This window comes from Rhodococcus sp. NPDC006774 (genome assembly GCF_040636045.1).
Lineage (GTDB): Bacteria > Actinomycetota > Actinomycetes > Mycobacteriales > Mycobacteriaceae > Rhodococcoides.
Genome location: NZ_JBEYIW010000004.1, coordinates 55577 through 170919 on the forward strand (window position 1 = coordinate 55577; position 115343 = coordinate 170919).

91 protein-coding genes and 3 pseudogenes (1 of these 94 cut by a window edge) are annotated in these 115343 nt (G+C 62.6%); 47 read left to right on the forward strand and 47 right to left on the reverse strand.

Going from position 1 to position 115343, the window contains the following annotated elements:
• Window positions 1-158, reverse strand: the beginning of a protein-coding gene (locus tag ABZ677_RS07620) for a nucleoside deaminase (protein WP_358367976.1). The gene continues 328 nt to the left of window position 1, outside the view; only the first 158 of its 486 coding nucleotides appear in the window; it begins with the start codon at window positions 156-158; its stop codon lies off the left edge, out of view.
• 108 nt (window positions 159-266) lie between these two features.
• Here ABZ677_RS07620 and ABZ677_RS07625 point away from each other — a divergent pair, with 108 nt between their 5' ends.
• The 3 genes from ABZ677_RS07625 to ABZ677_RS07635 all read left to right on the forward strand — a co-directional run bounded on the left by ABZ677_RS07625 (window position 267) and on the right by ABZ677_RS07635 (window position 2319).
• Window positions 267-842 (forward strand): GNAT family N-acetyltransferase, encoded by a 576-nt coding sequence (locus ABZ677_RS07625; protein ID WP_358367978.1) that lies wholly within the window; start codon window positions 267-269, stop codon window positions 840-842.
• Window positions 843-1047: 205 nt separating this feature from the next.
• On the forward strand, window positions 1048-1323 hold the full coding sequence (locus ABZ677_RS07630; protein WP_358367980.1) for a hypothetical protein: 276 nt from the start codon (window positions 1048-1050) through the stop codon (window positions 1321-1323).
• Between the two features lie 159 nt (window positions 1324-1482).
• Entirely contained in the window at window positions 1483-2319 is an 837-nt protein-coding gene (locus ABZ677_RS07635) for an alpha/beta hydrolase (RefSeq protein WP_358367983.1), read from the forward strand.
• A 60-nt stretch (window positions 2320-2379) separates the two neighbouring features.
• Here the strand turns inward: ABZ677_RS07635 and ABZ677_RS07640 are convergent, their stop codons facing one another.
• From ABZ677_RS07640 to ABZ677_RS07660, 5 genes are read right to left on the reverse strand one after another with little or no spacing between them, the layout of a single operon-like run.
• Window positions 2380-3096, reverse strand: coding sequence for a TetR/AcrR family transcriptional regulator (locus ABZ677_RS07640; RefSeq protein WP_358367986.1), 717 nt, complete (start codon window positions 3094-3096; stop codon window positions 2380-2382).
• Window positions 3097-3121: 25 nt separating this feature from the next.
• On the reverse strand, window positions 3122-4651 hold the full coding sequence (locus tag ABZ677_RS07645; protein ID WP_358367988.1) for an FAD-dependent monooxygenase: 1530 nt from the start codon (window positions 4649-4651) through the stop codon (window positions 3122-3124).
• Window positions 4648-6327 carry an AMP-binding protein gene (locus ABZ677_RS07650; RefSeq protein ID WP_358367991.1) on the reverse strand — a complete coding sequence of 560 codons (1680 nt, stop codon included), beginning with the start codon at window positions 6325-6327 and terminating at the stop codon, window positions 4648-4650. Before ABZ677_RS07650 ends, ABZ677_RS07645 begins: the two co-directional genes overlap by 4 nt.
• Entirely contained in the window at window positions 6324-8645 is a 2322-nt protein-coding gene (locus tag ABZ677_RS07655; protein WP_358367993.1) for a hydantoinase B/oxoprolinase family protein, read from the reverse strand. Before ABZ677_RS07655 ends, ABZ677_RS07650 begins: the two co-directional genes overlap by 4 nt.
• Before the next feature lie 20 nt (window positions 8646-8665).
• Window positions 8666-10768 (reverse strand): hydantoinase/oxoprolinase family protein, encoded by a 2103-nt coding sequence (locus ABZ677_RS07660; RefSeq protein ID WP_094739651.1) that lies wholly within the window; start codon window positions 10766-10768, stop codon window positions 8666-8668.
• A 252-nt stretch (window positions 10769-11020) separates the two neighbouring features.
• On the opposite strand from ABZ677_RS07660, the gene ABZ677_RS07665 reads away from it, so the two are divergent.
• Genes ABZ677_RS07665 through ABZ677_RS07685 form a run of 5 tightly spaced genes read left to right on the forward strand, consistent with a single transcriptional unit; the run spans window position 11021 to window position 15241 of the window.
• Window positions 11021-11773, forward strand: coding sequence for a maleate cis-trans isomerase (locus ABZ677_RS07665; protein WP_037176300.1), 753 nt, complete (start codon window positions 11021-11023; stop codon window positions 11771-11773).
• A 29-nt stretch (window positions 11774-11802) separates the two neighbouring features.
• Window positions 11803-12438 carry a VOC family protein gene (locus ABZ677_RS07670; RefSeq protein WP_037192410.1) on the forward strand — a complete coding sequence of 212 codons (636 nt, stop codon included), beginning with the start codon at window positions 11803-11805 and terminating at the stop codon, window positions 12436-12438.
• Window positions 12435-12680, forward strand: a complete 246-nt coding sequence (locus ABZ677_RS07675) for a hypothetical protein (protein WP_358367998.1) — start codon at window positions 12435-12437, stop codon at window positions 12678-12680. Before ABZ677_RS07670 ends, ABZ677_RS07675 begins: the two co-directional genes overlap by 4 nt.
• Window positions 12677-13906, forward strand: coding sequence for an alpha/beta hydrolase (locus tag ABZ677_RS07680; RefSeq protein ID WP_358368001.1), 1230 nt, complete (start codon window positions 12677-12679; stop codon window positions 13904-13906). Before ABZ677_RS07675 ends, ABZ677_RS07680 begins: the two co-directional genes overlap by 4 nt.
• Window positions 13907-13927: 21 nt before the next feature.
• Entirely contained in the window at window positions 13928-15241 is a 1314-nt protein-coding gene (locus ABZ677_RS07685; protein ID WP_358368004.1) for an MFS transporter, read from the forward strand.
• Here the strand turns inward: ABZ677_RS07685 and ABZ677_RS07690 are convergent.
• The 6 genes from ABZ677_RS07690 to ABZ677_RS07715 form a co-directional block, all read right to left on the reverse strand.
• Complete coding sequence (locus tag ABZ677_RS07690; RefSeq protein WP_358368007.1) at window positions 15224-16387, reverse strand: epoxide hydrolase family protein; 1164 nt, start codon at window positions 16385-16387, stop codon at window positions 15224-15226. The two genes, ABZ677_RS07685 and ABZ677_RS07690, sit on opposite strands and share 18 nt — an antisense overlap.
• 88 nt (window positions 16388-16475) lie before the next feature.
• Entirely contained in the window at window positions 16476-17399 is a 924-nt protein-coding gene (locus ABZ677_RS07695; protein ID WP_358368009.1) for a vWA domain-containing protein, read from the reverse strand.
• Between the two features lie 69 nt (window positions 17400-17468).
• Window positions 17469-18404: a MoxR family ATPase gene (locus ABZ677_RS07700; RefSeq protein ID WP_358368012.1), complete on the reverse strand. Its 936-nt coding sequence runs from the start codon at window positions 18402-18404 to the stop codon at window positions 17469-17471.
• Window positions 18401-19234, reverse strand: a complete 834-nt coding sequence (locus ABZ677_RS07705; protein WP_037192422.1) for a mycofactocin-coupled SDR family oxidoreductase — start codon at window positions 19232-19234, stop codon at window positions 18401-18403. Before ABZ677_RS07705 ends, ABZ677_RS07700 begins: the two co-directional genes overlap by 4 nt.
• Before the next feature lie 9 nt (window positions 19235-19243).
• A complete protein-coding gene (locus ABZ677_RS07710) occupies window positions 19244-20065 on the reverse strand; it encodes a mycofactocin-coupled SDR family oxidoreductase (protein ID WP_358368015.1) in 822 nt (273 codons plus the stop codon).
• Between the two features lie 246 nt (window positions 20066-20311).
• Entirely contained in the window at window positions 20312-20803 is a 492-nt protein-coding gene (locus ABZ677_RS07715; protein WP_094739659.1) for a MarR family transcriptional regulator, read from the reverse strand.
• A gap of 65 nt (window positions 20804-20868) precedes the next feature.
• Between ABZ677_RS07715 and ABZ677_RS07720 the strand changes: the two genes are divergently transcribed.
• The 3 genes from ABZ677_RS07720 to ABZ677_RS07730 all read left to right on the forward strand — a co-directional run bounded on the left by ABZ677_RS07720 (window position 20869) and on the right by ABZ677_RS07730 (window position 22976).
• Window positions 20869-21396 (forward strand): phenolic acid decarboxylase, encoded by a 528-nt coding sequence (locus ABZ677_RS07720; RefSeq protein ID WP_358368018.1) that lies wholly within the window; start codon window positions 20869-20871, stop codon window positions 21394-21396.
• 82 nt (window positions 21397-21478) lie between these two features.
• On the forward strand, window positions 21479-22216 hold the full coding sequence (locus tag ABZ677_RS07725; RefSeq protein WP_358368021.1) for an alpha/beta fold hydrolase: 738 nt from the start codon (window positions 21479-21481) through the stop codon (window positions 22214-22216).
• 439 nt (window positions 22217-22655) lie between these two features.
• Entirely contained in the window at window positions 22656-22976 is a 321-nt protein-coding gene (locus ABZ677_RS07730; protein ID WP_037192423.1) for a hypothetical protein, read from the forward strand.
• A 306-nt stretch (window positions 22977-23282) separates the two neighbouring features.
• Here the strand turns inward: ABZ677_RS07730 and ABZ677_RS07735 are convergent, their stop codons facing one another.
• The 5 genes from ABZ677_RS07735 to ABZ677_RS07755 form a co-directional block, all read right to left on the reverse strand.
• Window positions 23283-25715: an excinuclease ABC subunit UvrA gene (locus ABZ677_RS07735; protein ID WP_358368023.1), complete on the reverse strand. Its 2433-nt coding sequence runs from the start codon at window positions 25713-25715 to the stop codon at window positions 23283-23285.
• A 262-nt stretch (window positions 25716-25977) separates the two neighbouring features.
• Window positions 25978-26355, reverse strand: a complete 378-nt coding sequence (locus ABZ677_RS07740) for a PaaI family thioesterase (RefSeq protein ID WP_358368026.1) — start codon at window positions 26353-26355, stop codon at window positions 25978-25980.
• Between the two features lie 49 nt (window positions 26356-26404).
• A complete protein-coding gene (locus ABZ677_RS07745; protein WP_358368029.1) occupies window positions 26405-27187 on the reverse strand; it encodes a citryl-CoA lyase in 783 nt (260 codons plus the stop codon).
• Between the two features lie 16 nt (window positions 27188-27203).
• Entirely contained in the window at window positions 27204-28838 is a 1635-nt protein-coding gene (locus ABZ677_RS07750; protein WP_358368032.1) for an AMP-binding protein, read from the reverse strand.
• A 42-nt stretch (window positions 28839-28880) separates the two neighbouring features.
• Complete coding sequence (locus ABZ677_RS07755; protein WP_052077748.1) at window positions 28881-29492, reverse strand: TetR family transcriptional regulator; 612 nt, start codon at window positions 29490-29492, stop codon at window positions 28881-28883.
• 238 nt (window positions 29493-29730) lie between these two features.
• Here ABZ677_RS07755 and ABZ677_RS07760 point away from each other — a divergent pair, with 238 nt between their 5' ends.
• Genes ABZ677_RS07760 through tcuA form a run of 6 tightly spaced genes read left to right on the forward strand, consistent with a single transcriptional unit; the run spans window position 29731 to window position 37064 of the window.
• Window positions 29731-30612, forward strand: a complete 882-nt coding sequence (locus ABZ677_RS07760) for a MaoC/PaaZ C-terminal domain-containing protein (RefSeq protein WP_358368036.1) — start codon at window positions 29731-29733, stop codon at window positions 30610-30612.
• Entirely contained in the window at window positions 30609-31484 is an 876-nt protein-coding gene (locus tag ABZ677_RS07765) for an alpha/beta hydrolase (protein ID WP_358368039.1), read from the forward strand. The genes ABZ677_RS07760 and ABZ677_RS07765 overlap by 4 nt, the downstream gene beginning before the upstream one ends.
• Before the next feature lie 2 nt (window positions 31485-31486).
• Complete coding sequence (locus ABZ677_RS07770) at window positions 31487-32866, forward strand: MFS transporter (protein ID WP_358368041.1); 1380 nt, start codon at window positions 31487-31489, stop codon at window positions 32864-32866.
• Window positions 32863-34353, forward strand: coding sequence for an aldehyde dehydrogenase (locus ABZ677_RS07775; RefSeq protein ID WP_358368044.1), 1491 nt, complete (start codon window positions 32863-32865; stop codon window positions 34351-34353). The genes ABZ677_RS07770 and ABZ677_RS07775 overlap by 4 nt, the downstream gene beginning before the upstream one ends.
• Window positions 34354-34375: 22 nt before the next feature.
• On the forward strand, window positions 34376-35545 hold the full coding sequence (locus ABZ677_RS07780) for a zinc-binding dehydrogenase (RefSeq protein WP_358368047.1): 1170 nt from the start codon (window positions 34376-34378) through the stop codon (window positions 35543-35545).
• A gap of 28 nt (window positions 35546-35573) precedes the next feature.
• The gene (gene tcuA / locus ABZ677_RS07785; RefSeq protein WP_358368050.1) at window positions 35574-37064 is read left to right on the forward strand and encodes an FAD-dependent tricarballylate dehydrogenase TcuA; all 1491 of its coding nucleotides are present in this window, start codon (window positions 35574-35576) and stop codon (window positions 37062-37064) included.
• 141 nt (window positions 37065-37205) lie between these two features.
• Here the strand turns inward: tcuA and ABZ677_RS07790 are convergent.
• Window positions 37206-38003: pseudogene (locus ABZ677_RS07790) on the reverse strand (biotin/lipoyl-containing protein); the annotation flags it as partial.
• Here ABZ677_RS07790 and ABZ677_RS07795 point away from each other — a divergent pair.
• Window positions 37906-39078, forward strand: a complete 1173-nt coding sequence (locus ABZ677_RS07795; RefSeq protein WP_358368053.1) for an aldehyde dehydrogenase family protein — start codon at window positions 37906-37908, stop codon at window positions 39076-39078. The pseudogene ABZ677_RS07790 and the gene ABZ677_RS07795 sit on opposite strands and share 98 nt — an antisense overlap.
• 365 nt (window positions 39079-39443) lie before the next feature.
• On the opposite strand, the gene ABZ677_RS07800 is transcribed toward ABZ677_RS07795, so the two are convergent.
• From ABZ677_RS07800 to ABZ677_RS07820, 5 genes are read right to left on the reverse strand one after another with little or no spacing between them, the layout of a single operon-like run.
• Window positions 39444-40664 (reverse strand): MFS transporter, encoded by a 1221-nt coding sequence (locus ABZ677_RS07800; RefSeq protein ID WP_037192443.1) that lies wholly within the window; start codon window positions 40662-40664, stop codon window positions 39444-39446.
• Window positions 40661-41407, reverse strand: coding sequence for a respiratory nitrate reductase subunit gamma (gene narI, locus ABZ677_RS07805; protein WP_037192446.1), 747 nt, complete (start codon window positions 41405-41407; stop codon window positions 40661-40663). The genes ABZ677_RS07800 and narI overlap by 4 nt, the downstream gene beginning before the upstream one ends.
• 4 nt (window positions 41408-41411) lie before the next feature.
• Window positions 41412-42059, reverse strand: a complete 648-nt coding sequence (gene narJ / locus ABZ677_RS07810) for a nitrate reductase molybdenum cofactor assembly chaperone (RefSeq protein ID WP_094633307.1) — start codon at window positions 42057-42059, stop codon at window positions 41412-41414.
• On the reverse strand, window positions 42056-43720 hold the full coding sequence (narH, locus tag ABZ677_RS07815; protein WP_094633306.1) for a nitrate reductase subunit beta: 1665 nt from the start codon (window positions 43718-43720) through the stop codon (window positions 42056-42058). The genes narJ and narH overlap by 4 nt, the downstream gene beginning before the upstream one ends.
• Entirely contained in the window at window positions 43720-47448 is a 3729-nt protein-coding gene (locus ABZ677_RS07820) for a nitrate reductase subunit alpha (RefSeq protein WP_358368058.1), read from the reverse strand. Before ABZ677_RS07820 ends, narH begins: the two co-directional genes overlap by 1 nt.
• 633 nt (window positions 47449-48081) lie before the next feature.
• On the opposite strand from ABZ677_RS07820, the gene ABZ677_RS07825 reads away from it, so the two are divergent.
• Window positions 48082-48708, forward strand: coding sequence for a hypothetical protein (locus ABZ677_RS07825; RefSeq protein ID WP_358368061.1), 627 nt, complete (start codon window positions 48082-48084; stop codon window positions 48706-48708).
• Window positions 48705-49898 (forward strand): PrsW family intramembrane metalloprotease, encoded by a 1194-nt coding sequence (locus ABZ677_RS07830; RefSeq protein ID WP_052047822.1) that lies wholly within the window; start codon window positions 48705-48707, stop codon window positions 49896-49898. Before ABZ677_RS07825 ends, ABZ677_RS07830 begins: the two co-directional genes overlap by 4 nt.
• An 84-nt stretch (window positions 49899-49982) precedes the next feature.
• On the opposite strand, the gene ABZ677_RS07835 is transcribed toward ABZ677_RS07830, so the two are convergent.
• Genes ABZ677_RS07835 through lysX form a run of 3 tightly spaced genes read right to left on the reverse strand, consistent with a single transcriptional unit; the run spans window position 49983 to window position 57247 of the window.
• Window positions 49983-52415: a phosphoketolase family protein gene (locus ABZ677_RS07835; RefSeq protein WP_052047823.1), complete on the reverse strand. Its 2433-nt coding sequence runs from the start codon at window positions 52413-52415 to the stop codon at window positions 49983-49985.
• A 50-nt stretch (window positions 52416-52465) separates the two neighbouring features.
• Window positions 52466-53902: a basic amino acid/polyamine antiporter gene (locus tag ABZ677_RS07840; protein ID WP_358368066.1), complete on the reverse strand. Its 1437-nt coding sequence runs from the start codon at window positions 53900-53902 to the stop codon at window positions 52466-52468.
• A gap of 3 nt (window positions 53903-53905) precedes the next feature.
• Window positions 53906-57247 (reverse strand): bifunctional lysylphosphatidylglycerol synthetase/lysine--tRNA ligase LysX, encoded by a 3342-nt coding sequence (lysX, locus tag ABZ677_RS07845; protein WP_358368069.1) that lies wholly within the window; start codon window positions 57245-57247, stop codon window positions 53906-53908.
• A gap of 312 nt (window positions 57248-57559) precedes the next feature.
• Here lysX and ABZ677_RS07850 point away from each other — a divergent pair, with 312 nt between their 5' ends.
• Complete coding sequence (locus tag ABZ677_RS07850; protein WP_358368071.1) at window positions 57560-58396, forward strand: hypothetical protein; 837 nt, start codon at window positions 57560-57562, stop codon at window positions 58394-58396.
• On the opposite strand, the gene ABZ677_RS07855 is transcribed toward ABZ677_RS07850, so the two are convergent.
• Window positions 58347-59039: a DUF998 domain-containing protein gene (locus ABZ677_RS07855; RefSeq protein WP_358368074.1), complete on the reverse strand. Its 693-nt coding sequence runs from the start codon at window positions 59037-59039 to the stop codon at window positions 58347-58349. The genes ABZ677_RS07850 and ABZ677_RS07855 overlap by 50 nt on opposite strands.
• Window positions 59036-60322, reverse strand: a complete 1287-nt coding sequence (locus ABZ677_RS07860; RefSeq protein ID WP_358368077.1) for an LssY C-terminal domain-containing protein — start codon at window positions 60320-60322, stop codon at window positions 59036-59038. The genes ABZ677_RS07855 and ABZ677_RS07860 overlap by 4 nt, the downstream gene beginning before the upstream one ends.
• Window positions 60323-60635: 313 nt before the next feature.
• On the opposite strand from ABZ677_RS07860, the pseudogene ABZ677_RS07865 reads away from it, so the two are divergent.
• The 6 genes and pseudogenes from ABZ677_RS07865 to ABZ677_RS07890 form a co-directional block, all read left to right on the forward strand.
• Window positions 60636-60958, forward strand: a pseudogene (locus ABZ677_RS07865) (DDE-type integrase/transposase/recombinase); the annotation flags it as partial.
• A 654-nt stretch (window positions 60959-61612) separates the two neighbouring features.
• Window positions 61613-62794, forward strand: a complete 1182-nt coding sequence (locus ABZ677_RS07870; RefSeq protein ID WP_358368080.1) for a lipase family protein — start codon at window positions 61613-61615, stop codon at window positions 62792-62794.
• Window positions 62795-63116: 322 nt separating this feature from the next.
• Window positions 63117-63803, forward strand: coding sequence for a DUF3159 domain-containing protein (locus tag ABZ677_RS07875; RefSeq protein ID WP_358368083.1), 687 nt, complete (start codon window positions 63117-63119; stop codon window positions 63801-63803).
• Between the two features lie 87 nt (window positions 63804-63890).
• Window positions 63891-64613, forward strand: coding sequence for a MerR family transcriptional regulator (locus ABZ677_RS07880; RefSeq protein WP_358368086.1), 723 nt, complete (start codon window positions 63891-63893; stop codon window positions 64611-64613).
• 39 nt (window positions 64614-64652) lie between these two features.
• Entirely contained in the window at window positions 64653-66221 is a 1569-nt protein-coding gene (locus ABZ677_RS07885; protein ID WP_358368089.1) for an alpha/beta hydrolase, read from the forward strand.
• A gap of 22 nt (window positions 66222-66243) precedes the next feature.
• Complete coding sequence (locus ABZ677_RS07890; RefSeq protein ID WP_358368092.1) at window positions 66244-68130, forward strand: S9 family peptidase; 1887 nt, start codon at window positions 66244-66246, stop codon at window positions 68128-68130.
• Between the two features lie 76 nt (window positions 68131-68206).
• Here the strand turns inward: ABZ677_RS07890 and ABZ677_RS07895 are convergent, their stop codons facing one another.
• Window positions 68207-68848 carry a TetR/AcrR family transcriptional regulator gene (locus ABZ677_RS07895; protein ID WP_230592565.1) on the reverse strand — a complete coding sequence of 214 codons (642 nt, stop codon included), beginning with the start codon at window positions 68846-68848 and terminating at the stop codon, window positions 68207-68209.
• Between the two features lie 75 nt (window positions 68849-68923).
• Between ABZ677_RS07895 and ABZ677_RS07900 the strand changes: the two genes are divergently transcribed.
• Window positions 68924-69565, forward strand: a complete 642-nt coding sequence (locus ABZ677_RS07900; RefSeq protein ID WP_358368095.1) for a hypothetical protein — start codon at window positions 68924-68926, stop codon at window positions 69563-69565.
• Window positions 69566-69587: 22 nt separating this feature from the next.
• On the forward strand, window positions 69588-71183 hold the full coding sequence (locus tag ABZ677_RS07905) for an alpha/beta hydrolase (RefSeq protein ID WP_358368098.1): 1596 nt from the start codon (window positions 69588-69590) through the stop codon (window positions 71181-71183).
• 812 nt (window positions 71184-71995) lie between these two features.
• Here the strand turns inward: ABZ677_RS07905 and ABZ677_RS07910 are convergent.
• A complete protein-coding gene (locus ABZ677_RS07910) occupies window positions 71996-73249 on the reverse strand; it encodes an EAL domain-containing protein (RefSeq protein WP_358368101.1) in 1254 nt (417 codons plus the stop codon).
• Between the two features lie 224 nt (window positions 73250-73473).
• Between ABZ677_RS07910 and ABZ677_RS07915 the strand changes: the two are divergent.
• Window positions 73474-73773 (forward strand): annotated as a pseudogene (locus tag ABZ677_RS07915) (hypothetical protein); the annotation flags it as partial.
• A 177-nt stretch (window positions 73774-73950) separates the two neighbouring features.
• Here the strand turns inward: ABZ677_RS07915 and ABZ677_RS07920 are convergent.
• A complete protein-coding gene (locus tag ABZ677_RS07920) occupies window positions 73951-75192 on the reverse strand; it encodes an EAL domain-containing protein (protein WP_358368104.1) in 1242 nt (413 codons plus the stop codon).
• 260 nt (window positions 75193-75452) lie between these two features.
• On the opposite strand from ABZ677_RS07920, the gene ABZ677_RS07925 reads away from it, so the two are divergent.
• Both ABZ677_RS07925 and ABZ677_RS07930 read left to right on the forward strand, forming a co-directional pair.
• Window positions 75453-76481: an Rv1355c family protein gene (locus tag ABZ677_RS07925; protein WP_358368106.1), complete on the forward strand. Its 1029-nt coding sequence runs from the start codon at window positions 75453-75455 to the stop codon at window positions 76479-76481.
• Between the two features lie 78 nt (window positions 76482-76559).
• The gene (locus ABZ677_RS07930; protein ID WP_358368109.1) at window positions 76560-77684 is read left to right on the forward strand and encodes a GGDEF domain-containing protein; all 1125 of its coding nucleotides are present in this window, start codon (window positions 76560-76562) and stop codon (window positions 77682-77684) included.
• A gap of 57 nt (window positions 77685-77741) precedes the next feature.
• Here the strand turns inward: ABZ677_RS07930 and ABZ677_RS07935 are convergent, their stop codons facing one another.
• The 3 genes from ABZ677_RS07935 to ABZ677_RS07945 form a co-directional block, all read right to left on the reverse strand.
• Complete coding sequence (locus ABZ677_RS07935) at window positions 77742-78545, reverse strand: hypothetical protein (RefSeq protein WP_358368111.1); 804 nt, start codon at window positions 78543-78545, stop codon at window positions 77742-77744.
• Between the two features lie 450 nt (window positions 78546-78995).
• On the reverse strand, window positions 78996-80495 hold the full coding sequence (locus ABZ677_RS07940; protein ID WP_358368114.1) for an aldehyde dehydrogenase family protein: 1500 nt from the start codon (window positions 80493-80495) through the stop codon (window positions 78996-78998).
• 91 nt (window positions 80496-80586) lie between these two features.
• Window positions 80587-81855 (reverse strand): acyl-CoA dehydrogenase family protein, encoded by a 1269-nt coding sequence (locus ABZ677_RS07945; RefSeq protein WP_358368117.1) that lies wholly within the window; start codon window positions 81853-81855, stop codon window positions 80587-80589.
• Window positions 81856-82063: 208 nt separating this feature from the next.
• Here ABZ677_RS07945 and ABZ677_RS07950 point away from each other — a divergent pair, with 208 nt between their 5' ends.
• On the forward strand, window positions 82064-83095 hold the full coding sequence (locus tag ABZ677_RS07950; protein WP_358368120.1) for a helix-turn-helix domain-containing protein: 1032 nt from the start codon (window positions 82064-82066) through the stop codon (window positions 83093-83095).
• A gap of 643 nt (window positions 83096-83738) precedes the next feature.
• Here ABZ677_RS07950 and ABZ677_RS07955 read toward each other — a convergent pair.
• Window positions 83739-84209, reverse strand: coding sequence for a GntR family transcriptional regulator (locus tag ABZ677_RS07955; protein ID WP_358368123.1), 471 nt, complete (start codon window positions 84207-84209; stop codon window positions 83739-83741).
• 384 nt (window positions 84210-84593) lie between these two features.
• On the opposite strand from ABZ677_RS07955, the gene ABZ677_RS07960 reads away from it, so the two are divergent.
• Window positions 84594-85364, forward strand: a complete 771-nt coding sequence (locus tag ABZ677_RS07960; RefSeq protein ID WP_358368126.1) for a hypothetical protein — start codon at window positions 84594-84596, stop codon at window positions 85362-85364.
• 897 nt (window positions 85365-86261) lie between these two features.
• Entirely contained in the window at window positions 86262-86825 is a 564-nt protein-coding gene (locus ABZ677_RS07965) for a uracil-DNA glycosylase (RefSeq protein ID WP_358368129.1), read from the forward strand.
• Window positions 86826-87128: 303 nt separating this feature from the next.
• Here the strand turns inward: ABZ677_RS07965 and ABZ677_RS07970 are convergent, their stop codons facing one another.
• The 6 genes from ABZ677_RS07970 to ABZ677_RS07995 all read right to left on the reverse strand — a co-directional run bounded on the left by ABZ677_RS07970 (window position 87129) and on the right by ABZ677_RS07995 (window position 91158).
• The gene (locus ABZ677_RS07970) at window positions 87129-87743 is read right to left on the reverse strand and encodes a GIY-YIG nuclease family protein (protein ID WP_358368131.1); all 615 of its coding nucleotides are present in this window, start codon (window positions 87741-87743) and stop codon (window positions 87129-87131) included.
• A gap of 76 nt (window positions 87744-87819) precedes the next feature.
• Window positions 87820-88326: a hypothetical protein gene (locus ABZ677_RS07975; RefSeq protein WP_358368134.1), complete on the reverse strand. Its 507-nt coding sequence runs from the start codon at window positions 88324-88326 to the stop codon at window positions 87820-87822.
• 2 nt (window positions 88327-88328) lie between these two features.
• On the reverse strand, window positions 88329-89780 hold the full coding sequence (locus ABZ677_RS07980; RefSeq protein WP_358368137.1) for a hypothetical protein: 1452 nt from the start codon (window positions 89778-89780) through the stop codon (window positions 88329-88331).
• 36 nt (window positions 89781-89816) lie between these two features.
• Window positions 89817-90083 carry a hypothetical protein gene (locus ABZ677_RS07985; protein WP_358368140.1) on the reverse strand — a complete coding sequence of 89 codons (267 nt, stop codon included), beginning with the start codon at window positions 90081-90083 and terminating at the stop codon, window positions 89817-89819.
• Between the two features lie 20 nt (window positions 90084-90103).
• A complete protein-coding gene (locus ABZ677_RS07990; RefSeq protein WP_358368143.1) occupies window positions 90104-90406 on the reverse strand; it encodes a WXG100 family type VII secretion target in 303 nt (100 codons plus the stop codon).
• A 440-nt stretch (window positions 90407-90846) separates the two neighbouring features.
• The gene (locus ABZ677_RS07995) at window positions 90847-91158 is read right to left on the reverse strand and encodes a hypothetical protein (RefSeq protein ID WP_358368146.1); all 312 of its coding nucleotides are present in this window, start codon (window positions 91156-91158) and stop codon (window positions 90847-90849) included.
• Between the two features lie 652 nt (window positions 91159-91810).
• Here ABZ677_RS07995 and ABZ677_RS08000 point away from each other — a divergent pair.
• The 4 genes from ABZ677_RS08000 (at window position 91811) to ABZ677_RS08015 (ending at window position 97717) form a co-directional block, all read left to right on the forward strand.
• Window positions 91811-93952 carry a hypothetical protein gene (locus ABZ677_RS08000; protein ID WP_358368149.1) on the forward strand — a complete coding sequence of 714 codons (2142 nt, stop codon included), beginning with the start codon at window positions 91811-91813 and terminating at the stop codon, window positions 93950-93952.
• A gap of 569 nt (window positions 93953-94521) precedes the next feature.
• On the forward strand, window positions 94522-95283 hold the full coding sequence (locus ABZ677_RS08005) for a ParA family protein (RefSeq protein WP_358368582.1): 762 nt from the start codon (window positions 94522-94524) through the stop codon (window positions 95281-95283).
• A gap of 495 nt (window positions 95284-95778) precedes the next feature.
• Window positions 95779-96291, forward strand: coding sequence for a hypothetical protein (locus ABZ677_RS08010; protein WP_358368152.1), 513 nt, complete (start codon window positions 95779-95781; stop codon window positions 96289-96291).
• A gap of 133 nt (window positions 96292-96424) precedes the next feature.
• On the forward strand, window positions 96425-97717 hold the full coding sequence (locus tag ABZ677_RS08015; RefSeq protein ID WP_358368155.1) for a hypothetical protein: 1293 nt from the start codon (window positions 96425-96427) through the stop codon (window positions 97715-97717).
• Between the two features lie 4 nt (window positions 97718-97721).
• Here the strand turns inward: ABZ677_RS08015 and ABZ677_RS08020 are convergent, their stop codons facing one another.
• Both ABZ677_RS08020 and ABZ677_RS08025 read right to left on the reverse strand, forming a co-directional pair.
• The gene (locus ABZ677_RS08020; protein WP_358368158.1) at window positions 97722-98603 is read right to left on the reverse strand and encodes a hypothetical protein; all 882 of its coding nucleotides are present in this window, start codon (window positions 98601-98603) and stop codon (window positions 97722-97724) included.
• Between the two features lie 118 nt (window positions 98604-98721).
• Window positions 98722-99159 carry a hypothetical protein gene (locus ABZ677_RS08025; protein ID WP_358368161.1) on the reverse strand — a complete coding sequence of 146 codons (438 nt, stop codon included), beginning with the start codon at window positions 99157-99159 and terminating at the stop codon, window positions 98722-98724.
• A gap of 290 nt (window positions 99160-99449) precedes the next feature.
• On the opposite strand from ABZ677_RS08025, the gene ABZ677_RS08030 reads away from it, so the two are divergent.
• Window positions 99450-100835, forward strand: coding sequence for a hypothetical protein (locus tag ABZ677_RS08030; protein WP_358368164.1), 1386 nt, complete (start codon window positions 99450-99452; stop codon window positions 100833-100835).
• Window positions 100836-101192: 357 nt separating this feature from the next.
• On the opposite strand, the gene ABZ677_RS08035 is transcribed toward ABZ677_RS08030, so the two are convergent.
• Window positions 101193-101327, reverse strand: coding sequence for a hypothetical protein (locus tag ABZ677_RS08035; protein WP_358368167.1), 135 nt, complete (start codon window positions 101325-101327; stop codon window positions 101193-101195).
• A 384-nt stretch (window positions 101328-101711) separates the two neighbouring features.
• Here ABZ677_RS08035 and ABZ677_RS08040 point away from each other — a divergent pair, with 384 nt between their 5' ends.
• The 4 genes from ABZ677_RS08040 (at window position 101712) to ABZ677_RS08055 (ending at window position 104992) form a co-directional block, all read left to right on the forward strand.
• On the forward strand, window positions 101712-102017 hold the full coding sequence (locus ABZ677_RS08040; RefSeq protein WP_358368169.1) for a cyclic-phosphate processing receiver domain-containing protein: 306 nt from the start codon (window positions 101712-101714) through the stop codon (window positions 102015-102017).
• 223 nt (window positions 102018-102240) lie between these two features.
• Window positions 102241-102432, forward strand: a complete 192-nt coding sequence (locus tag ABZ677_RS08045) for a hypothetical protein (RefSeq protein ID WP_358368172.1) — start codon at window positions 102241-102243, stop codon at window positions 102430-102432.
• A 578-nt stretch (window positions 102433-103010) separates the two neighbouring features.
• A complete protein-coding gene (locus tag ABZ677_RS08050) occupies window positions 103011-103928 on the forward strand; it encodes a hypothetical protein (RefSeq protein ID WP_358368175.1) in 918 nt (305 codons plus the stop codon).
• A 284-nt stretch (window positions 103929-104212) separates the two neighbouring features.
• Window positions 104213-104992 (forward strand): site-specific integrase, encoded by a 780-nt coding sequence (locus ABZ677_RS08055; protein ID WP_358368178.1) that lies wholly within the window; start codon window positions 104213-104215, stop codon window positions 104990-104992.
• An 18-nt stretch (window positions 104993-105010) separates the two neighbouring features.
• Here ABZ677_RS08055 and ABZ677_RS08060 read toward each other — a convergent pair whose 3' ends face one another.
• Complete coding sequence (locus ABZ677_RS08060; RefSeq protein ID WP_358368180.1) at window positions 105011-105436, reverse strand: hypothetical protein; 426 nt, start codon at window positions 105434-105436, stop codon at window positions 105011-105013.
• Between the two features lie 775 nt (window positions 105437-106211).
• Window positions 106212-108998 carry a hypothetical protein gene (locus tag ABZ677_RS08065; RefSeq protein ID WP_358368183.1) on the reverse strand — a complete coding sequence of 929 codons (2787 nt, stop codon included), beginning with the start codon at window positions 108996-108998 and terminating at the stop codon, window positions 106212-106214.
• 7 nt (window positions 108999-109005) lie between these two features.
• Here ABZ677_RS08065 and ABZ677_RS08070 point away from each other — a divergent pair, with 7 nt between their 5' ends.
• The 3 genes from ABZ677_RS08070 (at window position 109006) to ABZ677_RS08080 (ending at window position 113575) form a co-directional block, all read left to right on the forward strand.
• The gene (locus tag ABZ677_RS08070) at window positions 109006-109131 is read left to right on the forward strand and encodes a hypothetical protein (protein WP_358368185.1); all 126 of its coding nucleotides are present in this window, start codon (window positions 109006-109008) and stop codon (window positions 109129-109131) included.
• Between the two features lie 910 nt (window positions 109132-110041).
• The gene (locus tag ABZ677_RS08075; RefSeq protein ID WP_358368188.1) at window positions 110042-110647 is read left to right on the forward strand and encodes a hypothetical protein; all 606 of its coding nucleotides are present in this window, start codon (window positions 110042-110044) and stop codon (window positions 110645-110647) included.
• Window positions 110648-111676: 1029 nt separating this feature from the next.
• Window positions 111677-113575: a hypothetical protein gene (locus ABZ677_RS08080; RefSeq protein WP_358368191.1), complete on the forward strand. Its 1899-nt coding sequence runs from the start codon at window positions 111677-111679 to the stop codon at window positions 113573-113575.
• Window positions 113576-113725: 150 nt separating this feature from the next.
• Here the strand turns inward: ABZ677_RS08080 and ABZ677_RS08085 are convergent, their stop codons facing one another.
• Complete coding sequence (locus ABZ677_RS08085) at window positions 113726-114577, reverse strand: hypothetical protein (protein WP_358368194.1); 852 nt, start codon at window positions 114575-114577, stop codon at window positions 113726-113728.
• Between the last annotated feature and the right edge of the window lie 766 nt (window positions 114578-115343).

Below are 115343 nucleotides of genomic sequence, written 5' to 3' on the forward strand. Positions count from 1 at the left end.
TCGTTCAGGTCACCGACCCTGTTCCTGTCCTCGGCCAACAGCTCGCCGCTGTCCGACACCAGAACCGAGCCGAATGGATCGTTGCCCGTGCGCGCCGCCTCTGCCGCCAAATCCACAGCCCGGGCCAGGAATGCACGGTCGCTGGAAGAGATGCTCACAAGGTACCGGTGCCGAGGATCGAAGTTTTCACGCCTCGACCGTACCGTCTCGAAACACACCGCCTGCCGACCCAGTAGTACGGCATCGCTGCTGGGTATGGTCGGCGGGTGAGCTTCTCGGTGCGGACTGCAACGTCGTTCGCGGATCTGCGCGCGATTCTCGGCCCGAAGAACCCGACGTCGTCGGTCTGTTGGTGTCTGAGCCACCGGATCGATTCCGCAACCAACCGGTCACTGGTAGGCCCGGACCGCGCCGCGTACGTCGCGACGCTGACCCGTCGAAAGGTCGCGCCGGGCGTGCTGGCCTACGACGGGGACGAGGTGGTCGGCTGGGCTGCGGTGGCACCACGCTCAGAGTTGCCGTTCGCGCGATCCAACAAGATTCCGCACGTCGACGAGCTGCCGGTCTGGACGGCCTGGTGCTTCCGCGTCAAGGCGGGCCACCGCAAACGCGGTATCGCGCATGCGTTGTTGGCCGGTGCCGTTCGGTTCGCCGCCGATCACGGTGCTCCCGCGATCGAGGGCTATCCGGTGGACAACAAGGGTGCGAAGGTCGACCTGACGATGGCCTACGTCGGCACCCGCGGACTGTTCGAGTCGGCGGGCTTCGAATTCGCGGCAGAGACGACGTCGGTATCGGGCGGAATCCCACGGGTGATCATGCGAAAAGATCTACGCCGCTGAGGTAGTGCAGGAGAGTCCGAAGCCTCACGTTCTCGTGCTGACGCTGCCGCACGGCTGCAGGGTTGCGCCCACCTCTGCACGCAGGCAGTCCCTGCTCATCGACCGCGCACGGCACCGAGTGTCTATGATGAAATCGTCGTTGCCGGGTGCGTGCGCTCGGGAAGTCTGAACCGCTGCCGTGATGCATCCGACGGGAAGTGCAGTAGTGAGAAAGTCTGCTCCACAGTCGATGTTTCGAGACGGAGCCGGAAGCCTGGCGTTGATCGCGGGCATCGTTGCTGTCACCAGCGCGTTCGTTCCGTTCATCGGAGACTTCGTTGCTGTCCCGACCGGAGTGATCGCCGTCATCAGTGGCTGGATCGGTCTCGGCCGCGCCGTCGACGGCACAGCGTCGAACGGGCGCGAGGCCGTGATCGGTGCCGCTCTGGGCGGTGCGGGGCTGTTCGTCGTGTTCCTGACGTTCGCAGCCACCGCTGTGTGATCGCCCGCCTGACGCTCGTAGGTACTCGTTCGCTCGAGGCCGAAGAGCCACAGTGCCGAATGATCCTCTCCCATACGGATCATCCATCCGTATTTTCGCTCGCACAGTGTAGAGAAAATCCATCCCGCCCTCGGAAGGCTTCACCTACTGTCTGCAGGCATGACCATCGATCGAGTACCGGTATCCGGCGGAGACATCGTCGTCGAAACACACACCGGGACCAGCGAGCCCGTTCTCGTGGTGCACGGGGTCTCGAGCCAGCGCATGCTGTGGGGCTGGCTACGCGCAGAGTCGCCGCACCTGACTCTCGTCGCACCGGATCTCCGCGGCAGGGGCGACAGCGTGGACGTCACGGGACCGTCGTCGTTGACCCAGCACGCAGACGATCTGGACGCCGTCTTGGATGCTCTGCAACTGGGCGCCGTGCACGTGTGCGGAATGTCGATGGGCGGCTTCGTGGCGGTCGAATTCGCGGCCAGGTATCCATCCAGAGTGAAAAGCCTCGTTCTCGTCGACGGGGGCGTTCCGGTGGCACCGCCCGCCGGTCTCACACAGGACAACGTCGCGGCCGCTTTCGCGGACAAGATTGCTCGAACTCAGCAGCGGTGGGACGACATCGAGGATTACATCGAGTTCTTGGTGTCGACCTCGTTGCCGCTGCTCGACCGCAGCGACCCGCTGCTACGGACGTATGCCGAACACGATCTGGCCGACGGATCGATTCGACTGTCGTCCGCTGCGGTCGTCGCCGACGCCACAGACGTGTTCTTCGGCGCTTCGCGGTTCCGGGAACTGACGATGCCGATTCGATTCCTGCACGCGCAGTGGAGCGTTGGTGCAGAATCCGCCCCGATGTACTCGCCTCAGGGCATCGACGCACTCGACCTGACGTCCATCACCCCGATGCCGGGGCTCGATCACGCCGGGACGATCATGACGTCCGTCGGTGCTGCCGCTGTCGGAGCGATCGTCGATCGGGCTCTGCGAGGTGAATGACCAGCTGATTCGTTACGAGCGGCGAACAGTCGCACTACGGAGCCGCTCTTTCGCGTTTGCCTAGGTTCGATCCCGAGCCAGGATGCGTTCGAGGTAGTCGAGGTCTTCCCGGAGCATGGAGATGGCCCGTTCGGGTCCCTCGGGTACGACGGGCTTGCCGCTCTCCTGAGCAACGGTGCGCAGTGCCATGTCGGCGAGTTGGACGGCCACGCTCCGATCGGCGTCGGGATCACCGCTCTGATGCCACCAGGCGACCCAATTGAGCATTCCGATGATGCCGAGTGCCGCAGTACGCGGGTCGACAGGCCTGAACTCTCCTGCCTTGACACCGCTTTCGACGACCGTCACGAACTCCTTGAGCACGTGCCGACGGCTCTGCTGGTAGGTCCGCGAAATCTCCTCGGGGAGATCGGCTTCCGACCTGATGATGAGCTTGAAACGGTCGGCGGTTTCAGCTTGGTTCAGGGCGATCGCGGTGGCCATCTTGCGAAGCTTCTCGGTGGGACCGAGATCGGATCGCTGGTTGATCTGGTGCAGAACTGCGGCAGGCGTCTCGGTGCTCTCACTGATCAGACGCGACAGCAACTCGTCCTTGTTCGCGACGTAATGGTAGAGCGCCGGCCGGGTGAGGCCCGTTGCGTCGGCGATGTCCTGGAGGGTCGTACTGGCAAACCCCTTCTCCGCGAACAACCGCGTGGCCTGGTCGAGAATCTGCTTCTCGACCAGCTCCCGACGCGGATTCCTCGCCGCGCCCCGCTGTGAGTCCTCGCGTGTCATGACCGAAGAATAACCGTCGCTCCCGTCAACGACCGACAGACACGAGGTGGGTACGCGCACCGACCAGACCTGCCACCGCGTCGGGCATCCACTCCTCCGGCACGTCGACGACGACGAGTGCACCGGTGCTGCGCATCATTCGCTCCGCGACATCGAGTCGGGTCAGGACGTGATCACGCTCGCCGGACCCGGTCAGCCACACCGTGGAGCTTGCCCTGGACTCGTCGACGATGGCCGTCGCCTTCTCGTTCCACGCAGATTCGACGTCCACGGAGACCACCGTCGTCGTCGGGTCTTCGCGAAGATCGGACGGGGCGAATCGGTCGGGAAACGACCGGCCACCGTGCTCGATGGGGCGCGAGAGGATCCACCGAGACACATCGACGGGAACCTCCGAGTCCGCAGGGACCTTCGCGTAGCTCGCGATTCCCTTCCACGCCACCTCGGGGGCAGATTCGAGAAACCGCTCTAGACCGACCTTTCCGGCGCGCGTCATGTACGCCACCATCAGTTGCTCCACGGGCAGATTCATCCGTTGTGGGAAGGACTCCCACCACTGTTCACTTCGCACGGCAATCTGCTGAAGGTGTTCGACCGCGGGGCGACGCACCCGTTCGTACTCGGTGAGGGCTTCGCCGACGGTCGCAGCCGACGCCAGTGCAGCGTCGAGCGCGATGGCGTCCTCCATGGCCAACTTCGTTCCCGATCCGATCGAGTAGTGGGCTGTGTGTGCGGCGTCCCCGAGAAGAACGACGTTGTCCACGGACCATTTGCGGCACTTGACGGTTCGGAACTGCATCCACCGGGTCCTGTTGCCGATGAGCCTGTGTTCCTGGAGGGTGTCGGCAAAGGCAGACTCGAGGTAGCGCAACGATGCCTCATCACTGTCGGTCGGGTCGGTGGCTGCTGTCGTGACGTCGAAGCCCGCGCGATGCCACGTGTCGAGATCCGTCTCGATCAGGAACGTACTGCGATCCGGCGCATAGGGATACGCGTGCGCGACGAAAGTGCCGTGCTCGGTGGTGACGGGTACGAAGATGGCGCTTGCCAGTGCGAAATCCGTTCCGCACCAGAGGTAGAGGCCGGTCCCGGTGGTGATGTCGGTGCCGAAACCCGGGTCTGCCGTTCGCGTTGCGCTGTTGATTCCGTCCGAGGCGATGACGAGGTCGACATCGAGATCGCCCGGTTCACGGCGTTCGCCGAATTCGAGCCGGACACCGGCGTCACGCGCTTGCTCCTGCAGGACGGACAGCAGCGAGGTACGGGCCACAGCGAGCAGATCACCGTGGGCCAAGCGGGCGATCGACTCCCCCACCTGCATCGACATCTCGTGTGAATACGACTGGGCCACAATTGCATCGAGTGATGCAGCGTCGGCCTGACGTAGATTTCGCTGCGTCCGTGAGGCGAGGCCGACTCCGAACCCGAACGTAGTGTCCGGTGAACTCTGTTCGTAGACGGTGATCTCCGCGTTGGGATTGGACAGTTTCAGCAGCCGCGCGGCGTAGAGGCCACCGGGGCCCCCGCCGATGACTGCGACGCGGTCGAGTTTCATTGTTGCCTCTCGAGCTTCGCGGCGATGTCCAGCCGCAAACGCTTCTTGTCGATCTTGTTGACGTTGGTTCGGGGAAGCGCGTCGAGCCATTCGAGGCGCTCCGGCCATTTGAACTTGGCCACACCGAGTCCCGTGAGATGGTCCTGCACGTCGGCCATCGTCAACGGGGCCCCGTCGGTGACGAGATACGCGCACGTCTTCTCGCCGAGTCGAGGGTCGGGCATTGCGACGACGGCCGCGCCCACGATGGCCGGATGGTCGAGCAGAAGAAGCTCCACTTCCTCGGCGTTGATCTTCTCGCCGCCGCGGTTGATGAGGTCTTTGATGCGACCCTCGATCGTGACGTACCGCTCGCCGTCGACGACGGAGATCGACGCCAGATCGCCGGTTCGGTAGAAGCCGTCGGAGGTGAAGGCAGTCCGATTGTGCTCGGGGGCACCGAAATACCCGGTGATCGTGTACGGGCCACGGCAACACAATTCGCCGACTTCCCCGTCGGGTAGCTCGATCTCCGTGCCGGGATCGAGAATGCGCACCTCGTCCTCGGCGCAGACAGGAGTACCGACTGTGGTGATTCGAGCGTCGCGAGGGGCGGCGACAGGGGTGACGGTGAGCAGCCCCTCGGACATCCCGAACAGTTGACCCGCCCAATGATCTCCGCCGTCGTCGACGCGGTCCATCAGTGCCGGTGAGACTTTGGCACCGGACAGGATCACGTGCCGCAGACGCTCACGCACGCGATCGAACTCGGGGCTCGACACGGCCTGGTAGTGACCGTGGCCGATCAACACCTCGGTGGCCTCCGCGCGCTCCATCAGGTCGAACGCCGATCCGACGTCGGCGGTCGCGAGTACCAGGCACGCGCCCACCGAATGCGAGGCGTGCAGACCGCAGGCAATCCCTGCGTTGTGCACGATGGGGATCAGATGGGCGACGCGGCTGTCCGCGGTCCACTCGAGCCGTTGGGCGTACATGAGTGCGTTGTTCCAGTACTCGGCATGGATCCGTGGGATGACCTTGGGCACTCCCGTTGTTCCTCCGGACAATTGGAATGCAACCACATCCTCGGGATCCGTCTCCGCCTCGATGGCCTCGACGAGAGCTCGGGCCTCGGTGGGATCGATGCCGCGCCCGAGGTCTTCCAGCCGCAGTTCGTCGGTCTCCACCGCCCCGACCGTCACCACGTGGCGAACGGTCTCGCTGCCCGCGGCGTGTTCGTGGGCGAACGAGACCAGATCGAACGACGGCAGGCCGGCCTCGACCACATGCGCGACCGCGCCCACCGCCGCACCGATGTGCGCGATCTCGTGCATTCGGTGCGCGGCCAGCGTGGCGACCGGAACCAGTCCGGCCTTGATGCAGCCGTACCAGGCCAGAACCGTCCCGAGCCGGTTCGTCATCTGGAACAACACAGGGTCCAGGCGCGCCAGTCCCAGTCGAATCAATCCGGCAGCGACGGCGTCGGTACGACGGTCGAGTTCGGCGAACGTCATCGAACCCTCGGCGCTGATGATCGCGAGCCGGTCGGGATACCGAAGAGCGATGTCGTGGAACCGGCGACCTGTGGGCAGTGGACTCCACGAACCACTCCGGCGGTAGTGCTGCGCGCGATCCTCCGGGTATCCCACCAGCCGGCCGTCCCAGTCCGAGTGGGTCGCCTCGGTGGTCACCGTCATCGTTCGGCCACCGCTGGAAGCAATCGAGAGATCTCCAACGAATGATCGGGGTGATCGGCCGGGACGATTCCCGAGTACACGGCCGTCCAGCATCCCGGGCAGCACAGCTGACGGAACACGATGGGCGTGTCGACGTAGATGGACGGATCCGACGTCACCTGGGGCCCCGCCGCCGAGGACGGTCCCTCGTAGCGAGCCAGATCCAATACGCCGCTGGTCTTCTCGTCACCGAGCAAACGACCGCACTGTGCACAGGCGATGACCCGAACGTCTCCGACGGTCACCTCGGACAGGTTGTCGTCGAGACGTCTGGCCAGCGAGAGATCCATGATGGGAGCATCGGAGTGCTCAGTGGAACGCGTGCGCCGTTCGTCGATCATGTCTCGACGTCGTCGTGCAGTTGCTGCCTCGTCGACCGTTCCCGCGTCGATCACCACGCCGTAGACGACGTTCGCCCCCTCCGCGGTGACCTTGCCCTCGCGTAGGTCAACGACCACAGCCGCCGGATCGCGGTGCAGCGGATCTCCGTAGCCGCCGCCTCCCTGCCAATGCATGTACAGCACCTCACCGGGAGCGACATAGCTTTCGGCGTAGCACGCGCCGAATTCCTTTCCGCCGCCGAGCTCGTCGAGGGCTCCGGGAATCTTGCCGGCTGCGAACTGCTCGATGACGTCGGTACTGCGCGCCAGGATTTCGAGTCCGGTGTTGCCGGGGTATCCGCCGGCGAGGCCGTTGTTCTGCGCCACGGCTTTACCCGCCGAGGCGAGGACGAGGCCCATCGGGAGTGAGGTGCCGTACGGCGTGACAGCGAGCGATGCACTGACGCCTCCGCGTTGACGACCGGGTCCACCGGAGTCGGGCTCTTCACGACGCCACAGAGTCAGCAGCGGGTAGAGGAACTCGGTCATTTCCGTATCGGGGATGCGCCCCATCGGAATACAGAAGAGTCCGCCGGTGTCCATGCCGTCTGCCGTCGGGCGTGCGCCGTAACCGCCTGCCATCGGTTCCATCATGATGTTGAGGAACGGAACGGGTTGTTCCCCGCGTTCGTCGAGGCCTGCGATCACGGCGGTGTCCCAGGTACCGCAGCACGCAGCCTGCACGCTCTTGCCGAGGTCGACCGATCTGTCGAGCATCTGCGACAGGCATTCGGCGATGAGTGTTCCGGTCAGCCAAGCAGGTCCGATGGGACCACGGCTGACCGCAGCCGGGAAGCTCGCGTTGTTGATGGTGCCTTCTTCGGAGACCAGATCGAAGCATCGCATCAATCCGCCTGCAGACCAGGGAATGTCACCGGCGAGGATCGGAAGCAACGCGAGCATGACGCCGCCGCGCATACCTGCGTACGTGCAGTTGATGACACCCGTCTGCTTGTCGGTGCCGGTGAAGTCGAACGTGAGATGGTCGTCGGTCTTGCTCATCGCGACGGTGATCTTGTGAACCTCGCGGTCACCGGTGTGCGACTGGTCCTGGTAGCCGGTGGCCTTCCAGGTCCCGTCGGGGAGCGAGGAGAGCTTGCTGCGCAGTCGTCCTTCGGCGTCGGTCATCATGCGCTTCATGACGGCTTTGACGGTGTCGGCACCGTACTGCTCGATGACCGCAAGCATGCGGTTGCGGCCGACGGTGTTCGCGCCGATCTTGGCGCGCAGGTCGAGCCCGACCAGCATGGGAACGCGGGAGCGTCGAACCCAGAGATCCGCGATGTCGCGTTGTAGCTCGTAATCGCGGACCACCTTGACCGGTGGAGTCGGAAGCGATTCGGAGAACACGTCTTTCGCCGACGGATCGAACGATCCCAGGCCGGAACCACCGAGGTCGGGTTCGTGGCAGATCGCACTGGTCCAGGCGAACAGCTTGCCCTCGTGGAAGATGGGTTGGTAGACGATGACGTCACTCTGATGCAGTCCCCCGCCGACCCATGGGTCGTTGCACAGGAACATGTCACCCGGCGCGATTCCGGGGTTGGTGGCACGGTGTTGCAAGGTCCAGTAGATCGCCAGGTCGACGGCTCCGACGAGCATGGTGTTGTAGAGGCCCACCTGAACCTCCTGTCCCAGTTCGTCACTGATCGCGAAGTCGAAATCGTTCGCGTCGGTGACGATGGGTGAGCCCGACATTCGTTTGAGTGCCTCGCCCATCTCGTCGGTGACCGACCAGAGTCGGTGTCGGATGACCTCGTAGGTCAGCGGGTCGAGCTCGTCGATCTGCTGCTGGGTGACGGTGTGCACCGGCAGCGTCGGTGGCAGGGTGCGGGCGAGGGCGTCGGGGTCGACGGGGCGGGACGAGAAGATCTCGGACCCGGGAATTGCGGATGTCATGGTTCGGTTCTCCTGTGGTCTCAGCCGGCGACGATGTTGAGGTTGCCGAGGCGGTCGACAGTTCCGGTGGTGCCGTGCGGGACGACGACTGTGGTCGTCGGGACTTCGACGATGGCGGGGCCGGCGAGCACGTGCCCGGCGGCGAGCTTACTGTAGTCGTAGATGTCGGTGTCGACGTAGCCGATTCGGCCGTCCAAGTTGACTTTTCGGGTGCCGATGCGAGCGACCGAGGCGTCCGCGGAGTCGGCCGACTTCAGCTCGGGGAGCGTCGGTGAGAACGGCAGGACGCCGGTTGCACGCACGCGGTAGGTGATCGCCTGAATACCTGCTTCACGGAAACCGCTGTCCTTCCCGTACAAGTCTGCGTAGCGCTGCTCGAAGAGGTCGGACGCGTGTGCGACGCTCGACGAGTCGAGCGAGCCTTCGGGAATGGTGGTGGCAACCTCTGCCAACTGCATCGTGTACCGCATGTCGATTTCACGTTCGACCTGGACAGACGTGAAATTGAGTCCTTGTCGACCGAGGGCTTCACGGACTCGCTTCTCGAGGCCGTCGAAATTAGCTTCTGCGCGAGCAGGATCGAGCGGCATCGCCGCCGGGTCGGACAGCTCGGCCGCGAGGACGATGTTCGACGACGCAAGACCGTAGGCCGAGAACGCCGATGCCACCTGCCCGAGCGGAACGATGACTTCCTTGACGCCGACTTCGGCGGCATAGGCAGCGCAATGCGATGGGCCGGCTCCACCGAATGCGTAGAGAACGAAGTTGCGCGGATCGTGCCCGGCTTCGACGACGGTCTTGCGCAGAAGGTCGCCGGTCTGTGCGTTCTGGACGGCATAGATCGCGGCGGCTGCGTCCTCGATCGACAGACCGAGCGGTTCCGCGATGCGGCGTCGAATGGCCTCGCGCGCCAGCTCTTTGTCGAGTGGTTTGCGACCACCGAGCAATCCGCGTTCGGGGAGGATCCCGAGGACAAGATTGGCGTCGGCATTGGTGGGTTCGGTGCCACCCTGTCCGTAACAGGCAGGTCCGGGTACCGCCTGGGCGCTGTGCGGCCCGATCTGGAGGTTGCCGCCGGCATCCACCCACGCGATGGCACCGCCACCGGAGCCGATGGCGTGCACCTGCAGGGTGGGCACGTTGATCGGGTGGTGATTGATGATGGTGCTCGACGCACGCACCGGCTCACCGTCCACGACGAGGCCGACGAGGAAGGTGGTGCCGCCGACGTCGGTGGCGATGATGTTCTTGTGACCGAGCTGTTTTCCGAGTGATACCGCACCGACCACGCCGCCGGTCAACACGGACCCGACTGTGCTGATCGCGTTCTTCGGGGCCTCGGCTGCGGCAACGGCACCGCCGTTGCTCTGCATCACCAGGAGTGGGCCGGCGAGGTCGAGGGCGCGAAGCTTCTTTTCCAACGAGCCGAGGTAGTCGCGCAATCCCGGGCCGATCTGGGTACTCATGATCGTCGTCGCGTTACGCGCGAACTCACGGATGCGCGGGCTCACCTCGGAGGACAGCGAGACGAACATGTCGGGGTCGATCTCGTGGACCAGCTCACGAATGCGCTGCTCGTGCACAGGGTTACGGAACGACCAGAGCAGCGAGACCGCGATGCCGGAGACGCCGTCGTCGACGAGGCTTCGGATGGCGACGCGCGCGGACTCCTCGTCCAGCGCGACGACGACCGTGCCGTCACGGTCGAGGCGTTCGGTGACCTCGAGTGCGTGTCGCTTGGGGACGAGACCGTGGGACTTGCTCTGTCCCAACACGTTCTGCAGTTGCTCGGGAGAGCCACCGAGGTAACGGCCCTCCACGTTCATGATGTAGATCGAATCCCGATGCCCCTTGGTGGTCAGGAATCCGACCGGCGGAACGTTGCCCATCACCAGAGCATTGAGCGAGGACGTGGTGCCGTGCGCGATGTGGTGGGTGTTCGCGAGCATTTCCTGCACCGGGCATCCGAGTTGTTCGGCCAACGCTTCGAGAACGTCGATGACCCCCTGGGAATAGTCGGGTGGAGTCGAGGGCGCTTTTGCAGCGACCACGGTGCCGGAACTGTCGTCGAGTACTGCGTCCGTGAACGTTCCGCCGACGTCCACTCCGATCACATAGGTCATGCCGGTGTGCTCCTTAGGTCCGAGTCGAAGACGTTCTGGCGTGTGAGAGCGAAACACCCTCGAACACTGCTTACGTCTGCGTCGAGTATTCGACGTGACCGACGACATGTCAAGCATGAATGTGAGTGCTGCCACTTCCCTCGATACTGCCCGACCGGACACCCGGATTCGATTCCCCAGCTCCGGGCCGCTTGACGAATCATCGCAAACGTCGAATACTCGTCATCAGCGTCAATTACCGAAAGGCAGTTCATGAGTATTCATCGTGTGGGCTTGGTCGTACCGAGCTCCAACGTCACCGTGGAAACGGAGATGCCCGCCCTGTTGGCGCGACATCGAGATGCCCGGTTCTCGTTCCACTCCTCGCGCATGCGCATGCAGGCCGTGTCGCCGGAGCAATTGCGGGCCATGAACGCCCAGCGCGAACGATGCATCCTCGAGTTGGGCGATGCCGGAATCGACGCAATTCTCTACGCGTGCCTCGTCGCCCTCATGGTCGCGGGACCCGGGGAACACCAACGGGTCGAGGGGCTGATCGCGGAACAACTCGCCACGGGTGGATCCGATGCAGCCGTCAGGTCGAGCGCGGGCGCTCTCGTGGAAGGCCTGCGTGCCCTGGACGCGAAGAACATCGTTCTGGTGACGCCGTACATGCGACCGCTCGCGGAGAAGGTGGTCGAGTACATCGAGGCCGAGGGCATTCGCGTCCTCGACTGGCGTGCACTCGAGGTCTCCGACAACGCCGAAGTCGGCTGCATCCCAGGCGAACGAGTCATGGACGCGGCGCGGTCCCTGGATCTCACAGGTGCCGACGCCCTGGTGATTTCCGCGTGCGTACAGATGCCGTCCCTACCGCTCGTCCAGGCTGCCGAGGACGAATTCGGCATCCCAGTTCTGTCGGCCGCGACGGCAGGTGCCTACAGCCTGCTCCGTGCGCTGGACCTACCCGTCGATCTCCCGGACGCCGGCTCACTGCTCCGGGCAGACGCCGTCGTCACCTCCTAGATCGCCACTTTCGTAGAGAGGAAATCTTCATGTCCGACTTGCCACACAAGGTCCGGGGCGTCGACCACGTCGCCTACCCCACGTTCGATCCGGCGGCAACGGTCGAGTTCTATCGCGACGTGCTCGGCTTCCCCGTCGTGCACTCCATCTGCGCCGCAGGGTGGGGCCCGGAGAAGCATCCCGACTTCATTCACTTCTTCTTCGACATCGGCAACGACGACCGACTCGCGTTCTTCTACTACTTCGGCCTCGAACCGTTCGACGGTGGACCACAGGGTGATTCCTATTCACGCTTCGCCGAGGACGTACCGATCTTCTTCATCCGCTCGCGTCACCTGGCAATCCACGTCGACAGCGAAGAAGACCTGATGGAGTACCGGCGGCGGCTGGACGGCAGCGACTGGCCCGTGGAGATGCAGATCCAACACGAGACGATCGAGTCGATCTACACGCACGATCCCAACGGCTACATGATCGAGCTCACCCGCGCGATGCGTCCGGTCACGCCGCAGGAAGACCTCGACGCGAACCTCACGATCGACGCCCTGATCGACGTCGTTCGCGGACCCGACCCGAGCATGGCGAACCTGTTGACCCGCAAGGCCGAACTGATCGTCGAACGTGCGGCCGACTGGTCGGCCGAGAACGAGGTGGGGGTTTCGTGACCACGTTGTACGTACTCGACATTCCCGAGAACACCACTATCGCATCGGTGGCAGACGGCGACCCAGCCGTACGCGTCGACCACGTCGGCCCGTACTTCCGCATAGTCTCGGACGGGGACATCGTCATCGATCGTCGGGCCACCGGATGCAGGCACGCCGTCTGGTACAGCAGCGTCTCCGGGCTGTCGCAGTCTCGAATCACACAGTGGGACAAAGACGCCCTGCGCGTCGAGCAGTCATGACTCGGACCCGACTCGGCGCAGGCCGGTACATCGATGCCGCCGAGGCTCCGTCGAACACGGTGACCTCGGCGCACGAGCTCACCACCGCGGACGGTGCCAAGGTCAGCGGTGTGTTGCGCACGGTCCCTGGTGCCGAGACGGTCGTTGCCCTGATGCACCCGAGACAGGACCTGACGCATCACGTTCTCGTGCCCGAGTTGCTCGCCCGCGGATACGCAGTGTGGACTCAGGGCACGCGATCGGTGAACAACGACATCTCCCTGGTGCACGAGCAGGCATTGCTCGACGCCGCCGCCGGGCAGGTGTTCCTACGCTCACGCTCATTCGATCACGTTGTGACGCTCGGACACTCGGGTGGTGGCACCCTGTTCGCGTTCTACCACGAGCAAGCCGGTCTCGCGCCCGGGGATCGGCTGGCGGCAACGCCTGCAGGTCGACCGATCGACCTCGCATCCGCGGAGATGCCAGTGCCGGACGGTGCGATATTCATGGCTCCGCACCCCGGACAGGGTGCGCTGCTGCTGCGACTGATCGATCCGTCCGTCGTCGACGAATCGGACCCCATGTCCGTCGACCCGGCACTCGATCCCTTCGACACGGCGAACGGATTTGTCGACGCACCTGAAAGCTCCACCTATTCCACCGATTTCGTTCAGAGGTATCGCGCCGCTCAGCTCGAGCGAGTCGCTCGGCTCGACGCGATCGCGCGGTCACGGGTCGCCGAAGCATCCGCTGCCCGACGGCGTTTCGAGACAAGCGGCAATCCTGCCGATCGTCGAGATGCGTTGGCACCGAGATTACTGACCGTCTATCGAACCGACGCGGACCTGAGGTTCATGGACCAGTCGCTGAGCCCCAACGCCCGCCCCTACGGTTCGTTGTTCGGCCGACGGCCGGATCTGACGAATTACGGACTCGTCGGTTTCGCTCGCTTGTCGACGCCGGATGCCTGGCTGTCGACATGGTCCGGTCCGAGCTCCAATGCCGACTTCGTTCGGTGCGCACCGTCGGTCACGGTCCCGTCGTTGTTCGTCGAATTGACCGGCGATCAGGCGTGTTTTCCGGAGGACGCGTCGAGGATGGTCGAGGCCCTGGGCTCAGTGGACAAGTCCCGCGTGGCGATCGAGGGCACCCACTTCGGTGGCCCCATTCGCGACGGCGCGCCCACCGGCGCTTCTCTGGCCGCCGCCGACATCGGTGCCTGGTTGTCCGAACACTTCATCTGACCCTCTCGCGAGCGGAATATCATGTCACGTAACACTTTTTCTCCCGTCGTTGCGCTGTGCCTGGCGGCCTTGACGTTGGAGGGGTACGACCTTCTGATGTACGGAACGGTGGTGCCGTCGCTGCTGGCGTACGAGCCGTGGGATCTGGATCCGGCGACCGTCGGTGTCCTCGGCTCGGTGGTGGGAGTCGGCATGTTGGTCGGGGCACTGGCCGCTGGCAGCATCGCAGATCGCTGGGGTAGACGACGTGCCTTGATCGCCGCGGTCGCTTTGTTCTCGGCCGCAATGGGATGCTGTGCACTTGCGCCCTCGCCCGAGATGTTCGGAGCAGCGCGATTTGTCGTGGGCGTCGGGGCAGGCGTTCTGATGCCGACCGCGGCGTCGATGCTGATCGAGTTTTCCCGCCTCGACACCAGAGCGAGAACGGTCGCACTGGGATTCGTGGGGACCAGCGTCGGCGGTATCGCGGCGGGGATCCTGTCGCTGTGGCTCGTCCCGGCATTCGGCTTCCGGGCGATGTTCGCGGCTGGAATGATCCCGGCGTTGTTGATTCTGCCGATGATGCTCGGATACCTCCCCGAATCGCCCGCTTTCCTCAACTCACGGGGCAGGAGCGATGCGGCACAGACGATCTCGACTCGGTACGGTCTCGAGGAGGTAGAGGACAATCCCGGCGGTGATCCGACATCGACTGATCGCGGAATCGGTGCGCTGTTCACCGCGAACCGTGCGCGAGTGACGTTGTCCTTCTGGGTGATGACCCTGTTGTGTCTCCTCGTGTTGTTCGGCGTCGCGACCTGGTTGCCTGCGGTGATGCGATCGGCCGGATACCCGCTCGGCGCAGCACTGTCGTTCCTGCTGGTGCTCAACGTGGGCGGTGCAGTGGGTGCACTGGGTGGCGCTTACCTGGCGGACCGGTTCGGAATCGAACCTGTGACTACCCTCGGATTCCTCAGTGCAGCAGTGTCGTTGGCACTGATCGCGACCACTCCCCCGATCGGAATCGTGTACGTTCTGGTGCTGATCGCAGGAATGGGAACGACCGGGACGCAGATCCTGCTGAACACCTTCATCGGAAGTTACTACCCCGTGTCGTGCCGAACCACAGGACTGGGCGTCGCACTCGCGGTGGGACGACTCGGCGCGATCGTCGGTCCCACGTACGGCGGACTGTTCGTTGCCGCCGGCGCGGGAACCAGCACTCAGCTGTTGGCGTTCGCCTTGCCGGCAATCATCGGTGCCGGGGTGACGATTCTGGTGCCAACCGGACGGCGTTCGTCGGCCGCCCCGGCGAGTGTCCCCACCCCCAGCGGTCGGTCAACCGGCCGACGATAACGTGGACAGAAACTGGCGCAGATCCGCCGCGAGGCGCACCGGCTCCTCCATCGCCGCGAAGTGACCACCGTGATCGGGGACCTCGGTCCAGTGCACGATGTCGAACTCCTGTTCCGCAAGGTGCCTGATGCCGATGTCGTGCGCAAACATGATGGCACCCACCGGTTGCGACGGCTTTGCCTGCTGATCGCCCCAGGCCCCTCCATCCGCGGCGTACACGGTGTAGGCGGCGCTACCGGCGCTCCGCGTCAACCAATACAGGGTGACGTGGGCGAGAATCCGGTTGCGGCCGAGAGCACCGTCCGGTTCCTCGTCGAACGGGTAGGTCCACGCGCGGAATTTGTCCAGCATCCATGACAACTGACCGATGGGACTGTCCGTCAGAGCAGCACCGATCAGTTGCGGACGCGTCGACTGGATGGAGATGTACCCGAACTCGGACTCCATGAACTCGCCAACACGCCGGTAGCGGTCCAATTCGGTTTCGGTGCAACGCTTCTGTTCCGCCTCGTCTGGTTCCTGGAAGGGCGCACCGATCGACCCGTTGACATGAATGGCCGCGCAGTGGTCGGGATCGAGACGACCCATCGCCGGTGCGACTCCGGCACCGTAATCACCGCCCTGCACGACATAGGAGCCGTATCCGAGGAAGCTCATCAACTCCACGAACGCCTGGGCGACGCGATCGGTACTCCACCCGTCGTCGGACAGCGGCGTGGAGAAGGCGAATCCTGGCACGGATGGCACGATCACGTCGAATGCCTGAGATCCGGCGTCCTCAGGCTCGGTCAGCAGTGGAATGAGGTCGAGGAACTCGAGGTACGACCCCGGCCACCCGTGACACAGCAGAACAGGAGTGGAGTCGGCTCGCGAGGACCGCACATGCAGGTAGTGGATGCGCTGACCGTCGATCTCCATCATGTACTGCGGAAACGACGCAAGCTGCTTCTCCACCTCTCGCCAGCTGAAGTCGTCGACCCAGGTGGTGGCCATCGAACGGAGCACGGACACAGGCACTCCGGTGGTCCAGTCATCTGCACCGAGGGGTTCGGGTAGACGTGCGTCGCGAACACGACGGGACAGGTCGTCGAGCTCCGACTGCGGGATGTCGACGACGAACGGGATGGAAGGCGCGGTGATTGTCATGATGTCATCGTGCACGTCATCGCGGACAGTAACGGTCCGCAATCACGACCGATCGGCCGCGCGACTCGATCGGGCCCACTTCCACACCTCACCCACCGAACAGTGCACTCAGCGCCGGTCCGACGTCGCGGTAGGTCTTGATGGTCCGTATACGTCCGTGACCTATGCGAGCGAGATCCCGTCCGAGGTCGACGTCCTTCTCCCCGGACGTATCCAGCAATACATCGAGGCGCGGAATTCTCGCCGCGGTCGGTCGCGGATCGGGACCGGCATTGTGGACGCAGTCCGAGAGCAGAAGAACCCGCGCATCGGGGGCGGATACCGTGCGCAGGAGCCCCGCCGCGGTCTCGAGCGCGAACTGCACATTGGTCAGCCCCCGCGCAGGGATGCGGAGAACGGTGTCGAGAATTCCCAGCGGGGTCCGTGAGTCGCCGAATCGAGTCAGTACGGCCGCGTCGGACCAGAACGCAACGACAGCCAGGTTGTCTCGATTCATCTCACCCGTCAGAGCGCCGACGGTCGCGGCCGCAGTCCGTACCCGTTCACCTTTCATCGACCCGGAGATGTCGACCACCAGCACGATGGAACGTTTGGTGTGACGGCGTTCTCGGACGACGATGTCATCCTCTTCGGGTATCGGGTTTGCCGCCAACACGTCCAGAGTGCGGTCGAGATCGATCTCGTCACTGCCACCTCGGTAGCGCAGAGACGTCAGCTCGCCGACACCACGTCGTGCGCGTGCATCGAGCCGTGGACGACGAACTGCCAAACGCGCCGCGATCTTCCGGGCGCGGGCCCGAGTCGCGGCGTCGGCAGTCGACTCGTTCTCGGTCGCGTCGTTCAGCGGAATCACTTCGGCCGATTCCTCGGTGAACCCGGGTGCCGACGGGTTGTTCTCACCGACAGCCTTACCCGGCTTGCTGCGCCCCTCGGCGATCAGCACCGCACCGCTCCCGCCGCCCGGACGGAACACCGACGGTGACTCCGTCAGCTGTTTCGGCCTGCGTCGCAACGGCTTCAGAGTCCCCGACGACCGACGGGTCCCCGGTCGTGTGATCGGCGATTCGACCTCGACGGCTCTTCAACCAGGTGCCGCCGCGGCGGGGTGCAACACGAAGTGGTCCTGCCAGATGGTGTGCAAAATCGATTCTGCTGATACGTCGGATGTCTCGTCGACGTGAATTCGCCCGGAGAGGGCCACGTACATCGCGTCGAGCATCACCTGCTGGTAGTCCTCGGGTAGATCTCTGGGTGGATCGATGTCGGTGGAGAGGGGAACGTGCGCTCCCCGCAACTCAGCCAGTTGCTGTGCGACGAGGGTGAGATCGATTGCCCCGCGCACACTGCTGCCCTGGACGATGTCCTCGTGCTCACGCGTCATCCGGGTGATGGCCACCGCGTCGGCAACGATTCGTACGGAGTCGGATTCGCTGCGTAGGCCCACGATGCCGCGTTCGGCTTCGGCATCCTGGTAGCCGATGGCGAGGCGACAGAGGCGGTCGTGGACGCTCGTCGAGAGCCGCGTCGTGCCGACGTTGTCGTAGGGATTCATCGATGCCACGAGGCGGAACGTCGGTAATGCGTGGACGGTTCCCACGCGCGGGATCACGATACGTCGTTCCGCCATCGCGGTGAGAAGCGTGTTCAGGGTGTCCTCGGGTGCGCGGTTGAACTCTTCGATGTAGAGGAAACCGCCGGTGCGCATCGCCTCGATCAGCGGTCCCGGTACGAAGTTGTCCTCGCTGTAATCCTCGCGAAGAACCCGAGCCGGGTTGTGGTGCCCGACAATTCGAGCCGGTGTCAGATCGGCGTTGCCCTCGACGAAGAACAGTGGAATGGCCCACTCGGACGTGATCGCGCCGAGCAGAGTGCTTTTGCTGGTGCCGGGCGGACCCTCGAGGAGCAGGTCGCGCCCGGCCGCGACCGCTGCCAACAGGAGATCGAGTTCACGATCTCGACCGACGAGGTGCGTCGCAATCCGGCGGCGCACCTCACCGATCGACGCAGTGCCGGTCATTTGACGGTGTACCCCGCATCGACCGGAAGCGTTGCACCCGTGATGTATCGAGCATCGTCCGAGACCAAGAACGCTATGGCGTTCGAGATGTCGATTGCCTCGATCCACGGAACCGGCAATGTGTTGGTGCTCTGGAAGATCGGTGCCGACTTCTCTCGGGACGGGTTCGGATCATCGGGCGCGAACAACCCCCATGTCTTGGGATTCTGGATCATGACGGTGTCCACGCCGGTCGGGTGAACCGTGTTCACGCGAATACTGTGTTGGCCGAATTCGTTTGCCAGAGTGCGCATTATGCCGACGACACCATGCTTGGTCGCGGTGTAGTGCACCGTGTTCGGTGTACCTTTCAGTCCGGCCGTCGAACTCGTCAACACGATGGAACCACCGCGGCCGCCTGCGATCAGATGCGGCAGTGCAACTTTGCAGGTGTTCCAGACGCCGGTGAGGTTGACGTCGATCATGTTCTGCCACGCGTCGTCGGTGATGTCGAGGGCAGGCGCGATCTCGAACACTCCTGCGTTGCCCAGGACGATGTCGAGGCGGCCCAGTTCGGCGACGCCGTCGTCGACGGCCTTCCTCAGCGCGGCCGAGTCGCGAACATCGGCCTTGGTGGCCACGATCCGTCGGTCGAGCGCCTCGACCTGCTTCACCGTTTCGGCCAGATCTGCGTCGTTTGCCGGTGGATACATTTCGATGGTGTCGACCGGTCCACACAGGTCGACGGCAATGATGTCCGCACCCTCCTGAGCGAGGCGTATCGCGTGACTTCGCCCCTGACTGCGAGCGGCACCGGTGATGAACGCGACCTTACCTTCCAACTTTCCCATGTCCGTCTCCTACTTCGCCAGAAAGCCGGCGTCGACGGGCAAGGTGACGCCGGTGACGTACCTGGCATCGTCGGACACGAGCCATGCGATCGCGTTGCTGATATCGATCGCTTCGATCATCGGTACCGGAAGCAAATTGCCGAGCATGGCTGCGGCATCGGGGTTTTCGGTGAGGAACTTCTGCATGACATCGTTGACGACCATCGGCGTGTTCACTCCGGTCGGGTGCACGGTGTTGACGCGTATGGAGTACTGGGCAAGCCAATTCGTGAACGTGCGCATCAGACCCACGACCGCGTGCTTACTGGCCGCGTAGCCGTCACCGGCACCGGACCCGTTGCCGCCCGCACCGGAAAGGCCCTGCGTCGAACTGGTCAACACGACCGACCCGCCCTGACCCTTGTCGATCATGCTCGGAACCCCGATCTGAACGGTGTTCCACACACCGAACAGATTGACCTCCACAACATCGCGAAAAGTCTTCACTTGGTTCGGGTTCTCGGCACCCTGCGGTGCTATCCCGGCGTTCGCCAGAATGATGTCGATCGGACCGAGTTCGGCCACCGCGGAGTCCACCGCCGTTTTCAGCGCGTCGTAATCGCGGACGTCGGCTTCCTTGGCGACGATGCGCCGATCGAGAGCCTCGATTTCCTTCACTGTCTGCGCGAGGTCCTCCGAGGTGGCCATCGGATACGCGACCGTATCGATCTGTGCGCATATGTCGACTGCGATGATGTCGGCACCTTCTTGCGCGAGACGAAGCGCGTGACTACGCCCCTGTCCACGTGCGGCACCGGTGATGAAGGCTACTTTCCCGTCGAGCTTTCCCATGATCGAACTTCCTTGATCGTCGGATGAAAACGGCACGAGCGCAGAACGATTCGACGAATGGCCGAGCACGTTCGCGGCGGTATGTCCGATTTGCGGGACATGAATCGACGTTATATGACACCCAGTGCAGATGTGGCCGAATTACTTGAATCGTTGTCGATTTACGTTCGGCGGACAGGAGAACAGAACGACCGATTCAGACGTGCACGCGAAGTGAAGGATCGAAGTGAATTGCGCGCCGAGCCCTCACGTACTCTGTCGCCGCTGCAGGTCGTCGCCGCGTTCGAGCGCCGCGCGGATTCGGCCGAGCAGCGCAGTGGCGTCACGGAGGGTGCGTTGCTCGGCCGGCGTCAGGTCGGCGAGTATCTGCACAAGAAGCCCCTCCGCCGCGACGTCGTAGATGCGAAGTTGTTCGCGAGCAAGATCTGTGAGGCCGACGCGCATGCTTCGCGCATCCGAGTCGTCGGGGCGGCGAGCGACGAGACCGTCCGATTCCATGGTTCGGACGAGGTTGCTGATCGTGGGTCGAGCCAACCCCAGCTGACGCCCCAGCACTGTGGGCCCCTCCCACTTGTCCGGGAAGAGCCGTCTCAGAATCTCGATCTGCGCGTCGGGCAGAGCCGCGAGCCCCGCGCGCGAGCGGGAGGTGTTGAGCAGCACGCGCCGGAAGGGACCTATCTCCGCACTCAGGCGACGTGCGATATCGGCGAGACCGGGTGCGCTGTCGGAATCGTCCATCGAGCCAGACTACTCAGCCAAATTTTAGGTTTGCAACAAACGTACTTCTGGGTGAAGATATTGCCATGGACATTCACACCAGCATCACCGAGCCCGCCCCCGAACAGGCCCTGAATTCGATAGTCGGCCATCGGTTCATCTACACCTACGCCAACGGGTGGCAATACGAGATGTACGTCAAGAACGCCACCACCATCGACTACCGCATCCACTCGGGAATGGTCGGAGGCCGGTGGGTCAAGGGACAAGAAGTCGACCTCGTCGGACTGGGCCGCGGGGTCTACAAGATCTCGTGGAACGAACCCACCGGCACGAGCGTCGTCGTCAACGTCGTACCCGAGGACCGCGTTCTGCACGGCACCATCTTCTTCCCCCATTGGGTCGAACTGGACGGGTCGAAAACCGTCCTGTTTCAGAACGACCACCTCGACGAAATGCGCCGATTCCGTGATGAAGGCCCCACATATCCGATATACGTCGTGCCCGAGTTCGCGCACATCACCTTGTTCGAGTTCGTCGGCATCGACGACGAGACCGTGATCGACACCGCGCCCGCCGATCTACCGGCAGGCTTCGCCGACAGGAGCAATTGAGATGAGCCTCCAGAACCCTGAGATGGCCCCGATTACGCTCTCTCATCACGGCCAGGTGATTCGTGGCAGCGAGTATCGACCCATGAACGCCGACGAAACAGCGCCGTCCATTCTGATCGTGCACGGCTTCGGCGACTCCAGCGTCGGACCACAGCGCCTGTTCGTGCAGACCTCTCGGCAGCTGGCGAAAGCGGGAGCGTTCGTACGCGCGTACGACCGACTCGGCCACGGGGTCAGCGACGGCGAGTTCGAGGACATCACCCTGCGCGACGAGGTCGAACAGGTGTCGAGCATGATCGAAGCCCTCGGCACCGATCGATCTGCACCGGTCCACATCGTGGCTCACAGCCTCGGCGCAGTGGAGTCGGCCATAGCAGCCGCACGCCACCCCGACCTGGTGGCCACCCTCACACTATGGTCGCCTGCTGGCGTCGTCGTCGACGACATCACCGTCGAACACGAGATCCAGGGCCAACCGCTGGATACTGTCGCACAGAACGGCGGCCTCGACTTCGGCGGCATGTGGCTCGGGCAAGCCTTCATCGACGATGTCCGCGACGGTCTCGACGTGTACGACGCAGCTGCCGGATACAGCGGTCCCGTCGACATCATCCATGGCACCGATGACCAGATCGTGCCACTCGAGTACGGACGCCGCTACGCAGAATTTCTGCCTCACGCGACCTTCACTGCGATCTCAGGTGCCGACCACGCCTGGTCGTCGTGTGCGTGGCGGGATGAACTCCTCACGCGTCTGCTGACGTTGACGGGGCTACCGAAATCCGATCGAACACGGGGGTCATCTTCTCCCGTTGCGTGAAACGGTGACTTCTATCGGAACCCTCTGCACTGCTCCACAATCCGTTGATATCGACGGTCGATTCGACTGCACGGGATCGGCGACCTTCCGCGTACCGGTCGGTTCCAGGAGCACCAGGGACACTGCCCACACAAGTCGCGAACACGAGTCCCAATCGGAACCCGTCGGCCTGTAGCAGTCCGTTGCCGCGACTGCGGTCAACCCCATCGGATACGAAGACGGCGTGCCGGCTCCGGCGCGGTATCGGGGCAAAGACAGTCCCGAATACGTTGGGTACGAACCGAACTCATGCAGTTCCTGAGTACTACGAGGGTTGTGCGGACGTGGCCGGGAAACTGGAACGGATTGTTCCACGCCAGGGACATAGCCGTGACATTCGACAGGCAGGGTCGTTGATGTCGCGCAGAGAGCGCGACCGAAAAGCCGAAGGAGAACAGTAATGGCACTGTCGCACATTTCACGACGAAATCGGATCATGGCCGGGATTGCGGGAGGGGTGTTTTCCGCCGGTGCCGTGCTGGGAGGCTTTGCCGCCCCTGCGGCCGCATCACCCGCGTCCTTCGATCCCGGCTCTTTGCCGAGCTGCGCTGACTTCGTCAACCCGGATGGCAGTCCGAAGTCCGAGTCGGCCGATTGCATGCCAGTAGACCCGTTCACCGACCCGGGATTGACGCTGGCGCAGCGGATCGCGTTCATCAATGACGAATCACCGATTCACGACCAGCTGGTACAAGCGCTGGAGGACCAGTTCGCTGAATAGAAAAGCCGGGCACCGGCAATGATTCCGCCGGTGGCCGACGGGGCGTCAGAGGTGAAGATGCTCGCCTCTGACGCCCTCCGCGCGGTGCGACCGTCGCTCATCGAACGTGGACACCGGGGACACCGGCATTTCGATTGTGCTCGGTGTCCGAATGGTGCTGGGCGTGTTACGCCCAGTCGGATCTTCACCAGCGTCCCGGTCATGTAGGACCGCGGCATCACCACTTCCCCTCGTCGGCCTATCGAGGTGTTCAGTGCTCCGAGGCCGAAGGCCAGCAGCAGCACTGGAGTAAGACGAAGCGGCCGTTCAGGATTGGAGCCGTCGGGCCAGATACGGTCCCGTGATGCTGTCCTGAGACGCCGCAACTTCGGCGGGAGTGCCGGTGGCGACCACGGTGCCCCCGTGGTCGCCGCCGCCGGGACCGAGATCGATGACCCAGTCTGCGGACGCTATGGCATCCAAGTCGTGTTCCACCATCACCACGGTGTTGCCCGCGTCGACGAGCAGGTGCAGTTGGCGCATGAGCAGGGCGACGTCGGAGGGATGCAGCCCTGCGGTCGGTTCGTCCAATAGGTAGAGGGCGGTGCCGCGGCGGGTGCGCTGCAATTCGGTGGCAATTTTGATGCGCTGCGCTTCTCCACCGCTCAGCTCGGTGGCGGGTTGACCGAGCCGAAGGTAGCCGAGCCCGATGTCGCGCAAGGTCTCCAGACTGCGGGATGCTCCCTGGATGTCGGCGAAGAACATGGCAGCCTCGTCCACCGACATGTGCAGTACCTGGGCAATTGTCTTGTCGCGCCATGTGATTTCGAGAGTGTCCGGGGTGTACCGGTCACCGTGACAGGTGGGGCAAGGCCCGTAGGTGCCCGGAAGGAACAGCAGCTCCACCTCGACGAAACCGTCGCCCTGGCACGTGGGGCATCGTCCATCGGCGACGTTGAACGAGAACCGTCCTGGCGCCCATCCGCGGGCCTTGGCCTCATCGGTGGCGGCAAACAGTTTGCGGACGATGTCGAACATTCCGACGTAGGTGGCCAGTGTCGACCGGGGAGTTCGGCCGATGGGGCGTTGATCCACTCGGACCAGGCGGGTGAACGTCTCGAATCCGGAGACCTCGGCCACGTCGACCTCGATCTGCGCGTCCTCGTCCTCGTCTGCCGCGGTCTCGAGTCGGTGGCGCGCCACCTCGAACAGGACCTGGCTGACGAGCGTCGACTTACCGGAGCCCGATACGCCCGTCACCGCCGTGAGCACCGCGTGTGGGAACTCCGCCGTCAGCTCCCGCAGATTGTGCCGAGTGACTCCGGTCAGCGTGAGCCAGCCCTGGGTGGGGCGCGCCTCTCGCTGCTCGGATTCCGCTCGCCCGAAGAGGTGCCGACTGGTGACCGACTCCTCGATCTCCTCCAAGCCGGCGACGGGGCCGCTGTACAGAACCCGTCCGCCGCCCTCACCCGCTGCGGGGCCGATATCGACCACCCAGTCGGCGCGGCGGACCACGTCCATGTCGTGTTCGACGACGAACAAGGAATTGCCCGACGCCTTCAGCTGGTCCAGGACGTCGAGGAGTGGCTCGGCATCCGCGGGATGCAGTCCCGCGGAGGGTTCGTCCAGCACGTAGACCACCCCGAAAAGTCCGGAGCGGAGCTGAGTGGCGATCCGCAACCGTTGGGTCTCGCCGGGTGACAGCGTCGTCGAGCTACGCCCGAGCGCCAAATACCCCAAGCCCAACTCGAGCAACACGTCGATTCTGGCCAGCAGGTCGGCGGTGATGCGTACCGCCACCTCCGTGGTCTCCCCCGGCTGTTCGGCAATGGGGCGCAGTACTGCGGCAAGTTCTGTCAGCGAGAGCGCATTGATCTCGGCTATCGAGTGGCCGGCGATCGTGACGTCCAGCGCGTCGGCGCGCAGTCCGCTGCCGGAACACTTCGGGCAGCGGACGGTCTCGGTGAACTGCAGCGCGCGGTCCCGCATCCGCTCGCTGTTCGAGTCCGACAGAACATGCATGACGTGGCTTCGGGCGCTCCAGAACTTACCCTCGTAACTGTGATCGACGCGGCCCTCTTCCGGTTCGATCCACACCTTGGGGTGCTCCTCGGTGAAGAGAAGCCAGTCTCGGTCCTTCTTCTTCAGCGTGCGCCACGGCGCGTCGATGTCGATACCCATGCCGCTGACGATGCTGCGCAGGTTTGCGCCCTGCCAGGCACCCGGCCACGCCGCGATCGCCCCCTCACGAATACTCAGCGATGGGTCGGGAACGAGCAGTTCCGTTGTCACGTCATGGAATTCGCCCAACCCGCCGCATCGCGGACAGGCCCCGGCGACGGTGTTGGGTGAAAACGCCTCCGCCGACAGCAGCGGCGCACCGTCGGGATAGGTACCGGCCCGGGAGTAGAGCATGCGCAGGAGGTTGGACATCGTGGTGATGGTGCCGACGCTCGAGCGTGAGCTGGGCGAACCCCGACGTTGCTGCAGCGCAACGGCCGGCGGAAGGCCGGTGATGGAGGCGACATGGGGAGCGCCCGCTTGCTGAAGCAGTCGACGCGCGTAGGGGGCAACCGACTCGAAGTAGCGTCGCTGCGCTTCGGCGTACAAGGTGCTGAAAGCCAGTGACGACTTCCCGGACCCCGACACCCCTGTGAACGCGACGAAGGCATTGCGGGGTATGTCGACATCGACAGCGGCCAGGTTGTGCTCGGTAGCGCCGCGCACACGGACATACCCGTCCCACGTTGAGTCCGTCACCGAACGAGCCTAGCTGGCGTCCTCGACCCGAGGGCACAGAAGTGCCGAGATGCGGTGCGCCGACCCGGGCGACACGAGCAGCCCCGTAATCCACGGACTGGGACTGGGACGCTTCCCCGTGCTCATGGTGACACTCGTACTGCGACCAGTAGCCGTCATGGCTCGACATCGACGGTTGGCGTTCGACATCGAGGAGGGAACTACGCGGAAGCCGAACCCGGCATCCCGAATCGTCTTCACAGCAAGGGTTTTCGCCCCACCGTCAAGGCTGCTGACGTGCCAGTGTGAAGATGCCCGAGGCGCGGGCGACGACAGTCGAGCCGACGGTGAGATCCGTCCGCAAGAATTGCAGCGATCTGGTGCCCGGTGCCAGTACCGGTCGGGCAACGACGACGTCTCCCACCCGGGCGGTCGTGATGAATTGCATGTCCAATTGGACTGTGACACCGACGACCACGCCACCCAAGCTCTGGGCCCCGACCACGAGAGCTCTGTCGGCGAATGTCATCAGCAGTCCTCCGTGTACCACTCCGATGCGGTTGCGGTGCTTGTCCTGGCAGTGCACGGCAATCTCCGCGCCGTCCGCGGTCACCCTGGAGTAGAACGGGCCGATCAATCCGACGAAGCCGACATCGTCCACCGTCCATGCCGGGTCCGTGAGTGTCGGGACGACTCCTCGTTGCGCGTGCTCACTGTCGGTGATCGGTCGACCTCGCTTCGGCCCAATTCCACACGGGTTTGGCGAGGGGTTGTTCTCGATCCTCGAGGATGTGCCCCACCAGTCCGATGGCACGTGCCATGACACCGAGGCCGCGTGCGATGTTCCACGGGACGCCGAGCGTGCCCGCGATCGAGCCGATCGCTCCGGTTGCGTTGATGGGCAACACCTTTCCTGTGGCGTCCTCGGCCCGTGCCCGAATGGCCCGGTAGAGTCGCTCGTTCGCATCGTCGAACCCCTGTTCGCGGGCGATCTCGAACAGGCGCTCAGCACGAGGATCGTTCGGCTTGTGAACGGGGTGGCCGAGACCGGGGATGCTCATCCTGCTTGCTCTCGCATCGTCCACGATGGTCTGTGCGTGCCGTTGCAGAAGATTCTCGTCGTGCTGCCAGCCGTCGTCCGGCAGGGATTGACAAATCTTTGCCGAACCTTCGATCGTGCCGACGAACGTATCGCCCAGTCCGAGCAGCCCGGCAGCGACCGCTCCCTGTAACGACTCCGGCGCACCGAGGGCTGTCAACCGCGAGACGAGAGCGCTCGGCGTGAGACCGTGCTCCACCAGTGCAACGACCAACGCGTTGAACACAATCGATTCTCGTGCATCGGGCAGAGTCTTGAACAGGGAGAGATACGCGATGTCGCCGAGATTGACGGTCCCCAGAATGTCGTTCGGGAGATCGTAGCCGTGAACTACCACCTTGTTCGGTGTTGCCCAGGCAATGTCGGAACGGATCGGATGAGGAGTCGTACTCATGAGATGTGAGTCCTAGTCAGTTGACGGGTGCGGGGATATCCAGAAGCCACGCCGCTTGCGCGCGTAGCTTGTCCTTACGAATCTTGTCGCCATTGGCGCTTGCAGTCGTCGGGAAGTTGTCGATGATGCGAATCTTGTTCGGTATCTTGAAACTTGCGAGGTTGGCCTTGCAATGCGCCAGCAGCTCGCCCTCGGTGGCCTCCATACCCTCGTGGAGCCGCACGAACGCGACGGCGAGATCGTCACCCGACCGATGATCGCGAACACTGACGACCTGAGCTATGGCGGTGGCGGGATACCGCGTGAGGGTCGATTCGATATCGGCCGGATTGACCAGATAGCCCTTCAGCCGCATGGAATCACCCAAGCGCGAACGGTATTCGAATGACTTTCCGTCGGCATGGACCGATCCGAGGTCGCCGGTTCTGAACCACCCGTCGGATGTCCAGGCCTTCGCGGTTGCATCCGGGTTGGCCAGGTACTCCACGAACAAGGTGTCGCCGGTGAACTGCAGTTCACCCCACTCTCCCGATCCGAGCACCACCGACGAATCCTCCACCGATACCGTGCGAACCTGCATCGACTCGTCCACCAGTGTGCCACCAGGTCTCGTACGGGATGTCTCGTCGTCAGCGGGCGAACACTTTCCCGCGAAGGCAAACAGTTCGGAGGAACCGTAGACGTTGGACGCGGTGATCCCGAGCGTCGCTGACTCTTCGACGATATCCGAAATCGCCGTTCCGGCAGTGACAATGCAGGTGAGAGTTCTCGGTTCGAGGGCACGGAACGTCGCTTCTGCCAGCAGATCTCGCAGCGGACCTTCTGCACTGACAAGATAGGAAACGCCGTGTTCGGCGATCGCGCCGACTACTCGCTTCTGGTCGAACGCGGGCAGCAGTACGGCAGTGCTCCCGGCGGCGATACCTGCCACGAACGGAACGAATCCGAAGGTCCCGTTGAGAGCCAGCACGTTGAGCTGGACCGTATCGGGACCCAGATTCTCGCGCTCGGCGACCGCCGGTGCGTGCAATGCGACAGTCGAGTGGGTGTGTACCGCGAGTTTCGGTGCGGAGGTGGTGCCGGACGTGCCGAACACGATCAACGGATCGGAGGAACGAGCCGCGGATTCCACCGAATCCGTAAGGGCCGTCAAGGATTCGAGACCGACAGATCGGACGTTACCCGGCAACGGACCGACGACGCCTCCGCCGATCGTGACGAACCACTGGAGTGCGAGATCGCCGGGGCTTGCCGAGTGAAGAGTCCACACTTCGTCGAGCCGGGTCCCGAAGTCGATTCCCTCGAAAGTCGGAGCCGTGATCAGAACACGAGACTTGCTGGTGCGAAGCAAATGGTAGATCTCGTTCGCGCGGTAGCGGGTGTTCAACGGCACGACCAACGCGCCGAGCTTGGCTGCCGCGAAGAAGATGGTCGGCCAGTGATGACAGTTCGGGAGAAACAGCGCAACGGCATCACCGCGACCGATTCCCAGGCCGGCAAGTCCGCCTGCCATGGTGTCTGCGGCGGCCAGCAAACCCGAGTACGTGATCACCACCCCTCCGCCGAGTTCCGAATCATCGATCACAGCCGGCGAATCCGGCCACTGTTCTGCGGATCGGACCAACAGGTCGTAGACGGTGAAGTCGGTCATCGTGAAACTCCTCAATGTGTGCGCAGTAGCCTGCGCGCTTCTTCAGTCCTGTTCGACCAGTCGGGCTGCGTACCGGGCGAATTGTTCGGATATCTGGTCACGTGACATCGGCCCGTCCGGGCGGTACCACTCCGCGATGCCTGCGCACATCGTGAGCAGGTTCCGCGACACGTCGTCGGGATACGGGGTTCTGAACTCCCCGAGTCGAATTCCCTCATGGACTATGTTCTCGAATATCGACTGGAGCCGGTCACGAGCGATGACGAGTCGCTTGCGATCGTCCTCGTCGAGATAGCGCAACTCCGTGTGTGCCACAAGAGCTTCCAACGGATGGTCGACGATGTAATTGACGTATGCGCGGGTTGCCATCTCCAACTTGTCCGTCGGCGACTCACCTGCTGCGGAGACCGCCCACTCCGTTTCGGTCAGATGGTTGTAGTTCGCTGTCTTGAGCAGCTCGACCAGCAGATCCGACTTCGACGCGGAGTGGTTGTAGAGATTGGACAAGCTCATCCCCGATCTCGTGGCGATGTCCCGCATGGACGCACCGTGGAAGCCGAGCTCGGCGAACGCTTGCAACGCACTCGCGAACACGATCTCTCGTGAGGCCAGCGCTTGCTTCTGACGCTTGGGATGTGAAGAACGTTCGTTCATGTCGAAATGATGCCGTGCCGCGATACCCATGTCAAGCATCGGCGGAAGTCCGGCTCCAACTGGCGGTTCTTCCTGGATATTCTGCGTCTTGACGGAATTGACGTGATCCAGCTAACGTTCTCAACGAACGAACGTTCACCACAGTCACTCCGTTGGACACGGACGACTGGCTGTTCGATTCGACCTTCCCGACGGGCCCCGATCACTCCCGGGCCATCGACGAAACGGAAACAACGACGTGACTACCTCGACATCCGGTCGACCTCCCGGTACCGCATCGCTGCACCTGGAGGACTTCCACCTCGGCATGAGCTTCCGCAGCGACGCCTGGACCGCAGGCGCGGACGACCTCCGCGCCTTCGGTGAGGTCTCCGGCGACATGCATCCCATGCACCACGACCCCGAGTACGCGGCATCGACCGAATACGGAACCCTCGTCGCCCAGGGCCCGTACGGCCTGGCCAGGTACTTCGGGACCCTCCACGACAGCGGCATGTTCGCCGACACGATCATCGGACTCCTCGACACGAAATGGCGATACTCCCTCGCCGTCGTGCCCGATGTGAAGATGCACTACTCCACGACCGTCACCTCGGTCCGGCGAACCAGTGCCGGCGATCGCGGCGTGATCAACCGTCACATCGAGCTACTGGACGAGAACAACCGAGTGCTGCAGTGGGGTACGAGCGCCGCACTGGTGCGGGCGCGCAGCACCGAACCTGCGAGCTCGGAACTCGTCTCGCACCCCATCGGCATCGACTGGGGACGCGAACTGGCCGAGGGCCTCGCATCGGACGACCGATTCGCCTCCAGCACAGCACTGTTCGATGGATCCATCGGACTCGCGAACGAGAACACCGAGCTCCAGCTGCGGATCTATCGCGGACGGATCCTGGAAGTGACGCGGAGAACGCCCACCGGGCCGACCTTCACGTTGCACGGCTCCGAGTACGCGTGGAGCAATCTGCTGACCGGTGCACGCAACGACTTCGTCGTCCGGACCCATCGTGGCGAATTCTCCACCAGTGGAAACGGTTTCGCCTACCTTCAGATGACGAAGACAATGCAACTCATCGTCGAAGCGGCCCGTGAGATGACCTCGAAAGGACTCCGCCCATGACGACCCTGTCCACGTCCGAGCCCGGCACCCAGATCGACTCGGCACCGATCGTCGGCACCGCACGGTATCTGACACTGCACGGCCGACTCGCCTTCGTCGAAACCTACGGCGACGGCCATCCGGTTCTGTGCATCCATTCCGCAGGACAGAGTGGTGTCCAATGGCGCACGGTCGTCGGTGAACTCGCGGAGCTGGGGTACAAGGCCGTAGTGGTCGACCTCCCCGGTCACGGACGATCGGAAATGCTCGACACGGGGCCTGTCACCGACCTCGAGACCTACTCGCAGTGGTGCATCGAGATCATCGATCGCCTCGCCCTCGACATGCCCTTCGTGGTCGGCTGTTCCATCGGCGGAAAGATCACCCTCGACATCGCAAGCCGTATCCCGTCACGGCTGTCGGGCGTCGTCGCGATGGCCGCCGACGCGAAGAACGACGGTCAGAATGCCGCCGGACTGACCCGCGCCCTCGAAGATTCCGTGTCTCCCAGTCGATCCGACCGCACCTACTACGGAACGATCGCCGCATGTGGGGTGGCCGTGCCCGCGGACCGCACGGACATCATCGCACGCATGCATCGGCGCGAGGATCCGCTCGTGTCCAACAGTGACCTCATCGGTTGGGCTCGACACGATCTCCGCAGTCGACTCACCGACATCACCTGTCCCTGTCGCGTCGTCGTCGGTGCCGACGACTTCTGGATGGACCCCGAATCGGCACGGTGGACAGCCGAGAACATCCCCGGCGGCACCTTCACACTTCTCGACGGCATCGGCCATTACCCCATGGAAGAAATCCACAACTTCGCCTCTCTGCTCGACGGGTGGCTTCGTAGCCCCGATCGAGCACCACATTTACCTCGGAAGGCTTGACCATGAACCCTGCAATTGACGACCGGGCCGGCTCGGCGGAAGGCCGCGGCCGGCGCGCGACGCGTGGTGCCGCAATCGGCTTCGCGATCGACTGCTACGACATCTATCTGCCCGTCATCGCGCTGGCACCAGCACTCCACTTCTTCATGGCCCAGGATGTGTCCGCGGGCACGATCGCATTGATCAACGGCCTTGTGTTCGCCGCGACGCTTCTCGGACGGCCGTTGGGTGCCTTCATCTTCGGCAACATCGCCGATACCGCCGGCCGACGCAAAGCGACTCTGATCGCGATGTACGGCAGCGCCGTCGGTACCTTGCTGCTCGCGTTCGTTCCCGGATACGCGACGATCGGCCTCGCCTCGATCGGCACGCTGATCGTGCTGAGATTCGTCACCGGCATCTTCCTCGGAGGTCAGTACACCGGGGCCGTACCACTGGCGATGGAGAGCAGCCCGATCGCCAAGCGTGGCCTGTACGGCGGATTGATCACGATGGGATTCCCGATCGCGTTCTGCATCGTCTCCCTGTTCACCTACGTGTTGCTGACCGCGACCGGTGGCGCAGGCAGCGGTGACGGCACGTCCGTCTACGAGGTGTGGGCATGGCGTATCCCCGTTGTCATCGGTGCGGTCGTCACATTCGCGTTCGCTGTCTACTACGGACGTACGGTCCAGGAATCCCCGGCATTCCTCACCGCCGATGCTCGGACCCCGGCAGTGAAGAAGGAAAGCCCCGCCAAGCAACTGCTGCGCGGATCGTCGGCGAAAAGCCTGCGTCAGGTCCTCGTCCTGATGTCCGGAGTCTGGATTCTGTCCAACGCAACGTCCGCGTCGTTCCCGATCACCCTGCGCAGCCTCGACGGCATATCACCGCAACGCGGTACCGCGATCATCGTCGTCGCCCAGCTGTTCCTCATCGCCGCGTATCCCTTGGCAGGTGCCTTGAGCCAGCGCATCGGACGCCGAATCTTCCTCGCGTGGTGCGGTGGCATCGGGGCGGTCGTCGCGCCGATGTTCTATCTCGCCATCGTCTCGGGTGTGGCAACCTCGTTCATCGGACTCGCAGCCCTGACCACCGGGCTGGTTCTGACCTCGATCTGCTGCTTCGGGTGCACGGCCGCGTACATCTCGGAGCGATTCCGCACCGAACTGCGAGCGACCGGATACGGCATCGGCTACAGCTTCGCCATCATCATTCCTGCCTTCTACGCTTTCTACGAGCGTGGTCTCGCGACGTTCATGGATCCCGACCACACGACAGTCGTGCTGTACGTGATCGGTGGACTGCTGCTTCTGGTCGGAGCTCTGTGGGGCCCGGAGACGAAGAATGTCGACCTCTCCCCCGATGCCGCCACGAACAAAGTCGCGGAGGACGTAAAATGACCTCGACCACAACGATTGCCGACTACCCACACCTGTTCGTCGGCGGGCGATGGACAGCCCCCAGCGCAGGCCTGAGCATCGATTCGGTCGATCCTGCCACCGAGGACGTCTGGGCGCGGGTACCGCGAGCGACGGAGCCCGATGTCGACCGCGCGGTCGATGCCGCCCGAGCCGCGCTGCACGGTCCGTGGTCCAGGCTCACCGCAACCCAACGGGGACGCCTGATCTTCATCCTGGCCGATCTGCTCGAACGGGACGCCGAGCGCCTCGGGCGAATCGAGACCATGGACAACGGAAAACCACTGCGCGACACGGTCGGTGAAGTCAAGCGGTCGGTCGAGTGGCTCCGCTACTACGCCGGTGCAGCGGACAAGGTCGAGGGCACGGTGGTGCCGTACAAGCACGACGCCCATGCGTACACGCGCGTCGAGCCCGTCGGTGTCGTCGCCGCAATTACGCCGTGGAATTCCCCGATCAGTCTGTACTCGTGGAAGCTCGGGCCTGCGCTCGCGATGGGTAACACCGTGGTGCTCAAGCCATCCGAACTGACATCGGTGTCGGCACTGGAGTTCGCACAGCTGTTCTCCGAGGCAGGCTTTCCCGACGGCGTCCTCAACATCGTCCCAGGTTACGGGCACGATGCGGGTGCCCACCTCGTCGCCCATCCGGGCGTGGACAAGGTGTCGTTCACCGGCAGCTACCCCACCGCGCAGGCCATCATGCGCGCGGCCTCGAACGGACTCAAACGCGTCTCCTTCGAGTGCGGTGGAAAGTCGCCGCACATCGTGTTTCCCGATTCCGATATCGACCGAGCGGTGTCGGTGGCCACGCACAGCGCATTTCGGTCCACCGGTCAATCGTGTTCGCTGGGCTCGAGACTGTTCCTGCACCGCGACATCTATACGGACTTCCTCGACGCCCTGGTCCGGCGCACCGAGCGTATTCGCGTGGGCATGCCGCTGGATCCGAGCACGCATATCGGTCCGCACACATCGGCCGAGCAGCTGGCGAAGACCGAGCACTACCTGGATGCGGGCCGCCGAGAGGGAGGACGGGTCGTCACCGGCGGAGGCCGGCCGAGCGGCTACGACCGGGGATACTTCGTGCAACCCACCATCTTCGACGGTCTGGACAACAACTCCACACTGGCCAGCGAGGAAGTGTTCGGGCCGGTGTTGACGGTCATCCCGTTCGAGACCGAGGACGAGGTGATCTCGTTGGCCAACGACACCAGCTACGGGCTCGTGGCCGGGTTGTGGACCAAGGACATCTCGAGGGCGCACCGCGTCGCAGCTCAGCTGCAAGCGGGGATGGTGTCGGTCAACACCTTTCGCCCCGTGCACTGGACCCTGCCGTACGGCGGATACAAATCGAGCGGCCTCGGTCGCGAGAACGGTCTGGCGGTTCTGCGGGAGTACTGCGAGATCAAGAGTGTCGTGATCGATTTCTCGGCGGACGAGCCCGCCGACCCATTCGCCGACGCGTGATCGACCACCGGAAAGGACGAACATGACCACCACTACACAACCGGTCCCGGGCTCGCCGAGCCTCGACAGCATGCGAGTGAGCAAGGCGGCCGTCTTCCGCGGCGTGGACGGCGGACTGAGCTTCGAGGACGTCTACGTCACCGAACCCACCTCACGGGAAGTGCTGATAGACGTTGCCGCATGCGGAGCGTGTCACAGCGACGTACACAAGCTCGAGGGCCACGGCACCGTGCCTGCACCGAACATCTTCGGTCACGAACTGGCCGGCACGGTCGTTGCCGTCGGATCGGACGTCACGCACGTTCGCCCCGGTGACCGCGTCGCCTGCACTTTTCTCGTGCCGTGCGGTCGGTGCGGCGCGTGCTTAGCCGGCGCCGAGGACAATTGTGGGCCGTTCCGATCGATGATGCAGGCCCGCGGGTTGCGATACGACGGAACGCACCGCTACTACGACCACGACGGACACCCTCTGCGTGCCTCCGGGGTCGGCGGACTCGTCGGACTGGTCGCGTTGCCGGAGGGCGCGGTGTTCCCTCTGCCGTCCGGTTGGCCGGACGACATCCCGCTGACCGATGTCGCGGTCCTCGGCTGCGCTGCACTGACCGCGTACGGTGCGGTCAACCGGGCGGCGCGGCTGCACACGGGTGCCAACGTCGTCGTACTGGCCGCGGGCGGGGTCGGGCTGTGCACGATCGCGCTGGCGAAACATGCTGGAGCACAATCCATCACCGCCACCGACATGCGCGACGACGCCCTCGTGGCTGCAGAACGGTTCGGTGCCACCGCAACAGTCCGCGCAGACGATCCCGAATTCGCCGCTCGAGTCGCCGCCGCCGCGGGTGACGCGCCGATCGACATCGTCTTCGACACGATCGGCACACCCCGCACGATCTCGCAGGCCCTCGATATCGTCGGCATCGGCGGCAAGGTCGTCGTATCGGGTCTCGCAGGCACATCGGGACCGGGACAGATCGAGAATCTGAATCGGTTCGTACGCAACAAGATCACCCTCGTAGGCTCGTACGCGGCACTGCCCGGTGAGGACATGCCCGCGCTCCTCGAGGCCGTGCGGGACGGGGCACTCGTCCCCTCCGAGCTCATTTCGGCGCGCTTCCCGTTCGAGGATGCCGCGGCGGCGTACTCCGCCGTCGCGTCCGGGCAGGTCATCGGACGAGCTCTCATCGAGTACTGATCGCATCATCGACATATCAGGAGTTCCATTGAGTACCAGCACGTCCACAGGTCAGATCCTGCGCGCCGACGTCATCGTCGTCGGTGGCGGAAACGCAGGATTCACCGCAGCCCACGCAGCGCGCGAACGCGGCCGAAGCGTCGTGCTTCTGGAGAAAGCGAACGAACACGAAGCGGGCGGCAACAGCTATTACACCGCGGGTGCCACGCGCATCGCTCACGCCGGCCTGGCCGACATCGCGGACATCGTCGATGCCGACGAGCGCCACGCCGCCACCGAGGTGCCGCCCTACTCGGCCGAGGACTATGCAGCAGATCTGGTCAAGGTCACCGGTGGCAGAAACGACCCCGAGTTGACGCGAGTGTTGGTGCAGGAGAGCCAGAACACGCTCCGGTGGCTCAAGCAACGCGGACTCAAGTACCGGTTGATGTACGAGCGGCAGGCATACGAGCGTCCCGACGGCAGCTACCTGTTCTGGGGCGGGCTGCACGTGGGGAACACCGGCGGCGGTGAAGGATTGATCGCCGACCACACCAGGGTCGCGCTCGAAGAAGGAGTCGAAATTCGTTACGGGCACGGCGTCGAGTCGTTGATAGTCGAGTCCGATGTCGTTGTCGGCGTGCGGTTCTCCACCGACGACGGGCAGACGGGTGAAGCGCGCGGCGAGACGGTCGTGCTCGCAGCGGGCGGTTTCGAGTCCAGCCCGGAACTGCGTGAGAAGTACTTGGGCACCGGCTGGGGCAATGCCAAGGTTCGCGGCACCCCGTTCAACACCGGACTCGCCCTGGAGGCGGCGCTCGCCATCGGTGCAGGCAAGGGCGGAGACTGGAACACCTGCCACAGTGTTGCGTGGGACGCCCTGACGGAGAATAACGAGAGCAACCGCGAGCTGACCAACCGGCTGACGCGGCAGTCGTATCCACTGGGAATTGTCGTGAACAACCGGGGATCACGTTTTCTCGACGAGGGTGCAGATTTCCGCAACTACACCTACGCCAAGTACGGCCGCGAAATTCTGGCTCAACCGGATTCGATTGCGTACCAGGTCTTCGACGCCGAACTCCGGCCGCTGCTACGCACCGAGGAATACGACATGCCGGGCATCTCGGTGTTCGAGGCTCCCACCATCGAGGAACTGGCCGACCGGATGGGCGTGGACCGCGAGACCTTCGCGAAGACAATCGCCGAGTTCAACGCATCGATCGACCGTTCGATCACGCTCGATCCGACCATCAAAGACGGCAGGAAGGCCGACGTGCAACCGCCCAAAAGCAATTGGGCGTCCCCCATCGAGACCGGCCCCTTCTATGCCTACCCGGTGACCTGTGGCATCACGTTCACATTTGGCGGACTGTCCGCCGATACGGAGGGCCGCGTCCGTACCGAGGACGGAACGGTGATTCCCGGTCTGCTCGTGTGCGGCGAGATGCTCGGAGGACTGTTCAGTGGTAACTATCCCGGTGGATCCGGACTCGCCGCCGGATCTGTGTTCGGGCGAAGAGCCGGAAGCATCGCCTGATCCGTCACGTCGAGGGATGCCCTCGGACGGCTGCCCCGTCGACTCCACATCTCGAGTTGACGGGGCACCGTCGTGTCCGACCGAATCGCTGCGATCGCGCGCGATGCCGATCCCCGCAGGCGGGCCCTGTCGGGCGCGGTCGGTGGTGTCGCCGACGGTGATGACGCAGATCAAATCTCCGCCCTCGACCTGCGCGACACCGGACAGCGCAATGCGGGTGACGGCACCCGTGCGCGGTGCAGTGATTGCCGCCTCCATCTTCATCGCCTCGATCGTCGCGACGGTATCCCCAGCCGACACCGACTGGCCGACCTCGGCGGTCAACGTCACCGCGCCGGCGAACGGCGCTGCCAGGTGCGATAGATCGCCTCGATCCGCCTTCTCGGCGGTCGGCGCGTCCGCTGAGATCCCTTTGTCTCGCACCGACACCGGGCGCAGCTGCCCATTGAGGATGCACATCACCGTCCGCATGCCGGCCTCGTCCGGCTCGCTGATCGCCTCGAGCCCGATCAGCAACTCGACACCCTTCTCGAGCCTCACCCGATGCTTGTCGCCCTGACGCAGCCCGTAGAAGAACTGGTTCGCCGACAACCCCGAGGTGTCGCCGTACTTCTCCCGGTGCTCCGCCAGCTCCTTCGCCGGCCCCGGGAACAGCAGGTGGTTGAGCCGGTCCCGCCGCTCCGCGGAGGTGCCCGAGAGCAGCACCTCGTCCTGGGTCGTCAAGGGCGCTTCCCCGCGCCCGGCCTCGCGGCCCGCCAACGCGGTGGAGCGGAACGGCTCAGGCGGCCCACCGGCCGGGGTGCCCAGATCGCCCCGCAGGAACCCGATCACCGAATCCGGGATGTCGAACGTCCCCGGATCCGCCGCGAAGTCCTCCATCGACACACCCGCGCCGACCAGATGCAACGCCAGATCGCCCACCACCTTCGACGACGGCGTCGGCCTGCCCGCAGGGGTGTTCAACCTCGTATCCGGAACCGGCCCGATCGTCGGTGAGCGCCTCGTCGGCCACCCCGACGTCGATGCGGTCACCTTCACCGGATCCGACACGGCAGGAGCACGCGTCGCCGAGCTTGCCGGCGCAGCCGTCACGCCGGTCACCTTGGAGTTGGGGGGTAAGGGTACCCACGTACTCCTCGACGACCACGATCTCGAGGCTGCCGTGCGGTACAGCGTGGGAAGCGCTTTCGGCAACAACGGGCAAGTCTGTGCAGCGCTGAGCCGTATGGTCGTTCCCCGCTCCATCCTGGAGGAGGTCGAGCAGCTCGTGAAACGTGAGGTCGCGCAGTATGTTCCGGCCGATCTGCTTCAGGCATCCACGAAGCTGAGGCCCCTGGTGTCGAAGCAGCAGCGTGATCGACTCGATGCCATCATTGCGGCATCGATCGAGGAAGGAAGTCGCGTGCTGGTCGGCGGCGACTCGCACGCCGTGGATCTGCCCGACGAGATCGCCGGTGGTTTCTATGTAAATCCGACCGTGTTCACCGACGTCGATCCGCAATCCACAATTGGACAACAGGAGGCCTTCGGGCCCGTGCTGGCCCTCATCCCGTACGACGGTGGTGACGACGACGCCCTGGCAATTGCGAACGGCACACCATACGGACTCAACGCCGCAGTATGGGCCGAGGACACCGACCGTGCCACCCGGTTCGCAGCCAGCGTCGATACCAGCACCGTCTACATCAACGCCGGAAAGTTCAACCCGTCCGCCCCGCGGCACCCAAGCAGTCAGTCTTGCGATCCGCTGTCGAGCGCCTTCAGGAAGTCGTTGATACCCAAGTTTCCCACTGGAGTCGTCTCGACCTCGAGAGGCACTCCGGACGTAGTGTCCGTGAACGTCACATGCAGAACGGTTCCGCGCCGTTTGTGCGCCACGGTCAGGTGCGAACGAGGGATCCGGGTCAACAGCCCCAATTTCTTCCATGATCCGAACAGCCCGGATCGCTTGCGCCCCAGTGCGTACAGCGTCGTCTCGGATAGTGCGAGTACCACCGACGGAGGCATCTTCTGACGTCGAGCCGCGCTGGCACGCCCCGCCATCAGCCCACCCATCTCCCATGCGGTCGTCGAGTTACCGCCGCCGCCGATTCCGGCACCGAGACCCATTCCCACGGCACCCGCGAAAGTCGTGCCGCGTGGAACCGCAAGAGCCACATCGAGAATTCGGTCACCACCCACGGCCGCCTGTGCCCCCGCCCTGGCTTTGCTCTCACGCGACATGCTGCACCACCGCGACGTGGAATCGGATTACGGCCGGATGAGCCGAGGCGCCGAAGCTCTCGTTGTTCCGATGCATTGTCATTCGTCTCCTCGGTTGGCTGGTGCCGATGGAACCCCACATGTCGGTTGCATCTCGAGCAGTGCGCTCTGCCGAATTCATGTCGACAGGCGTTCTTCGGTTTTGCGCGCTCGCACACCGAACACCGTGAACAACGTGGCCACGAATGCGGTGACCACCAACAGAACGAGGCCGATCGTGTAGCTGTGGTCGACCGAGTCGTACGTGGCACCCATGACCAGCGGAGGGAAGAAGCCACCGAGTCCGCCTGCGGCACCGACGATACCGGTGATCGAGCCGACCCGCTCCTGTGGCGCTTCCTTGGCCACCCAGCTGAACACCGACCCCGAACCCAGGCCCATGAATACGGCCGTCAACACGAAGTTCAGTCCGGCGAGGAACTCGAGGGGAGGTTGAGTGATCATCCAGACCGCCATCACCGCGGCACCACCACACGAAATCGCGGTGATCAGGCGCGCACCGAAGCGGTCCGACAGCACACCCCCGATGGGCCGGGCGACAACCGCAGCAATCGCGAACCCGGCCGTGCGGGTACCGGCCGCCGCAAGGTCGAAGTCGTACACATCTTTCAGGTACGTCGGCAAATACGTCGAGAAGGCGACGAACCCACCGAACGCGGCGGCATACAGGAAACCCATCTGCCACGTGATCGGCAATTTCGCCGCACCGACCAGTTTGGGTACGACCGCGTCATGGTTGGGAGACCACCGCGGAGAATCACGCATGAACATCCAGCAGACTGCGGCGGTGACAACCAAAGCAACCGCAATGACGACATGGGTGGTCACATACCCGAACCACTCAACGAACCGCGGTGTGAAGAACGCCGACAACGCGGTGCCGCCCATACCGGCTCCGAAGACTCCTGTCGCAAATCCCCTGCGAGACTTGTCGTACCAGCCGTTGACGAACGGGATTCCGACCGCGAACGAGGTGCCGGCGATTCCGAGGAAGAATCCGGCCACGAGCAGAATCGTGTAGTTGCCCAGGTGTCCGCCGAGAGCGACGAGGAAGACGAACGGCACGGACGCCAGCAGCAGAATCGGAAACATGATTCGGCCGCCCAGGCGGTCGGTGAGCGCACCGGTCAAGATGCGCCCCAGTGAACCGACCAGAATCGGTATCGCCACCAACACCGACTTCGCTGTAGCGGATAGTTCCATGTCGGACGCGTATCGAACACCCAACGGGCCGATCAGGTTCCACGCCCAGAAGCTGATCGTGAACGCGAGTGTCGCAAGAGCGAGGTTCAGTGATTGCGCGCGTCGATCGAGTGGGGTCTCGACAGGAGTGCTCATCGATCACGATCCTTCGTTCCGACCGGTGCCCAACCGGGCCGGTACTGGCGATTTCCTGGCGACGAGTGCCTGTCGCGGCTGCGGTAGACGATGTACGGGCGAAACAGGTAATGCACCGGCGCGGTGAACATGTGCACCAACCGAGTGAACGGCACCATGGCGAACAGCAGCATCCCGACGAGGACATGGATGTGGAAACGCATGGGCGCGTTGCTCATCGCCTCGACATCCGGCTGCAGATAGAACAGAGACCTGAACCACGGCGAGACCGTCTCTCGATAGTTCACCCCTTCCTGACCGGGCACAGCACCGAGGAGGGTCACGTAGAACCCCAGCAGCAGAGCAGCGGTCAGGACGAGGTACATCACCTTGTCGTTACGAGTGGTCGCCATGAACACCGGTCCGACGCGTCGACGTCGGTACACGAGAATGACGAGACCGACGAGAGTACACACACCGGCGATCAACCCGAAGAATGCCGAATTCAGGTGGTAGACACTCTCGGAGATCCCGAAGAACTCGGTCCACGACTCCGGGACGAGCAGACCGATGGCGTGGCCGATGATGACGACCAGGATGCCGAAGTGGAACAGCGGTGACCCGATACGGAGCAACCGCGATTCGTACAACTCCGACGATCGGGTGGTCCATCCGAACTTGTCGTACCGGTAGCGCCAGACAGTGCCGCCGATGAGCAGCGTCAGCACCAGATACGGAAGTACGCCCCACAGAATCGTATTCACGTCGTCACCTCGTCTCGGCGATGGGTAGCAGACGCGGATCGAAAGCCTCCAGGCCCACCGTTTCGATGGGTATCGTCGCCCGGAGGGCAAGCGCGGACTGGCGATCCGTCGGCGATTCCCCCGGAAGGCAGGCACAGATCGCGGTCATCACGTCGGCGTACGGGGTGCCGAGATCGACCAGGCCCAACCGAATGAGTTCCAGCGCTGCGCGGTAGACCGTCAACAGCTCCACCGCCGTGGCCGGCTGGTCGCGAGCACAGAATTCGAGCACGACCGGAAGATGGTCGGGTAGCTCCCCATGGAGATCGACCAGATAGCCGCTGTCGCGATAACGCTGTTTGAACTCGCCGAGCACCGAGCCGCGGCGGCGGGTGTCTCCGTCCGTCCAGTACGACAGATACAACGTGCGTTTGCTCGAAAGATCGAACACGTCGACGTACTCGCGCTGCAGCTTGTCGATATCCGAGCCCGCCAGGTGGTCGACGAAACGCTCCAGGGGCGCAGCGACAGTACGGTCGGGATGCTCACCGAGCGCCTCTCGTAGCAAACCGATTCGGGCCAACAGCTGGGAATCCGGGTACGTCAGGCACCAGGCTGCGGCCTGGTAGATCACCCGCTGGTCGACTTCTCGTCGACCCCGCAACCACCTCACGGCGTCTCCGAACTCTTGGGGAACATTCCCGACGGCACGCCGTTTCCGTCCCAGTTCAGCAAGTTGACTCGACCGGCCAGACTGTCGGCTCCCGCCGCGGTATCGGAGGTCTGCCGGTGTTTGAGAGCGTGGAAGGTCTCCACCGACACCGGGGCCGGACGACCGCTGGCCTCACCGAAGGCACCGGACTCGAACATTCCGGGGCCTTCCTCGTAGTCCAGTGAGCAGGCCATCTCGTCGAGTTTCGCGGCCTGTTCATGGTGCGCGGTCGGAATGACATAGCGCTCTTCGTATTTGGCGATCGCCATGAGCCGGTACATCTCGTACATCTCCTCTTCCGACATTCCAACGGAAGCGGGGATGTCGGCGTTCGGCTCACGACCGAGGGTGATATCGCGCATGTAGGCGCGCATGGCGGCGAGTCGTTTGAGAACGGTGTCGATGACATCGGTGTCGCCTGCGGTGAACAGTTCGGCCAGATACTCGACGGGGATGCGCAACGCCTCGATCGCCCCGAACAACGTGCCGTATCCTTCGGCGTCGTGTCCCTGCTCGGCCAGCAGATCGACGATCGGCGACAGCGGTGGGACGTACCACACCATCGGCATCGTGCGATATTCCGGATGCAACGGAAGCGCGACCTTGTATTTCTTGGCCAGCGCGTACACCGGGGAACGTCGGGCCGCGTCGATCCAGTCGTCGGGAATGCCGTCGGCGCGCGCCGCCGCGATCACACTCGGATCCTCGGGGTCGAGGAGCAGATCGAGTTGTGCCTCGTACAGGTCCTTCTCGTCCGGTGTCGACGCCGCGTCGGTCACCGCGTCCGCGTCGTACAAGAAGATTCCGAGATATCGAAGCCGACCGACGCACGTCTCGGAGCAGATCGTCGGTTGGCCGACCTCGAGTCGCGGGTAACACAGCGTGCATTTCTCGGCTTTGCCCGACTTGTGGTTGAAATAGATCTTCTTGTAGGGACATCCGGTGATGCACTGCCGCCAGCCACGACACTGGTCCTGGTCGACGAGGACGATTCCGTCCTCGCTGCGCTTGTAGATCGCGCCCGACGGGCACGAGGCCATGCACGACGGGTTGAGGCAGTGTTCACAGATTCGCGGCAGGTAGAACATGAAGGTCTGCTCGAAGCTGAACTTGACGGCCTCCTCGGATTCGCTGCGGAGCTTGGCGACGATCGGGTCGAGGTCGCCGTACTCCGTGGCGCCGCCCAAGTTGTCGTCCCAGTTCGCAGACCAGCTGACCTTCGTATCCTTGCCGGTCAACAGAGATTTCGGCCGGGCCACGGGGAAGTCGTCACCGAGTGGTGCATCGATGAGCGTCTGGTAGTCGTAGGTCCAGGGCTCGTAGTAGTCGGCGATCGTGGGTTGAACGGGACTGGCGAACAGAGTGAGCAGTTTCTGCAGTCGACCGCCGGTGCGCAGGCGCAGTTTGCCTTTCGCGTTCAGATGCCAACCGCCGCGCCACTTCTCCTGGTCCTCGTAGCGTCGTGGGTACCCCTGCCCGGGGCGGGTCTCGACGTTGTTGAACCACACGTATTCGGTGCCGGCCCGGTTGGTCCACGCCTGCTTGCATGTCACCGAACAGGTGTGGCATCCGATGCACTTGTCCAGATTCATCACCATGCCCACTTGGGCCATGACTCGCATCAGTAGGTCACCTCCTGGCTACGTTTACGAATGGTGGCCACCATGTCGCGTTGATTACCTGCGGGACCGAGATAGTTGAAGGCGTAGGACAATTGGGCATATCCGCCGATGAGATGCGTCGGCTTCACCAGCAGCCGAGTGGCGGAGTTGTGGATGCCGCCGCGACGGCCGGTGGCTTCCGACTTGGGAACATCGATGGTTCGTTCCTGAGCATGGTGGACATACGTGACGCCGGTCGGCATTCGGTGGCTGACGACAGCACGGCAGACCACGACGCCGTTGGCGTTCACACACTCGATCCAATCGTTGTCTTTCACGTCGATCGCGGCAGCGTCCTCGGGACTGAGCCACGCCGTCGGCCCGCCTCGGGACAGCGACAGCATGAAGAGGTTGTCCTGGTACTCGGAATGGATCGACCACTTCGAGTGCGGAGTGAGGTATCGAACGGTGATCTGTTGCGCGCCATCGGGGCCGAGCCTCGGCTCGCCGAACAACCGGTGCATGTCCAGAGGTGGTCGGTAGATCGGCAGCGATTCACCCATGTCGATCATCCAGTCGTGATCGAGGTAGAAATGCATTCGTCCCGTCAGTGTGTGAAAGGGCTTGAGCCGCTCGATGTTCACGGTGAAGGGTGAGTAACGCCGACCCCCGGTCTCGGACCCCGACCACTCCGGCGAGGTGAGCACGGGAACTGGGCCACGCTGGGTGTCGGCGAAGGTGATGCGCTTGTCCTCCGCGCCCGCTGCCAGATCGTCGAGACGCTTTCCGACGCGCTTCTGCAGCTTCTCGAAACCGTCCTTCGCCAACGCGCCGTTCGTCGTACCGGAATAGGCGAGAATTGCCTCGGCCATCTTGACGTCCGTGTCGATGGCCGGACGCCCTTCGGCAGGACCCGACGGCATCACGCCGTTGCTCGCAGCCAGTCGGGCACTCTGCTCGGCCACGTCGTAGGTCACATTCTTGACCGCGAAACCCAACGTGTCCGCCAGTGGTCCGACGGCTGCCAGTTTGTCCGCGATGGCCGTGTAATCGCGTTCGACCACAACGAAGTTCGGAAGATTCTTGCCTGGCGTCCCCGGATCGGGCGAACCCTGCCAGTCCGTCACCCTGCCGTGCGGCTGTGCCGTCTCACCGGGGGTGTCGTGCTGCATCGGAACGCTGACGAGATCGTGGCGCACCCCGAGGTGCGTCTTCGCGAGAGACGAGAGCTTGTCGGCCAGTAGGTGGAACAGATCGAAATCCGACTTCGCCTCCCACGGCGGGTCGATCGCGGGTGAGAAGGCATGCACGAACGGGTGCATGTCGGTCGACGACAGGTCGTGCTTCTCGTACCAGGTCGCAGCCGGAAACACGATGTCGGACAGCAGCGTCGTCGACGTCATTCGAAAATCGGCCGACACCATCAGATCGAGCTTGCCCTCGGGTGCTTCCTCATGCCACTTCACGTCGTTCGGCCGCGGCGTGTTCGGGTTCTCGGTGCCCAGCACGTTGTGGTGGGTGCCCAACAGGTTTCGCAGAAAGTACTCGTTTCCCTTGGCCGACGAGCCCATCAGGTTCGAGCGCCAGAGAATCAGTGTGCGCGGCCAGTTCTCGGGCGCGTCGACGTCGGTGATCGCGGCGGTGAGGCCGCCGTCGTGCAACTTCTCGGCAACATACCCGCCGACCGTGGACGCATCCCCGGTCTCCACGGCAGCATTCACCTCGTCTGCGAGATCGAGCGGATTACGGTCGAACTGCGGGTAGAACGGCATCCAACCCATCCGCGCCGATTGCGCGATGGCGTCGGCAGTGTGTTCGTGGGTGATCGAGCTCTTCGACAACGGCGAAGCCAACGACGCCGTCGAATAACCGTCGTTTCGCCATTGGTCGGTGTGCATGTACCAGTACGACGTACCGGTCATGGTCCGCGGCGGCCGCGACCAGTCGAGTGCATTGGCGAGAGAGATCCACCCGGTGATGGGACGGCACTTCTCCTGACCCACGTAATGCGCCCAGCCTCCGCCGTTGCGGCCCATGCACCCGGTGAGGATGAGCAGGGACAGTATGGCGCGGTACGTGGCGTCGCCGTGGAACCACTGACAGATGCCTGCACCCATGATGATCATCGAGCGCCCGCCGGAATCGATGGCATTGGTGGCGAACTCGCGAGCCACACGGACAGCGGCTTCGGCCGGCACACCGGTGATCTCGGCCTGCCAGGCGGGTGTGTACGGCGTGCTGACGTCGTCGTAGCCGGTGGGCCATTCTCCCGGTACTCCGTCTCTGGCTACGCCGTACTGCGCGAACATGAGGTCGAAGACCGTGGTGACCAGAGCCCCGTCGACCCGGATCGCCGGGACTCCGCGCCGCAATACCCTGCCCGAACCATCGGGGGCATCGAATGCAGGAAGCAGTATTTCCACGTTCTCGGTGCTGCTCCGCCCGTGCAGGGTGAGCACGGGCGTGATCGATCCGAGATCGAGATTCCAGCGACCTTCTCCCGATGCCGAGAACCGAAACCCCAGAGATCCGTTGGGCACCACGGGTTCGCCGGTTCCCTCGTCGAGTACGACCGTCTTCCAGACATCGTCCTCGGCAGCAGCGCCGTCGGGCAATGCCGCGAGTTCGTCTGCGGTGACGAACTTTCCGGGCACGTAGGCACCGTCGTGCTCGTCGAGATGGATGAGAAACGGAAGGTCACTGTAGGTCTTGATGTAGTCGTCGAAGAACGACACCGATCTCCGGGCGAAGAACTCGGTGAGGATGACGTGTCCCATCGCCATCGCGAGCGCGCCGTCGGTACCCGCCTGAGCCGGAAGCCATTCGTCGGCGAACTTGCTGTTGTCGGCGTAGTCGGGACTCACGGTGACGACTTTGGTTCCGCGGTAACGCACTTCGGCCATCCAATGCGCATCAGGAGTACGCGTGACGGGAACGTTCGATCCCCACATCATCAAGTAGGTGGCGTCCCACCAATCGCCGGATTCGGGAACGTCGGTCTGGTCTCCGAAGACCTGCGGGCTGGCTACCGGCAGGTCGGCGTACCAGTCGTAGAACGAGGTCATCACGCCGCCGATGAGCTGAACGAAGCGGGTGCCCACGCAATGCGAGACCATCGACATCGCCGGGATCGGCGAGAATCCGGCACAGCGATCCGGACCGTACGTCTTGATGGTGTGAACGTGCGCGGCAGCGGCGATCTCTGTCGCCTCGTCCCAAGAAACGCGTACCAGACCGCCCTTGCCACGCGCCTGCTGATACGACTTTCGACGCAGTGGATCACCGACCACGTCGGCCCAGGCCAGCACCGGATCGCCCAGACGTGCCTTCGCGGCCCGGTACATCTCCACCAGTACCCCACGGGCATAGGGATGCCGAACACGAGTGGGTGAGTATGTGTACCAAGAGAATGCAGCACCACGAGGGCACCCACGAGGCTCGTATTCGGGACTGTCCGGCCCGACCGACGGATAATCGGTCTCCTGCGTTTCCCAGGTGATGATGCCGTCTTTGACGTAGACCTTCCACGAACAGGAACCGGTGCAGTTGACGCCGTGCGTGGATCGAACAATTTTGTCGTGACTCCATCGGTCGCGGTAGAACACGTCGCCCGCTCGGCCACCCTCGCGAAAGACCGTACGACCGTCTTCACTCTCATCCCAGCGAGTGAAGAACTTACCGACGTCGAGGAGAGCCTTGGCTGCATTCCCCTGTACGGCGTTCGAGTGAGTATCGTTTGGCCGGGCCATACCGTTCACCGTACAAAGAACGGTGATTGTGCCTCGGGCTTTTGCCGAAATTCGAGCCCGCACCCGATTGCCTAATTGTATTACGCATTGTCACGGCAATAACGCAGTCCCGGAACAGGACTGGACTCACCCATCCCGAATATGGTGGGCAATTTCAGCCTGACAACGAAGGCGATGTTCTGGTTTCTTGTATCCAAATGTACTTTCGGTTTTTTTTCGAGCAGTGCTATGGCAAATGAGCACTTGCCTTGATATCAATAAAGCATGGATGCAACCAGGGAATGGTTGCATCACACTCACGCGAACAGAGGAGTCCTTCGTATGTTCTCGTCCAGCGAACTCGAACCGAACCTTCTTGTCCTTCTCACTGAGCTGTTCACCGGAAGCGCGGACAACGGGAACGCGCCCGCGTCCTGAGCCGTACCGGCGATGCCGGGTACGGCCCTGGCGTTCGGTCGCACAATAAAATCCGTACATCGAGACCATCACCGCTGCACGTCCGTTCGTCGGCGGTGAATCCACGGGCACTGCACTCGGCGACGGAGCGCTGGCCTGTTCACCGCACATTTTCTGGACTTCATCGACCACAAGGTCCGTGAAAACTCGAACAACGATCTGGGCCGAGGGGTATCCGTGACACTGATACACACTGCGACACACAAACACCGGGTGCCGCCGGAGCATCGGGTGCTCGGACTCGATCGAAGGACGTTTCCACCCGCACTCTTCGTTGTCGCGGTATTCGTCATCATGACCTTCGTGATACCGCGTGTCGATGCAGCAATCGGCTTGGAGGACCCCGTTCTCGCAGGAGAGCAACTGGCGATCACCGAGAACATCATTTTCACCCCGGCCACCGGCTGGACCGTCGAAGAGGGTTTCCGCGTGACCGACGACGGCCGCAGACACGGCGACGCCACCATCTCCGATAGTGGCGTGACCTTCCAGATCTCGGCGGACTCGTTCGCCGGCACACCCGACGAGCTTCTGGATCAGGTCGAGAAAGTCACTTCCCGCACCGACGACCCGACCTTCCGGGTCGACGGGGACCGCACCACCCTCACGACGTTCACCGGAGAGACCGGGGTCGCTCAGCCGTACAGCAGCGTGAACGGCGACGGCGTGGTTGCAGCATTCGTACTCGACGGCACCGGTCTCAAGATCGCCGCATACGGTCCTCCCTCTCAGATGACGGCAGCCAACGACAGCATCCAAACCATGATCGCGAGCATCCGTACCGTAGACGGGAACAACGCATGAGCGAGACCGGAACGAACACAGCGACGCATGCCGTGAGCCCCGACGCCCGGCGACGCCAAGCCGAGGCTCTCGAGGTCTCGGGTTGGGGTGAGCGCTTCGTATTCGTACAACCTCACAACCTCTCGTTCTGGGTGTACGTGCTCCTGATGGGACTCGGCGCTTTCCAGACGTGGTCCTTCTTCCAACCGACGGCCGGGTTCTACGCAGACGGATTCGTGGCAGCGGCGGTCCTCTGCGGTCTGTGTGGTCTGGCGTGGTTCGCCTGGTTCCGCCACATCGACCGGTGGGAACGTCAGCCGGGCCGCCTGATCGTCGCCGCGCTCCTGTGGGGTGGTGTTGCGGCTACGTTCGCATTCGCGTTGCCCGCGAACAACGCGTTGCTCGGCATCTATTCCAAGTTGTTCGGGCAGGAATGGGTTGCAGACTGGGCGGCGGGTGCCGCGGCACCGTTCACCGAGGAGGCTGCGAAACTCTGCGGTTTCGTACTACTCATGGGCCTTGCCCCGCGCTTGATCAGAACCGCGAACGACGGCCTGATCATCGGGGCTTTCATCGGACTCGGGTTCGCGGTGTTCGAGGACTTCCAATATGCCGCCAACTCCACCGCTGGGGCATTCGGTACCGATCCGGTCGGTCAGGCCGTGTCGATGTCGTTCACCCGTATCGCGGTCAGCTTCGCCTCGCACCCGCTCTTCAGCGCCCTTGTCTGCTCGGGTGTCATCTACCTCATCGGCACCGCGGCCCAGCCACGTCGGATCGGGCGCGGACTGGCCTTCGTGTTGTTGGGCATGTTTCTGCACTTCACCTGGGACGACGCAGGCGGACTCGGCCAGGGTGGCATCCTGACCATTCCCGTCATGATCGCCTCCATCGTGCTCGGTTTCACGGTGCTGACCATCGCGTTCCGGCGGGCAGCGCCGCGGGAGTACCAGTTCGTCCGCGACATCCTCGCCCCCGAGGTCGAAGCGGGAACCGTAACCGACGCCGAGATCGACGGCATTCTGGAGAAGAAGGCGCGTAAGGCCTTCATCAAGTCCGCGCCGCATCACAAGTCCCGTCGAGCACGCAAGCACCTTCGGCGCGCGATTCTCGACCTCGCCCACGACCTTGCCCACGACAAGGGAGCCGACACCGAGGCCGTACGTCACTCTCGCTCGGAAGTCGAGCGCCTACGCGCCAAGGCCGGCTGACCGAGAACCACGTGAAACCGGTACCGCCCAAATGCATTTCGGACGGTACCGGTTTTTTTGTGTCCCGGCCCTACGGCATCCGAGTCAGAAGTCGGCGCTCGTGGAAGCAGCAGCCGTGACCGACGGTGAATTGCCCTTCTCGGGCGATTGACCACGCGTGGTCCACTGCCAGTCCCGCACGGCCGGCAGGTCGTCACCGTGCTCTCGGGTCCACTGTCGCGCACGCCTTCGGGTGTCGACCATCTCCTGCCGAAGCGACGCCGCCCTCGAGCCGAGTCGTGGAGTGCGGTCGATGACGTCGATGACCAGATGGAACCTGTCCATGTCGTTCATCATGACCATGTCGAAGGGCGTGGTGGTCGTTCCCTCCTCCTTGTAGCCACGCACGTGTAGATGGGCGTTGTTGGCTCGGCGGTAGGTCAGACGATGAATCAGCCATGGGTAGCCGTGATAGGCGAAGATCACCGGCACGTCCACCCCGAAGAGGCTGTCGTACTCGCGTTGCGGCATCCCGTGCGGATGCTCGGTCTCGTCCTGCAGCCGCATCAGATCCACCACGTTCACGAACCGCACTTTCAGGTCCGGCAGACCCTCCCGCAGGATGCTGACGGCGGCGAGCGCCTCGAGGGTGGGGACATCGCCTGCGGCAGCGATCACCACGTCCGGATGTCCCTCGTCGTTGGAGGCCCACTCCCAGATCCCTGCTCCCCGAGCGCAGTGCAGATCGGCCTCGTCCCCGGTGAGCCAATCGAACGACGGCTGCTTGCCCGACACGACGACGTTGACGTAGTGCCGACTTTCCAGGCAGTGCTGCATGGTGGACAGCAACGTGTTGGCATCCGGCGGCAGGTAGACCCGCACGACTTCCGCTCGCTTGTTGACCACATGGTCGATGAAGCCGGGATCCTGGTGCGAGAATCCGTTGTGGTCCTGACGCCACACGTGTGAGCTCAGCAGATAGTTCAAGCTGGGCACCCGTGGTCGCCACGGGATGTCGCGGGTGGTCTTGAGCCACTTCGCGTGCTGGTTGAACATCGAGTCGACGAGGTGGATGAACGCCTCGTAGCAGCTGAAGAGCCCGTGCCGTCCGGTCAGGGTGTAACCCTCGACCCACCCTTGGCAGGTGTGCTCCGACAGTATCTCCACCACGCGTCCCGATCGCGCCAGGTGCTCGTCGGTGTCCACGATGGTGCCGGCGAAGACCTTGTCGGTGACCTCGTACACCGGGTTGAGCCGGTTCGATGCAGTCTCGTCCGGGCCGAAGATTCTGAAGTTCGTGGGGTTGTCCCGCACCACGTCGATCAGGTATTCACCCAGGACCCGCGTCGGCTCGTGGATCGACCCTCCAGGTTCGCTGACCTCGACGGCTCGGTCACGAAAATCCGGCAACCGGAGGGGACGGGTCAGCAGGCCTCCGTTGGCATGCGGGTTGGCGCTCATCCGACGGTCCCCCACCGGGGCGAGCGCCCGCACCGACTCGATCAACACCCCGTCGGTCCCGAACAACTCCTCGGCCCGGTACGACCGCATCCACTGCTCGAGCTGAGCGCGATGCTCGTCGTTCTCGCGAGTCGCCGCCAGTGGAACCTGATGGGCCCGCCACGTACCTTCCACCGGCAGCCCGTCGACGACCTTCGGACCGGTCCACCCCTTGGGGGTGACCATCAGAATCATCGGACCGGGACGCCGTTCGAGGTCGCCGTCCACCCGCGCTGCGCGCTGATTTTCCGTGATCAGATCGTGAGCCCTGTCCATGGCCTCGGCCATCTGCTGGTGCACCTGCGCCGGGTCGTCGCCCTCGACGGTGATCACCTCGTGGCCGTAGCCCCGCAGCAGGCTCTCCAGTTCCTCGCGGTGAATGCGCGCCGGAACGGTCGGGTTGGCGATCTTGTAGCCGTTCAGATGCAGGATCGGCAGCACCGCCCCGTCGTGGACCGGATCGAGGAACTTGTTGCTGTGCCACGAGGCGGCCAACGGCCCGGTCTCGAACTCTCCGTCACCGACCACCGCGACGACAACGAGGTCGGGGTTGTCCATCGCCGCACCGTAGGCGTGGGAGAGCACGTACCCGAGTTCACCGCCCTCGTGGATCGAGCCCGGCGTCTCCGGTGCCACGTGACTGGGAATTCCGCCGGGAAAAGAGAACTGCCGGAAGAGCTTTCGCAGTCCGTCGGTACCCTGCCCGATGTGCGGGTAGACCTCGCTGTACGTGCCTTCCAGGTACGCGTTGGCCACCAGAGCCGGCCCGCCGTGCCCGGGTCCGGCCAAGAAGATGGCATCGACGTCACGGTTGCGGATGAGCCGATTCACATGTGCGTACACGAGATTCAGCCCGGGACTGGTCCCCCAGTGACCGAGTAGGCGCGGCTTGACATCCTCCGGAACGAGCTCACGCTCGAGCATCGGGTTGTCGAGGAGGTATATCTGTCCGACCGACAGGTAGTTCGCTGCCCGCCACCACCGATCGATAGCGGTCAGCTCCGCTTCGTCGAGCGCTACTGTGCTGTCAGAGACCATGGTCGCTCCTCGATTCTCTGTGTTCGTCGAACATTGCACTCTCCCTGTCGTCAGACCGTGATGTCGCCCGTACCGAGCAGCACGAGCGCGAGAATTGCTGCCCCCGTGAGCAACCCGCACACGATGCGTTCCGGGCCGGTGAACACCCGACCCGAATGCTCGCGCCGAGCCACGACGTAGAGCAGCGTCCCCGGGGCGTACACCAGGCAGCCGAGCAGCACGTACTCCACGCCTGCCGCGTACAGCAGGAAGACGGAGTACACGACTGCCAGGATCCCGATGACAACTTGACGGTGTCGCTCGGTGTCATCGCCCGGACCGTAGGTCTCGCGAGTGAGAGTCAGCTTCACCGCGTACGCCGCCGCCAGCAAGTAGGGAATCAGAGTCAGGGCCGTGTCCAGCGAGAGCATGAAGTCCAACGCGTCACCGACGACCAGAACGAGCAGCAGGAAGATCTGCACGCTGATGTTCGTGAGCACCAGGGCTGCCACCGGTGTTCCACCGGCGTTCTCTCGGGCGAGCCGTTTGGGCAGGATCCCGGTTCTCGCGGGCATGAACATGACCTCGGCGTTGAGTAGTGTCCACGCGAGGTACGCACCCAACACCGAGATCACGACCCCCAGATCGATCAGCGTCCCGCCCCAGGGCCCGACGACCTCTTCGAGTACGACGCCCATCGACGGGGCCGCGGCGTCGGCCAGGTCCGTGCGGGGAAGCACGCCGTACGACACCGTCGTCACCGAGCCGAAGAGTGCGAGCGTACTGAGCAGGCCCACCAGGGTTGCACGGCCGATATCGGCGCGCTTCTGGGCGATCCGTGAATACACGCTCGCCCCCTCGATGCCGAGGAAGACGAAGGTGGTCAGGAGCATGGTGTCGGTGACCTGCGTGAACAGGCTCTCCCCCGTGTCACGGCCCCAGAAGTTCTGGGCGAACACGCTGGGGTCGAAGGCCACCACGCAGATCACGACGAAGACGGCGATCGGCAGCAGCTTGGCCGCTGTCACGATCCTGTTGATGATCGCTGCCTGACGGATCCCCCGGACGATGAGCAGGTGAACGACCCAGATGATCACTGACGCGCAGATCACCGCGAGCACCGTGTTTCCGGCTCCGAGACCAGGGAGGAAAGCTCCGATGCTCGCCATGGCGAACGTCAGGAAGAACACGTTTCCGACGATGTTGCTGGCCCAGTATCCCCACGCGGCGTTGAAGCCTGCATAGTTCCCGAAACCCTCTTGGGCGTAGACGTAGATTCCGCTGTCGAGGTCCGGTTTCCGCAGGGCGAGCGACTGGAACACCAGTCCGAGCATGAGCATTCCGGATCCGGCGATGGCCCATGCGATGAGGGACCCGACCACACCGGTGGCGGAGCCGAAACCACCCGGGAGGGTGAAGATCCCGCCACCGACCATCGACCCGACGACCATCGCGGTCAACGTGGTCACGTTGACCTTGCGGTCCGCCTGTTCCGCGGTACCCGTCATGGGTCAGTGCTGCTGGCGAACGATGGGGAACAGGATCGTGTCACGAATGCTGAGGCCGGTCAGGTTCATGACGAGCCTGTCGACGCCGAGTCCCATTCCGCCGGTCGGCGGCATGCCGTACTCCAACGCCTCCAGGAAATCCTCGTCCACCTGCATCGCCTCCGCGTCCCCGGCCGCGGCCAGCAACGACTGGGTGACGAGACGCTCGCGCTGGTCGACCGGGTCCACCAATTCGGAGTACGCGGTGCCCTGCTCGGCACCGAAGATCACCAGGTCCCACTTCTCGGCGAGCCGTCCGTCGCCGCGGTGCGGCCTGGTGAGCGGAGCGTTCTCCTTCGGGAAGTCCGTGTAGAACACGGGCGTCGTAGTCTGCCCCTCGCAGAGCTCCTCGTAGATGCCTTCGAGCGCCGCTCCCCACGTCGGGTCCTCGACCAGCTCGGCACCGACCTTCTCGGCGTGGCGAAGCAGCTCCGCTTTGGGGGTATCGGCCGTGATCTCCTCACCGAGCGCCTCGGACACGGCCTGGCACATCGTCTTGACCGGCCAGTTGCCGGAGAGGTCGTACTCGACGATCTTGCCGTCACGGTCCGCACGCCGAGCGATCGGCTCACCATGGACGGCGATCGCAGCCTCCTGAATCAGCTGTTGCGTCAGCATGCGCATGGTGTTGTAGTCGCCGTAGGTCTCGTAGACCTCGAGGGACGTGAACTCGGGGTTGTGCTTGAAGTCCGCTCCTTCGTTACGGAACTGCCGACCCACCTCGAAGACCTTCTCCATCCCTCCGACCAGCAGCCGCTTGAGGTGAAGCTCCGTGGCGATACGCAGATAGAGATCCATGTCGTAGGCATTGATGTGCGTCTCGAAAGGACGTGCGTTCGCCCCACCGTGCACGGTCTGCAGAATGGGCGTCTCGACCTCGGTGAATCCCCGACTCTGCAGTGAGTCCCGAATACTGCGCACCACCGTCGCGCGCTGGTAGGCCACCGTTCGGGCTTCCGGTCGAACGATCAGGTCCACGTACCGCATGCGAATCCTGGCCTCGGGATCGATGAGGCCCTTGTGCTTGTCAGGAAGTGGGCGCAGAGACTTGCTGGTCATCATGACCGAGGTCGCCCGCACGCTCAGCTCTCCCTTGTGGGTGGTCACGACCTCACCCGTGATCCCGACCTGGTCACCAAGGTCCACGGAATGCTCCCAGAAGTGCAGGTCGCTCGCCCCCAGGTGCTGCACGTCGACCATGACCTGCAGGTCGCCGCTGCCGTCCCGCAAGGTGGCGAACGCGACGCTTCCCATGTCGCGCTTGAGTACGACCCGTCCGACGACGGAGACGACCGTGCCGGTCTCGGTGTCGACAGGCAGCTCGCCCGCCTCGTCCCTGACCTGCGCCAGCGTGTGAGTCCGTGGCGCTGTGGCCGGATAGGGGTCGACACCCTCCTCGCGGAGTCGGTCGAGCTTGAGCCGTCGCACCCGCATCTGATCCGGCAGACGGTCGATCGACAGGGCCTCGGCGACCACGTCCCGCGCCGGGGGAATCAGCGTCCGGACCTGCTCGGCGTACTCCTCGTGTCCAGTGGCGAGACCGTCGTCCCCGCGGCCTCGGCGGCGCAACAGGTTGATCGAGGGAACCGTCAGAAAGCCCTCTGCGCTACCGGCGGCTGTGCCCACTCGTGGCAGGTCGGAGGCGTACTCGTAGCCCATGTAGCGCGGCTGCCAGTCCGGTAGGTACTTCGCATTCGATCGGTACAACGACTCGAGCTGCCATGTCTTGCTCGCGAGCAGCAGGCCCTGCCGCCAGACCCGAGCGACCGGCCCTGCCCCGACCTGAGCACCACGCTCGAACGCTTCGCGGAACATCGCGAAGTTGAGCGAGACCGGGCCGACGCCGATGCGCGAGGCCTGCGCCGCGAGGGCGCCGACGAGGAACTCGACGAGTCCGTTGTCGGCCGTGGGGTCTCGACGCATCAGGTCCAGAGACAGACCGGTCCTGCCCCACGGGACGAAGCTCAGGAACCCTCGCAACCGTCCGGTCTCGTCGTTCGCCCGCACCAGGACGCAGTCGCCGTCGAGCGGATCCGCAAGTCGGCCCAGTGCCATCGAGAACCCACGCTCGTCGCCACCGTCTCCGCGCCAGTGCTCTGCTGCGTCCGCGAGCGCCTTGAAGTCATCGGCGCTCAGCGCCGAGTGCCGCAGAACAGTGGCGGTGTACCCACGCCGCTGCAGTCGATCGACCGACCGCCGCACCTCCTTCATCCCCGGGGCGTTCAACGAGAACGTCGCCATGTCCACGATCGCCTCGTCGCCGATGTCGAGCATCGTCAGGCCTGCTTCGGCGTAGGCCTCGGCTCCGCTGTGGCCAGCCCCCATCACCGCGAGGGACAGGCCCTGTTCACGAGACCACCGTCGCCAGGCCTCGATGGCTCCGGGCCAGTACTCTCTGGCGCCGACCGGGTTTCCGCTCGCCAGGCATACCGAACCGATCGCACGGTAGGAAATACCGGCGTGCGCCGTTCCGGCGTCGCCGGAGTCCCATACGACACCCTTGTCGCGACGCGTCGCGAAGTAGCCGAGCGAGTCCTCGTCACCGTGGTCCCGCAGCATTCCGCGCACGATGGCTTCGTCGATCGCCTCGGGAGTCGTGATCTTGCGCGGTGCACCGAAGAAAATTCCTGCGGCACCCATGACCACGACCGCCCCGACGAACCCCACGATGGCGCGTACCCAAATGGGCGCGCTGACTCCCGAGACGAGATCCGTTCCGGAACGCCCGACATCGGCGAACATCGTCGACAGGACGTATGTTGCGGCACTGCCGATGCCGTCGGCAGTGCCGAACGCCCGTACCAATACCGAGCCGAGCAGCAGCATCACGACGCCACCGCCGAGGAAGACCGCAAGGGCTCGGCGCAGGCTCCCCGGCACGCGACGAGCCACGAACTGTTCCCGTACCCGCCACGCCAGTACCACCAGCGCGAGGCTGACGAGCACTCCGAGGATGTTCGGCACCACGTGTTCGCCGTCGACGATGTTCCAGACCCGACCGATGCTCGGGATGACGAACCACCACGCGATCAGGAGCACGAGGGCAGGTCGAAGTCGTCGCCGTAGGGCCACGCCCATCACGTACAGCAGCGCGGCGTAGACGAGTCCCGGGTACACGGGCACCAGCAAGAGCGACACGATGTCGTCGTCCGCCGCGAAGTAGCGATACCACGGCGGTACCAGCGTGATCACCAGGACGAAGGTCGCGAAAAGAAAAGCAGCCGCGGCAAACAGGTCGGGCCAACGGTCGGGGGATGGCCGCTGAGGCTGGATTGCACCGCGTTCCTCTTTTTGCTCCACAGTCATGAAAGGGATACCTCCCGCGAACGAGCCGCCCCCTGGGCGGCAATTCTTTTCCGGACATGCCATTTGAAGATGCTCGCGCGGGCAAGGTTCCCCTGCACGTCGGCCGTCGGATCATGTTGGGCGACCGCCGAATCGAGCGTATCCGAATGTGGACGTCGTCATGATGCGGAAAGCGAAAAGATTCACAATGCCTGTTTTGCCGAACAATGTAAGCGGACTCCGATAATTGCACCGCGTTAAGCTGCGGTGCCGAAATGAAACCGCCAGAGCCGAACGGCGACAACCTGATTGCGAATGCGGCAGACTGTCCCTATGACCCTCGGTCTCACCACTGCTGTTGTCGCCGCCATTTGCTACGGAGTCGGGTCGATCCTGCAGGCAGCCGCGGCACGCGGCACAGCCCAGGTCGAGGGACTCGATCCGCGGTTGCTCGTCCGGCTCCTGAGATCGTGGAAGTATCTGCTCGGAGTGGGCCTCGACGGCCTCGGGTTCCTGCTCGGTCTCGTCGCCGTCCGTTCCCTCCCGCTGTTCGTCGTCCAGTCCATCGTGGCGAGCTTCCTCGCCATCACCGCCGTCCTGGGCGCGATCTTCCTGAAAATGCCCCTCTCGCGCCGAGACAAGGTGGGTATCGCGGTCGTCGTCATCGGCCTCGTCCTCGTCGGGTCCTCGGCGGCCGAGGACGCCGAGGTCGCCGTATCGGCGGCCGAGACCTGGGGGGTCCTCATCGCCACCGTCGTGCTCGTGGTGCTTGCCATCCCCGCAGGGCGGCTCAACGGTGCCGCAGGCGCGACGGCTATGGGTGCCGTGGCCGGCCTGGCTTTCGGGGCAACGGCAGTGGCAGCGCGGATGCTGCCCGACGACCTCGCGGCCATCCCCGCCAGCCCCGCCACCTGGGCGTTGGTGCTGGGCGGAGTGACCGCGCTTCTGACCTACTCGGTGGCACTGCAGCGTGGCACCGTGACGCAGGCGACGGCCCCCGTCGTCGTGGGCGAGACCATCGCGCCTGCGATCGTCGGTCTCACTCTGCTGGGCGATGCACCACGGCCGGGATGGGGAATCGTTGCTGCGATCGGTTTTGTCCTGGCTGTCGCCGGAGCGGTCAGCCTCGCTCGTCATGGTGAAATCGAGGAAGAGGCACCCACGACGTGAGCGCCTGCTGTCGGCCCCGCTCCGCGACCACCCCGAGGCAGACGATCCAGGCGCTGATGCCGACGATGTGAATGCGCTGGGACACACCCACAGCCGATGACGGCTCGGTGGCACTGTCGAAATACCCGAAGACGAGACTGGCGACCACTCCGACAATCCAGAAAGTCCACCACGCGAACCTTTTCAACCATCGAGGACCGGTGGTACGTGTCGCGAACCAGACCGCAGCGACACCGGTGAACAGTGCAACGTTGGAGAGCAGGCTTGCGCCATCGTGAATCTGCAACTGAAGCTGGTCGGACGGTGACGAACACGTGACGCTCGGGCCGCACGGGGCCGACACCACGGCGGCTGCGATTGCTCCGAGCGCAAAGACCACCGTCGCCCAGACAGCGACCTCACGCCACCACCCCGAGGGCAGCGCCGACCTCACCGGCGGCAGTAGCGCGACCACAAGCACGGCACACACGACGTCGGTGACGCGCAACAACTCTGCGTTCGGCTCCCCCGGGGCCTGCAATTCGCTGACGACCTCACCCAGGCCACGGAAGTCACGCAGCACCCAATCGATCAGGAAGTTGGCGTAGAGAAACGCGGCCACCAGACCGATCCCGATCAGGACTCGCGAACGAATGTCGGTCACGAGTCGATCCGATCACTTCGGCTGCGCCGACTCGACCATTCCCGCGAACGTGGACTCGAAAGCGCAAGCAGCACAAGGATACTCCCGCCGATGGCCGGAAGATCACCGATACCGAGCGGAGCCCGGTTCCCCAGAGTGGACGCAAAACCCACCAACGACGTCAGGGCACACGCGGACATCAGGCCGAGTCGGGCCCACTGATAGCCGGACATGACCCGCAGGGCGAGGAAGACATCGATCACCGTCAACGAGACAAGCACGGCCACCACCGTCCCTACGGTGACCGTGTTCGTCAGATCCACCACGTCGCGGCTTCCCAGCCGGACAAGCAGGTCCGGAGCCGTGAGCAGCAGCAGTGCCAGTGTGAGGTAGCAGGCTCCCCTGAGCAGTGCCAAGCTCGATCCGAGCATGATCATCGCGGGACGGCGGTCCCGGCTGTCTGTCGGGGCATCGTGCTGGATCGACGATGTCGTGACGGCGCTCAGATCGAGGATCGGCAGATCGCCGTCGGTGAGGATGCGATCGCCTCCCCCGTTCCGGGTGTGATAGCCCGAAGCAAAGCGCTCGAGCGTCCGCACCGTCACCGCCGGCGCAGCCTCCGTGAGGGTACCCACGACGAAGTCGCGTTCGACGTCGATGTCCTCCTCGATCTTGTGCGTCACCTGCAATGTGAAGAGCGACAGTCCTACTCGTCGGTCGTACGTCGCGGCACCCAGCCAGTGCACCGGGAAGCCACCCGGTAGCAACCATCCCGGCGGGCATCGCCACAGTCGCAGGTGGTGTCGCTTCGAAGGACTGCCTGCCACCTCGCGCTGATAGGCGAAATCCTGCTGTCGACCGAAGAGATACAACGGACTCACCGGTGCCTGCGGGTAACTGCGCCTCGACGCGATCCGACGCACCAGTCGCCACGAGGTGCCGAGGCCGAGATCGTCGGCGCGCGTCCACCCGGCGGCATCGAAAGCCTCTTGAATCTGTGCTTCGTCGCCCAGCAATCCGAGGTTGACGGGGTCGCCCAGCAGCCCATCGCTGGTGCGCGCGCGTCCGATGAAATAGTTCGGCACGTAGACGCTGGTGAGGATGCCATGCAGCCGAGGAAGTACGAGGTAGGTGACGAAGAGCCAGAAGACCACGAGCAGCGGTAGTTGCCAGCCACCGACCACGCCGTCGCGCAGCAGGACATAGGCCAACCAGATTGCCGCCACACCCGAATAGGCGAAAAACGCCCAATCCACGACACCGACGAGCGAGAGCTCACGATCCTGCGATCGGTCGATCGACATATACCGATTCTGCACGAAGCCCCACCACAAGTAAGACCGATTACTCGAATCGGCCCAAGACCCCAGCGGTGTGGTCAGTTCGCATACGCGCTGTCACACAACGGAACAGCCGGCCGACTCGTCGGCCCATCGTGACCAGCTTCGGTACGGGTGTCGGCGGCATCGACGACGAATGCGCCGGCGAGGTCACGTGAGCTTTCGATTGGGACCAACTGGTGAAGCGCCCACACAGGTCCCACGCGTTTGCCTCGAAGCGGGATGCTTGCCTGGCGCTCGCGATTCGCTTCGCGACGGCGGGCGAGATCTGCGGCCGACCGACATCACCGGACACCGCACGGACGACGGCAAGCTGTACCTGCGCACGATCGAGGACATGTGGCCCAACAGGATCGTCCGCTACTCGAGTCACTTCCGAATGAAGGCCCCGTCGGCGGTGTCCACGTTGAATAATGCTGTGGCGCAACGACGCTCGGTGAGGACGAACGCCCACTCGGATCGCGGTAGCCAATTCCGGTCCAGGAATTCGGTGCATGCTCTCTTGCGCAACGGATTACGAGGTTCCATGGGCCGGGTCGGGGCGTGTGGTGACAACGCCCTATGGAGTCCTACTTCGCTCTGCTGCAGAAAAACATCCTCGCCCCGGCGATGGTCGACCCGCGCGCCCGATGTGCCGCTCACCGCAGAGGTGGCCTACCGTCGAGTTCGAGACAATCAACCGGACCGCACACGCGGGCCGAATCATTCGACCCCACGAGGCAACCGACGTAGGGGCAGTCCCGAATGCGAGGAGTCGACGGTGAACTTTCCGAGCGGGACGAGGTGGGTCTTCTTCTGGTCGGGGCTGGCGTTGCTGTGGGCCGTTGTCTCGGTGACTCGAACTCAGGACGGTGAGTTTTCGGTCTGGTCATCGGTGGCTACTTGTTTGTTTGCTGCGGCAGCAATCCTGACCGGGCTTCGTACATTTCGCCGCAGGCAATGACGACGAGCACGGACTGATGAGCAGGTAGGGAGTTCGCTGCTGCATCGAGGGGCGGTCAATTCGATACCCTCGTCGACCAGAGTCCCGGCACAGTCGTTCCTCGAATGGCCTGAGCTGCCCGCTCTCGGTGTGATGCGCCGAGGGGGGTGGACGCCGCAGAGCGGGCATGATGAATTCTTCGAAAAGCATTTCGGTTCAACCACAGTGAGGGGTGGACCGCGGGGACGTCTCCATTATTGCGTTCACCGATCGCCTCGCGGTGTACGGTGACCGCGGGGATGGATACGGCTCGGGAAGAATGTCGGGGGATCATGACTCTGTTCGGTGTGCTCGATCGCGTATTGACTCGACGACTGCCTCTGCAGCCTCCGGACGATCCCCATGCCTCGATCCTTCCGACCCCGATCGACAACGACGCCTTCTTCCTCACCCCTCCCGGCATCGAAGACCTAGCACCCGGTGCGGTGATCCGGCAGCGCACGACCCGCGGTCTGGTGCCCCGGCCGCGAACCGCCCTGCATCAGTTCATGGTGCGATCGACCGACGCGCGGGGTCTCCCCGCCGGTGTCACCGCCTCGCTGCTGATCCCGAGGCGGCCGTGGACCGGGCGCGGACCGCGGCCCGTCGTCGCCCACAACGTGGCCATCGATTCCCTCGGAGCCAAGAGCACGCCGTCGTACCGGCTCGTGCACGGTGTCGGTGCCGATCTCCCGCCGGTGATGCCGCTCTGGCTCGCTCGCGGATATGCCGTCCTCGTCGCCGATCACCAGGGCCCGCGGATGTCGTACTCCGAAGGCACGATGGCCGGGCATGCCGTCCTGGACTCGCTACGCGGGATGACGGTCGTCGCCCCGGAGCTCGCCGACAGCCCAGTGGTGGCCTACGGCTACAGCGGCGGCGCGATCGCCACCACGTGGACGGCGCAACTGCAGCCGAGGTACGCGCCGGACGTGAGGTTGGTGGGTGCCGTCGCCGGCGGAACGCCCACCGACTTCTCGATGCTGTTGGACACCATGAACGGCACCGTCGCGGCCGGCCTGCTGGGCGCGGCGAGCATGGGTCTCGCGCGTGAGCACCCCGAGATGGTGGAGTTGTTCGGCCCAAAGGCGCTGCTGTTGGCGTCGTGGGTGAAGGACATGTCCGTCCTCCCCCTGGCTTTGGGCGGGTTGGCACGCATGCGAATCGAGGATTTCGCGTCCGAGCCCGACCCGTTCGACTCCGACATCGCGCGGCGGGTGATCGCCGCGAACCGTCCGGGCGCCGACGCGCCGACGGTGCCGGTCGCGCTCTTCCATGGTTCCGCGAGCAAGTGGATCGGCGATCGCTTCATCCCCGAGGCCGGCGTGTCTGCCCTGATCGAGCAGTGGCGCAGCAAGGGGGCCGACGTGCATTACGAGCCCGTGGCAGGCGATCACTTCATCGGTGCCATGACTGGACTGCCATTCGTGTTGCGTTGGACTGCACAGCAATTCGCGGTGAACGGTTCGGGTTAACTCACCGAAGCGATATAGCGCTGTGACCAGAGAAAATACGGTGCCCCCAGTCGGACTCGAACCGACACTGTGCGGATTTCAAGTCCCTAGAAGTGGATCCAGCTTGCACATAGCCAACTGACAGCACCGCGATGTGCGACGAACTCGACGTTGGTCTCGGGCCACCCACCCGATGGTCACACTGCCAGGACATGACATCTGTCATGGCCCGCTCATGATGTTGTCAGCAGATCCGATGTTTGTGTGCACTGTTGTGTGCCGGTCGCCGAGACGACAGTAGGGGATGCACAGAGCGAATCGAAGCATCGACGAGGAGGGCACCATGAACACGCCGGAATCGACATCGGACGACAACAACGCGACGCAGACAGTTTCCGGTGGCAAGGCCACTGAAAAGGTCAATGCCACAGAGCTTCTGCTCGACGGCTTCGGCGGAACCAGTGGAATGATCTACACCGCCATTCCAGTCGTGGCATTCGTAACCGCCAATGCTCTGGTGGCCCTTCCGATCGCCGTCGGCGTCGCGATCGCCATCGCACTGACGATCACTGTCCTTCGGGTCAAGCGAGGCGAGCCGATCGCGCAGGCCAGTGGCGGACTGCTGGGCGTCGTCGTTGCGGGCGGTATCGCCGCCTGGACGGGGTCGGCGGGCGGCTACTTCCTCATCGGCATCTGGCTGAGCCTGGCCGGAGCGGCGTTGATGCTGGTCTCGATACTCGCTCGACGACCATTGACCGGGCTGCTGTGGAATGCGCTGCACGGCAACGAGTACGCCTGGCGATCCAATCGCTCGGTCGCCCGCGCCCACTACATCGCGACGGCGACATTCGCGGTGTTGTTCGGTGCCCGTTACTTCGTTCAGGACTGGTTGTACGACACCGACGCCACCGGTTGGCTCGCGTTTGCCCGGATCGCAATGGGCACCCCGTTGCTCGCAGTGGCAGTGCTCGTCACTGTCTGGGCCTTCCGTCGCTCCACAGCGCAGTTGGTTCACTCGAACCAAACTTAGGACCTGCCGGACGCAGTCGACCCTTGACTATGCCGTTAGGTCACAGTCGACACTGATTCCGACCTGACCGAACAGGAGGAGAGCGTCATGGGCTGGAGCACTCGGCAGATCGCCGACCTCGCCGGCACCACCCTGAAGTCGGTGCGGCACTACCACAATGTCGGACTACTCGATGAGCCCGAGCGCGCCTCGAACGGCTACAAGCAGTACGGCGTCACGCATCTCGTACGGCTGATGCAGATCAAACGCCTCACCGAACTGGGATTCTCGTTGGCCGACATCGCTGCTCAGGGTGACGGGCGCGACCATCCGGAACAGGCACTGCGCACTCTGGATGCAGAACTCGGCGCGACGATCGAGCGCCTGCAGCGAGCACGGATGGAGATCGCGATCCTTCTCCACGAATCCCTTCCGACCGATCTACCTCCCGAACTCGGTTCTGCTGCAGCAGATCTGACAACGGCAGACCGGCAGTTCATCACCTTTGCCAGCACGGTACTGAGCCCGACGGCCCTAGATGCCTACGGCGACCTACTGCGGTCCACTCCCCAGCTGCCCACAGACCCAGAGTTCGACGACCTACCGGCCGACGCCAGCAGCGCCACCACCAGGGATCTGGCGGAACGGATGGCCCCGCATGTTCGTCAGCTGGCGGCTCGTTTCCCGGACTTGTTCGCCGACACCGACACCGACGGCGACAGACAACGGGTGACTCGCGCACTCGCCGTTGCCGTGGAAGACCTGTACAACCCCGCCCAGCGCGAGGTGCTGCGACAGGTGGCGGCACTCAACGCCGCCGATTCCGAATAGAACGTCAAAACAATGCAATTCGACAGGAGTCGACCAATCATGCCCCTATTCGACAACAGGAGAGCGAAACTCTTCGCTGCAGCGTCGGCGTCGATACTGCTGGTCGGTGCCTGCAGCCAATCGCCGCCGGAACCGGACGCAGACTCCGAGCCGTCGGCCGACTTGCAGCAGTTCTACGACCAAAGTGTGGCATTCGAGCCGTGTGAAGGGTACGGCACCACCACGACCGACAATCAACTGTTCGCCAGCGATCCCAGGTTCGAATGCGCCCGCGTGGACGTGCCACTCGACTACGAGAACCCCGATGGGCGCACTGCGCAGATCGCGCTGCTGAAAGCTCCCGCACGCGGAGAGAAAGTGGGCTCGCTCCTGCTCAACTCCGGCGGACCGGGCGGTGCCGGAATGAGCATGGCGGCCTCAGGTGCGACGTCTTCATGGGCGCAGAGCGCGCTGACCGAACGATTCGACCTGATCGGATTCGATCCCCGCGGTGTCGGTGCATCCACCCCGGCCATCGATTGCTTCACCGATGAGGAAAACGAGGCAGGGCAGGCCCACACCACGGTCCTCACCGGCTCGAGAACCCTCACCGAGGACGGTGCACGGCAGCTGGTGAGCCGATGCGCCGAACGATCAGGAGGCGACGATGTGCTCGAACACGTCGGTACCCGCGACGCAGCCCGCGACATGGACATTCTCCGGGCCGTGCTCGGCGACGACACCCTGAGCTACCTCGGCCAGAGCTATGGAACACGACTCGGCGCGGTCTACGCCGAGATGTTCCCGGAGAACGTGCGCGCGATGGTCCTCGACGGCGGAATCGACCCGGCGCAGGGCACCGCAGACCGCAGGATCTACCAGTACACCAACTTCCAGAAGGCATTCGACGACATGGCGGCGGCGTGCGCGAGCGCCCCGGACTGCCCGTTGGGCGCTGATCCGAGCCAGGCTGTCGAAAATTTCCAACAGATCATCAGACCGCTGATCGACAATCCGATCGTCACCCCCGATGGCCGCATCATGGACTTCGACGCCGCCTACGGTGCCGTGATCGCGGGCCTCTACGACTCCTCGGCATGGCCGGTCATCACCGAGGGTATTGCCGAACTGCAAGCAGGACAGGCCGATACCCTCCTGAAGATCAACGATATCTTCGGTGGACGCGACGCCGACGGCACCGTCCCGAACTTCTCCGAGGCGCTGTACGCGATCAATTGCGTGGACGAGCAGCGCAACACCGCAGAGCAAGAAGTGGACCTCAAGCGGCAGATCCAGGAGATAGCACCGTTCACCGACGCAGGCCTCGGACCGGAGGGCGCACGTGACCCATGCGAATTCTGGCCTGCAGAGCCGACTCTCGACATCCCGTACGCCACCGACGTCGACGGACTACCCGACACTCTGACCATCTCCGTGACCGGAGACCCGTCCACACCGTACGAGGGAGGCGTCAACTTGGCGAACACCTTGGGCGGCTCGCTTCTTCCCGTCGACGGCGAGCAACACACCGTGGCGTTCGGCGCAACGAGCCCCTGCGTCAACGACATAGTCGCCAGCTACCTCGTCGATCTCCAATCCCCACCGGCCGACGCCCGCTGCGCTTTGTAACAGCTGAACGAAAGGACGAATCATGACTGCACCTCCACTGATCTCGGTCGAGGACTTCTTCGGCCCACCCGTTCGCTCCGGCGCCAGTATTTCACCGGACGGCAACGCGATGGCGTTTCTCGCGCCGTGGAAGAACCGTCTGAACGTGTGGATCGAGGACCTCGCGCCCGGCAGCGAACCACGTTGCGTCACTGCGGACGAGACTCGTAGTGTGCACGATTTCAGGTGGACGGACGACCCCCGCTGGCTGCTGTATCTGCAGGATACGGGCGGTGACGAGAACACCCACGTGTTCCGCGTCGATCTGGACGACCCCGATGCCGTAGCAGTAGATCTCACGCCGTTCCCCGGTTCCCGCGCGGTGTCCATCGAACCCGTGCGGGGCGGGGCCGGGCTGTACACCGTCCTGATCAACGCCAGGAACCTCGGCGAGTTCGATCTGTACGAAATCGAGATCGCCACAGGTGAACTGACGATGATCAGGCAGAGCCCCGGCGTCGGCCGGTATCCGATGCTCGGTGCCGACGGCGAGGTGTTCGTCGTCGCGATGACCACGGACGGCACCATCGACATCACGCGGATGGACGAGTCCGGTGCAGAGCGCACGGTGGCGTCGTTCGACGGCACCGACTACCCGATGGGTATCAGTCCGATGCAGATCACCGCGGACGGTACCGGCATGTGGCTCGGTTCCAATCGAGGGCGCGACTTGGCCCATCTGATTCGCCTCGATCTGGAGACCGGCGAGGAGACGATCGTCGACAGTCACCCGACGCTCGAACTCGACGGTGTGCGACGAGCCGTCGAGCAGACCTCGTCACCGCTGATCTGCGACTGTGCAACCGGCGAGCTCATCGGTGTTCGCTACCTCGGCGAACGCCAGGTGATCCACGCACTGGAACCGGGTTTCGCAGAGATCCTGAAGAATCTGGAGCAACTGTTCGACGGTGACATCGGAGCACTGTCCTCCGATGACACCGGTCAGAAGTGGATCGTCAGCTTCGTCCACGACCGCGATCCGTCCGTCACCTACTACTACGATCACGCCACCGGATCGAGTCGCCGACTGTTTCGCCCCTACCCACATCTCGATCCCGAGGACATGGCCCCGATGGTGCCGGTGAACATCCAGGCGCGTGACGGTCTGACTCTGCCGTCGTATCTGACGCTTCCGGTGGGCGTCGAACCCGACAGTCTGCCGATGGTTCTCGTGGTGCACGGCGGCCCCTGGTACCGGGATTCGTGGACCTTCGATCCCATCGCGCAAATGCTGGCGAACCGCGGATATGCAGTGCTGCAGGTCAACTTCCGCGGGTCCGTCGGATACGGCACCGCGCACACGAACGCCGGGGTCGGTGAATTCGCAGGCGCGATGCACGACGATCTGATCGATGCGGTGAACTGGGCGGTCGAAGCGGGATACGCCGATCGCGAGCGAGTGGCGATCATGGGTGGTTCCTACGGCGGCTATGCGGCGCTGGTGGGCGCATCGTTCACGCCCGACACGTTTGCCGCGGTGATCGACTGCGTCGGCATCTCCGACCTGTCGAACTTCATGCGGACCCAACCTGCCTTCATCGGTCCGGGAATCATCAACAGCTGGCACCGCTTCGTCGGTGACCCCGCTGATCCCGATCAGCTGGCCGACATGCTCGCACGATCGCCCATCTCCAAGCTCGATGCGATACGAGCGCCCCTCCTGATTGCGCAGGGGGCCAACGATCCTCGGGTCGTCAAGGCAGAATCGGACAATGTCGTCGAGCGCCTGACCTCGCGTGGCGTCGACGTCGACTACCTCGTGTTCGACGACGAGGGCCACGGATTCGTCAACCCGGAGAACAGTATTCGCTACTACCGCGAGGTGGAAGAATTTCTCGCCCAGCACCTCGGCGGCCGTAGTCTGCAATGATCGGAAGCACAGTGGATGTCGATGCGATTCGACAGGATGTGACACCGGGCAATCGAACTCGAGCTCGTCGTCGAAGTCAGTTCGAGTCGACCTTCGGCATGGGTGCACCGGTGTGAAAAAGCATCGAAATGACTTGGTGCAGAACGTCTGTTTCCGAGCGAATTCGAGCAGCGTCGGTCGGGAGGGCTCGTGCTACTGAGAGCCCGTCCAGTACAACGTTGAGATAGGCGGCGCGCTGGGTGTTGTCACCCGGCGGCAGGGCACCTTCTTTGTCGAGGACGTCCAGCCAGTGTTCTATGTGCCGGAGTCCGGCCGCGCTGAAAGCGAGATACGTGTCGATGGCATCGGCGTTGAGCTCCGCGCTGAGGTAGGTGCCCAATGTCCGTCGCCACGTATCTCGGGCTTGCTCACCGGTCCCGGTGGCCGACAGTACCTGCTGCATACACGCCAACAGTCGCTCCTCGGCAGGCACAGTGGCGTCTTCGATGACATTTTTGTTCGCCACCAGCCCGGTGATTCCCGCGGCGACTTCGTCCATCAACGCTTGCTGCGTGGGAAAGAAATGACGCAGCGATCCGGTACTGACCCCTGCTCGCGCGGCGACCGCTCGGACGCTGAGCCGGGCTCCCGGATCCTCGGACACCATTATCGCGGCTGCGATCAGAATCCGATCCCTGGTGCTGGGTTCGCTTTCGCGAGTCTCCACATTGTCCGACACCCCCCAACCCTAATACAGCGTGATACCTTCAGGTTTACTATCACGCTGTACTAGTAGAGATCGAGGATCGCGCAGATGGGAATCAGGCAATGGCGCTACCGTCGCATTCGCGCCGGGTCGGGTGAGCCGCTCCCCCGCTACCGCTGGTGGCAGATGTTCGGCAGATCGCTCCGATCCATATCGCTGTCCGCACACGACGGCACGACATCGGTCTACGCAGTCGATGTTCGCCACATGGGCGACGCGAAGGACGGTGAGGTGCGCGCCCGCCTCTACGTCGACGGCGCACAGCAGTCGTACGCAAAAATGCCGACCCGCTTCCCCGTCCCCGGTGGGCACATCGAGGCCGCGGCTACCGGATTCGGGCTCAAGCGCTGCCATTACGTGCGTGAGGACGGCACCGAACAGCAGCTGTCTCCCGATCCCGCATCCGCAGAGGGACGCCGCGCTCGGCTGCACCACCGGCACCCCTGTCCCAGTCGCGTCATCGGTCTCATCTCGATCCTGCTCGTCATCGGCGGCCTCTGCGTGGAGGTGCCGCAGATCATCGCATCCCTCTCGCTCATTCCCCCCATCGCCGACTCGATCGGAACATTCACCTCACCCATCCGACTGCCGCTCCACGTCAACCTGCTCATCGGATTCGCCGCTGTCATCGGGAGCACCGAACGAGCTCTACGAATGCGATCGAGCTGGATCGACGAACTCGCCAGCTGAACCCCACCGAAGGAACACCACCATGACCCGCACGACTCCCACAGATTTACGATCGAAGGACGACGAACGACGGCGACGGCCGAAGCCGGTGATGGCGGCGGCTGCCGCTGCTGCGTTGGCGCTCCTGCTCGCCGGATGCTCCGGTGCAGCACCGAATGATGACGACAGCGCGAACAGGGTCGGCCTCGAACGGTTCATGGAGCAGGAGCTCGCATTCGGGGCGTGCGATGCCAGCGTCGTGGACTCCCAGCCGCCCGTTCCCGAGATCGTCGAGGCGGCAGAGAAGGCGAAGTGCGCGATGCTCACGGTGCCGATGAATTACGAGGACCTCGACGGCACGACCATCGAAATCGCCGTCGCGCGCATTTCCGCCACCGGCGACAACCCGATCGGCTCCGTCCTGCTGAACCCGGGCGGTCCCGGAGCGGCGGGGACTACGCTCGCTCCACTCGTCGATGCCCTGTGGACGGGAGGTCCCATCCCCGAACGCTTCGACATCGTCGGCTTCGATCCGCGCGGAGTCGGTCTCAGCACACCGGCAATCGACTGCTACTCCGATGAGGAGCGCGACGCCGACGCACCCCTGTCGGCTCTCGGCGAGTGGACCGAAGAATCCGCGCGCGCCGTCGTCGACAAATGCGCCGACGGCTCCGGAAGCACAGAGGTACTCGCCCATCTCGGGACACGGGATGTCGCTCGCGACATGGATGTGCTCCGCTCCGCACTCGGCGACGACAAACTGACTTTTGCGGGAGTCAGCTATGGCACTCGACTCGGCTCGGTGTACGCCGAGATGTTCCCCGAGAATGTCCGTGCTCTCGTTCTCGACGGCGCGGTGGATCCGCTCATGGACACCGCGGATCGCAGGATTCAGCTCAGCGAAGGACTGCAGGCCTCGTTCCAGCGTTTCGCCGACTTCTGCGTGACTCAGGCCGCGTGCCCGCTCGGAACCGACCCGGCGCTGGCGACCGCTGCAGCCCAGGAGCTCCTCCAGCCTCTCGACAAAAAACCGCTGGTGGCCGCCGACGGACGAGAGTTCGGCTTCCTCGCCGCCAGCGAAGGAATCGTCTCCGGCCTCTACTCCGAAGCCAGCTGGCCCACCATCATCGCGGGGCTGACGGAGCTCGAAGCCGGACGACCCGACGCTCTGCTCGCGATTCGCGACGGGTACTACGGCCGATCCGACAATGGGGAGTACACCAACTCTTTCGAAGCGCTCTTCGCCATCAACTGCCTCGACGAAGAACGGTTCACCGAAGAAGAGATGACCCAGCTCGGCCACGATCTCAACCAGGCAGTGCCGTTCCTCGACCCCGGATCCACTCCCCCTGCGCAGGACGGGTGCGAGTTCTGGCCGGCCGAGCCCACACTCGGATACCCCTACGCCACCGACATCGCCGGGCTTCCCGAGGTGATCGTGGTCTCTGCCACCGGGGACCCCGTGACACCTCACGAAGGAGGCATCAGCCTGGCCGACACCCTCGGGGCGCGGTTGCTCACGGTCGAAGCCAACCAGCACGGAACGATCATCTCCGCCAACTCCTGCGTCGACGAAGCGATCGCCGACTACCTGATCGACCTCGAACTGCCGGATGAAGGTGCACGCTGCACCATCTGAGCCTGCTGAGCCATCGAGCGGGCCCCGATCCGCTCGATGGCCAAGCCGTCCCGGCGCTCGATCATGAGCTACCGCAATCACATCGGCATGGAACGCCGCGCGCCTCGGCTCGCGTCACGGATCATCCTCGCTGGGTTCGTGCTTACCGTGGCGGGAACAGTTGCAAATTTTCGATGAGTGAAGATGAGAAGCCGCGGGTGTCGAGCATGTTGAACAGGTCAGCCAGGTCCAGTTGTGACAGCCTCGTGACACCGAGCCACACGCGAAGAAAACGGTCCGCCAGGAAACTAGGCCTGAGCTGCACGAATACGAAGTTTGGCCGATGGAGGGTGTCAATAATACGCGGATCTGAAATCCGCTGTCTCGGTTGTCCACTCAAATCCGTGGTAGTCCACCGAGTTCCACGCCACCACCCGAAAAGCATTGTCCTGGGCCGAAAATTTGGATTCAATGGACTCCGGTGCCCCCAGACGGACTCGAACCGACAGTGTGCGGATTTCAAGTCCCTGGAAGTGGATCCGCATGAACTTCAATGGACCTGATATTTGTTTATTTGCAACGTTTTTCGTGCATCGCCGTCCGGACGAGTCCATGCTCGATCGGACCGACTTGTGACACTCCCGTGACGCCGAACTGCCGCCGATTCTCCGACACCGGACAGTAATGATAGGTGTCGGACAGCCACGGTAGTGGCTGGACGGAGAGTGTCGTGACGCACCGAGCCTCTGTGCGGACTCGTGACGACGGGACTCCGTGTCGCGAACCCATACCGCCCTGAAGTCAGTCGAAGAATGCCGGCCAATGCGCGTCGGTCAGTGCGGGTAGCGCTGCAGAATCGCTCGGGCGGCTTGAGTGACGGTGGCTCGGTCGAAGGTCTGTACGAAGTCGAAGGTGCGGTCCAGATCGGGTCCGTTGTCGTGGCGGTCGCGTGCCGACAATAGTGCTGCGTGGTGAGGACCGAGGGTGATGACGGTCCATTCCTGGACCAATGGGTCGTCGAGGTCGAGCGGGGCGTGTCGGACTTTGCCTTCGATGACGGCGGGTAGGCCCACCCCGTAGACCCCGGCGAAGCCGATGGTTTCTGCCAGGTGTTGCCACCGCGCGGAGGTGGTGGGTGTGAAGTGTTGTGCGCGTTGGAAAGTGCCGAGTGCGATCATCGATGATCCGGACGCTGCGGCGTGCGCTTCGAGGGATTTGCTCATCTGAATCAGCAGCTTTTTCGTTCCCCGGCGGGCCGTGGCGTGTGCCGAAGCGATGGCGTACGGGGTGTCCGAGCCGGTCGTCGGTGTCGTCCACACCGGGTCGGCGGGCATGGGAACGACGGGCTCGTCGAGTAGTTCGGCGGGGTCTTCGACCGCTGGGAACAGTCGCCCCGTTCCGTATGTGGCTCCGATGGTGATCGCGGCCATGCGGGTGGCTTCGGTATCGACACCTTCGGCAACGATCACCGCGTGCGAGCGTTCGATGTAGGCGACGAGAGCGTGTGTGGTGGATCCGACGTCGTGTCCGGTCTCGGTGAGCAGATCGGGTGCGGTGATGATGATGTCGGGTTCGATCAACGGCAGCAATGTCGCAGCGTGGGGGTGGTCTCCGACACCGTCGAGTGCGATGAGCTTTCCGCTGGTCCGCGCGGACGCTATCGCAGCCATGGCTCGGTGAGGATCGGCGAGAACTGCGGAGGCGTCGATGGTGACGATGACGCGTTCGAGCGTCGTCGATGTGCGTTCTGGATCGGTGTCGTCGAGGGCGCGCCGTGATTGCGCATCGAGGGTCAGCAGCAGCGGCAGATGTTCGGCGAGGGTGCGTGCGGGTGCGGTGCTCGCCAGAATCGTCTTGTGTAGGTCGAATTCGGGTCGTTGCTGCATCAGGTGTGCGGCGCGACGGAGCGCCTGCGCGGAATCGAGTGCCGAACCGGCGGGGCCTTTAAGCTGTAGCTCGGCCCCGGCGAGGGCGTCGTCGTCGAGTCGTCGGATGGGCGCGAACTGCATGGTGACGACCAGTCCTATCGAGTCCGAGAACGAGGGGGACGGTGAGTGCGTGGTCTCGGTGTCGTGGTGTGTTGCCATGCTAATTCCTCCCCGGCCGCGCGAGGTCGCCCTGGCCTTCGTCGAAGAACCACCCGGAATGCGAAGAGTGGTTCTATGCGAGTGCCGGCGACTCGACACAGGGCCGACGATACCGCGAGAGGTGATTGCGCTGCCATGACAGGCCTCTGAGCGATGGCCTGAGACTTGCTCGGTCGCTGTCGGACACATAGCTTCGGACCGCGCGTGGACACAGGAACGCGCCTGTCGGCGACATCAATGCCGGCGGAGTGCATCTGCACCAACACCTGTGGGTGATCCTGTTGCTGGCCGCCGTCGCCGTCTTCGGTCTTGTGGACCGATCGCCACGGACGCGGTCGTGGATGGGAGCGGCGCTCGGGGTGGCCCTGGGTCTGATCGTCGACGGAGCAGCACTGCTCATCACACTCGAAGATGTGTACTGGCACACCGAAGGCTGGTCCTCGATCGCGCTGGCGATCACCATCATCGGCGCCGTAGGGACCGGACTGGTCCTCACTCGCAGCGGTGCGACGCTAGCCGATTGACGCTCGCGTTCCGTGCTTGTCGGGTATTTGCGCGGCCCGTTCGCGCGTCGAGTCGAGCATGCATGTCTAGGAGACGTCGAACTTCGAATTGTTCGAACTTGTAGCCATCTCGAGGCCTATCCGGCGATGTCGGGTCGACCATTCCCCTCACGTGAAGATTGATCCACTATTTGATACTTAGCGAGGTGGGTGGGGCTCTCTACTGTGAACGATGAGCGTGTGCGCGGCGTCGCAGACCTCGGCTGGATCGACGGTGAAGAAGTATCTCCACTGGTTGGACGGCGACGCCGAAGCGTCGGGGTCGAGCGGGCGGGCGATCAGGGCGTAGTAGAAACGTTGGCCGATGACGGCGATGGCACCGATTCTTTCCGAGGGTTGAACCAGGTCGGCGTGGCGCACCCGATCGGTGGCGGTGAACAGTGCGCGAGGTGCGTCGAGTGCTTTGACGTACGGGTGTTTTCGAGCGAGACGCTGCAGTGTGCGAGCGGTGTCGGCGGTGCACAGTTCCGGTTCGCGGAATGCGATGACGATCGTCAGAGTCTCGGTGGTGGTCATTGCGAAGTCGAGCAGGTGGTCGGAGATGGACGTGAGGAGCGAGATCGAGGTCGTGTCGGTGGCGCGGTCGTCGAGGATCTCTGTCAACGGTCTCTGCACGGGAGGGCGTGGCTGTACCGGAAAGGACGACGTCGGGGATGCAGCGAGGGGGGCGGGCCGGCCGAGATGAAATCCTTGTCCGTACGCGGCACCCCACGCGATCGCCTTCTCTTTCTGTCTCGCGGTTTCGATTCCTTCGGCGATGAGTGCAACATCGAACCGGCTCGCGTAGGCAAGAACGGCGAGCAAGGTGGCGAGCTTGTCGCCGGAGAGGTCGTCGTCGAGCAATGATCTGTCGAGTTTGATCACCTCGGGTGCGAGAAGGGGCAGAACCACCATCGAGTCGGGGTCGGCACCGACGTCGTCGAGAGCGATGATGATGCCGTCGCGTCGGAGTCGGTCGGCTGATCGGAGTAATCGCGCCGGGTCGGTGAGTAGGGAGCGTTCAGCGAATTCCGCGACGGGCCGAACCTGCGAGCCGCCTCCGCGCAACAGTTCGCTGAGGTGACGGGCCGAGACCGACGAGTTCTCGGAAGAAATTGCGTCGGCTTCTATGTTGACGAACAACGTACGTGGCGGGTGGTCGGCGGGGGTGAACCGTGCCGCTGCAGTAACTGCCGAGGCTATGCATCTTCGGTCCAACTCCTCGGCCATCCCCAGGGTGCGGGCGATATCGAAGATCTGGTCCGGCGAGTTGTCCGGAAAGGCCGGCCACCTGGTGAGCGCCTCGTGCGCAACCACCAGCCCGCTCCTCGAGTCGACGATCGGCTGAAAGACCGAGATCAGTGAGCTGAAACGCTCATCGAAGTCACCGTCGACGCCCAACTTTCACCCCATGTTCTCGATCCCAGTACACGTGCACACAGACTGTCGTTCCGAGCGCCGAGGCACGCGGGGCGTTGTCTGGATACGGACTTTGCCACAGCGGTGGTTCAGGCGGCTGTGTTGATCCTGAAACACTGTGCGCGGCCGCACGGTCGGTGAGACTTCAGTAACGTGAAGCAGTCTGATATCCCTCCCGGCTGTCGGACATGATCGGCGTTGCTTGTCGTCGACAGTCATCCGAAAGATGCGGAGCATCAGCAATGTCAGAGCACAGCGTGTTCGACCCATCCGAGCGTGAACAGGACTCGGTGGTCCGCGCTCTTCTCGATGATCCCAACGTCGGTGTCGTCGACACGACACTCGACCAGCTGGCTTCGCTTCGCCGGTTGCTTCCCGCGATGGCGGGCGACTCCGAGGAATTGCCCCGGTGGGTGCACTTCCCATGGCGGCGCACAATGGTGCGCGTCCTCGGTCCACGCGGCTTCGATCGGCTACGACTGGACCGCAACAGAAACAAGATCACTTCCGAAGAACAAGCTCGGTTCAGAGACCTCCGGGTGGGAGTTGTCGGGTTGAGCGTCGGCCATGCCGTCGCCCACACCCTCGCGCTGGAGGGATTGTGCGGCGAGTTGCGTCTGGCGGACTTCGACGAGCTCGATCTATCCAATCTCAACCGTGTACCGACCTCGGTGTTCGACTTGGGCGTGAACAAGGCGGTCGTCGCGGCCCGACGGATCGCCGAACTCGACCCCTACCTGAATGTGCAGGTCTTCGCGGACGGTGTGACGGCAGAGACGCTCGATAGCTTTCTGGACGGGCTCGATCTCGTTGTGGAGGAATGCGACTCGATCGACACCAAACTGCTGGTGCGCCATCACGCCCGCGCCCGCGGTATCCCCGTGGTGATGGAAACCAGCGATGGAGGCGTTCTCGATGTCGAACGCTTCGATCTCGAACCCGACCGACCGGTGTTCCACGGACTGCTCGGCGAGTTGAAGACCGCGGATGTGGCCGACCTGACCGTCGAGCAGAAGAGCACAATTGCAGCGACGTTGCTCGAGCCGAGCAAACTGAGCCCGCGGATGATTGCGTCGGTGCCGGAGATCGGGCGCACGCTCTCCACCTGGCCGCAGCTCGGCGGAGACGTCGCGCTCGGTGGTGCCGCTGTGACCGCTGCTGTGAGGGCATTCGGCCGCGGTGAACCGCTCCCGTCCGGTCGGCGGCGAATTGACCTGGATGCGTTGGTGCGCGCCGGACTCGACCCGGCAACCGACGCTGAGAATGTATGAGCTGCCGCACCAGCGGGCGCAGGCATCAACAGATACTGTTCTTTGGGCTCGCCCGACATTGATTCGAGGAATCAACCGATGAACGTGATCGACCAGTCGTCTCGTCGACGCGTGAATTCCTGGCGGTCACGGCTCGATACCCGCACTACCGCTGTCATCGCCAGCGCCACCGGTGCCGTACCGCTGTTGGCCATTGCCCTGTTGTCTCCGACGTTTTTGCGGCCGAACGCACTTCCGATTCTCATCGCGGTGCTGACGTTCACCGCCGTCACGGTGATCTTCGCTGCAAAGGTGGGGCGGTTGAGTGAACGCCAATTCGCCGTCCTGGGCTTCGGCGGTATGGCCGGAGTGGCTATCAGTGCTTACCTGATCGCCGATCCGGCCGGGACGCGCGCAGTCACCTCGATGCTGGCCATCGTTCCGGCAATTGCGGCATCGAGCTCACCGCCACGCGTAACCGCGGGCCTGTCGGCGGCCTCGGTCGTCATGGCCACGGTGCTGTCGGTGGTCAGCGTGGGATCTTCGGGGTGGGCGGTGACCGCCGTCGCGATCGGTGCCGCCGCGACCACGGTGCTGGTACCGGTCGCGCTCATCGGGGGCCTGCGCCGAACCCTGTCCTCGGTCAACGAGAAGCTGCAACGGCTGGCCGACACAGACCCGTTGACCGGTCTGGTCAATCGACGCGGATTGCTCTCGAACGCCCACTCTCTTGTGCACGAGGCCTGCGAGCGGAGGGAGCCGTTGTCTGCGCACGTGGTCGATGTGGACTACTTCAAGGCCGTCAACGATACAGCCGGTCATACGGCCGGGGACCGAATGCTCGCGGCGGTCGCCGATGCGCTTTCTCGTGCTGTTTACGACGTGTGTGCGTTATCGGATGCGGTCGTCGCTCGAACCGGAGGCGAAGAGTTCCTGATCCTTGCCACACACAGAGAGGATCACGAGCTCACGCAGAAAATCCTCGACCGAGTCCGGTCCGACTGCACGGTGACCGTGAGCATCGGAACGGTGACCGTGGACGTCCAACCTGCCGCCCCTGGCGACAGCGCGTGGCCCGCCACAAGCCTTGCGTCGGCCGAATCGGGCGGTCTCGATCAGGTGCTCGACGCAGTCGTCCGCGCTGCCGATGCCGCGCTCTACCAAGCCAAGACAGATGGTCGGGACCGCGCCTGCCACGCGGGGACCCTGACGATCAGCTGGTAGAGCACCGCACAGGATGGGCAACAAGAATTTGGTCGACGTCAGTGATGTAGCGAGCCGCTAAGCCACGAACAGGACGTGCCGATCGTCCCCGCACAGTGACCGGGTCTCGTCGACCATCGAGCGCCACACCTCGGGCTTCGCGGCCTGCGCGAGGGTAGTTCGGTCCCACCACATCATGACGGTCCGATACTGCTCGCTCGGATACGCCGCCGCGGGGATGTCGTGGTCGATCCGCCCGCCGGAGCTCTCCCACAGCCGCAGGACGTGATCGGCGGCGCTGGCGAACAGGTACCGGCTGTCGGTCAATTCGAGCGTCGGCAACGCTGTTCGAGCCAGGACGTTCGAGACCGACCGCCCTGCGGCCCCCGCATCGACCCACGCGCTTTTCATTTCCACGAATCCGTGGGGAAGCCGAGACCGAAGCAGGTCGATGACCAGCGGTAGTCCAGGTGAGTCCTTCCACTCGGTCAGGACATGGGATTGCTCGATCATCGTGTACGGGCCTTGGGCTCTGACGCCGCCGAGTATCTGTCCTGCCTTATCGCGCACCACATAAAACAGTGCCGTCGTTGCGCCGGAAGCCACTTCGTCCATGTCGAGAGCCGCGGTGACACCGTGGCGTGAATATGACTCCCATGCTCCTTCGACGTAGCGGGACCACAATTCGGGAGAGCCCGACGGCGTCGCGGCTGTCAAGGTCAAGGCTCCGTCCGCGCAGGGCGTCGACCGATGGACGGAGTCCAGCCCTCGCTGTCGGACGAGGCTCGTCCTGTCCGTCGGTGCACTGCGGACTGAGCGGGGGCGGTCTGTGTATTCGATGGAGCGTGCCGAGGGCACGCTGGGGAGGAGGGGGGTGGTCATGGGTGAACTCCTGGCTGATCCTCGACGCCCGTCTGGAGCTAAATCGAGTGCATGGTTGATTTCTGAACAATCGTCAAACGTATTGTGTCCAGAAAACAACCCTACGGACCAGCGGAATTGCCTAAAACATACTCCGATCCGATTTTTGTTGGACGTGTTGTGACGGGTCACTAGCTGACCTAGCAACGAATCCGCTAGAGCCGTGATGGGTCACATGCTCCACCCGGGTGAACACTCACTCCTGGCGTACCAGACCTCGGCCGGCGGACCCATCGCAACAGTGACGGTCAATCCAGCAACGGCGGTCGGACCGATCTGCTTGGTAGCGCCCTGACTCCTCGACCGACTCGAGAACGCCGTGCTGAAGACTGGGCGGACGAGCGGATCTGCCCGCCCGCCCCGGCGCTGCGAGTCGAAGACGTTGTGTTGCTGTCGTGGTCGACTGCGTGGTCAGCCCCTGTTGAGGATCACGGTCTTCGTCTCGGTGTACGCCTCGAAGACCGACGAACCGTGCTCGCGGCCCCAACCCGATTGCTTGTAGCCCCCGAAAGGGAGGGCAGGATCGAGAACGTGGTAACTGTTGATCCACACCGTGCCGGCTTTGAACCCGGCGGCGATGTTGTGCGCCTTGGATACATTCGAAGTCCACACCGCTGCCGCGAGTCCGTAATCCGTGTCGTTGGCGGCTCGCATGAGCTCGTCGTGGTCGGAGAACGACGAGACGGCGACAACGGGACCGAATATCTCGTCGGTCACGACTTTCATCGATGGTGTGACGTCCGTGAGCACCGTGGGTTCGACGAAGTACCCGACTGATCCTTTGCGTTTACCGCCGGTCACCGTCGTCGCTCCCTCGGCCTCTCCGCTTCCCAGATAGCCCAGTACGCGGTCCAGTTGGCGCTGCGAAACCAGGGGCCCGATCTGAGAGTCGGGGGAGAGACTGTCGCCGACGTTCAGCTGAGCTGCCGCGGTGGAGATGCCCTCGACCACGCGGTCGTACACTGACTCCTCGACGAACAGTCGCGAGCCCGCCTCGCATGCCTCACCCTGATTGAAGAAGATCGCATTCGCTGCGCCCGCGATGGCCGCGTCGAGGTCGGCATCAGCGCAGATCACGTTGGGTGACTTTCCGCCCAGCTCGAGGGTGACCTTCTTGAGATTGCCCCGCGCGGCGTTGATGATGCTCTTGCCCACTTCGGTGGATCCGGTGAACGAGATCTTGTCGACACCGGGATGGGCGGCCAATGCATTGCCGACATCGTGGCCGTACCCGTGGACGATGTTGACAACGCCGTCCGGAATTCCGGCTTCTCGCATGATCTCACCGAGAAGGGTTGCGGTGAGCGGTGTTTGTTCTGCAGGTTTCAAGACCACCGTGTTGCCGGCTGCCAGCGCTGGAGCAAGTTTCCATGCAGCGAGCATGAGCGGAAAATTCCACGCGATCACTGCGGCGACCACACCGATGGGCTCACGGACGGTGTATGCGAGATAGTTCCCGGGTGTCGCTACCGCTGACACCGGGATGGTGGTCCCTTCTATTTTGGTTGTCCACCCGGCGAAGTAGCGGAACCAATCGATGGCGAGAGGGATGTCGACCGCGCGAGCGTAGGTTGCGGGTTTGCCGCTGTCGAGCGCTTCGAGGATCGCGAAGTCCTCGGCCTTCTGTTCGATGAGTTCGCCTACGCGCCAGATGATTTTGCTTCGATCGGACCCGCTCATTCGGCCCCACGGGCCGTCGAGAGCCTTTCTGGCCGCAGCCACGGCTCGATCGACCTCGGCCTCGGCACCGAGGGCGACATGGGCGAGTTCGGCACCATCGGACGGGTTGAATGTCAGGAATTGCTCGTGTGATCGCGAGGGTGTGTCCGCTCCGTCGATCAGGTGATTCACCGGTCGGCTCAGGAAGTTCTTGACCGTTGTCGGTACTGAGATAGGTGATGATGCTGTCATCTGTTTGCCTTACACTCGAATTGCAGGGGCTGTGTTGATTCATGCACCGCGCGAAAGAATTACGCTCGGTGACCGTGGAATTGGGGCGCGATCAGTGGGACGCCGGTGTTGTGGTGAGTCGGTTCTCCGCGGCGGCCAGAGGGTCGAAAGTCGGGTCCTTCAGCAGCTTGTGCAAGTTGCGCCGTCGAACGCCCATGTTGCCGCCGTCGTAGACCGGGAAGCACAGGACGTCCTCCATGATCGCGGCTATCGGGGTGAGGTTGGTGTACGCATCCACACCCACCAGACGCATTGCGTCGTAGACCACTTGAACTGCCGTCTCAGAAGCGAAGATCTTGACTCCGTTGGCCATTTCACGGTCCTTGCCACCCGTGCGATCGAAGTGATCTGCGGCCTTCCACGAGTAGTAGCGCACTGCTTCGATCCGTGTCTTGATGTCGGCCAGCATGTAGCCGGCATTCTGGTAGTCGATGACCGGAACGGGGCCGGACCGATGGTCGGTCTTGGTGAAGTGGTACGCGTAGTCGAATGCTGCGCGCATGCGACCCACACATGCTGCGCCGATGGTGGAGCATGTCCACGAGAAGGCCGTCGCTACGATCTCGAGTCCGTCTCCAGGCTTGCCGATCATGTTCTCGACGGGCACGCGTACGTCCGTGAACTCGATGCGCGGTGAATTCGTTGCGCGGTGTCCGACGGTGTCGATCATCCCCGTCACCGAGACGCCCGGGGTGCCGCGTTCGACAACGATGACTGCGAGGGATTCACTGGGCGGCAAACTCGGATCTGTCCGACACACGACGCTGATCAGGTCGGATCCGAGTCCATCCCATCCCGACCCGTTGGTGGTGTAGTGCTTCGCTCCGTTGATCACCCAGTGGTCGCCGTCGCGCTTCGCGAAGGTGCGAATGCCGAAATCGGGATCTGGGGAGTCGTAATTCGCGCCTCCCGTGACTTCGGTGTAGGCGATCGCGGCGAGTCGTGGTTCGTCCCCGCAGAACGATGGTAACCACCGTTGCTTTTGCTGCTCGGTGCCGAAATTGATGATCGGATTGAGTCCGAGTCCGGTGGCCAGCAATGCCGAGGGCACGTTGATGTCGACACGCGCTAGTTCTTCGGCGGCCAGGGCGAAGGTCAAGTTGTCGAAGTATGCGCCTCCGTATTCGTTCGGTACCAGGGCTTTCAGAAATCCTAACCCCACCAGTTGCTTGTAAATCGGCAGCAACGCGTAGAACCGTTCCTCGGGCTTCGCGAGCGCTTCGGTAGCACCGGCCACCTGAGACAGGACTTCGTCGGCGACTTGCCGTGCCTGGGTTCGTACGGCCAGCTGATCGGAACTGAGTTCGAAGCTCAACGACATCTGTTCTCCCTGAAAGATTGTTGGTGGGGCGAGGTGATGTGTGACGGGTCACATCAGTGCAAGCGTGCTGCAACCCTCGGAGAGAGTCTTGAACCTCCGTGCAGTCTTTTCGGTAAAATTCTGCAGTCATTCGCCGTTCGCCCGTGCGATGACCGGGCGTGGGGTTGAGTGTGATTCGACGACCACGACGACGGATCTCGGAGCGCGGATGACTGGTTTCTGGACCACGGCAGATCTCGGGCCTGCCGACCAAGTCGGCTACTGGACCGATGTGTTGTGCCAGGCCTTCACACCGCTGATTCCCGTACGGTCTCGTGATCACGTCGGGCGAAGCCGGATCAGCTCGGGTCTTCCCGGCTGGGTCCGCTCGTCGGGTATCGGCGCACTGCAGGCAGCGGAGATCGCATCGTGCACACAGCAAGTCACTCACGGTGAGCTCGAGGTCTCGCGGAGTCCGGAGGATGTGGTGTTCGTCAACCTGCAGATCGACGGCCGTTGTCTGACCGAACAGGACGGTCGTCGGTGCATTGTCTCGCGCGGTGAATTCGCGGTTGTCGACTCCACTCGTCCCTACACCTTGGAGTTTGTCGAACCCGACGATTCCTCGGAGCTCTGGAGAGTGTTGTCGTTCCGACTACCCCGCGAGTCTGTGACGGACCTGATCGGAGACCCGTCGCGAGCGCCGACTGCGACGACCTTCGACGGCGAGCACGGGAGCGCACACGTGGCGCGTTCGCTCATGGTGTCGACCTGGCAATCACGTGAGGACCTCGGCTCCGGAACCGAGCGTCAGATGCTCGGGACCGCGCATATCAGCACCGTTCGCGCCGCACTCGCTGGAGCTCTCCGATCGCCATCGGACGGCTTTGCACCCGATGATGGAATGCGTCGCGCTGCTGCCGTGTCCTACATCGATGCCCACCTGCCAGTCGGTCACGTATCGGCAGCCGATGCAGCGCGTGCTCTCGACGTGTCTGTACGCACTTTGCACGCCGCGTTCGAACGGTCGGGCACGACCTTCGGCACGGTAGTCCGAAAGAGACGCTTGCGAGCCTGCAGTGACGACCTCGCTACCGGAGATCCGCGCCGGTCGATAGCGTCGTTGGCCACGTACTGGGGTTACGCGGACTCCGCGCACATGGCGAAAGTCTTTCGATCCGAGTTCGGGTGTACACCGTCGGAATACCGGCGCCGGAACTCGCGCGCGCCGAGCACATCCCATCGACAATTCCCTAGGTAACTTCCACCACGATCGCACTCACCTGGACCGGGGCTTCCACCACGAACTCAACCAAGCCGGCACCGAAATTTGGACGTTCCAAGATGGACTTGTCACCCACTACGCGATGCACGCCCACCTCGACGTCCGCGACCACACCTCGCCCTCGCCCTCACCTGGCAGCGAGCCCTCAGGACTGAAGCCGCGGGCTGACCATCCTCCGTCTGAACCTGGCGATCTCCTCCGCACATGATCGCGGGGGCAATACGACGAGTCTTGATATGTGGTATTACCAGAAAACGTCTATATACGCTGTGCGGCAACATTTTTTGCTAATGCGCTGACACCGAAACCAGCGGGAATTCCAATGGAGCGAGTTCGACGAACAGAGGAATGCGCCCGGACTGCTACCTCGGGTCTTGGACAAATTCTCCGCAACGAAAGAGTTTCTGGCTCGCAAATCTGCCAACGCGGGAATCGACGTCCACTTCCAAAAGCCTTTCGAGTCACTACATCCCATGTCGTAGCGGAACTCATGAGCGCTTGGAAGCGTCGAAATCATGCCGGCAATACACCACGATCCATCGATCACTGGGCGCATTGACCCGGCAGCGAAGAACCCCCGAGACATGACCACGTGAGCCGATCAGGTGCTGGTAACGATTTACGCCGAGGTCTGCCGCAGCTCGCGCTCTCGGTCCTCCAGTGCATCGATGGCGGCCGCCGTCAGACTCTTCACGATGTGCTTACGCATGAGATCTGCAGCCCCCTGCGAGTCCTGCGCCACAACGAGTTCGAGTATTCGGAAGTGTTCCTGGTGGTCGACGGTGCGCGGTTCCGCACCGGGTGGTAGCTCGAGCCCGATGCGGCGATAGCGGTCGGATTTGTCCCACAGGTCATCGAGCAGACGGATCAGGACGCCATTGTGCGACGCCAGGTACAGCGTGCGGTGAAAATCTCGGTGCGCGCGCAACGCGTCCTCGCCCCACTTCTGTGTGACCGGCAGAAGCCTTCCCGCGGCCGCACGCATGTCGGCGATGTCGTTGTCTGTTCGCCGATCGGCAGCCAACTCGACAGCTGTTGGATCCAGCGACAGGCGAACCTCGAACAGCTGACGCGCTTCCGCTGCGCTCATGGGAGCGATGCAAGGCAGAAGATGTGCCCGGTTGCGTCCCTCGATCGCGGCAACCGGGCAGATCTGCACGTGGTCAACTGACGCATAGTTCACGCTCAAAGGCGAAAACACTGAACAGGTGCAAGACACCGGGACGCAGTGCTCCCTTCACGGTTACTGCACCGTCAACGAACCTTGACGTGAGTGACCCGTGTGCCTGCCGCACGAGTCGTCTGATGCGTGTAAGCCCAGCATCCCGAAGCCAGAGGGCAACGCCAGGACCAGCTAATATTCAAGCCGTCGTCGCATACGACTATCTGCACTCCAGTCCAAAGTTGCAGGCTGCACCGGGCTGTAACCGAACCAACTCGACCGTTGCGGATTGCAACCGGAAGTATGGAACGCATGTTCAGCAATCTCGTGACGTTCGGGCCACTGCTGGTTGGATTAACAGCTTTGGTAGCACTCGGCTTGTCCAACACCAGGACCGCGACCCTCAGACGCCGCGAAGAAACCCTGCGTGAGATCAAAGCCTCTTTCGATCCCCACGAGAGTCACGCGACGGCGATCGTTCGGCTACACCGCGCGACTGTCGCCGCTATAGTTGCTCGTCAAACGCACGGCGCATGGTCGTTCGTATGGCCCTGGCTGATATGGATTATTACCGCCGCCCTGTTTGGCCAGAGTGGGTTCTACCTGGGCAAGTACGTGGAGAGCGGGCAACCTTTTGAGCTGAACACGTTCGCGTACGAAGTGTTCGGAGGTGATGTCCCCGCGTTCTTCGTGGTAATCGCGGGATGGTTGTTTATCTCGCAGGTGTTTCGAAACTACGAACACTCGCTCTATCAAAGAGCGCGCACTGCTCGTGCGTTCTATAACCGGGGTGAGATCAGCCATTGTCAACGACTTTTGGGTTTTCACGATTTCTACCGAGAGCGTCGGCCCGGTCCATCCTGGCGTTGGTTCGTACGAGACCTCGTGCCGGGCACTACCGCATTGTCGGTTGGGTTGGCTGCAGGAGTCGCCGTCTACGTGAGGGCCGAATCGCAGCAGACGGATGGCGTGACACCTTTGGTGATGACAGCATTTTGGACTGGCATTCCGGCACTGACCTCGGTCATCGCAGCATCATTCGTGGCCATCGGAGTACACGAGCGGCCACAGCCGTTCCTATGACTGACGCAAGATGTCGCGCGTATCGACGAGGCTAGATCAAGTTGCGACAGCCTCGTGACAGCGATCAACCCGCAGAGACGACCACCCAACTCGACGACCGTCCCTGAGCTGCACGAATGCGAAGATATGACGACGAAGAACCTTCATCTCGCACGGATCTGAAATCCGCTGTCTCGGTTGTCCACTCAAATCCGTGGAAGACCGCCGGGGTCCACGCTACCAGCCGAAAAGCATTGTCCTGGTCCAGAAATCTGGATCCATATGGACTCTGGTGCCCCCAGTCGGACTCGAACCGACACTGTGCGGATTTTAAGTCTGTCCGACCTAGAGTTGGCTGGTGACGGTGGTTGATGATTAACTTTTGTACTGATAGTGCCGCAACAACATTCGGGTTGACTCCGTTGGTTGCCACCTGGCGCGAGCGAACCTACTGCGGACTCACTGCGGACTTCCAAGCGCCCCGAGTGGCTGCGCAAACACGACGACACGTAGGAGCATGCTGCGCGATCTGCCTCGCTTGTGGGAGTATGCGACAACTGTGCTCATCCCTGACTAATCCATCGCGTGTGCGCCACGAGACCGCTAGTCCGGCCTTTCGCGTAAGCCCTCGCTGGAAGGCCTCCCTGCTAAGAAGTTGCCCGCTCTGGACCGGAGTCGACTCCAATCCAGTAGATGTGGGAGGGAAGCCAGCGTTGAGCTCGACCCGCATCCATTCTCAGACGGTCCGAACCTATCCGGATCCGAGCGGGATGGATTCGTCAACCTCCAGTCCGGTGGCCGCGCGAGCCGCGACGGCGCGGAACGAACGTCTAGGCTCACTGAGTGACACGGAGAATGGCAGATCCGGATTTTCGTCGGGACCAAAGAGATCGACTCCGAGACGCACACGTTCGGCCGGTGAACGAGTTCGTCGACTCGCTCCGCGAAGCCGACCGACGCGGCTGGGTGCCGTATCTCGCGCCGCTCCACGGCGGGGTGGGTTCGCGTGTACTCAGCGTTCTCGGCAACCCCGGCGCGATGACGCAGAATGTGAGCGGGTCGGCGTTTGTCTCGATTGAGAACGCCGACCCGACCTCAGAGCGGCAGTGCGAGCTCTTTGCGAAGGTCGAGATCTCGGCTCTCGACGTCACGCCCTGGCACGCTTACCCCTGGTACATCAACCGCAGGCTGATCACGTCCGACCTCGATGCCGGCGGAGCTGTTCTTCGCGACCTCCTCACAATGCTGCCGAACTTGAGAGTCGTTCTTCTACAGGGTGACCACGCCCGTTCTGCGTGGGAACGCGTGCTTAAACACAGGTCGACACCGCCTTCCGTTCGGCGCCTCGAAGTCGCCCGCTCCATCGATCCGAGTCCAGGGGCGTTGCCCACAGCAGACCCCGTCGAGCGTGCTCGACAGATTGAGCAACAGGTGATCGCGTTCGAGAGAGTCAGCGAAATCCTCGCGGCACACTCTGAGTGATACGAAACCGCTCCGATCCTCCCGTCCGTCTCGGACCGAGTCAGGCCGTGACGCTTGTCATTCGGACGCACTTCTCACTCGGGAGGGCACCAACTCCGCCACTGACGAGAATCGACCGGCCCTGCTCTGCTCTGCTCTCAAAAAATGCACATAGCCGGCGCTGAGGCAACAGGGAGCGTACTGCCGGGGCTAGTTCCTACCTGAGGGTGGTTCACGATCGCGGTGATCGCTCCCGTGATCAACCACCTCCCAAATCCTTTGCTGCTCAACGCTTTCTCCTCGTCTAGACTCCAGGTCTGCTCGTTATGGCGACGGGAGAGCTGAACGAATCCGGCCCTGGTTCGGAAGGACTGGGAGCTCGATCGCGGCTCGCTTTGCCGCGGACCTCGCCGCGGTGAGCTGTGGATGGAATGCGTTTCGCCGGTTACCCATCAGATTCAGTGGGAGGTCATAGCTCTCGATGAGCTCGTCCTCGAGCGTCCACGGCTCGGGATGAGTCACCCAGGAGACGAAGGCGTGCGCCCCCATCCACTCGTTGAGCCTCGACTCGCCCTCGTGGAAGTGGAGCCGATGCCCGGATCCGACTCGGCGGAGCGGGATCCCGAGCAGACATCCAAGAGTGAGGCGGAGAGTCGAGCCGTATGCGTTCCCCCGATAGTGGTAGCGGATCCGCGTCCGGATCGACTGTCTGCTCGGAGCTTTTCCAGTTGTTGGCGGTTTGCTCGGGCTAATCCCAGCGTAGAGCAGCGTCAGACCGTCCCGCTGATAGCAACCGGCCGTGTCGATCTCGTTCGAGGGCAGTTCGTCGAACCACCATCCGTATACGCCTGGGACTGCGGGCACTGGGCAGCCTTTTGCCAGCACTTCATCACGGCTGTGAGCCGGAGCCGAGAGATAGGTTGCGCGGGGGTCGGACATTGCTAGATAGTGGCAGGTAAGAGTACGGGAAGCCCAGCTGACACCGTACGTGGGCGAGCAGGTCGCCTCGGGCCAATCACGCTCTCGACGGACGACCAGAGTCGACCCACTTCTGATGGTCTTCGACCGCGTAGTCGAACACCTTTACGATCTTGTCCCCGGTCCGCTGTGCCAGCGCCATCTGGAGCATGTCGGTCGGGGTGTAGAAGCCGGACTTGTATTCGGCGTCGATCGCCTGAATCGCGCCCGTCTTCGGTGCAGTCTGAGGGACCGCGACCCAGCGCCCCTCCGTCGCGCGGCGGAACGTTTCTCCGATGAAGTAGACGAATCTCATCGCGAGCGTGAGGTTGTCTCCGGCGAACGCTTCCCTCCATCCCGAGAACCGTTCGAGCGCTGCTCGTTCCGCGATGATGATCCCCTCTCGGGTATAGAGGTGCGGCTTCAACTCCGGCACATCGGACACGATGAATTCGAGCTCGATCGCCGCTTCCTGCATCTTCAACCAGGAGATGAACCGGGGGTCGGACTGTGCGTCTCGATACTCCTCCGACTCTCTGATCGGGCCAGACTTCGAAGCTGCCACTCTCATCCCCCTCCGCCGAGATATTGATACGTGAATTGACCAGGGTACTTACCGGCGAGCGCCTCGAGCCGTCCGAGCTGAGCCGGCGAGATCGGGTCGCGGAGGTTGTACTGGACATTCCAGCCCTCACGGAGCGCTTCCTCGTCCTTCTCGAGCTGCGCGTAGTCGATTCTCCCGGACTTGTTCTCGACGAGCAGCCTCACATCGGGGTCGGTGTTCGCGTAGTCCCAGACCCGGTCGTCGACGATCGACGGATCCCGGTACTGCGCGACGAAGCCGTTCTCCTCGCTGTACCCGAGCAGCTCACCGACCTGGAGGTCCCATTCGGAGCCGTTCCCGACGTTCTCCATCAGCTGGTCGTACTTCCTGCTCCACTCCTCCATCGAGAGGTCGCCGCCGTTCGCGAGGTATCTCTCCCACGCATCCTGCTTCCACTTCGGAAAGACCGGAGTGGTCTTGATCGTGCCGTCTTCGTTGATCTCGAAAGTCGCAAGCGGCTTGTTGATCGTCTCCACGAGCCGCGCTGACAGACCGCCCGCCGCACGGACCGAGTTCAGGCTCGAACTCACCGCGGCACTGTCCGCGCCGAGAACACGGATCACGGTGTAGATCCGCCGACCGGTCGCCGCGATCCGCACCGTTGTCAGCCCCACCGCCGCGAGGTCGGAGACTCCCGCGGTGACCAGAGTTGCGAGGACTCCAGCGGTGAGCGTGATCGCGACCGAGACCCCGAGACTGTTGATCTCCGAGACGATCTCGTCCCGCCGCGCCACCACCGATACTCCGAACGTGGTCGCAGCGGAGGCGAGCGTCGCGCCATCCTCCTGGAGACGACCCGCAGGTGCGATCAGATTGTTCAGGATCTCCTCATGGAGCAGTGTTGCGTCTGGCCCCGCATCTTGAGGTGGGGTCGACGCAGCGGAGAGGACGTCGTCGGACTTGTCCTTGATCATCGACTGGAGCGCGTTCAGCGCCTCCCCCGCAGCGACGAGCTTCGCCGGGCTCGCGTTCGGCACCGTCACACCGATCGCGCCGAGCAGCCCAGGGATATCTGTGTTCAGGCCGGGCCCGTTCTCACCGACCGCGGAAGGCGGAGCTGCAAAGGGCACCCGCTGATCGACCGCGGTCGGCTTCGCAGGAGGAGACGGCGCGGCTCCCTGCTTTCCGCCTGCGACGAACTCCGCATTGAGATGATTGAGCCCAGCGGTGTAGGAACGGGACGCGATCGCGCCGAACGCATCCGCGAGCCGACAGACCTGGAGGAAGTAGTCGGAGATCGCTTCGTCGTAGCTCTTACCCCACCCTGTCCCGATCTCGTCGTTCCCCGCCATCGCCGAGGAGATCTCAAGCGCGCGAGCGCAGTTCGTCACCGACTCCCGGATCACCCAGCTCGCGTTGTCAGCGGCGCGGGAGACAGCGAAGAACCAGTCCGGCCTAGGGCTAACTGCGGACATCGCACCTCCCGAGCTCAGCCCCGTCGAAGATCCACGTCACGAGAACATCTTCACGTTCGCGGCGAGCGCGGCCTGGTAGGCGGCTCGAGCGGCCTCGGCCCGATCGCGGACGGCCACAATGTGCTGTTTCATACTTTCTGCGCGCTGAACCCAGTCACGGTGACGGTTCTCGTACTCCGTCGCCGCCTCGCCGGTCCAGCGAAGATGCGAGGAGGACACCAGCTTCTCCACTGCAACAAGCTGTTCCGCACAATGGTCCGCGTAGTCGCGCAGCATCCTGGAAGCATCGGCGAGCGCTTCCACATCGACTGTGTAAGCCATCGTCAAACCCGGTGAGAGGAGATCGTCGCCGAAGTGTTCCCGTCGGTGCGCTCGTACTCCGCGATCGCAGCCACGACTGACTCGGAGATCGCAGCGGCGTCATCCACGATGTAACCGGCGTGGTTCTTCAACTCCTCGTAGTGGTCACGGAAGAAGGACGCCGCCTCGCCGCGCCAGCCCGAACTGAGCAGCTCCTCGACTTCATCGTCCAACCGACGGAGTCCATCTCGAAGCGTGCCGTTGATCTGGTCGAACTCCCCCATCGCAGCGCGGACAGCGTCCGGCAGCACCGTGACTTCCCCCATCAGACCCCCCAGTCCTGCTTCGCTCCCAAGAGCGCAGCGTTCGGAAGGCTACATCACGCCGGCCAGGTGCGGAGTCCATACACTGCTCACAAGTGACACCGGGGGCAGGATGCCGTCTGAGCTAGAAACACTGGGACGCGATAGTTTCCCGCGCTGCGATCCAGCTCGGGCCACAGCCGACAGAGTTCCTCGACCGACTCAGACTGCCCCCGGCGTGACCACCGAGGCGATCCTCGGCGAGCGTCGAAACGACCGCTCACAGAGCGCGATTGCAGGCCGCTGACGGAGCCGTAGAAGTCCGAGGACGAGTCGAGAACGCGAACGTAACGACGAGAGCCTTTGGAACGCTGACGTTTAACTGACGAGCCGCGGCTTCGCCGCCTCTACCCACCCCGTGCAGTCCAGTGCTCCCAAAGGCGCGCGCGCCTCGAACGGCTCCGTCACACCTGGAGCGCTTCTTCGAGGTCTTCGCCTCCGTTCCAGTACCGGATCGAGGAGCTCATCCGCTGCGCGAACTTACGACGCTCCGCTCTGACTCTGCGAAGTCGATCACCACTGCCGTAGCAGAGGCTGCAGGAGCAGAAGTTCGAGCCAGTAAACGCCACCTGCCAGTAGCAGTTCGAACCGACGATCGGATCGCCGACGCTCGGCAGGTCGCAGAACGGATGGAAATAAGCGTGGGCAGCTTGAACCGCCACCTCGCGGCGGTCGACTCGGACCGAGTTCGGCGTATGGGCATCTGTGTGGGACATCAGTCACTTTCGGGGCGATGCGCCCCGGCCCGCTATCCCCGATTGAGGACGGACCGGGGCGGCGTTCGCCCAGGTGCCCAGCGGCGTGCCGCGATGCCCGGTCTCAGAGTGAACATTCATCCAGAATTCCACAGCGTGCGAGCCGCGGCAATCACCTGGCCGTCCGGTCGCGGACGGTGGCCGGAAAGCGGAGTTCATCTCAAGGACTGACAATGACTGTCCAGAATTTCGCAGAGGCTCTGAGCGAGAGACGATCTCACTCAATCCGAGTTGAGAGGGAGACGTGCGATGGTATCGACGCCAATCGTCACCGGCGGACGTCCCCCGTCACGGTCGACAGGAAGGGTTCAACCAAAACCGTTGGCAGAGCTTGAACTCTGTGCTAAGTTCTGATCATCGTTTCCAGTTCTTACTGAAGCGTCGCGCAAGACCAAGGTTCTTGCGGCGGGCAACCGCACAATGAGACTCACCGAGCACCGTCCAATACGGTCGCGAAGGAAACCCTCAGTCTGTCGACGCCGGTGAAAGTTCTCGGAAGCGGTTCGCGGTCCAAGGAGTGGCTCCGCGACGCACTCTGCCCCAGAGTCGAAACCTGTCCGATGATGAACATCGGACTCTTAGGGTGAATGCCGTCCAGAATTGAGCGAGTCTGATGACTGCGCCAGAAATGTTTCATCCGTTCGAGGTCACCGTTCCTTACAAGGACATCAAGGATGCCTTCGACGTCCAGGTGGTGAATCTTCGAAAGGAGATCGCCCCAGCCCCTGCACTGACCGAACTGCGTACTCTCGTCACCACTGCGACTAAGGAGCTCGATGGCCTGCAGAAGAGCGACTGGTGGACAATTGCCCACGCAGTTGCGGACCCAGGCTCCCTCGCCGCATCGATCAAGAGCGGCAACACTATCGATGAGTACTCCGGCGAATCGGTCCTGACTTTCGTCCAGACGCCGGTGACCCTCACTTCTCTGTTTCCGCTGGTCCAGCCCAGAACTGCTCATCTCGCGAACATCGAACAGCCTCCCCGTGTTCTCGGCGCGACAGACTCCAACACCAAGCCGACTGCGTCGATGATCGTGGAGTTTCGCGACGAAGATCATCTCCGCGACCACCTCGCATCGGTGTTCCGAGGGACTATGAAGGCAGGCTCAGACCTGCGCGCTTCCATTCTCTCGCACGGCGTGACTCAACCTGTGCTGTGCTATTCCGCGACCATCAGGCTTCTCGATAGCGATGAAGAAATCGATGTTCTCGCCGTCGCCGACGGAATCACTCGAGTCACACGGTCGTGGCAGGCAATTTTCGGCGCTGAATACTCCGAGCGAGATCTCCCCGACTTCATCGTCCGACAGTTGTTGACACAGAAGGGCGCAAAGACCAACACCGATGGTTCGTCTAGTACCCACCGCAAGGGTCGCGCCTCGGTCTACAGCGATATCCGCGGCAGGTTTCAATCGGCGGCGCAACGGACCTCAGACCCAGACCTGACACGCGTGGGCCAGGCTCTTCGTCTGCCTGGACGCATCGTCGTCGGCTACAAGCGATTGACTGCGGATCTGGTCGGCGATTCCATCCCGTTCGAGTTCCCCGACGCGATCAATTCTGCGGTGGCGCAACAGCATACCCTCTCCAAGGGTTGGGATCCGTCAGCAATCGGGACCAATGTCATGGCGCAGGCAGTCCAGCGAGCAGCTGCGGAAGGCAAGCTCGCTCGAACCGTCGCGGAAGTCGCGCTCGGTTTCGAGGACTTCGAGTTCAGCATGGCCGACAGCGAGAATGTAGATCGCGAAATCGACTCCATGCTCGCACGGGCCACCTGGTTGACTGCAGTCCTGAGCGAACCGAACGCGCACAAGGCCATCAAGCAACACCTCCGCTCCCTGCTTGCGAAACCTCAGATCCAGCCGCGCGACTATGCCGACAAACTGGCGACGGTGGTCGAACGGCCTTGGACTTCGGTGAAGGAGGCTTCCCGGAGCAACGCAGTACGGGCCTGGAGAGCAGGCGGTCCGATCCCGTGGGTTCTGTACCGAGAGCCGTGGGTCGCGCTGATGCCACGGAAGTACGCCGACCTGGTACCGGTTGCGCTGGATGATTCCCACCCGCACCAGAGGGACGCGCTGGCGACGCTCCAAGTCGCGGGCGGGATCGCACTCACCGCCGACGGATTGCTCTTGGCCGCTTCAGGTTCGACCGCGGAGGGAGGCTATAAGCGAGTACAGCCTCATGGCGTCGTGAAGGCACTGAGCGAATCCCCGGAACGGTTGTGGGTGCTCGCACATGCAGCGGACAGTTTCAAGCACGACAGGGAGGCCGTCAATTCGTTTACGAACGCCTCCGCCATACCCAGTGGTTGCTACTTGGTCGATTTCCCTTCGCCGACTGATCCTGAAGTACCGACCGGCAAATTCGATGGTAAGCGGCTCGACTACAAGGCAATCCAGGATGCTGCAGGCCTGAAAGAAGAACAGGCCGAGGAGCAATCTGCGGAACCTCGCCAGTCACACAGCGAGACCCTGACGGACTTCCGAACGAAGCTCGCCACATCTGTCGAACGCGCCAAGACCTACGCCGACTTGATAGAGGATCTGCTTCGTGAGCATTCTGAACTGCAACCCTTGTACGACGCTAGTGAGCGTCATGACTGGGAGGTCACCAAACAGTCTTTGGGCGATCTGTTCGCGAAGTTCACATTCTGGGCCCCCTCCGACGAGCTGGTCGAGGAACTGGAGGACGAAGACGACGACCTGGACGACAACGGGGACGAGGACGAGGACGAGGACGAGGAACAGTGACGCAGCGTATTTCGATCACGTCATCAATCGGCCGAAGTTGGCAGAATGTCGCGGAGTCAGCAGCACTGTCCCGCCGAGCGGGAAGCTGCTCGGAATCCCAATTGTTCAAGATCGAGAACGGGGCCCTTGCGAACTGCTCCGAAGAGGGTCCGCTGGTCTACGTAGTGCTCGGACATCAAGTCGTTCAGTACGTCGGCCAGACTCGACAGCCCCTTTCCGTCCGGATCGGCAACCATCTGAGAAACCCAGCCAAGGCTCAAAATTGGTCCCACGTCGCAGCGATCACTCTGGACTACGACACCTCCGCGGCCAAGGTTGATGAGATAGAGCGGCGGGCACGCGACATGCTGCGCCCGCGGATGGGTTCGTCCTGGCCACGTATGCCGTCCTAGAGCGTAGAGCTAGACGAGAACGACCGAGCGACTCTGGAGTCGCTCGGTCGTTCTCGTCTAGTCCAAAGCTGTAGCGCAACAAAGCTTTTGGGCGATCGCTGAGCTACTATCGAAGATATTAGCGTTTAGCTACGACAGCCTCTACGGTTCCACGACAGGATTTCAACCTTGCCGAAAGTGATCGCCTTCGCGAACCAGAAAGGCGGTGTCGGGAAAACGTCGGTAATCCTCGGCGTCGCCAGCGCGGCGAGCGCCAACGAAGTCCCCACCTTGGTCATCGACCTCGACCCTCAGGCGAACGCGACAGCTGTACTCGGCGCAGCGAACTCGGATCGCACCATCAACGAGGTCCTCTACACCGGCATTCGGGGCTGCGCCGCAGAGGCAGTCAGTCCTACTAGTTGGCCCGCTATCGACATCATCCCTGCGACGCTCGCGCTCGCAGACCGTGAAGCTCAGCAAGACCATGCCTTCGAGCAACGGCTTCGCGACTCGCTCCAGCATGACGAGCTCAACAAGTACGAGCTCATCCTGATCGACTGCCAACCCTCGGTCGGGAAGCTCGTGCTGAACGCACTCGTCGCCGCCGATCAAATCCTGATCATCACCGAACCCACGATGGAGGCGAGTGCCGGCGTGGCCGCGATCCAGAGAACGATCGCGACCGCGCGGCACTACTACAACGAGAAGCTCTCTGTCGCAGGCGTAGTGATCAACAAGGTCGATCTCCGCACCCGCGAGAACAAGTATCGAATCGCGGAGATCGAGAAACATATCGGGAGCCAGCTCTGGAGTCCGTATGTGCCGTATCGAGCCGCGATGAGCGAGTCACGAGGCAGCGGAGTCCCGGTCCACTCGTTCGGGAAGGAAGCAGCAGACCTGACAGCCGTCTTCGACACCTACCTCTCGCTACTCCGCGGCTCAGGACAGACGAGGTGAGCAGGAAGCAGCGTCGTCCGACGACGAACCGCATCAACCCCTTCGAGGATGCTGGCGTACCGCGAAACACTCTCCGGAAGCCTCCCGAGGAGTCGAGCTGGCTCACTGCCCCACTAACGGGATCCTTCACCCCTACGCGCGCAGCCACCTCAGCACAGCCTCGAAGAGGTAGTTCGTACTCCGTGTCTGTCGACCTGTTCACAAGAGCAAGAGCGAAGAAGCGGAGGACACGGACCTCCCTGTCGTCGGTCATCGGACAGGGCTTTCGGTTGTGGATCGCGGAGGAGTGGCAACCGGTGAAGCGCGCAGTCGGAGACCGTTCTGCTGAACCGACTCGCTCCAGCTCATTTGCGGTCGACGAGGCGCTCTACAACCGAGCCTCTCAGTTGTGCGAGGACTCTGGCATCTCGATGACATCGCTCGTGGAACAGATCTTGGAGAAATGGGTCAACGAGAAGTGAAACGGCGCAACCCGATACAGCTCAGGAGACACTGATGAGAATGCACGCTTTCGCCGCTACGATCGCAGTCGTGGCCGTTCTGCTCACAAGCTGTTCCCCCGGGGACGACGACAGCAGGCCCGGTGTGGTCTCGGAGGCGAGCTACACGGGCCTCGAAGTCCGTCGCCCGATTGGTGTCGCCCTGTTCGCGTCCTGGAAAGACTCCCCCGACTCCGAACGTGTTGAAGTCGGAGAACGAGACATCTCACCGGAACTGCTTCGAGCGACCTGCCACGGCGACGGTACCGACCTCCGAGTCGTCGTCGAGGGACCGGGTGGCTCAGAGCTGAGTTCGAGCATCGGCAGTTCGACGATTGGTGTCGACTTCCCAGGGCTGGCAGAACCCGTCGAAGTCGACGTCGCCGCATACGATTTGAGTTGGGGACCGACCGGAATGGAGATCGACCTCTTCCGGAGCGACTTCGGCTCGTCGGCGAGCGGCAGCTTTCCCGAAGAGTTCGGCAAGGTCAGCGGCACTTTGAATATTCGGATGACCGTGACCTGCTAGGCCGATCGCGCCCGAAAGTCCACGTGGAGTCGAGCACCGAGAGCCGTGCCACGGCCAGTTTCACAGTCGTGTCCGACTCACCGGCTAATCTGAGCGAGGGGCTGTTCAAGTATCAAACGGAGGGCGCAGTTCGATGGGTCGCAACTACGGAGTCAAACCGCCGCCGCGTGTTGTCATCCATGCCCCAGGCAACCTCGCGGATCTTCGGTCCGCCGCAGAAGCGCACGCAAACGATATGCGAGAAAGCGCCGAAGAACCGATCCGTTGGGCCGACTGGAATGTTCTGATCACAACGGGGGGTGTTGCTCCTGACGGTGGTGCGGGCGCGCTGAGGGTAATCCAGTTCGGCGGCAATCCGATTGGTCTCCTCCAACATGAGCACTTCTCCAACCAATTTCCGGTGGGCCTACGGACCACGGTCGGCTCCACGGTTCACGAACCCGACGGTCTAAGCGACGAGCAGAGCGCGTTGATCAAGCAGCTCGTCGATACCTGCATCGAGCTCGGCGAAGCTGAGCAAACCGTCCTGCATCGAACGTTTCCAGGACAATCGGGCACCTGGCAGCCACTCCTCGTGACAGCCGACTCTGATCCAATTGCGGCCATCTACAAGCCCGTATACGGTGCGAGCGAAGTGTGGTACTTCCCCCGCGAATCAATCAAGATTGCGGAGGTGGTCTGCCAAGTCGCGTTCACGCAGTGGCACCGAGAAGCACCAGACATCTTTCCGTCAGCGCCGAACTGGACGTCGAACCAACGTTGGATGACGGCAGGCCAACAGGTCAAGTTCGGAGAGCTGAGCAGGAGGATCGAGGACTCGAAGACCCGAATCGCGTCTGCCGAGAGAGAGATCGCCGACGCCGAAGCTGCGATTGAGGGTGTGAGACGTGACGCGTCGACTTCCGAACAGCGGCTTCTCACCGCAGACGGAGACGAGCTGGTCTCGGCGGTCACAGCGGCTCTGACTGAACTCAAGTTCGAGGTGGTCGACCTCGACGCAGACACACCCGAGGGCAAGCCGAAGATCGGTGATCTGGAGGTGAGCCATCCCGACTTTCCTGACTGGAAAATCATGGCGGAGGTCAAGGGAAAGACGAAGGGTGCTGCACTGAACGATTTGTTCGCGCTCCAGACACATAGGCGGGTGTACGAGCAGACCCGGCCAACTCTGAGCGGAGTCTGGTATCTGGTGAACGCGGAACGGCGAAAGCCCGATCCGGGGTCACGGCCTGTTCCGCTCGAGAGCGCGACCGATGAGATCGACACCTTCGCCGAGGACCACGGTCTCGTCATCGATACACGGGACCTCTTCCAACTCGTCAAATCCGTTCAGCTGCAACTAATCTCGGAGAGAGTCGCTGCAGAGGCGCTCATCGAGCAGTACGGCCGATTCAAGCTGCCTGTCGGTCAAACGCCGAACGTGTAGTCGGCTATCGATCTGCTTCGCTGCGAAACTGCGCCAGCGCAGCTCTCAAAGCTGGGTGTTCGAACGTGTCGGCTGGCTTCAACGCCCGCAGCACCGGCAGGTGCCCACGGACCTCCGATGCGGGAGGAAGCTGCTTCTTGATCGAGACCGCAAGCGCCCGGTAGTTCTTCGGCACCGTCCAGTTGAGATCGTCGATCATGTATCCGGGAACCGGCGACGGTGCCTCCCCCAAGGGGTCGTAGCCGATCTGGGCAACCGCATACTCGATCCAGCCGCGGCGGTTGCGCTCATTCTCGGCCGCCCAGTCAGGGTTCTTTCTCGCGAGGCTCTTCTGCATGTTCGCGAAAGCGACCTCTGGCTGAAAAGAATCCGTCGCCGACTTGAACATCGCCTTCAACATTCGCACGCTGCCGACCGCTTTCGGGGCGGGGTGGCCCTCCGGGAGAAAGATACCGAGATTCCACCCGGCGTAGACGCAGTCGATTCGCAGCTCGTCCGCGGCAGACTCGACTGTGGAAGACCAGACACGATTCCAACCGTCGAGCAAATCCGCGATGTCAGTTGCGTTCTCGATCCACCGCTGCCACTGCTGACCGTCTGACGTCTGCCTGAACATCGCCCAGTTCGCGTTCAGTTGAGCTTCGCCCTGGAGTCGATGCTGCTCCTGCTGCCGTCGGGAGGCTTCCTGCACCGCCGCCTGCTGAAGAGCCGCCTCGCGCCGTGCCTGGTCTCTCGACTCCCGGTACGCCACAGCCTCGCGCTCGGCGCTCTGCTTCGAGCGCTTTCTCAGCTCCGCGTTTGTGGCGGCGTTCTCACGTGCACGCCGCTTCGCAGCCTTCTCAGACCGCTGAGCAGCGCGGGTCTGCTCCTCGGCCTCGTAGAGCATCCGCTCTCTCCAACTCGGCCCATCGAATAGCCCCACAGCGACCTCCCCGACTCGACAACTTCGCGCCCGAGGTTAGTCGAGCGAGATCCTTCACAGACACTCGATCCTTCAAAGCCGACTAACTACGCCTCCTGCCTGTACCAGATTTCACCGGCATCACAGGCACGTTTCTGGTTCCCGCAGGCCAGAAGAGATTTCCAGACAAAGGACGGCACTCCCAGAAGCCGACAACTCCTTCTAGCGCATCGAACACTTCTGCGGACTCTGCACCCCACCTACTGAGTGCGAGCAGGGTCCTATCGGTGTCTTCATACAATTCGAGCATCTGCGCAAGCCGGAGCCTGAACAGGAGGAATCGAATCATCGCATCTTGCGCATCGGGTGTCACATCACCCGGATTCAGTACCGCAAACGAGTCCAGCGCAAAGCCGACAACCTCCCCCGTTTCCCCTTCGGCAAGCTCTGCGGCATACTCCGTGAGCGCTCGCCCAAGACGTGCGCTTGCCGAGATTCGACTCGCGTCGATCTCTACTTTGTCTTGATTGGACAATCTCACCAAATACCTCCAACGACATCTTGCTGCTGAGTTCCGTTTACAAAGCTTATCGCTTCTCGAATAAATCTTTTCAAATACATCCCAGCGAATTAGTCGACTGGCTTATTTATCGCCGTACGGCTCTCTGATTGCTCGCGTAGACGATCTTTTAGCTCTTCTCGACTATCGCTTACGTATCGACGCCTATCGCCGCACTAGAGTCGAACTGACTGCGCGAGCCGCGGCGACACCGAGCCATGCACTGCACGTAGCCGACTGACAGCTCCAACAGCTAGTGCTACCTTTGCCTGATGAATCGAGGCAAGGATTTGGGGTTCCGCCAACCACCACGCATACCTGGCTGGAGAACCGGAAAACAACTGACGAAAAACAAGTACATCTGGAATGTCACCCGCCCCGGAACCAAGGGTGTACTGAAAGCGTCGCGAGACGTTGTGAAGTATCGCGACGAGCCAGGCTTTCGGCCGCGAAGATTTATCGACGAAGTGGCAATCATAAAAAGGCTCACCGACGCGAATGCGCAGGGGATTCTTCCGCTGATCGAGTCGGAGGACCATGAGTTGCCCTGGTGGTATATCACCCCACTGGCGGAGACACTGCCAGACCATCTCAAGGAGAAGACCTTCTGGCGAGTGGTCGACTCTGTTCGACAGTTGGCTGAATCTCTGATTCAGCTTCACGAGAAGCACCACACCTTCCACCGAGACATCAAGCCTGACAACCTTTTTATTCTCAACGGACAGCCGGTTTTCGGCGACTTCGAGATCGCTCAGTTCGAGGATCAGACTTTCGAGACATCTGCGATGGACAAGGTAGGCCCTGCCTCGTACCTGGCGCCGGAAGCTCGCGCCTCCGGCATGGTCACGGACTGGGCCGCGGCCGACGTGTACTCGCTCGCCAAAACCCTCTGGTCTCTTGCTGCGCCAAGACACTCGGATGGATCCCTCCAGTATCCCCCTCTCGGCCACCACCAATCTATGTATCCGGGATACGGTCTGCAGTACCTCACAGATCGCCGAGCTGCCTCGCTTAACGGCCTAATGGAATCGGCTTCAGACCTAGTACCGGCCAGTCGTCCGACATTAGGGCAGTTTGCGGCTGAACTGAAGACCTGGCTCGCCGACAACGAGCAGTTGCCCGATCCAACGCCTGTTCCGCTCGGTCCCATCGGTTTCGCTTATCTGCAACGAGCCATAACAGAGTGGGACAAATCGGTATCTGAGTTGATTGTGGGGGCAGTTCAGGAAGCACATCGAGTGCTTGGAACCGTCTTTGTTGACGTAGCAACACTTGAGGACCGACCTTACGAATTGCAGGACCCGTATACCGGTGATAGCCGAACAAAGGCGGTAATGTCGATCTCGCCACGCTACGAAGACGAAGACCTGAGCGATCACATTGCAATTGTCTTCTATCCCGATCAGCGTGACATGCGGATCATTCTCGGCGCGCAGGCAAGCAGGATGGATTCGACCACCGAAATTTTCGGCGAGCTACAGGTTCTCGACACCGAGCGGAAATGGCAACTAATTGACCAAGACAAGGAGCTCGCCGAGTCGACCCGCTGGCCCTCGACCCGCACGACAATAAACGGTATTCTCTCCACTTATGCGGCAAGATGCACTGAACTGGGACTTCGCGCTGGATCCAACTGGACGGCGTTCAGGGTTCTGTAGTGCAGTGCCACCGCTCGAAGTCTAGATCGCCGCTTTTGGAACGGTATCAGAGCTACACCATGTCAAACTACCGATGTGAAGCTGCTTGAGAAAGCTAGGAATGCCAGACGGTTGACCTGACTTGTCGGTGCCGCCGTAGTTGTCACTGGCGGGTTCGCTGCGTGCGCAGTCAACCTCACGGACAGGCCACCCTTCGAGAAGATTGGGCTGGCTCTGACCTGGCTTGGTGTTGCAGTCGCATTGTCAATCTTCTCTCGCCAATCAAACGAGCATCGGGCGTTTGAGGGTCGACTTCACGGACTGATGCGGGATCTAGTTGCGGAGACGAAACTCGTTGCCGCACAGACTGAATCCGACTCAGACAACGGCGAGGAAGATGCCTACCCGGAAGAGGCCCGAGCGCTTGCGGAACGCGGAATCGACATTGGAGACGGCTACCGGATGTTGCAAGCCTCCGAAGTCCCCTTGCGCGTCGTGGGTGATCTGGTGCATGGCTGGAAGCAAGACGGACGGCGTGGAAGGTGGACACTCGGGAACCTCAAGTGGAGTGTCCGAAAAACAGGCAATGGGAATCATCCCTGGATCGTGGTCTTCTCAGATCCAAAGACCGGCAGCGACCGTCTTTGGAAACTCAGCAAGGGTGGACGCAGCAGCTCGGAGCCCACCGTCGACGAATTGACCCCCGTAAGAAATCTTCAGTAGTAGACAACGTCGGATTGACCATTCACCGCCTCTCGGGACGGAAGGCGCACTCGCTCGGGTCAAGATGACGCGACGGCGAATGAGGTTCCCCCGGGCTTGGGAGCACTGTCAACCGCACCTCACGCAATCATTGGAGGGACTCGATCTAGTGAGACTCACTGGGATAATAGCCAGATGAAACTCTGGGTGGACGACCTCCGCGTCCCTCCCGCCGGGTGGGTGTGGGTGAAGACAAGTCGTGAAGCGATCGAGACGCTGGAAACCACGAGAGTGTCTGTCCTGTCGCTCGATCACGACCTCGGCGGTGACGACACGACCCGCCCGGTAGTCATCTGGATGTGTGAGAACGGCGTCTGGCCGGCTGAGATCCGAGTCCACTCCGCGAATCCGGTCGGCGTCGAATGGCTGACAGGGATGGTCGAGCGGTATCGGAACGGAGGACCGGATGAACAAACCACGCTACCTCGACGTGACCGATAACTCTTCGTTCCAAATCGAAGACATGTAGTGAGCGCTTCCAAACCGCAGCATGTCGTTTCGAGCGCACCTCGGCCCAACGGATCGGATTGAGATGCAGCAGCATCCGTACGCGCCAAAACTAAAGGTGAAGGACACCGAGAAGTGATCCGCGGAACTGGCTGGGTATCTCCACCCCGACAAAGCGATCTGGGCACTCGTTAAGACGAATTCGCTGCGCCCGGGAATGGAGGCGCTCGCTGTCACGAACTCGCGGCTGATCGGCTACGCAGCACGTGAATTGAAGTTCAAGCAGACCCACGTCTTCAAGGTGCAGGGCGATGCGGACGCGATCGAGACGTTCGAGTTCACGGGGAAGAGCGGCTTCAGCAAACTTGGCGTGAAAGCTGTACAAGTGCTTAAGATTTCGAGAAAATAGACGTACGTTAAGTAAGAGCTAACGTACGTCTCCGACCCTGACCGCGCTGACATGCTTGCGAAGTCGCAGAGCTTTCGCGATACATCAAGTTCTGCAGTTCCCGGTCGTCGAGTCGCGTTGGAGTAACGGAGGCGTCGATCCGATTTCAAATCGACGGAGACCGAATGAGCGTCACGCCCGAACCACTTCAGCCTGAATCCTCTGTCTCGGAACGACCTACGTCGAAGCCGCTCCACCTTTTCCGGCTGAGAACGAGTCTCGAAGTCCATCAGAGCTCACTCGCGTTCAGCCGTCTGTCCGGGCTTACACCAGATCAGTATGTGGTCAGCAGGTGGGGATTCCCCACGATGCCGAAGCCAGAGCCGAGGAAGGCATCGGGCCGAGTCAGGCTCGGGCCCGCAAACTTGCGAGACGACTTCATTGGTCATCCACTTTTCTGGATCGACCCGACTCTCACCAGCATGAAGCCGTCGGAAACGCGCCAAGACTGGTGCGTCCGGATGTACTACCTCCTCTGCCGCCTAGGACTCTGGCGGCAGAATTCTTGGGTGGACTTCCCGAGATCACGAGGCGTTGAGTTGAGCGTGGCCGACCTTGAGGGGTACCGCATGCGACAGAACCCAGCGATCGCAACCGACGGGCGCGCGAACTGTGCGTTTCTCACCGATACTGATCTCCACGGTGGCGTTGAAGCTCACCGGTCAGATGTGAAGGGCGCGCTGACGAAGATCGTTCTGCTGAGGCAAGCGATCGAGTCTGAGATCGCGAATCGACAGCAACTCGCGCTCCGCACTGTCGAGGAGCTGGTCGGGCCGGACGACGTGGCGACCGATGTCCATCGCGTCAGTCCTGAGTCGGTAGGCAAGCACTGGTCGCGAGCTATAAAGCCGAGACTGAATCAACTTGTTCTGAGCTACGGAGCGGCGATCGCACCAGGCCAGTTTCGGTCGAGCGGAATTTCCGAGCTTGTCGACCTTGCTCTCGAAATTTCCGACCAGATTCAGAGAGACCTGAATCGGCTCCGGACGAGCACGTACCAGCTCGCGCTACCAGTCCTTCAGCGGATGGCCGACTCGGAGACGTCCGCGGCCGTCCCCGATGCATATCTCGAGTATCTCGACAGACGACGAAGGTGTGTCGACGAGGTTGCTCAGATCTTCACCGCAGCACTCGACCGTCGCTCCGAGGAAGCGCTCCTCGATGCAGAGCGGGAGGTGCTAGAGCTTTATGCGAGAGCGCGATCCGCGCTCCGGCACGCCTACGTCAACTTCCGGCTCGCCGAGCTCGGCCTACCCATCTTTCTCACTGACTCAAGTCTGACCAACGACCTAAACACGCGCGCGGCCGGGGACAGCTCGGTCACAGCGAAGCTATGGCCTCTACATCCTGACGATTTTCTTGAGACGTTCGGCGACCCAGCTATCAATCCACGACGGCGAGTACGCCAGCCCGATTTCTGGCCAGAGATCGTCGAGGACTCAGGCGAGCGCTTCTAGCGATGGACTCCGCGTCCGCGTTCACGGCTGCGTCAGCGGTAGAGCTTCTCGGGCTGAACGAGATCGACTCGGCAGCTTCAGTACGAGAGAGGTACTCCTCTGCAATTCGTCATGCGACCAGATCGCCGCGATCGATCCACGTATACGACGCAGCCTGGCGACACTTTGCCAGCTGGTGTTCGGAGAACGGACGTGGCCCACTGCCGGCAGACGAAGAGACACTGATCCTCTATCTCCTCTACTGGGGACATCCTGATGTGAATCGTCGCGCGGAGGATCGCTTGTTGAGTCGCTCCACGATTCGTACGTACCTACACGGGGTCAAGTGGTCACATCTCCAGAGTCACTCCCCCTGGCCCACCTACGGTCTCGGCGAAGCTGACGTTCTCAAGGAGACCGTCCGCCTGATCGAACATCGTCAGCGAGACATCAAGCAGAGCCCCAAGGGGAGAGCGATCGCCGAAGCGAAGCTACTCGCTTCAGTCCGCTCGATCGACGACACCAAGCCAGAAGGTCTCCGTGACCGCGCACTGCTGCTGACGACGTTCTACGGCGCGTTCCGACGCGAGGAAGTCGTCCGTCTGACCACCGACGACCTTGAGTTCTCCGACGATGAACACGACGAAGGGATGACGATCACGCTCCGATCCTCGAAGACAGACCCACACGGAAAGGGAGCAGTGCGCGCGATCAGTCGAACCTACATCGAGCCATGTCCGGTCCTGTCGATGCGAGACTGGCTGAACGTCCGCGGTCTCGAACCCGGACCGATATTCACTAATATCGGCAACCGCGGCCCACGGCAGAATCACGGCGGACCGCTGACCCCGTCACATGTCAACAAGCTGATCAAACGGAGTGTCGCCCGAATCGGCGAGGACCCGAGTCGCTACTCAGCGCATTCGATGAGAGCCGGTCTCGCCACGAGCGCGGCACGTGCAGGAGTCGAGCCGAGACTGATCAAACTCCAGACAGGGCACGCTTCCTACGAGATGCTCGACCGCTATATTCACTCAGCAAACTCGCTCTCCGACAACGTAGTCCGCGCGATGCACCCGCGATAGTCGACGCCGTTCCGCCGACTAAGTCCACTTCGGATCTCGGCTCATCGGCCGGTAGAGTTCAGCCCTGTTGAGAGAGCTTCCCTCTCCGGTCTCCGCGATGATCTCCTCGATCCCGTAGGCGACGTCCGCCAAGACATCTGGCACCGTCCCATTGATCCAGATGAGATCGTCGACCTCTTCGATCGTCGCTCTACAGCTCGACTCCGCCTCGTCGATCTCCAGTCTGACTGTGAACAGATGAGGCAACGGCATGAGAGGCTCCGATACGGTTGGGGACGACTTCGTAGGCGAGTTTACGTCAGCTTGAAATCGACTTCCTCTGTGCAACAGCGTCTTTGAGTCTCTCTTCCCGTTACCACCTCCCGCCGCCTCCGCCGCGACCCTCCTCAGTACAGCAGCAACCGGATCGGGCGTTAGCCCGCGATCTGTCTCGCGCCAAGACATCGACAGCAGCGAGGTCGACGCGCGCGCTCCGCGCTAATAAGAGGCTCGCTCGCTCCGCTCGCTCACTGTGGACTGACGACGATGAGACTGGACGCGGTCTGGAGGGACTCGCCGTGGCGACGTGACCGCTTGCCCTGTCTCAGCGGTCCTCAGCGAGGCCGCGATCCAGACTCGGACCGAGAGGGCAGAGTCTGGATCGCGGCCTCGCCTCTGGAGGATCTCGGAACATGAGATCCGCAATCTGTTCCTGCTACAGCTCTATTGCCGCGGTGTCCGGAGGCGTCGTCCCTTATGACGTATCTGGTTGGCTCACGGCGGATCCAGCTCCGAATGTTGTCCTCACCGACACGGTTCTGTTCACGAAGCACTTCGCCTAAATGCAGGGTCGCGCTCCGTTTGTTCCCTGCATCTGGTGCCGTCACGCTGAGCTGGGTCATGTCTGAGGAGGGAATCACGTCTCGCCAGTCGAGGTGGTCCACAACTCAAGGAGATGCCGTTCGGCCAGACCACGCCGAATCCGTTGCAGGACTTCGCCTCGGGTCGTCTTTCTTGATCACCGAGGACCTCTCAGCGAGCTGATATTCACTGAACGGCGTAAACAAATCGAACAGAGAAGTAGGGGATATCTAGTAGTTCGCTCTCGCTGGATCGAAAAGATATCTTTCTTCGACCCGACTCGCACGTTGACTTCCCGACCGAAGCTCGAAGCAACTCGGGACGAACCAGCAGGAGCCGACGACTGAGAGTCGGCGTTTGTCTTTGCGATAACCAGGACTTATTCCCCGCCAAGTGCACGGCGGAACGCCTCGCTTTCTCTATCCTGTTCCTGCTGTGCACGGGACGGAGTGCTGCCGCGTCCTCTGGGTGCTGTGGGCTCGTTGCTCGCGCCTCCGAGGCTGTCCTGCTCCGCATATCCCGACTCCACATCGCTAGGTGCCGGAACCCAATCGGGAGTCGCCTGCACCAGTACACCTGAGTCAGCATCAGAGCCGGTCTCACCTGTGTCCGCGGTCGAGAGTGCACCGATGTTTCCGTCTGTGTTGTTCTCGAACACTGTCCCGTCCTGCCGCTCTTCCGCCACGAGGGCAGCGATTGCCGCAGGTGTGCCAATTGGGTTCTGTTCGATCGCATCGCGAGCAGATTGCATCTCCTCTGCGAGGTCGAGATTGGACTGTGTCAGCTCCTGAATCTCACTAGAGGTCAGGCCCCCGGTACTTGCGTAAGTGCCGAGCTCCGGATCGCCGCTTCGGTCAGCCAGTCCTTGATGGGCGAGGCCATTATCGATCCCCGGAGCGTCGGGAGAAAGACTAGCGAGAAGTTGGTTTTGATCTCTCTCTGCCCCGGTGAACTCCGTCCTTGACCTGCCTGTAGTCACGTTGTCGACCAAGTCGCGAAACATTCCAGGGGCGTCTTCACCCGCCGACAGAACTGACTGTCCTAGAGCGCTATTGCTCACCTTCTCCACTGCGTTGTCCTTGAGCTCCTTCGCAGAGTCGTATGCGTTGTACCCAGCCTTTCTCACTGTTCGGTAGGCGTCGTTCGCTTTGTCCGCGATCACGATTCCGGAGGCGACGACCTGTCCGACACCGGGGAGAAACGGATGCGCGACCTTCGCAAAGTCGGCCGCCATAGACAGCTTGCCTTCCCCGGGCTGCGAGAGGTTCCGGTCCTTGCGCTGGCGCTTCTTCGTCTCTTCGTCGGTCGCCACCAAGTCTTCGAGACCGGAGTCTGCCTGGCCGGAGCCGTCCATGATTCGGTCCGCGTCAGTGGTGATGTCCCGCGGTCTCTCCTCTTGGGTAGGCTTCTTCCAGTAGGCAGGGTCGATCGGCGTCACCACGTCCCAGCCCATTTTCTGCATTACTGGAGAGCCCGCTGCGACTCCCGCAGCGAGAGCCATCTTCGGATCGGTGATATCCATTTTCAATGCGTGCGAGACTCCCTTGACCATCACCATGAGCGCGATCGCAGCGGCGACTCCGACGAGGATCGAGCGAACCAGCGCGATGTCGACCTGGAGCGCGAACAACTCGACGAAGAGCGCCACCAGACCGAAGGTGAGCGAGAAGATGATCGAGATCACCGACGACACCACAATCGCTGCGGCGAAGGTCTTTCCGAGCGTCTTGAAGATGATCGAGGGCTTCGCTCCCGGGATCATCAGCAGGAGCGGCGAGAGGATCGCGACCAGCAGGATCAGAACCGCGATACCTTGCGCGAGGATCGAGCCCACCACGATCGGTCCGAAGTATCTGATGATCATGAGCACGAGAACGAGAGCTGCCGCTGTCAGCGGGATCACGTCGGAGGAGTCACCGCCGATCGTCTTCAGGTAGACCGACTTGGCTTCCGCTGTATCGCCGAACTGTTGCAGCGCGCCCGAACCTCCTCCCAGGGAGTATGTTCCGAAGAACGGGACTGAGACTGAAGCGAGCGCCTCCTTGTCCATATAGTTCCAGTTCGAGACAAAATTCCCGGTCTCGTTATTCGGACGGATGCCTTCCGAGAAGATCGTGCTGTCCATCGTTCCGGCCTTCGCGTACCCCGGATTGGACGCCGCGGTTTCCCAGCCTTCGAGGCCGCACACGTTGTCGACCTCTTGGAGAAGTGTCTCTACGTCGAAATCACCTGCGTTGGTGCCGACTCCCACGCTGGCCCACTCCTTGTTCAACGCGCCGCGGAGTGGTTGTCCATCGATCTCACTGCCACCCCATATACAGCCGGAGAAGTACATCATCGCGAGCCGTGATCCGGAGAAGCCGCCCGACTTGTCCTCGATACTCCCCGACAGGTACTGCGGGCCAAAGATGCTGTCGGCGACCTCGACCGCGTCTGCCGGATCTCCTGACGAGGACTTCCAGTTACCTGCAGCATCGACCAGAACTCCCGAAGACTGGCCGACGGTGTACTTCGCCGAGCCTCCAGTCAGATTGACCGCGTTCATGCTGATCGCGTACGGGTCTTTGTTCGCGTTCCCGGTAAAGGTTCCGAGGCCGCCGGTACCGATCAGCTCACTGTAGAGCCCAGCTGATCTCGCGATCAGCACCTGATCTCCGACCGGGGACCCGGCCTGGTTCTCTGCCATCCTGCACCAGGAGTTCTCCGCGCCGATCGAGTCGCCGACCGCTGCGAGTCGGTAGTTGGAGAAGTAGAGCTGAGTGATCAGACGGTCGTACGCGATCATGATGTTCGACTTTCCCGCCATCTCACGCCCGGCACCGGACGACTTGTAGATCGCATGCATGCCTGCGATATAGCGGTCGCACGCCGATCCCGCACCTTGCTCGCCGGCTCGAGTCAGCGAGTGCGTAATTCCGTCGATGACTCCGGTGAAGACGCCACCGAGTTCGTTCGTAGCATTCATCGCAGTAGAGACGAACCACCCAGGTGAACCGAGCGCCCAAGAGCCAGGATCGGATGCGTAGTTCTCCCGGTTTCTCGATTCCGCGATCGTCTCCCCGCTCCCGGACCCGCCCGACGCGATCTCCGCCGTCCCAGAACCATCTACATCCGGATCGTCGTGATTCTTGGTCGCCTGCACTGAGACGATCCCGAGTAGAACCACGGCGACGATGGTTGTCGCGACCGGCTTCAGTCCGTTACTGCTCGCTCCGGGCTTCAACCTCGGCAGCAGTACCGAGAATCCGGCCGAGAGCAAACAACCCAAGACGATCATCGTCAAGAATGTCGACGGTTGACCGTCGAGGCCAAGCAGTTTCGCGCCGACCGAGTAGAACATGTAGTCGATGAAGTAGAGCACCTTGTCTACGAGCGAGATCGAGTTCGCCAGAGTCAGCACTAGTCCGATCAGAAGCGCTCCCGCGGAAGCGACCGAGAGGATGAGAAGTCCGAAGAAGCCGGTGATGACGCCTGGTATCTGGGCCATGAGCGACATCTCCCCCTCGGGGGCCGGAAGATCTGTCACGCCGAAGAAGCGATACCAGGCCATGTACTTCGACGCATAGAACACCGACGGCGACTCCTGAGCCAGCTGCGCATACATGCTCGGGTCTGTATAGCCGCCCATTCCGTAGATTTCAGACTCGTTGCCGAGCACGGGCTCCGCGTATTGCCCCTCTGCGGGAGTGAAATCGGTGGGTTGCGCGGAAGCTGTGCTGCCGCCGAGCACGATCCCAGCCGCGGTGACTGCGACGATGAGCAGCAACATCGCTCGTGTTCTCAATCTCGACGCACAAATCGATTGGCGCGCTCCTTCAGCCGCTCTTCTGAGCAAGCTGACGATCTGCGATCTCTGCTTCATCGGTGACTCCTAGAGAGTTCTAATCCATTGCGCGAGAGCATAATTAGAACTCTCGGACTGAATATAGAATCTGTCCGAGCCCGAACAATTGAAGCAAATCTATAAGGATAGCCGCAGAAATCCCATCGGACGTCCTACAACTTCACGGCCGCCAATCAATTGAATCAGAGTCAGGGTCTGCAATCAGAACGAGAGCCAGTCAGCACGACGGAAGATCTCTTTCAATTCCGCTAGAACCTATTACGTCGAACAGATAAGCAGCCGAATTCGCTTGCCGACAACCGGCGGCGATCTTCTTCACTGAGCGACTAGAATGGATCGGCCGATGCTTCTACAGAGGAAATACCATGGAGTCGAATCAGTCAGCACGTAAACCTATCTCGTTGCGAAAGCAAAAGCTGTCTCGCTCCGAGGTCGGTGACATCGAACCCGTCAGAGTCGGAGCCAGCGACTCGATCAAGACTGGCAGTTTTCAAGAAGTCGCTGAAGCGCAATTCAGCTCTCGGCCAGACGGAGGTTCGAGCGAGCGGGGGCCGAACTGGAGGCAATCACTTGCCGCTCGCGTGGAAATGAGCCCAGCTTCTGTGGTCGAAGCGGTGATTTGCCCCGATCCCGACTCAGGTGCAGCCTCTCTGGAGCACATTCGACGACAGGGACATCTACTCGGGTTCAGAGAGCTCGGCAACGACACAGGCTACCTGTACCCAAGCTTCCAGATCGACTTTCATGGCCACCGAATCTGGCCCGAGATCAAGCTGGCGAACTCCCTGATGCGTGCTCAAGAGAACCCGTGGGCGGTTCTCAGATGGTGGGTGAGCCCGAATCCGTTCCTCGACGGTGACGCAACACCGATCAGCACTGTAGGCGTAAGCGACGATCAGGATCGGCTCGTGTTGAGCGAAGCCGAGATCGCGTTACTGATCTCGACCCAGTTCGGGCACGACACATTTTGAGGACTTCACCACGACTGTTGCGCTGAGTGTTGGCCTTCTTCAATCCTGCGACCAACAGCACAGCTATGTGGCACAAATCACACAACCCGTTTTGCGGTGCGCGACGCAGAGCAACGACAGTCAGCGCCAACGATCGACTGGTCCAAACTTTATTTTCGTTGCAGTGCAACTGATCTGGCCCAGCGATCATCGACGCGCAAGCAACCGATCCAGCTAGATTGCTCAACATGACGAAGAACGTGAGGAGTCCGGTCAGAAGAGCTGACGATAGTAAGGGACGCGTACCGACGTCCTCGCACAGCCGTGCAGCATGGCAACCGAAGCACAAACCGGTTCTGTGTGAGCTCGGCACACGGACGTTCTCGGTAGACGAAGATCTGCTGCGCCGGTTCAGGGCGAGAGTCGAAACGTCTCAGCGACACGAGGCAGATGTGATCTCGTGGCTTCTGCGCCTTTATGTGGGGATGCCACACCCACCGAAACCAATCAAGACCGCTACGACCTCAACAACCGAGGCGAACTCGTGTAGAAACCACAATGCGACTCCACGAAAATCCTCCGCGAAATGACTGGCTCCAATCCACCAGATCCATTTCTGTGGAATTAGATTCGATGAAATGGAAGCGACGCTGTCAATTATCGTTATAGCCGAATAGATTAATAATCGATTCGCGCATGCAACGCGATGGCAAGAACTCGGTCGAGCCGGGCGGTAATGCTCACTGTCACGAGCTATGGGGCCGCCCGGCCCGACTGAGCAATCCCATATTCTTCTAGCCGAAGAGGTGACAAATGCTGATCGAGCGCGCACAGAATGCGCAAGTCGCTCTCAGCTGCAACACTTCTGACGCTGATCAGCTGCATCCTGCGACGGCCAACCCTGCGACCGCGGGACTGGGCTCGCACCCGGCTCACGACGCTCTGCTCAGCAGGCTGACACCGCAGACCCGTGATCGCATCACCCGCAATGAAGAGAAATTTCAGCGAGATCGCAGGGCTGATTCGAGCAAAGAGCTTTGGCGGGTTCTCTTGGCGCTGGCCAACGCTGAGTTTACTCCACAAGAAGTTGTAAGCCTGCTTTTGGACGGCCACTATCCGATATCGGAGATAATCGCGCCGAAAGTCGGTGGGAATCGAAAGCGAGATGCGAGTCGGCAAGAACGCGCTCAATTCCTGATCGGCAACCGGAACCTGAACTACGTCAAGGCAGTCGCCTACGTCAAGGAAAACCCTGCTATCAGATCGAGGCCCGAGGCTGTGGCCCGAATCGGCGAGGTGATCGCGCACGCTAGGCAGGCACATTTCCGGGCAGGTTCTTGCGATCTCCGCATCATGGAGCATCTCTGCGCTATCGCGACCGGTCTCGGCTCCATCAAGGTGTCGTGCGCACAGTCCTCGATCCGGCTCGCGATCAATGCGTCGCCATCTTCGTCGGCGGTACCGCGCGCGCTCAAGAGGCTGATCGAGCGGGGCTACCTCGCGATAGCTGCGAACGAGTCTGCCAAGGGGGCAAGGACCTACACACTCAGGCTCCCCGACTCACCTCCGCGGTCACTGGAGCATTCGGAGGATGAGCTTGACCACATCACGCGGGTGGTTCGCTCCCGCTTGCATACGCTCGACGCATTTCTTGGGCCCAACGGTCTCGGCGACTCGGCAGCGATCGTGTTCTGGGCTCTGGCGAAGTCCCTCTCACCCGTCACCGAACGCGAAGTCGTCGCAGCTGAGATGATCTCGCTCTCCACCGTGAAGCGAGCGTTGAACCGTCTCTCACACCACGGCCTCGTCGTCGCAGTGGAGCGCGGCTGGTGCTTATCTTCTGAGATTCGGAACCCGGAGAACGCTCTCGACAGTGTCGCGATCGCTATCGGCAGCGACGGTGAAGGCGCACGACGACGCGCCGCGGTGATCGAGGGCCGAGACGAGCGCTCCCGCCACCAGTCCGACTGGGCACAATCACATTTCGCCGCGATTCGGCTCTGCAAAACGGAAGCAGATCGACGCGGCATCGCTAGGCCGTACTGGAAACCCGAGGTGCTCGGCTACGCAATAGAACAACTCCGCGAAACTTCAACAGCAGCAAGCGTGGTCTACGACCGCGCCGAAGCAATGCGGATAGTTCTCGACTTCGTCCAGGACATCTTCTTCGAGACCTTCGAGAACCTCTCGTGGCGCGAGCACGTTGGTTCTGTCGCCGAGCATGTCGCATCACTAGGACTCGGATACGAGACAATCGACCAAATCGAGCACCTGATTGCAAAGGCGAACCAATCGTTGCCCGCCGACGCTGAGACGGTTCATAACAGCAGTCGACCCCGGATCTTTGGCAGGCGATCTGCAAGTGCGTCACGTGCGTGCGATCAACTCGCCGAACTGCTCCGACTCGGTGTCCTCTTCGGCGAGTTCGCGGACCGTGCGGACGGTTTCGCGATGACCGATGCCGCGAAGGCAGTCACGTCGGCGTTGCTCGCTGCACCGGAAGCGGTTCGAGGCGGTGTACTCGCGCATTTCTCGAACTGGCATCGCGAGGAAGAGGGGCCGATCGTCGAGTCCGCGATCAAGGAGTGGCTCCCCTTCTCCACCGAGACCGACTTGCTCGTGCTGAAGCGTCTCTCCGGAATCGCAGACATCGAGGCGAACCCTCACATCGACCGAATCCTCTCGAGTCTGATGGTCGACGAAGAAGAGGTTGACATATCCGGAGTGCTCGACGCCTCCTTCCGTCACATGATGAACGGGATGTCGAGACTCAACCTCACGGACGAGAGCTACCTCGTCTCTCAGATACCCATACTGAGAAAAGCGCAAGAGATCAGCAAGAGCCTCCCTCACCAGATGACGATGCTCGCGTACCTGATCGGGCTCGCGATCGATGTCGAGTACTCCGTTGCCCGCTTGTCAACGACCAGCGAAGACAGCGCCGCGTAGACGTCTCGTCGCATAGATCTTGCTGAGCGCCATGCGAGCGATCAAGCCCCTCGACGTCGAGTTCTCGCTACGACTATCGACTAGCTCTCTATGTACGCTCAGAATCGCATTGAGAGCGCCCTGTGAAGACGGCGTACGAATCGTACTTATTCAGTAGGGATTCCACGCCGGCATCAACCCGTAGATGACTGGCAGAGCGCGGTTCGCGTCCCGGTGTCCGCACGGGTGCAGCGGATGTCGACTCCAACCGTCCAACGGTACGAAGGCGACCGCGCCACAGACCGGGCACTGAGCGATCGACATCGGATCGCCCGCCTGGATCCCCTCGCCGGACACCACAATCCCGACGATGTCGCGAAACCACAACCAAGGCTGCTGTCGATGCCTGACATACTCGACGCCGATGTCCTCCGCGTGGTCCGGATCCGGGTACTTATCTCTCCAGTTGAAGATGGATGTCTCCCACGTGATCGCTCGCAGCGCCGGATTTGTCCCCACCGCGATTGTCCAGTCACTCCGCCCGGAGACAGGTGCAAGATCAGCGCGCAATCGCGTACCACTTCGACGGCTCGTCGCAGTAGCTCCACGGGCGCGACTCATTCTGCGTACGCCATCAATCGAGCGGCGGTTCGCGATCACGAGGTGCACCCGTCGGTTGCTCTCCACACGTCCGTGGAGCGTGAAAGCGGCGTCAGGTCTATCGCGATACTCCCAGTCGAACCCCGTCGCGCTCAGGTAGCTCGCCCAGTTCGCGTGGAGCGGAGTCCGAAAGACAGGCTCGGTTGCCGCGATGTTGCCTCCGGTCGGCAGGACAGTCGGCTCCGGCAATGGCTGACGCTCTCGCTCGGGCAGATCGCGGCGCGACACCGGCGCGGTTGACTCTGGCTCCGTCGCTCGACGATATGACCAGTCCTCGTCCGACACACTGAAGTACTTCTCGAAGCTCGAAGCCTCGTCGAGCGCGCTCAGATCTGCGAGATCGTCGTCGAAGTTCTCGGTCATTGTGCCTCCCGGTCGAGAATCGGCTCGCAGAGGTCGGAGTAGCCCTCTAATCGAGTCTATTCGGCAGTCTTTACATCCTACAGTTGGCGCCGAAGTGTTGGATATGAATTCGTACTAGTCAAAAGTGAACCCTATCTATACTAGGAGAACGGCGTGGGGACTACGGTTCACTTTTGATTAGAGCGTATCGAAGTAGGGCATTGATTTCTGCCGATGAACTCGTCACCTCGGGTTCGACTGTCGGGACTTACTACCAAAACGCGCTGAGAGCGACACTGAGGCGATTGACGCTCGTTCCGATTCTCGAAGTAGTCGAAACGCGAAATTGTCTCTCAGAATCGCAACGAGGGGCCCGAAACGGTAGGGTGACTTATCCAGAGAAGTGAAAAATTCTCTTCAAACGGCACTTCGTGTGACAGTCGACCGGTGACCCGCATGGAGTTAGTCAAAAGTGAACCGTAGTCCCCACGCCGTTCTCCTAGTATAGATAGGGTTCACTTTTGACTTAGCGTTCGAGAGCTCAATCGCAATCGCTATGAAACCCAGGCCACCTTCAGCACTCAACGTGCTTAACTCGGCCACGTGAGTCAACCACTGATCTGTCATTTCGTGGACTACTCATACGCCACCAACCAGCTTTGCGACTACACCTTTGAGCTGATCAGCAAGCTCCTTCGATTCGATCGCGCCAAATGGTCCAGGACGGAGGCTCTACTCGTCTCGTCGGAGCACTCGCGCGGCCAGGTCTACCGGCTACCGCATTCGC

Bases quoted from the DNA above. Each gene is read 5' to 3' on its own strand.
- ABZ677_RS07635 (WP_358367983.1), top strand. From the start codon at position 1,483: ATGACCATCGATCGAGTACCGGTATCCGGCGGAGACATCGTCGTCGAA.
- ABZ677_RS07640 (WP_358367986.1), bottom strand. From the start codon at position 3,096: ATGACACGCGAGGACTCACAGCGGGGCGCGGCGAGGAATCCGCGTCGG.
- ABZ677_RS07645 (WP_358367988.1), bottom strand. From the start codon at position 4,651: ATGAAACTCGACCGCGTCGCAGTCATCGGCGGGGGCCCCGGTGGCCTC.
- ABZ677_RS07650 (WP_358367991.1), bottom strand. From the start codon at position 6,327: ATGACGGTGACCACCGAGGCGACCCACTCGGACTGGGACGGCCGGCTG.
- ABZ677_RS07655 (WP_358367993.1), bottom strand. From the start codon at position 8,645: ATGACATCCGCAATTCCCGGGTCCGAGATCTTCTCGTCCCGCCCCGTC.
- ABZ677_RS07660 (WP_094739651.1), bottom strand. From the start codon at position 10,768: ATGACCTATGTGATCGGAGTGGACGTCGGCGGAACGTTCACGGACGCA.
- ABZ677_RS07665 (WP_037176300.1), top strand. From the start codon at position 11,021: ATGAGTATTCATCGTGTGGGCTTGGTCGTACCGAGCTCCAACGTCACC.
- ABZ677_RS07670 (WP_037192410.1), top strand. From the start codon at position 11,803: ATGTCCGACTTGCCACACAAGGTCCGGGGCGTCGACCACGTCGCCTAC.
- ABZ677_RS07680 (WP_358368001.1), top strand. From the start codon at position 12,677: ATGACTCGGACCCGACTCGGCGCAGGCCGGTACATCGATGCCGCCGAG.
- ABZ677_RS07685 (WP_358368004.1), top strand. From the start codon at position 13,928: ATGTCACGTAACACTTTTTCTCCCGTCGTTGCGCTGTGCCTGGCGGCC.
- ABZ677_RS07690 (WP_358368007.1), bottom strand. From the start codon at position 16,387: ATGACAATCACCGCGCCTTCCATCCCGTTCGTCGTCGACATCCCGCAG.
- ABZ677_RS07700 (WP_358368012.1), bottom strand. From the start codon at position 18,404: ATGACCGGCACTGCGTCGATCGGTGAGGTGCGCCGCCGGATTGCGACG.
- ABZ677_RS07705 (WP_037192422.1), bottom strand. From the start codon at position 19,234: ATGGGAAAGTTGGAAGGTAAGGTCGCGTTCATCACCGGTGCCGCTCGC.
- ABZ677_RS07710 (WP_358368015.1), bottom strand. From the start codon at position 20,065: ATGGGAAAGCTCGACGGGAAAGTAGCCTTCATCACCGGTGCCGCACGT.
- ABZ677_RS07715 (WP_094739659.1), bottom strand. From the start codon at position 20,803: ATGGACGATTCCGACAGCGCACCCGGTCTCGCCGATATCGCACGTCGC.
- ABZ677_RS07720 (WP_358368018.1), top strand. From the start codon at position 20,869: ATGGACATTCACACCAGCATCACCGAGCCCGCCCCCGAACAGGCCCTG.
- ABZ677_RS07725 (WP_358368021.1), top strand. From the start codon at position 21,479: ATGAACGCCGACGAAACAGCGCCGTCCATTCTGATCGTGCACGGCTTC.
- ABZ677_RS07730 (WP_037192423.1), top strand. From the start codon at position 22,656: ATGGCACTGTCGCACATTTCACGACGAAATCGGATCATGGCCGGGATT.
- ABZ677_RS07745 (WP_358368029.1), bottom strand. From the start codon at position 27,187: ATGAGTACGACTCCTCATCCGATCCGTTCCGACATTGCCTGGGCAACA.
- ABZ677_RS07750 (WP_358368032.1), bottom strand. From the start codon at position 28,838: ATGACCGACTTCACCGTCTACGACCTGTTGGTCCGATCCGCAGAACAG.
- ABZ677_RS07755 (WP_052077748.1), bottom strand. From the start codon at position 29,492: ATGAACGAACGTTCTTCACATCCCAAGCGTCAGAAGCAAGCGCTGGCC.
- ABZ677_RS07765 (WP_358368039.1), top strand. From the start codon at position 30,609: ATGACGACCCTGTCCACGTCCGAGCCCGGCACCCAGATCGACTCGGCA.
- ABZ677_RS07770 (WP_358368041.1), top strand. From the start codon at position 31,487: ATGAACCCTGCAATTGACGACCGGGCCGGCTCGGCGGAAGGCCGCGGC.
- ABZ677_RS07775 (WP_358368044.1), top strand. From the start codon at position 32,863: ATGACCTCGACCACAACGATTGCCGACTACCCACACCTGTTCGTCGGC.
- ABZ677_RS07780 (WP_358368047.1), top strand. From the start codon at position 34,376: ATGACCACCACTACACAACCGGTCCCGGGCTCGCCGAGCCTCGACAGC.
- ABZ677_RS07795 (WP_358368053.1), top strand. From the start codon at position 37,906: ATGTCGAACGTCCCCGGATCCGCCGCGAAGTCCTCCATCGACACACCC.
- ABZ677_RS07800 (WP_037192443.1), bottom strand. From the start codon at position 40,664: ATGAGCACTCCTGTCGAGACCCCACTCGATCGACGCGCGCAATCACTG.
- narH (WP_094633306.1), bottom strand. From the start codon at position 43,720: ATGCGAGTCATGGCCCAAGTGGGCATGGTGATGAATCTGGACAAGTGC.
- ABZ677_RS07820 (WP_358368058.1), bottom strand. From the start codon at position 47,448: ATGGCCCGGCCAAACGATACTCACTCGAACGCCGTACAGGGGAATGCA.
- ABZ677_RS07830 (WP_052047822.1), top strand. From the start codon at position 48,705: ATGAGCGAGACCGGAACGAACACAGCGACGCATGCCGTGAGCCCCGAC.
- ABZ677_RS07835 (WP_052047823.1), bottom strand. From the start codon at position 52,415: ATGGTCTCTGACAGCACAGTAGCGCTCGACGAAGCGGAGCTGACCGCT.
- ABZ677_RS07840 (WP_358368066.1), bottom strand. From the start codon at position 53,902: ATGACGGGTACCGCGGAACAGGCGGACCGCAAGGTCAACGTGACCACG.
- lysX (WP_358368069.1), bottom strand. From the start codon at position 57,247: ATGACTGTGGAGCAAAAAGAGGAACGCGGTGCAATCCAGCCTCAGCGG.
- ABZ677_RS07850 (WP_358368071.1), top strand. From the start codon at position 57,560: ATGACCCTCGGTCTCACCACTGCTGTTGTCGCCGCCATTTGCTACGGA.
- ABZ677_RS07860 (WP_358368077.1), bottom strand. From the start codon at position 60,322: ATGTCGATCGACCGATCGCAGGATCGTGAGCTCTCGCTCGTCGGTGTC.
- ABZ677_RS07870 (WP_358368080.1), top strand. From the start codon at position 61,613: ATGACTCTGTTCGGTGTGCTCGATCGCGTATTGACTCGACGACTGCCT.
- ABZ677_RS07875 (WP_358368083.1), top strand. From the start codon at position 63,117: ATGAACACGCCGGAATCGACATCGGACGACAACAACGCGACGCAGACA.
- ABZ677_RS07880 (WP_358368086.1), top strand. From the start codon at position 63,891: ATGGGCTGGAGCACTCGGCAGATCGCCGACCTCGCCGGCACCACCCTG.
- ABZ677_RS07885 (WP_358368089.1), top strand. From the start codon at position 64,653: ATGCCCCTATTCGACAACAGGAGAGCGAAACTCTTCGCTGCAGCGTCG.
- ABZ677_RS07890 (WP_358368092.1), top strand. From the start codon at position 66,244: ATGACTGCACCTCCACTGATCTCGGTCGAGGACTTCTTCGGCCCACCC.
- ABZ677_RS07900 (WP_358368095.1), top strand. From the start codon at position 68,924: ATGGGAATCAGGCAATGGCGCTACCGTCGCATTCGCGCCGGGTCGGGT.
- ABZ677_RS07905 (WP_358368098.1), top strand. From the start codon at position 69,588: ATGACCCGCACGACTCCCACAGATTTACGATCGAAGGACGACGAACGA.
- ABZ677_RS07910 (WP_358368101.1), bottom strand. From the start codon at position 73,249: ATGGCAACACACCACGACACCGAGACCACGCACTCACCGTCCCCCTCG.
- ABZ677_RS07925 (WP_358368106.1), top strand. From the start codon at position 75,453: ATGTCAGAGCACAGCGTGTTCGACCCATCCGAGCGTGAACAGGACTCG.
- ABZ677_RS07930 (WP_358368109.1), top strand. From the start codon at position 76,560: ATGAACGTGATCGACCAGTCGTCTCGTCGACGCGTGAATTCCTGGCGG.
- ABZ677_RS07935 (WP_358368111.1), bottom strand. From the start codon at position 78,545: ATGACCACCCCCCTCCTCCCCAGCGTGCCCTCGGCACGCTCCATCGAA.
- ABZ677_RS07940 (WP_358368114.1), bottom strand. From the start codon at position 80,495: ATGACAGCATCATCACCTATCTCAGTACCGACAACGGTCAAGAACTTC.
- ABZ677_RS07945 (WP_358368117.1), bottom strand. From the start codon at position 81,855: ATGTCGTTGAGCTTCGAACTCAGTTCCGATCAGCTGGCCGTACGAACC.
- ABZ677_RS07950 (WP_358368120.1), top strand. From the start codon at position 82,064: ATGACTGGTTTCTGGACCACGGCAGATCTCGGGCCTGCCGACCAAGTC.
- ABZ677_RS07955 (WP_358368123.1), bottom strand. From the start codon at position 84,209: ATGAGCGCAGCGGAAGCGCGTCAGCTGTTCGAGGTTCGCCTGTCGCTG.
- ABZ677_RS07960 (WP_358368126.1), top strand. From the start codon at position 84,594: ATGTTCAGCAATCTCGTGACGTTCGGGCCACTGCTGGTTGGATTAACA.
- ABZ677_RS07970 (WP_358368131.1), bottom strand. From the start codon at position 87,743: ATGTCCGACCCCCGCGCAACCTATCTCTCGGCTCCGGCTCACAGCCGT.
- ABZ677_RS07980 (WP_358368137.1), bottom strand. From the start codon at position 89,780: ATGTCCGCAGTTAGCCCTAGGCCGGACTGGTTCTTCGCTGTCTCCCGC.
- ABZ677_RS07990 (WP_358368143.1), bottom strand. From the start codon at position 90,406: ATGGGGGAAGTCACGGTGCTGCCGGACGCTGTCCGCGCTGCGATGGGG.
- ABZ677_RS07995 (WP_358368146.1), bottom strand. From the start codon at position 91,158: ATGTCCCACACAGATGCCCATACGCCGAACTCGGTCCGAGTCGACCGC.
- ABZ677_RS08000 (WP_358368149.1), top strand. From the start codon at position 91,811: ATGACTGCGCCAGAAATGTTTCATCCGTTCGAGGTCACCGTTCCTTAC.
- ABZ677_RS08010 (WP_358368152.1), top strand. From the start codon at position 95,779: ATGAGAATGCACGCTTTCGCCGCTACGATCGCAGTCGTGGCCGTTCTG.
- ABZ677_RS08015 (WP_358368155.1), top strand. From the start codon at position 96,425: ATGGGTCGCAACTACGGAGTCAAACCGCCGCCGCGTGTTGTCATCCAT.
- ABZ677_RS08020 (WP_358368158.1), bottom strand. From the start codon at position 98,603: ATGCTCTACGAGGCCGAGGAGCAGACCCGCGCTGCTCAGCGGTCTGAG.
- ABZ677_RS08030 (WP_358368164.1), top strand. From the start codon at position 99,450: ATGAATCGAGGCAAGGATTTGGGGTTCCGCCAACCACCACGCATACCT.
- ABZ677_RS08035 (WP_358368167.1), bottom strand. From the start codon at position 101,327: ATGCACCAGATCACCCACGACGCGCAAGGGGACTTCGGAGGCTTGCAA.
- ABZ677_RS08040 (WP_358368169.1), top strand. From the start codon at position 101,712: ATGAAACTCTGGGTGGACGACCTCCGCGTCCCTCCCGCCGGGTGGGTG.
- ABZ677_RS08045 (WP_358368172.1), top strand. From the start codon at position 102,241: ATGGAGGCGCTCGCTGTCACGAACTCGCGGCTGATCGGCTACGCAGCA.
- ABZ677_RS08060 (WP_358368180.1), bottom strand. From the start codon at position 105,436: ATGTCTTGGCGCGAGACAGATCGCGGGCTAACGCCCGATCCGGTTGCT.
- ABZ677_RS08070 (WP_358368185.1), top strand. From the start codon at position 109,006: ATGGTTGTCGCGACCGGCTTCAGTCCGTTACTGCTCGCTCCGGGCTTC.
- ABZ677_RS08075 (WP_358368188.1), top strand. From the start codon at position 110,042: ATGGAGTCGAATCAGTCAGCACGTAAACCTATCTCGTTGCGAAAGCAA.
- ABZ677_RS08085 (WP_358368194.1), bottom strand. From the start codon at position 114,577: ATGACCGAGAACTTCGACGACGATCTCGCAGATCTGAGCGCGCTCGAC.